Raw genomic sequence first — 115,343 nt, 5'->3', positions numbered from 1 at the left:
AAGAGCTGCAGGGAATTTCAGCGCATATGAGCAATCGGGAGCTGCCTTGCGTTATGGGCCGATTGGACGAAATTCCGCTGCGCAAAATCGAATTGCTCAGCCGCTCGGGTCAGCATTTGGACGAAACGAAACCTGTGGTTGAGGTAGAAGCGAGACTGTATCCCCACAACACTTCCTATAAGGAAGTGGAATGGAGCGTGGTTAATGACGCCGGCATTCCTTCCAATCTGGCGCAGATTGAAGGCGATGGTCACACCGCACGAATCACGGCTTTAGGGGATGGCGCATTTCGCGTTCGGTGTACCGGCAAAAACGGCAGCGACAAAATCAAGCTGATCTCCGAACTGGAATTTGCGGTTACCGGACTTGGCATGGCGGGCAAAGATCCTTACGGCTTTATCTCTGCCGGGCTGTACGATTACAGCAGAGGCGAACTCGGCAACGGGAACGATAGAGGCGTCGCCACCAGCAGGGACGGGGAAACCCGGGTCGGCTTTCGCAATCTCGATTTTGGTTCCCATGGCTCGAATGAGATTACCATCCCCATCTTTGCCTTAAGCAGCGAACCTTACCCGCTGCAAATTTGGGAAGGCATGCCGGGCGAAGCGGGCAGCGAGCTGCTGGCCGATGCCGTGTACCGGAAAGAAACGAAATGGAATGTGTACCAGGAGGAAACGTTCCACCTAAACAAGCGGCTTTGCGGCATTACTTCGATTTGTTTTGTGCTCAAGCAGAAGGTCCATATCAAAGGTTTTTATTTTACCCGTCAGAACCGGGCCTTTGCACAAAACGCCGCCGCGGATTGCGATCATATCTATGGTGATAGCTTCAAAATTGCGGACAGCCGCGTCGCAAGCATCGGGAACAATGTCTCTCTGGAAATCAAGGAGATGGACTTTACGGCGGAAGGCGCCACGAAGCTGGTCGTTTACGGACATTCGCCGATCGATAAAAATACGATTCACGTGCGGTTTTCCGGTCAGGACGGCGAGAGTCGGCAACAGCTGATCGAATTTACGCACACCGATGGTTACGAGGTGAAGGAGTTTCCTTTGAACAAGGTGACCGGCGTACAGGATGTGACGTTTATCTTTTTGCCGGGGAGTCAGTTCGATTTTGGCTGGTTCCGGTTTGAGCGGTAATTCGGAGAGGAGAGTGCTCCCAAAATGAAGACGATTGTTAATCCGGTCTTGAGCGGTTTTAATCCCGATCCTTCGATCATTCGCGTCGGTGACGACTATTATATCGCCACGTCAACGTTTGAATGGTTTCCCGGCGTTCAGCTTCATCATTCCCGCGATCTCAAGCACTGGCGTTTATTGCCGCATCCGCTGACGCGGACCAGCCAGTTGAACATGCTCGGCAATCCCAGCTCCGGCGGCGTTTGGGCCCCCTGTCTAAGCTACTGTGACGGGATTTACTATCTCGTGTATACCGATGTAAAAAGCCATATCGGACCGTTCAAGGATACGCACAATTATCTGGTGTATGCTTCCGATATTGAGGGGCCTTGGTCGGAGCCGGTCTATCTGAACAGCAGCGGCTTTGATCCGTCGTTATTCCACGATGAAAACGGGCGGAAATGGCTGCTCAACATGGTGTGGGACCATCGCAAAGGACGAAATCACTTCGGCGGGATTGTGATGCAGGAGTACGATGAGCGGCAGCGGAAGCTGGCCGGCCCGGTGCTGGATGCCGGACGCATGTCCGATGAAAACGCGGAGACGAAGCGTGATGGCGTTTTGCTGGACCAGGGCTTCACCGGGGCGTTCATCGGCGTTGTGTGCACGATTTAAGCGGGCGCAGGCTCCATGGAGATTTTGATTATTTTGCGTACCGGGAGGATGGGGAATGAGCTTGGATGTACATCACTATATTTTACAAGAGGTGAATGCGTATGACGGCAGGTAGGATGAAAGCGGCGATCATGGACGAACCGTTCTCCATCGCAGTCCAAGAGGTGGAAATCCCCGTTCCCAAGGAGAATGAGGCGCTGATCAAAGTATATTGCATCGGCATATGCGGATCGGACGTGCATTACTACGAGCATGGCAAAATCGGGCGTTACGTGGTCAGGGAGCCGATTGTGCTCGGTCATGAGCTGGCCGGCGAGGTGGTGGAGGTAGGCGCAAAGGTAACGAATGTAGCGGTGGGCGACCGGGTGGCGGTGGAGCCGGGGGTGACCTGCGGCCATTGCGACTATTGTAAAAGCGGGCGCTACAATTTGTGCCCGGATGTCGCTTTTCTGGCGACGCCTCCGGTGGATGGCGCGTGGGCGGAATACATCGTGATGCCAAGCGATTATCTGTTCAAGCTGCCGGATACGATGAGCTACGAGGAAGGCGCGTTGCTTGAGCCGCTGTCCGTCGGCTTTCACGCTTTGCTTCGCGGCCAGGCCAAGCCGTTTGACCGGCTGCTGATCACGGGCCTCGGCCCGATCGGTCTGCTTGCGGGGCAAGCGGCGAAGCTGTTCGGCGTATCCGAAATCTATGGAACGGATGTGGTGCCGCTGCGGCGGCAAATGGCCCTCGACCTGGGCTTCACGGCAGCGCTTGATCCGGCCGGCGAGGACGTCCGGGAGCGGCTTGCCGAGCTGACTGGCGGAGAGGGAATCACCCTCATCGTGGAATCGTCGGGCAATGCCAAAGCGATGGCCGATACGATCAAGCTGGTCCGGCGCGGCGGGAAAATCGTCTTCGTCGGCTTGCCCGCCGTTGACGCCGTGCCGATGGATATGGGCCAGTTGATCGACGGCGAGATTGACGCCTATGGCGTATTCCGCTATGCGAACACGTATAAGCCGGCGATTCAGGCGCTGCAGCATTCCTCCGCCAACATGGAGAAAATCATCACCCACCGCTATGCGCTCGATGACATTAAAGAAGCGGTAGAAACGGCGCGTACAGCAAAAGAGACCAGCATAAAAGTTATGATCTATCCGAATATGCCTTGAGTGACGTATAACACCCCAGCCCCTAAGATAAGAGTTATCTAGGGCTGGGGTGTTTTGTGAATACCGGATCGTCATATGCATGATGCCACCTCTCATTGGAAAAAATCCAATAGATTGACGGTATCAATCGCAATTTGGTACTCTCATTGGAGAATATCCAATAGAATTCGCTCCAATCGCCCATTTTGCACGGTGCAGAGCCAGATCTATTGGAAATTTCCAATCTAACTGCCGTATCTGCCATTGAATTTCCAATTCAATTGGATATTTCCAATCAAAACGTTGTGTCAGAGCGGAAAGCTTCCCGACTTTGACAGCGACTTCATGAATCAGTTTCAATAGTTGCTCATTTTTCATGGGAAGAAGGAAGGTTCGATGGGATCAAATGCAAAAGTACATTTGAATTTCCACAAATTTCTGCTTTTGAGCGGTTGAAGTGTAAAATACATCTCATTTGCGGCGATTGGATAAAAAAGTAGCTTATGATCGGAAATGAACTGCATATTTGCAGTTGAGCCGCTCCCTTCGAGGCATTTCGACGAAAATCGCATGCACTTTTGCATTTCGTGGGATTGCCCCCCTCTTCCTCTTTTTGGGTGAACCCGCCCATTACTGCATTTAAGGGGGCGAGAACTAAGGTGGAATTTGAAGTGAGAGAAATCAAATTAACAGCGCATGAAAAATTCACTTGAACGTGCTCTAAGTAGGGGAAGGGGTGTTTTTAGAAGGTTCAGGGATACTCAACAACGTTATGGGATACCGGTTCGAATTTAACAAGGAGGGAACGTTGTGCTAGCGTTTAGATTCACTCAAAAACTTTTAAAAGATATGAAGGTAACTCCAGTTGACATAGGTGAGGTTGATCCGCTATTTTGTTGGCACGTTAATATATTGCAGCTAAAAAGAAAACATATCATTTTTGTCAATAACTCAAGTCGATTATGTTTGATCCTCGATGGGATACGGAGTTCGCAATTAAGCAAACTGCAGGAAAAATTCAAGTCCGAACTTAAAGAGTATTTACAGCTAGAGGGGATAAAGAAAAGTGTGATTGAACAATATTTTTTTGAAGCCGGAGAAGTTAGTATAGGTATTACCAATGATAAGAGTGTTTTGGGGACGATGACAGAAATGTCACGCTATAGTAGTAATGCTGAGTTTAATCACACTTTTGACCTGAGTGCCTGGCTAAACTCTTTGATCTACAGGCCCATTGATTATCAAAAACCCATTAAAGTATTCAAGGATGCACTAGAAAGAAAGTATTCATAACATGATCTCGGGAAAAAAGTTAATTCTTGAAACAAAGGAAGTGCTGTGACTTGGAAACCAATGTACAAGAAAAGGAAGTTCCGCCTCATCCATTAGGTGTTTCGGGGTTAGGAGGATGGTTGTCCAAATCGGCCTTTACGGAACAATACTGTTGTTATTGATGAAGAATGCGGGCGGATTCGTAATGGAAGGATACTGAAAAAAATTGCGCCTACCGGTACTTGCTGCTATACTTTGCGTATGAAATGTGATTGGGGGTAGGACCGGTGGCAATACTGAATTGCTCATTAGCTAGGGAGTCCTCATGCAAAGCCTGATTTGGGGCGATACTTTGCGTGGGGCGTGATAGGATGAATTGGATCGCCCAAACTTAACTTTATCGTTTCTAATAACAGGCTTTGCACCTTATTGATTATCTTTCAAAACAAATAAGGGGCTGAAAGCTATGAGTACACCATTTATTAGAAACCACCAATATAACGTGATTAAGAAACAAGCGGAATTTCTTCAGAAAACTTTGCGGACCGTTGCGGATCGGAGCGTCTTGGAAACCGTAAGATATAGCGCCGTAGAGAACATTGTTGAAGCATTTCCTGTTCTGACGGATGATCAGAAGAAGATGCTGGGACAAATCTCAACCTTCGAGACGGCCTATGATTTTCAGAGATATCTTGGCGCCTTGGAAGCGTACCTGGAGCCTTTTCCGCCGATTACGCAGAAGCAAATTCAAAAGTTATTCCCTAAAAATAAGAAGCTGAAAGTGCCGGATTTACAGTCCATCGACTTTCGTTTTGTGACGTATCTGGGTTGGGTGGATATCGCCACGAACAAGTTATTCATTGTATATCCGTTCGAAGGACGGTTCATCGGCATCGAGGGCAGAATTACACCGACCAATAAGAAAGGGTATTGCCTGTTCTGCAATCGGCATCAGGAGCTTGCCTTTTTCTCGGTCAAGACCAAGCCTGCCATCGCTTCGCCGGATAATATTTCGCTCATGGGTAACTACGTATGTCTGGATAACCAAGGATGCAATCACAGCATTACCGATACAGGATCACTGGAGAAGTTTATTCTCTCCGCCAGTAAATAAATTGCCATAACCAGAAATAGGCTGCCGTTTAAGGCAGCCTATTGTGTTAGTAATGAGTGAATTTAAGGCATCGGGCTTACAGCGTGCAGAAAGGAAGTGAAGCCTTATGAATAAATTATTCACTAAAGCTGTAATTGTCGAACCGCGTATTGAGTGTCCTACATGGATAAGTGAAAAAATTGAATACAAAGCGTTTGTTATATTATCTGGGCAAAGTGATGAATCAGATGTTGAACTGTTTTTGACTCATTTATTTCTTTATAACGGGATTGATTTGGATCGGTCTTTAAAGGACTCATTTAATGCATTATTTATTATGATAATTATATTAGAGTATGTTCGGACGGCCCAAGTTCAAATCATCCCGTAATTTTTATCGATTATACATACGAGGAAATATACAAATGTCTCAAAGAGACCCGTGTAGAATTGTTGAATTTTATTGAAGGACCGCTATTTAGCTGGCTTAACCAAAGAGACAGTGAGATAGCAAGTGAAATTGATAATTAAAATGAAGAATTGGTTTGTAAAAGAATAGGATTACGAGAGTTACCCTGAAAGGAGGAATAATTGCATGCCATATCATGAATTTATAGTTGGGGATGAACGAGCGCCTTTAGAAAATGTGACTTGGGATAAAAACGTTTCAATAGATGATGATTTTATTGTTTATATTAATGATTCTCTTGCATGGATTAAATCTAAGGGGCCGAGTGATGCTTTTCATGGATTTGGATTGGATTTATATGGATATACGATAATCCGGGATAAAGAGAGTCTGAATACTTTTAAGAATATTATTTCATCTTGGAAGGAACTTTTTTTGAACGCTCCTCCAGAGTTTATTATTACCGGAAATTACGGTTGGGAAGCAGGGTCAGATGAAGGGCACTACGAAAAGATATCAGTTACGCGAAATGAATTAACCGCATCATTAAGCAAATTAATAGAGGTAATAGACACCGCCTTAGAAACTAATCAATGTGTTATACACTTTGGAATATAATGAAATAACACAGTTGCTTACTGAAATATGCAATGTCGGAAGGAATTAAAGTCGGCGATTCTTTAAGTGCTTTACGAAATGCTTACCCCAATATTAAGTATTTGGATACTACTGTACTGGAAAACAAACCAAATTCGAAGGTATACGGATTTCGCCAAGGCGAGCTTGGATTTTTTTGCGGATTTTGTTGTTGATGAAAATGAAAAAATAGAAGCCATTCATATGTATTTTGTATTTGAATAGGAGAATTGAGAGGTATCAATGGATGAGAGCCTATATACAGGCAGACAAGCATGGAAACTTCTATAATGTAAATGCATTTATCGCCAATGAAGGGTTCGTTTCTTTAGGGTGGGAGACAATTAAGTTTTATGACATCCACGAAATTAAAGAAAATAATCCTGAAGATATCGTAGTTGGCGGAATTGGCAACGTGAGAAAACGTCTCGAAATTTTGGGATTTGAAAGAAACCATGGGGAAATCGATTATCCGACTTCCTTATCCAGTTATTTTGGCAGAAAAATTTGGACTACAACGATTCAGGAACTTTTTGAGAATAAAGAGAATTGGCATGTTTTTATAAAACCGAAGGACACAACAAAGAAGTTTGCTGGAAAAGTTGTCAAAGAATATAGAGATTTTATAGGACTAATTGATGAAGAAGAGGTTACGAATATTTGGTGTTCAGAAATTGTTGATTTTATAACGGAATGGCGTTGTTTTATTCGCTACGGACAAATACTGGATATCAGATATTATAAAGGGGCTTGGGATTCAAAATTAGATTTAAATGTTATAAAAAGTGCTGCCCGAGATTTTATCGATGCGCCGGTTGCCTATGGCATGGACTTTGGAATAGATCGGGAAGGAAATATGAAATTGGTGGAGATCAACGACGGACATTCTTTGGGAACTTATGGCATAAGTCCTTTAAATTATGCAAAATTTCTTTCGGCTAGATGGTCGGAATTAACAGGGACTAAAGACTTTTTAAGAAGCTTGTAAATATAAATGGAGGCTAATGATGATAGTCAAAAGGATAGTGACCAACATCCATACAGAGCAGATTGAAAAAGCTAAATGCTTTTACCAGGAAGTGTTGGGGCTAAATTTATTAATGGATCAGGGTTGGATTGCATCTGCGGATGAACCTTGGGGGGTTAGAAGATTTTATGTTCGGGACCCATTTGGAAATTTAGTAAATATTCTTGCTCAACGGTGATTTGAGCATTTGAGCATTAAAGATCAAAGTATAAAACCGGGGAGGAGGCCTTTTATGAATATTTACTTAAAGTACGGTGATACAAATTTTATAGGGTTAGTCAACGCTCAGAGTTACAAGTCCTTTGTAAATGAAGACTGGGAGTTGGTTGAACTACTGCGGCATTTTAGCAGTGAAATGTTAAACGAAAATATATTAGTGTACCAAATGACAAACGAAGGAATTGAACATTCATGGAATATAGAAGTAATCATAGGTCCGGAAACAACGGATGAAGAGTGCTTCAGGAAGGCCGAAGGATATATTAAAGTAACAGAAAACAAACTTTATATCGTGGACTATGATTGTTTGACAATGTCCGCGCAATTTGAAGATGAACAAGTCCCGGATAAGAACTGTGAGAAAAATCAATTACATGTAAATAACGGGGCATATAAAGTAACTTTTTATCAGTATTATAATGTGGATGAAAGCAAGTTTATTGGCAGAGACGATACTGATATTAGGATGGTTTTAACGGAAACTTCTGAAATAAAAGATCAGGCGGGCAAAGTTTATTGGTGCACTTATTATTGATTCTGTTAAGATGATCAACAAAGAGCGGCTCTCTGATGAGGACTGCTCTTTGAATTTTTTAAAACTAGACCTGCTACTTAGAATGGTATAATCAGGAAGAAGGGACTGGTTCAATGATAACAATAAGACAAATCACAAGAGATGACTTAAAGGATTTGTGTATGCTCTACGAGGAACTTATTGATAAACAGACCAATTTTGAGAAATTGGTTAAAGCATTTGAAAGCATTAAAAGTAACGATAATTATTATATACTTGGAGCTTTTAAAGAAAATGAATTAGTAGGTTCGGTAATGGGGATTATTTGCCAGGATATAGTAGGGGAATGCAGACCTTTTATGGTAATTGAGAATGTCGTGGTTTCCAATCTTGTTCGTAAACAAGGAATCGGAAAAAAATTAATGACAAATATTGAAACAATCGCTAAGGAAAGAAACTGTTATTATATAGTTTTTGTGTCTGGCGGGCATAGAAAAGAAGCACATGCTTTTTATGAGAAATTAGGATTTAAAGATGAAAAAGTCGAAGGATATAGAAAACATTTTTATTGAAAGGTACGTTTAAAGGGAAGAAGTTATTTCAACTATTTCAAGCCGGAGGTTGTATGAAAACGTATATTTACATGGTGAGACATGGAGAGTCACCGAAAACGGAAAATAATGAGAGAACTCGCGGACTGACGGACAAAGGATGGTCTGATGCAAAAAGAATCACTAAAATACTGAAAAATGAAGGAATAGATGTATTTGTATCAAGTCCTTACAGGAGGGCCGTGTTAACCATCGAGGAATTAGCGAAGTGTTATGATAAAGAGATTTTACTTTTTGAAGAGTTAAGGGAATTGGAATTTTCAAACGAAGATCGGATAATGACTGATCAGGAATTATACCCCGAAGTAAATAAGATGATTAATGATCCCGACTATTCATTGCCCGGAGGAGAGTCCAGTGCGATGTGTATGAACCGGGCTATTGGTGTTTTGAAGAAGATAATAGGGGAAAATCAAGGAAAAAAGATCGTAATAGGTACACATGGATTGGTTATGACATTAATGATGAGATATTTTGACCGTAGGTACGATTTCGATTTTTTATTAAGCACAACGAAACCGGATATATACCGGATGGAATTTGAAGAGGGAAGTTTAATGAAAGTAAAGAGAATATGGAATTGAGGAGCCGTTTTCCCAAAAACAATACGGATATCCCCAGCAATGGAATAAGGATGGCAGTAAGGGGCCGGAGAGGTATATCGAGGTTCAGCTTTGGGATGAAGAAATAATACATAAGTATAGTAAGGGTACGGGGGTATAGGTATGGAGCAATTGGAAATATATCCAAGTGAACTGTCCGTTCAGCTTGAATCAACAATAGGTGCATTCAAAATTGTTGGTAATTACAGGCCCAATAGTACTCGTACTGGTGTTTGGAAGATTCAATCAATTAAGGACAATAAATACTACTACCTAAAAACCTACAGCAGAGTTCAACGGTGGCATCCAGAAGTCTTTGCATATCGAAATTGGATAAATCACCTAAGACCTTATGTTCCGGAGCTTATTGAAACATTTGAAGGCGAAAACTGGCAGGCGATATTAATCACTTCGCTAAGCGGAACGATCATGAGAGAGGTTAACCTGGATGCCGATTCACTTCATGGGAGATATCTTTTGGGGTGCGAAAAACAATGTACCTAAGGTCAACGAATATGGGAGAAACCTTCTGAAACGACTGTATGAAAACAACGAGTACATAGGTTTGTAACCATTGCAGGCTGGCTATTTACATCGACTGTATTCGCCGTGCCCTGCCGACTTTAGGTGAAAAAAAGGAGAAATCTATGCCAAATACATTAGAGCAAGACATAATCTCAACAGCAGAAAGCTTTACTAAGAATTTTGAAGATAAAGGCAATTTCAATTTTAGCATTGAAAGCCTACATGATGTAGATGATCTTCTTGATGAACTATGCGATTTTGAATTGGATGAAGACCATTTGGATTCAGTCTCTTCTATGGTAGGGTGTTATGTCGAGGCGGTTAAAAAGGGCAAAGAAACAGGATACTGTGCAACGATTGTTTGAACTTGCCGGTACGACATGATCCGTTGAATTTACTTCAAAAAGGAGCTTCAAAAGTGCATCCGATCTTCCAAGCTCTTACGGAGCAAATTGAATTTTCTAATGATTTAAAGAGTAACATTTGTTTATTTTTACATGCCAATGAGTGTCCTAAAACAGCCAAACATTGCATGGATGTCGGCAAAGAATCGAGAAGAGTCGCCTTGCTGTTCGATGCAAACCCTGACGATGCTGAAATGGCCGGCTGGCTTCATGATATCAGTGCTGTTTTTCCCAATAATAAGCGCATAGAAGTGTCGAGGCAATTGGGGATTGAAATCTTACCCGAAGAAGAAGCGCTTCCCATGATTATTCACCAAAAGATTTCCAAGGTGATGGCCAGGGATATTTTCCAAATAACGAACATTGAAATATTAAATGCGGTGGGGTGTCATACGACATTGCGAGCTGGCGCCACGGTCCTTGACCAAGTATTATTTGTCGCTGATAAGATAGCATGGGATCAAGAGGGGGAGCCGCCATATCTTGAAGAACTCAATCACGGCTTGGAAATCTCATTGACACACGGAGCATTGTCATACATCAATTATTTGTGGGAAAGAAGAGAATCCTTAAAGGTCATTCATCCATGGTTGAAAGAAGCATATGAAGAACTAAAACTTTTATAATTATTCATGAAAGTGAAATAAGATGATGAAGTTGCTTAAAACTAAAAAAGAAAGAGGGGGACGTTTATGATAACGGAACATCCCCGGATCATTTTAATTACGGGGATTATGGCGAGCGGAAAATCGACGGTGGCTCAACTGCTTGCTGAACGGTTTGGGAAGTCGGTCCATTTACGGGGGGATATTTTTCGAAAAATGATTGTCAATAACCGCAGAGAGGTAACGCCGAACCCGGAAGAAGGCGAAATAGAACAATTGCTGCTCCGGCATAGGCTAACGGCCCAAGCTGCCGATCTTTATTTTGAAGCAGGGTTTACCGTGATTGTTCAAGATGTTGTCATTGGCCCCATGCTGCAAGAGTTTATATCATTTGTCCGTAACCGTCCTTTGGACGTGGTTGTTCTTTGCCCCAATAAATCAGTTGTGGTGCAAAGGGAAACTGCGCGAACGAAGAAAGGATATGGGATTTGGACCGTAGAAGCATTAGATAACGTACTGCGGAATGAAACTCCGCGAATCGGAATGTGGATAGATTCCTCTGACTTAACACCTGAAGAAACCGTTGATGAAATTTTGGGAAGCCTCATTTGGAAAGAATAAATTGAAAAATAAGTGATTTTGCGAGCATTCTTTAGGAGATGACGAAATTGCCAATGGTTGAAATGACAAATATGTGTATGATTTACGATAAAGACAAAGGCAAAGTTTTAGTACAGAATAGAGTTAAGTCATGGAAGGGGATAGCTTTTCCGGGCGGACATATCGAAGACGGTGAAAGTATTATAGATTCTACAATCAGAGAAATTAAAGAAGAGACAGGGTTATCGATCAGTGATTTGGAGCTATGCGGAATCATTCATTGGTTTGATGATGAAACCGGCGATAAGTATCTGGTTTTTTGTTATCGAACGGAGAAGTATAGCGGTGATTTATTGGCTGAAACGGAAGAAGGTCAATTAAGTTGGGTAGATGTTAAGGAGTTACCCTCGCTTCCCCTTGCGGAAGGGTTTAGAGAAAGGCTGCCCATGTTTATTGATAAGAAATATTCAGAGGGATTCGGTATATGGAATAAGACGGCAAGTGAGATGAAATGGCAATAGAGGGAGGATATTATGGAAGTATACATTGAAAAACTGTCAGATCAATTTTCCGCGCCCTATGATTTATTGTTGCTCGCCGATCCTTCTAAAGCTATAGTTGATGATTATTTATCGAGAGGTGTTTGCTATACGGCTTCATTAGAAGATGAGGTAGTTGGTGTATTCGTTCTTTTAAGAACCCGGCCGGATACGATTGAAATTGTAAATATTGCTGTGAAAGAGAACTATCAAGGTCAGGGACTAGGTAAAAAATTGCTGTCGTACGCCATACAAATCGCCAAAGAGATGAACATCAAAACGGTTGAGATCGGTACAGGCAATTCAAGTGTTTCACAGCTGGCCCTGTATCAGAAGTGCGGTTTTCGGATCGTTGGGGTGGACCACGATTTTTTTGTAAGACATTATGATGAAGAGATTTATGAAAACGGGATCCAGTGCAGGGATATGATCCGTTTGCGGATGGAGATTTAATGGCGGGAGAATACAGTCAAAAAGGAGACCAGTCATTTGAAGCAAAATAATAAATATCTGATCAAGCTTTGGATTCCGGCAATTATCTTCGGATTGTTAGTTATGTATAGTATTTTTGCAAGCGGAAATTTTGGTTTTATCCTGATCCCCGTTGTTGTGGCGATTGTATTTATTGTACTTAAAATTAGGAGTAAAAATGGTGTGGCCAAAGCGCTTCAGCATGAAGAGCCATCCAGGTTGATAGACACGATCGTAAAACCATTGAAATCTTCCATTTCTCAAAAGAAAACAGCGGAATGTTTGATGGCTTACAATACGGCTATCTCATATGTATTATACGGAGAATACAAGCAGGCCGAAGACGTGATGAGCAGGGTGGCTTGGGCCTCCAAAGAGCCGATGTTTCAATCATTGGACCGGAGTATCAAGAGTTTAATTCACTTGTTTAACGGCAACATTCACTTAGGGCTGTCCGAAGCCCGTCAAGCAAGAGCCTTAGCCACAACATCAGCGTTTCCGGGAGCTCAAAAAAGCATCGATACCTATGAGGCGTACATACAAATCGGGCAGGTCCTGGCCGGGATATGTCATGACGAAATGATACATAGTTTGGAAGCAAAGCAGCAGAAGCTGCCGCTTATTCCCGCTTTGATTATCGCTTGGGGATTAATGAACGGGTATCACCAGAGAAATGAACTGGAAAAATATCGGCGTATGGTTGAATTTTGCGAAAATAACGCGCCCCATTGTCATCCATTAAGATGTTTGGTTTCTGGAAATGGGGATTAGGGAGACACTAGGAGAGACAAGTATGGAAATTAGAAGGAAATTATCAATTACTGGCGAGTATGAAGAATCAGATGTCGGGTACATCATCGATCAACTTGTATCGTTTAATTTATCAAACGCACCAACTGCCCAAGTTCCGCCCTCCGAAGATATAAATTTGATTCTGAGAGATCAGGACGGATTGGTTTTGGGGGGTGTGCTGGGGAAGATGTATCGATTTGCTTTATATATTCATGTCCTATGGGTGAGTGAGGAATTAAGAGGACAGGGGTACGGTTCAAGATTATTACATGAAATAGAATCTCAGGCACAGGCGAAAGGATGTAAACTTGTTCATCTGGACACTTGGAATTTTCAAGCCCCGGAATTTTATGTGAAACATGGATTTGAAATATTCGGCACTCTGGAAGGATTTCCTGAAGGAACAAAGAGACATTTTTTAAGAAAAGAAATTGGATAGTGTGCAGGTGCAGCCGTAAAGCGAATCCTAACGGACACCAGCGCCGTTATTTCGTTGAAATTAACAGTTTTCAAAATGTAACGGACACCACAGACCTTATTTGGCATTTATGGGCACGTATCCGGCCAATTTTGAGCAAATAGCGCCTCTCCTGTCCGTTAGAAATCAAAACGGTGTCTTTTCAGGCAAATAAGGTCATTCATGTCCGTTAGCCTTTCCCCATGCGGTCGGGTCTACCATCTAGAGTAACCTGCCATTCGCTCCATGGTCCACCGGGGCTAAAAATGCAAAAAAACCGGACGAGTGTCCGGTTTTTGCATTTTAACCAATCAAGCAACATCCACACTGCAGCCCAACTGCAGCCTCACTCTCCTCAAGCCGGAATCCATTAAGCGGATTGCGCAGCAGTACCGCCTTTTCGTAGGAGCAGGTAGCACAACGTAAAGGACAAGGCAATCGCAATGATCATGCCGGAGATGGCATATACGAAGTAGGGCCCGATGTACGCAGGGATGCTAAAGATACTCGAGAGTACGTAACCGTACAATCTGACGCCAAAGAAACTGATAAATGCCGAAGCGACGGAACTGGCGATGATTGCTGATAGAAACGCTTTTTTATATTTTGCCAAAACCCCAAACAGGGCGGGCTCCGTAATTCCCAGCAGTCCGGAAATCGCGGCCGAGACGATAATGGACTTCTCTTTTGGCGTATTTACTTTGTAGTACACGGCGAATGTAGCGCCTACAATAGAGAAGTTGGCCATACACATCATTGGCATCAACATATCGTAGCCCTGTGTGGCGAAATTTTGCAGGGCGATGGGCGTCATGGCATGGTGCATCCCCGTAAACACGGCAAGCGGACGGATGGCCCCCACAACAACCCCGGCCACAATAGGCGAGATATCAAACAATCCTTGAACGACCCAAGCTAACCCATTCCCCAAATAGATTCCGATCGGACCGATTACCGACAAGGCCAGAAAACCTGAAATAAACAGCGTCAATGTGGGTGTAACGACCGTTTTGAGCACTTCCGGAATAAATTTGTTCACGACTTTATGAACATAACTCATCAACCATACCGCAAAAATAATGGGAATAACCGTACCCGTGTAGTTAAAAACAGGGATCGGGATGAAGCCCATGAAAAGAAACTGCGATATTTCGCCGGCTTTGGCCGCGTCCACCATCGTTGGGAACATAATAGTGGCGGCGATGGCGATCGCCAAATACTCATTGGTTTTAAAAATTTTAGCTGCTGATGCCGCCAGGAAAAAAGGTAAAAAGGTAAACACGCCGCTGGCCATCATATTGATGATCTGCACGGTTTGGCTCTGATCCGAAATGATCCCCAGCGCGGATAAACCGGCAAGCAGCCCTTTGATCATGCCGGCCCCGGCGATCGCAGGCACGATCGGACCAAACACCCCGGATACGATATTCATAAATACCGTAACGAAATCTTGTTTCTTTTCGGCTTGTCCGGCTTCGGCGGGATCCTTTTCGGAAATCTTTAACTCACTGGCCAAAATATTAAAGTATTCGTTGACTTTGGGACCCAGCACGATCTGGAATTGATCGTTGTTAAATTGCGCGCCCAAGACGGGATCCAGCTCTTTGATTTTCTCGATGTCCACTTTGCTTTTATCTTTTAAAGTAAACCGGAGCCTGGTCATGCAATGCCAAGCGTTGTCAATATTGCCTTCTCCGCCGACCCTGAAAATGATATCTTGTACGACTTGTTCTTTACTCATGCAAAATTCTCCTGTCTGGAATAAGTTTTGGTTCCGTTTACAACCTGAATAGTAACACAAACATTCTTTGGATAAAAGCAGTCCAAAATTAATTGTTTTTTCTATAAAACGTTGATTTAGCAAGGTTTTTTCGATAAAAATATAAAAATTGGACTGGTTTATTTTATTCTTGAGCGTTTTTTGCCGACCAAATTGATTCCCCGCTTTAAACATGTTTCAATGGACTAAGAAATTACAGAAAAGAGGAATAGCATGATCCCTTCCATAATTACCAATGTTGAATGTTTTGTGGTTAAACCCGACCGGCATAATCTCGTAGTTGTCAAGGTAACCACGGATAGAAACATAACCGGATATGGTTGCGCGACTTTTCAACAGCGTCCCAAAGCCGTTCAGGTGATGGTTGAAGAGTACCTCAAACCAATACTAGTGGGGAAAGACGCCAATCATATTGAGGATTTATGGCATATGATGATGGTCAACGGGTATTGGCGTAATGGGCCGGTCACCAATAATGCCATCTCCGGAGTGGATATGGCCTTGTGGGATATTAAGGGGAAGCTTGCCGGCATGCCTTTATACCAGCTATTTGGGGGGAAATCCAGGGATGCGATTCCTGCCTATACGCACGCGGTTGCGGATAACATCGAAGACCTGTATATAGAGATCGACGGCCTTTTGGAACAAGGGTATAAACATATCCGCTGCCAGCTTGGATTCTATGGAGGGAACCCGACACGCCTGCACGTCCCGGAAAATTGCACGGAAGGGTCTTATTTTGACCAAGACGAGTATATGGAAACAACGATAAAGATGTTTTCTTTAATAAGAGAAAAATACGGCAATCAGTTCCACATTTTGCATGATGTGCACGAGCGGCTTTTTCCTAACCAAGCGGTGCAATTTGCCAAAGAAGTTGAGCGGTACAAGCCTTACTTTATCGAGGACCTGTTGCCGCCCGATCAGAACGAATGGTTGAGCCAGATTCGTGCGCAAACTTCAACGCCCATGGCCACCGGGGAATTATTTAACAACCCTTTGGAATGGAAGAGCCTGATTGTTAACCGGCAGATCGACTTTCTTCGTTGCCATGTCTCGCAAATTGGCGGAATTACTCCCGCGCTGAAGCTCGGAGCTTTATGTGAAGCTTTCGGGGTCAGGATCGCATGGCACACTCCATCGGATATAACTCCGATCGGCGCCGCCGTCAATACGCATCTTAATATACATCTGCACAGCGCGGCCATTCAGGAAAATATTCCAATCAAGGAGCGAACGCGCAGCCTTTTTTCGCCGATCTTTGATGCCAGAGACGGTTATATCTATCCGATTGATCTGCCTGGCATCGGAGTGGATTTCAATGAATCCCTAGCCGGGAAGTATCCTGTCGAATATAGAATGCATGAATGGACGCAAGCAAGAATACCGGACGGAACGATCGTGACACCTTGATGATCGCCCGTTCTTATTGCGTTCTTCTTTTATGATGCTCATTGTTAAACGCCGTAAAATAGGTGCATTTGTAATCGATGGCGACAATTTCACTGGTTTCAAAAATTTTGCCGTTGCTTAAGATGCCGCGGCTTGAGATTTTCATGGCCGGGCTTTTCCTTTTTTGCTGCAAGAGCATGGCTTGTTCTTTGTTCAGCGCGATGGCCTCGTAGGTGTTGAGATAGTGGGATATGGTATATTTGTGTTTTAACACATACGACTGGATCGATTGTTCGGCATCCTGATGCGTAAGGGTAGGGAACAGCGCCACCGGCAATCTGGATATCTCAATTTGCATGGTCCGATAGTTTACGATTCTTAATCGATGATAGACCCACACTTCGTCTTTGCCGGTAATCCCAAAAATCTGCTGATCTTCGGGACTGGCCGATTGTTTTTGCAATTCGATGACTTTGGATTTTATACTAGAGTAGGGGTTTTCGGTCAAAGAATTGTAAATTAACGGACTGGTTTGCAGATTTTTATTCAAAAAAATGCCCGAACCTTGAATGACATTCACCATGCCCATATCTTTAAGCTTTTTAATCGATTCTTGGATCGTATATCTGGAAACGTTGTATTGTGCCGCCAGCTCCCGCTCGGTTGGCAGTTTCCAATCGGGAAAATAGTTTTGGTATATCTTGCTCAGCAAATCGTTAATGACAAATTCTTTCTTGTTCATGATGGGCTCCTCCTAAATGCATGAATCAAGGCTGTTGATTTCCCCTCAAGTATAACTCAGATTCATATATTAAATCAGGAGGTAACAACAGATGTTTTTTAAACGCAAGAAAAAAGAGGAAAACCTGCCGTACTTGGATATTCCATCCCCACTGCCGGGGAAAATCATACCTTTGGATCAAGTGGAGGATGAAGCTTTTTCCAGCAAAGCGATGGGTGAAGGGTTTGCCATTCTTCCCGATTCGGGCAAGGTTGCCGCTCCATTTGCGGGCAAAATCGCCCATATCATGGAGAAAAGCAAACACGCCGTTTTGCTTGAGCATGAGTCCGGAGTTCAACTGTTAATTCATGTCGGGATGAACACCGTTGCTCTGAAGGGGGAAGGATTTAAAGCCCATGTAAAGAGCGGCGATCGGGTGAAAAAAGGCCAACTGCTGCTTGAATTCGATATTGACTTTATCCGTCAAGAGGGATACTCCGTCATTACGCCCGTTGTCGTTCCCGCGGGCCAAGAGGCGGTCAAGACCATCGAACAGATAAACGCGGCTCAAGGCTCGCTGGAGGAGACGGTTCTGCGGATTCATTTCTAAATCAACCCTGGAAGGGAGGGGGCGGGATGAGCATGGGTGAAGCTGAAAAATACCATGTATTAGCGAGAGGAATTATCTTATCCCAAGATTGTTTGCTGGTTGCTCATTGTATCGGGATGGATAATACTTTTTTGCCGGGAGGGCATGTTGAATTTCGGGAAGGAATCAGAAAGACCTTAGCCAGAGAAATCCATGAAGAACTGGGATTAACATGTGAAGTGAAACAATATATTGGAGCGGTAGAAGCCGATTATGAAGACCAAGGGATCTATCACCAAGAAATAAATCACCTGTTTATAACCGAACTGGAAGGCGCCGATCCTACAAGAAACCCGGTATCGCAGGAAAAACATTTGGAATTTTACTGGATCCCTATCGATGAAATGGAATTACATCATCTTTTGCCCGCTCCCATCCGGAAAGTGATTAAAAACTACGTAGATCAAGCCAGGGGCCCCTACTTTGAAAGCACATTTGAAGCATAGGAATAATAGCAAGTCAAAACCCACTCCAAGGTTCCCGAACCGAAGGGTGGGTTTTAATTGACACGGACTGCATCTAAAGATAAGAGAAGACTAAATTTTCAAATTCCTGGAAAGTAGCGGCTTTCTTTAGCATTTCTATAAATTCTTCATTATCAAATAGGGAAAGAATAGCATTATAAATTGATAAAAAGCGTTGCTTATCCAACTTGTTAATCGCGATTAAAAGCACGAAGTTTACCGTATTACTCCCCCATACTATTCCTTTCCTGCTAATAACGACGCCGATGCTTGTCTGTAAGGCGTTCATATGGACAGAGTGAGGAATGGCAGTGTTTCCAAAGGAAGTGGAAGAAGCAAGCTCTCTTTCAAACACGGTTCTTTTGAAATGGCTGGTTACAACCCCCAGCCGTTCCATCTCACCACAGAGTTTATCGATAACTTCTTCCCTCGTGATATCTTCTTCAATATAGAAAAGACTCGGACTAAAGTAGTTCTCGAAATTGTCAAATACGAGTCTTCTTTTTTTTCTATCCTGAATCTCGTGAATCTTATTGTAAATTTCTCTTGTTTGATGTTCAAGCTGAAGCGGCGAAATACAAAGATACGGATATAATGTATTTTGCGGATTATCCATAACAGTAATCAGGAGATCAAAAGGATAATCGGGTATTTGATCGTATGTCGTCACAATGCGGTCAATTGTAATATTTTCTGAAAAGGTAATCGACAAATAATTATAAATCTTTTTTTCTATTTCGAGATATGTTGGGCACAAAAGAATACATTTTAACTTGTCGGTATTTGCTTTTTGCCGATCTATTTCGGTTCCGATGTGAATGGCAATAAACGCTATTTCATCCTCACTAATTTGAATTTTATAAATCTCAGAGAGCCTTAGTGAAATAAAGATGGCCATATCATAAATAAACGGGCAGTCTTTCTTGATATTGTCCAAAAGAGGATTTTTATTGGCTTTATTTAAGGACGCTCTTGTTATTAATGACTTGATGTGTAAAACAAAGGGCACGATGAAATTGTCGTTGTTTAAGTCGATAGAGTAGAGCTCCGCGATCTCCATAATAATACGGTTTGTAGTTAGCATTATTCCTTCGCCAACAACGCTTGCCAACTTTCTGTAGTCGTTCTTCACACGATAATTTACATTGGTTTTGAACAGGGTGTAGATCGCACTTCGCTCATTTACAGAGAGCCGTATGTTAAACTCTTGTTCAATAGTAGAGGAAACCCGAGTGATCAATTCGGCGTCTTCCGTTTCGTCAGCGAAATAATCCGTGCCGGTAATTGAAGAGTCGAGATAGTTTCCTTTGGTTACCCTGTCGATTAGAATAGCAAAGTGAAGAACCAGATTCATAAAAGCAAAATCATTTATAAAGTAGTCGCCATCCAGAAAGAACGAGCGGATAATTTTGGAGATTTTAGCGACATAATCAGCATTAAATAGCTCGCCCAAGGTCTTGATGTCAACAATCTTACTTGAGGTCTCTTCAAAAATAACGCTTGATAGAAGCGAACGCTTGTCCTTTTCTGCACCTATGATGTGAATACGATCATGTTGGGTAGCGAATCTAAGATTAAACTTTTTAAAAGTGGTATTCATCTTGCCCAAGTCATTTTTTAACGTCGAATAGCTGATATACAATTGATTACAAAGATCAAAAATATCAGGTTCTTGGTGCTCGACCAGTATTTTTTTGATGATGTAGATAGCTCTTTCCGAATAAAATTGGGGAATTGAAGATTGCTCTAACAGCAGATTTCTAGCTTCCGTTTTATCAATTAAATAGCCTTTATTTGACGATAGAATAACCTCCCTGTCTGAAAGCAAATTTGTATTTTTAATGTAAGTCTTCACCGTTCGTACAGATATCTTGAGCTGATGGGCTACTTCGCTCGCTGAAACAGGCTTATTTTGTTTCAATAAGTAAGTTATAAGCTGTTTTTGGATATCCTTCAAGATAACTCCCTCCTGTCGGTTATTTGCATTATAACAGTTCTATTAGTATTCACGAACGGTTTAGAAACTATTCATTTGCACGCTACGGTGCAATTAAAAGGTGGAACAAATTCTGCTGTATCGTCAATAATGTAAACATCAAATATTAAGGAGTGCTTCCAACATGAATGACGTGAAAATTCTGTTATGCTGTGGCGCAGGCATGTCAAGCGGTTTTATGGCACAAAAGGCGAGAAAAGCGGCCAAAAAAAGAGGAATCAATGTAACCGTCGAAGCAAAAAGTGAAACAGAGGCGGCGGGCTTTTTGCCAACAGTTGATATTTTACTGTTAGGTCCGCATTATGAATCGCATAAGGGAAAATTTGTTGAAATGGCCAAACCTTTTAACGTTCCTGTCGATGTGATCCCGCAAAGAATATACGGAACACTGGATGGAGATAAATTGTTGGATTTTGCGTTGGAAACTATTGAAGCCAGCACGAACAAATAATCCGAGGTGAGCTAAGATGGAAAAATTCATGAATTGGTTAAGCCTCTCATTTGCTCCGAAAATGCAGAACATAGCCAATTGGCCGTGGATTGCAGCATTATCGAGCGCCATGCAGAAAATTATACCTTTCATTCTTACCGGATCCGTAATTTTTCTGTATAATGTGTTGCGTTCATATTTTGAAGTTCTTCCCGATCTTGGGAAAATAGCGGATTATTCTTTTGGAATGCTGGGGCTCCTGACGGCGTTTATGTTAGCACACCAAGTTATGGAGAAATTACAGAGGCCTGCTTATCAAATCAATGCGGGGTTGACTGCTGTTTGTGTGTTTATTATATTTATCAATCCATCTGTAGACGCCAACGGAATTTTCAGTGTCGAATTCAGCAGATTTGGTCCGACAGGAATCATGATTGGTTTAATTGCGGGATTATTTGTATCTATCATTTTCAATCTGTTCGGAAAGCTTAACTTCTTAAAAGATTCCAATATGCCTGATTTTGTTGTAGTCTGGGTCAATAATATCATTCCGATGACGATTATACTGGGGCTCTCCACATTGGCAACATTTAGGTTTGGAATCGATATTTTTGATATTATCATCAGTTTGTTCAGTCCGATCCAATCTTTTGGACAAACCTTGCCGGGCCTTATACTGCTTGTGTTTATCCCTACATTTTTATATACGATGGGGATTTCGTCATGGCTATGGGGAGCGGTTGCTACACCTATCTATTTGGCTGGTATTGCCGCCAATATTGAAGCAGTAAAACAAGGATTGCCTGCAATGAACATTTCAACTAGTGAAACCGTATTCACCGCTGGTCTTATAACTATGGGGGGGATGGGAGCGACCCTTGTTTTAAATATATTAATGTTGCGTTCAAAATCGAGGGACCTAAGTATGGTAGGCAGAATCTCTATCGTACCTTCCATCTTTAATATCAATGAACCAATCATGTTCAGTGCTCCCGTCGTCATGAATCCGCTGTTGATGCTGCCCATGTGGATAAATGGAATTACCGGGCCTCTTATTGTTTGGACAGTGATGAGAACGGGGTTGCTGAATATTCCTGATCAAATGATCCAGGTTGGGCAAATTCCCGCCCCTTTCTCAACGTTTATGATAACCCAGGATTGGCGCTCCTTTATTGTCTACGTAGTTATGTTTGCAGTGTACTTTATAACGTGGTATCCATTCTTTAAAGTTTTCGAGAGACAAAAGGTCGAATTAGAGAGAGAAGCAGCTAACTAAGTGAATAGAATTCTAAATTTTGGAGGGAGACCAATCAATGAGAGAAAATGAACTGGAAGAAAATGAATTGGAAGAAAATGAATTGGTTGCGGTAGCTATGGAAATTATTTTACACGCGGGAAATGCCCGTAAATTGATAGACGAGGCATTCCAATATGCCAAATCCGGCGACTTTACCACACCGAAAATAAAAATGGAAGAAGCCAATGCGGAAATCGTTGAAGCGCATCGCGCGCAAACCAAGCTTATCCAGGAAGAGGCACGAGGTATCACACATGAGCCATCCCTATTATTTAATCATGCACAGGATACGTTGATGATCGTGTCTTCAGAGATGCAAACCACCAAAAGGTTGATCGAAGTGCTAGAAAGTTTGATGTAGTTGTGAATAGATTTAAAAATTTTATCATCTCTACTTTGTTATCCGCGTTAGGTGCAGCCATCATTGGCTTGGGTGAAGGTATAGCTCTGAGCGCTTCCTGGGGTTCAGATCCCCTCGGCACTCTTTGGGAAGGACTGGTTAATGTATTTGGAATTACGTTGGGGCAGGCGAATCTCCTGGTTCAACTCATCCTGATTCTGGTTGTCTTCTGTGTAAAAAGGGAGGAAATCGGGATTCCTACCGTTTTAAATCCTTTTATTATCGGTTGGGTCACGGACGTCACCTTTCCTCCCTTCCATGAGCTGGTGATCAGCAGGACGGTACAAGTAGGATTTCTATTGTCAGGACTAATCCTTATTGCTGTGGGGGCTGGAATCTGTGTAAGTCTCTCCGTGAAAAGAGATGCCTATAGCGCGATTGCGGTATTACTGGCAAAAATGCTGAAGGGAAGTGTAGGAAAAGCCCGGTCTTTAATGGACTTTACCTGTCTGTCATTTGGGTTCATTTTAGGCGGCAAACTACTGCCGGGCCCAATTATCAGTATCTTTATGATTGGCTTTTTCTTAGCTCTAACCGTTAAAATTTGCGAAAAAATGAAAACTTATTTTAAACTGGAGGGAATGGAATGAAAAACGAATTTCCAAAAGATTTTTTATGGGGCGGGGCTATAGCGGCCTGCCAGGCTGAAGGGGAATACGATAAAGATGGAAGAGGGCCATCCACTTCCGATATTCATGTGTATGACAAAAATATTAAAAGAAATGCTATTGCCAAAGAAGGTGGAGGTACACTGGAGGAAATAAAATTCGCCTTGGCCGATCAGCAAGGGTATTACCCTAAACGGTATGGCATAGATTTTTACAACACTTACGAGCAAGACCTTGATATGCTGGCTGAGTTAGGGCTGCAAACTTTCAGGACGAGTATTTCATGGTCCCGTATTTTTCCAAAAGGAGATGAAGCCGAACCCAATGAGCAGGGCTTGGCGTTCTATGATCGCTTGATTGACTCGATTATCAGCCATAACATGGAGCCGATCATTACAATGGCGCATTATGATATGCCCCTTCATTTGGTGACGGAGTATGGAGGGTTAGCCAATAGGAAAGTTGTAGATTTATTTGTAAAATATGCAAAAGTAATATTAGAAAGATACGGTGATAAAGTTAAATATTGGATTGTTTTTAACCAAGTCAATCTTGTTCCTACTGTAGCGTTTGGTTCTTTGGGGATTTACGAAGGACAAGCGGAAAATATGGAAGAATTGATGTACCAGGCTGTACACAATCAGTTTGTGGCTTGTGCTATTACCAAAGAAATTGCCCGTTCGGTAGCCCCGAAAGCTATGATTGGAACGATGCTGGCGGATGCTACGTATTATCCTGCAACCTGCAAACCGGAAGATGTTGTTTATACAATGAAGAAAAACAGAATGCAATATTTTTTCTCAGATGTGCAATTAAGAGGGGAATATCCTGGTTATGCTCTTAAATACTTTGAGGATAACGGAATCAAGATTCGGAAAGAAGCGGACGATGACCGGCTTCTTGCTGAGAATACCATGGATTTCTTGGCATTAAGTTATTATTATAGCCGAATAGTAGATGCTGAGAAAAATACGATGTCCGTAAATTCAGCGGAACAAAATCCATACTTGGAGCCAACCCCATGGGACTGGCGCATAGATCCATTGGGATTCTACAATTGTCTGTCTCAATACTGGGACCGCTATCAGGTTCCGCTAATGATTGCAGAAAACGGATTTGGCGCACTTGATGTTTTTGAAGATAACACGGTGTATGATGATTACAGAATAGATTATTATGAGAGTCATCTAAAAGCTCTAAAAGATGTAATCGATGATGGCGTGAAAGTTATTGCTTATTGCGCGTGGGGGCCAATTGATATTGTCAGTTCTTCGTCTGCTGAAATGAGTAAAAGATACGGCTTTATTTATGTTGATATTGATGATGAAGGAAAAGGCTCGGGCAAGCGGATTAAAAAGAAAAGTTTCAATTGGTACCAAAATGTAATAAAAACGAATGGTGCAAGCCTATATAATTCTAATCCCAACTGACGGAAGTATTAAACAAGCAGACTCTATTGAGCTGCTTGTTTTTATTAGTTTTATGAAGGCTTCTTCTTATACTCATTTGGCGTAATCCCCACCTCTTGCTTAAACAGCTTGGAAAAATACGAATAGTTGCTGTAGCCCACCTTGTTCGCCACCGCATAGACGGACAGATTGGTCGTTTCGAGCAACCGCTTGGCTGCCGAGATGCGGACCTGGATGACATAGCTTCCCAGCGAAACGCCGGTTTCTTTTTTGAATAGCCGGGCCAGGTAATCCGGGTTGAGGTAGACGACTTCGGCCAGGTCGCCCCGGGTCAGCTCATCCCCGTAATGTGCGTGAATGTACTGCTTGATTTCCTCGGCCACGGTTTTCGGTTCGGCGGCGAAGTCGCGGTAGGCCATGGCGGTATTGACCAAATACTTCACATATTCCTCCATATCCTCAAGCGAATGCAAGGATTGCGCCAGCAATTGATCATTCGCCCGCCCGGCGTACAATTTATGGGCTTCGATGCCTTTCATTTTAAGAAAAGCATACACAAGCTGCACGATATCGAGCCGGAACAAGCTGAGGCTGGCGGTGTCCAGCTTTCTGTGATTCAGCCGGTCCCGGAGATATCGGGACGTTTCCTCCAGAAACGCGGCGGGATCGTTTTGGTCAAGCAGTTGTTCCAAACGCGTTAAATCCGGCGGAATGTATTCCGGCCTGCTTGGTGTGTAATCGCGTTCGGCCAGGTAGGTTTGATTGCGGGTTTTGGTCAGATTTTCGTTCATCGCCACAAGTTGATGCAGGACCGGGCCGATGCCCTCCAGCTTGCCGGACAACCCGATGCAGCAGCAGGCATCGCACTTGAGAAATTGGCCCGTCCGTTGAATCAAGGAAGCGCACAATCGCTCTAGCGCCACCGATTCCGGCGGCCGGCTCCATTTCAGAATGGCGATCCAATTGTAATCTTTATATTCCAAAATAGTTTCAACGGAAAAACGCGGATCATCCTGCAGCAGCTCATACAGCACATTAAGCAGGGCGAAATCGAACAGCCCTTTCTCTTCCCGGCCCATGCTGCCGCTAAAGGGAAACAGGTGGATCAGCACCGGCTGAAAGAGATCGGTCATGCGGCAGGAGAGGTGCTGCTCCTCCATCGCCTGGGCCACGGCCGCCGGTTTCACAGGCACGGGCACGCTTAAGCTCACCAGCTTGCGCCAGAAATACTCGACGATTTTGGCCTGGTTTTTCTGCCAGAAATATCCCTCTTGAATCGCTTTCTCCTGATTCTGCTGCTCCTTGGCCCGGGCCACCGCCTTCTGAATGATCAGCATCAGCTTGTCGAACTCGATCGGTTTGAGAAAATATTCGAAGCTCTGCAATTCGATCGCTTTTTGCGCATAGTTGAAGTCGGCGTAGTTGGTCAGAAAAATGGCCTGAACGGCGTATTGCTCCTCCCGGATCCACGCCAGCAGCTCCAGCCCGCTGCCCTGCGGCATTTCGATGTCGGAAATGAGGATTTGCACCGGGTGCTCTTGCAAAATTCCACGCGCCTGGGCCACGTTGTTCGCCGTATACACGTTTTCGATGCCCATTAGCTTCCAGTCGATTTTCTTCTCCAATGCGGTAACGACATAATAATCGTCGTCCACGACCAACGCGTTCATAAGGCCACACTCCTGTTCGTTCCCGCCGCCACGTTCGCAGGGAGGGATAAGGTTACGCAGGCGCCGCCGTCCTCCTTGTTGAAGAACGATACTGCCGCTTGTTTATCGTATAGGGAGTCCAGTCTCTGCAGCGTATTCATGATCCCGATACGGGCACCCGCAGTTTGATCCAGGGGAACCCCGCTTTGCAACTTCTCCAAAATATCCGGCGGGAACCCGGGCCCGGTATCGGAGATGCGAATCATGAGGCGCTCTTCCCCGGCGTCCAGTTGGAGCCCTGCCGCAAGCTCAATCTGTGCTTCCGCAACCCGGGACACCGCGTATTTGACCGCGTTCTCCACGAATGTCTGCAGGACGAGCGGCGGAATCTTGGCTTCCGCCAAATTTTCCTCCTGTTCGATCCGGTAGACCAGGGCATTTTGATAACGGTGCTTCTGGATCTCGAGATAAATCCGCACATGCTCGATTTCGTCCCCCAGCTTGACGAAGTCCCCGTCGTTTTGGAAGATGTACCGGAAATATTTCGCGGTCGACATCGCCATCCGTTCGATTTCCTCGTGCATTTGCATTTGCGCCATGCTGTAGATGGACGTCAGGCAATTCAGGAAAAAATGCGGCTTGATCTGCAGCTTCATATAATCGAGCTGAATCCGCTGCTTTTCCAGCTCCCGTTCGTACAGGTCGATTTTGAATTTTTTGATCTGCCCGATCAGGTTCAAAAACTGTTTATTCGCTTTCTCCAGCTCAATGATTTTGCTGCTCTGGAACTCCAGCGGTTCGCCTTCTTCCGTCCAAAACGCCAGGTTATAGGAAAAGTTTTTGATCGGCCGCAGCACCTTGTTCCGGAAATACAGCAGGATGAACCCCAAGCTGCAGGTGATGATCACGGCCAAAAGAAGGATCAGCAACTGGGCGATCATGATCTTCTCGAACGTTCCGAACTGAATGACCAGCTTGACGTGAAAAGTGGCGTCCGTGAACTCCCCGTTCACCGTCGTTCCGGCCTGGAACAGGCCCAAGGAGGAAGACGCCTGCGGGTAATCGTCCAGTACCTTGCCGCTGTTGGAAAGCGGACTGGTGATGCTCTGCCCGTTCTCGGCAATCAGGGACACGAAGCCGTTCTCCCCGAGATTTATCTCGCGCAAGGGGCGGATCAGGTTATCCGCGGAAACCAGGCTGATCATGTAACTGTCGTAATAAGGCACGATGTTCGTAATGTAATACTTGCCGTTGACCTGGACCGGCGTCCATTTGGAGTAGATCTTCTCGTAAACGTTCCGATCCTGCTCCACGTTGGCGATAATTTGTTCCTTCAGCGCCAGGTAATCCGAATAGGAGATGCTGATCGGAGCGCAATTGAGAAAAAACGGCTGCTTCTTTAAATACACGAAAAAATTGTATTCCTGCCCGTAATTCTTTTGCAGCTCGGTAAACCGCTTGTGCAGATTTTCGTTCGCCTCGAAAAACTCCCGGCTGTTCATCGGGCTCGTATTCATCGCCTTCAGGCTTTCGTCGTTGGCCAGCGTCCACCCGGTATAGTGATTGATGTAGGCAAAGTCATGGTTGATGCGATCCAAGTACAAGCCGGCCGTATCCTGCAAATAACGCGTGGCCTGCTGCTTGACGATCGAGATCGCGGAAATGCTGATGGCAAAGTCCAGGATAAGAACGATGAAGGAAATCAGAAACATGATGTTCACGTAATGCCGGAGCGGATACTGTTTGTTTTCCGTTGGTTTGGCCATGGCTTCCTAGCGCCGCATCCTTTCCCGCGCTTAGCTTTTCTATGAATGCGCTTTTACGGAGATTTAACCCTATTATAAAACCTTTGGCTGAAAAAAGGATACGTAAGTCCATGCGGCTTGCGGGAAAAGTCCGGAAAGTGCAAACGAAGGTCTGGATTGCGTTATGATTTTTCCGGCCGCAACCATTTATACTGGAAGTGTCCAAATTTACTTACAACATTTGGATTCGCAGGCTAAAATACACTTTCAAGGATGGGAGCAGGCGGCTTGCTTTCATTCTGAAACGGGGGATGATGCATGAAAAAGCTGAACGACATGAGGCTGGAAAAACTGATGAAGATCCGTACCGAAGCGTACAACCGCTATATAGGTGCGGAATAAAGGGAGATGGTTAAAATGGCAAGACGTTTAAAGGCATTTACGGCACTTATAGTGGCTGCACTTATGGCAGCGGTGTTTATGGTCGGCAATTTCGCGTATATTCAGCCCGTCCGCGCGGCGGGCATAGAGGGCGTAACGCAGGCCGATCCCGGCCCGGTCCCGGACGGCTCGCTGCGAGTCCACTATCAGCGGGCCGATCAGCAATACGGCCATATGGGCCTGTGGCTGTGGGGCGACGTAAAGACGCCGTCCGAGCAGACGGGCAGTTGGCCGGGCGGGGCGGCCTCTTTTGCCGACAACCAAACTACAAGCTACGGCGCTTATCTCGACATCCCGCTTAAGGACAATGCCGCACATCTTAATTTCATCGTGGTCGACAAGACGAATGGGGTCAAGGAGGGCGGCGATAAGTACGTCGCGTTAACGGCGTCGGGGCCGAAGGAAGTGTGGATCAAGGAAGGTTCGGATGAGGTCTCTCTCCAGGAACCGTCTGGGCCGCCCATCGGCGGGCCGGAAGACAGTCGGGCTAATTTTCCCGAATGGTCGCAGGATTCCGTAATTTACGAAGTCAATGTCCGGCAGTTTACGGAAGCGGGCACTTTCACGGCGTTCGAAGCGCATCTGCCGCGGCTTAAGGAGCTTGGCGTGGAAATTTTGTGGTTCATGCCGATCCACCCGATCTCGCAGGAGAAACGCGTCGGCACGTTAGGATCGTATTATTCGGTGGCGGACTATAAAGCGGTGAATCCGGAGTTCGGGACGATGGACGATTTCAAGCGGCTGGTGGACAAAGCGCACGACATGGGCTTTAAGGTCATGTTGGATTGGGTGGCCAACCACACCGGCTGGGATAATCCGTGGATACAAAATAAATCGTGGTACGTGACCGACGCCAGCGGCAACATCATCGCTCCGGAAGGCTGGTCGGATGCCGCCGAGCTGAATTACGACAATCCCGACATGCGTGCGGCGATGATCGATGCGCTTGTTTACTGGGTAAGGGAAGCGGATATCGACGGCTACCGGGCCGATTTCGCCTCCGGCGTGCCGCAGGATTTCTGGGAGACGGCGCGGCGGGAACTGGATCAAATCAAGCCGGTTTACATGCTGGCCGAGGATGATACCCAAATTGGATTGCTGCGGCAAGCCTTTAATTCAAACTATAATATGGGGCTGTTCTACAACATCATGAAGCAGATTCCGGGCGGGGGAATCAGCGCCGCGGACGTCAAAGCTTTTTTGGATGCCCAGGCGCAAAAATACCCCAGAGGTGCTTACCCGATGAATTACATTACCAACCATGATACGAACTCGTGGGAAGGCACCGCCTCCGAAATGTTCGGCGGTGCGGAGGACCTGGTGGCCGCGCTTAGCTTTACCGTGCCCGGCATGCCGCTGATCTACTCGGGCCAGGAAGCGGGCCTGAACAAGCGGCTGCAGTTTTTCGAAAAGGATGAGATCGACTGGAGCGACCTGTCCAAGCAGGATTTTTATAAGCGGCTGATTCAAACCAAACGGGAAAATCCGGCGCTGTGGAACGGCAACGCGGGTGGGCCGATCAAGTATTTGGCGGCGGACGACGGGCAGGTGCTGGCGTTCGAGCGGGAGAAAGACGGGAACAAGGTGATCGTGATCCTCAACCTGTCGGGGACGGCGCGCACGGCGGCCGTTCAGGCTGGAGCTTCCGCGGGCCGTTACTACGATGTTTTCGGACAATCCTTCACGGATATCGGAGCTGGGCAAACCTTTACGCTGGCGCCGTGGGGATATCGCATTTTTTCAAAGTCCGAATAGTGACATTAATAGTCTAATTTACGTTATTGCCCTCTTCCGATCGGGAGAGGGCGGTTTTGTGCGGGCGGAGGAACAGGCGGAAAAAGTCCGGTTAGCGCCTGCTTCCGGTCCGGTAAACGCGTCAGGCGGGGCTTTATACTTAGGATGTTGAAAGAGTAAGGAGGGGATGTCATGAAATCCGGTTCTCCTGGCCTGGAGCGGACGCTCGGCCGGGTCAAGCGCAACGGAGGACTTTATTTGCTGCTGTTGCCCGCGTTCGTGCTTACGCTGCTGTTTGCGTACAAACCGATGTATGGGGTGCTTATCGCCTTCAAGGACTATAGTCCGGCGCTCGGCATCAGCGGCAGTCCGTGGGCGGGGTTCAAGCATTTCGAGAAATTTTTCAATTCGTATCAATTTTCCACGACCATTAAAAACACAATTGTGATCAGCCTGTACAGCATCGCCACATTTCCGATTCCGATCGTGCTGGCTTTGATGGTTAACCAGATGCGCCCAAATCGGTTCCGGCGTTTTTTCCAGACGGTCTCGTACATGCCGCATTTTATCTCGACGGTCGTGATGGTCGGGCTGATGCTCATTTTGCTCTCCCCAAGCACCGGCCTGGTCGGCAATCTATCCAAATTGTTCGGCGCCGAAGCGCCCGATCTGATAGGCTCGGCCGCCTGGTTCAGCAGCTTGTACGTCTGGTCGGACGTGTGGCAGCATGTCGGGTGGGACAGCATCATTTTTATCGCCGCGCTGTCCACGGTTGATCCGAGCTTGTACGAGGCGGCCACGGTCGACGGGGCCAGCCGCTGGCACAAAATCCGCTACATTGATCTCCCGATGCTGATGCCGACGGCGATTACGCTGCTGATTTTGCGGGTCGGCGGACTGCTTGGGGTCGGGTTTGAAAAGGTGTACCTGATGCAAAACGACCTGAACATTACCGCCAGCGAAATTTTGTCCACGTACATTTACAAAATCGGGCTGCTGAGCAGCCAGTACAGCTTTTCCTCGGCCGTCAACCTGTTCAACACCGTGATTAACTTTTTGCTGCTCATTCTCGTGAACCAGATCTCTAAAAAATACAGCGAGAACAGTCTTTGGTAAAGGAGGGAGGGAAAAGAACATGGACACAGGGCATCCGGGGGGAAGTCCGGCCGCGCAGCCGGTCAACAACCGATCCTCCGACAAGGTGATGGAGGCGGCGCTATATATATTCGCGGTTCTGTTTCTGATCATGTTAATCTATCCGCTTTATTTTATCGTCATCGCCTCCTTCAGCGATCCGTCCGCGGTGGCGAACGGGCAGGTGTGGGTTTATCCCAAGGGCTTCACGCTGGACGGGTACAAGGAGCTGCTGAAGCACGAAAATATTTGGATCGGCTACCGGAACACGATTTTGTATACTGTAGTTGGCACGGCCATCGGCCTGATCGTCAACGTTTCGGCGGCTTACGCGCTGTCGCGCAAAGACCTCGTCGGACGGAAATTTCTCTCTTTGTTTTTTATCTTTACGATGTTTTTCAGCGGCGGGCTGATTCCTACCTTTCTAACGGTCCGCGATTTCCACCTGTACGATACGTTTCTGGTCATGGTTCTGCCGTTTTCCGTGATCGTGTACGACATCATCGTCGCCAGGACCTTTTTTCAGTCGAGCATTCCCGAGGATTTGTGGGAGGCGGCGCAAATCGACGGCTGCGGCAACCTCCGTTATTTCGTCCAAATCGTGCTGCCGCTGTCCAAGGCGATCATCGCGGTGCTGGGACTTTGGATCGCCGTCGGCTACTGGAACTCTTATTTCAACGCTTTGATTTATTTGAAAAATCCCGATCTGCATCCGCTGCAGCTAATCCTGCGGAACATTCTGATCACGAACCAGATGCAGTCCGGCATGGGCACCGGCGAAGCCGCGCAAATCGCGCTCCGGCTGGCCAACCTGATGCGCTATTCCGTCATCATCGTCGCCACCGTGCCGATCATGTGCGTCTACCCCTTCCTGCAAAAATACTTCAACCAGGGAGTCATGATCGGCGCGGTAAAGAGTTAATACAAACCAATGATTAAGGGGGATGTTCTATGAACAAACAAGCCGGTAAATTTGCGGCGAAAAAATGGGTGCCGCTGCTGCTCGCGGCTGCGCTGGCCTTCGGACTCGCCGGCTGCGGCGGCGGCAATGCCGGGAACAGCGGCGGCAGCACGCCGGACGCGGCGGGCAATTTCAACAAGGAAGGCCTGCCGATCGTAAACGAACCCGTAACACTTAAGGTGCTGACCATGCGCTGGGGCAATATGGGTGACACCTTCACCCAAAACCAGTGGCTCAAGGACCAGGAGACGAACACAAACGTTAAAATCGAATGGCAGGTCGTGTCCTCCAACGACTGGGGCGAACAGAAATCGATCATGCTGGCCAGCGGCTCGCTGCCGGACATCATCCTGGGCGATCAGACCTTTTCCGATTCCGATATCGTCAACAACTTAAGTTACTTCCGCCCGCTCGACGATTACATCGACCAGTACATGCCGAACCTCAAGGCGGCGATGGAGGAAACCCCGGAGCTGAAAAAAATCAGCACATTCCCGGACGGCAAAATCTACTCCCTGCCGACCCGGCTGCCTTCGCGCCCGAAAACGAAAAACCAGCCGGTGATCAACAAAGTCTGGCTCGACAAACTGGGGCTGCAGGTTCCGGATACGGCCGACGATCTTTACAACGTGCTGAAAGCGTTTAAGGAACAGGACCCGAACGGCAATGGGAAGCAGGACGAGATCCCTTATACCGAAACCGGGCTGGCCCCGGATTTTCTGAATCCGTTCGGCATCACCGACATCAACGCCAACAGCATGCTGGTGAAGGACGGCAAGCCCGTCTTTTACCCCGTCAGCGAGGAATACAAGGAAGGCCTAAAATATGCGCATAAACTGTATGCGGAAGGCTTGATCGACAAGGAGCTGTTCACCCAGGACGCCACGATGACGGCGGCCAAGCGGCAAAACGCCGATGTCCCAATCGTCGGGTTTACGAACCAGTGGACGCCGGACGCGGTATTCGGCAAGTGGAGCGGCCAATACGTTACGATCCCGCCGCTCGCCGGGCCGGACGGGAACCGCTATAATCCGGGCAATCCGAACGGCATGAGCTTTAACCGCAACGAACTGTTGATTACGACGTCGTGCAAATATCCCGAGGTGGCCGCCCGCTGGGCCGACCAGTTCTACACCAACGAAGCGAGCATCCAAAATTTCTGGGGCGCGATCGGCACGGTCATCCAGAAAAACGACGACGGAACCTATACGCTGATGGACCCGCCCGAAGGCACCAGCGCCGATGCCTGGTATTGGGAACAGTCTTTGCGCGATTTCGGACCAAAATACGTCAGCCCGTCCTTCGAGAAAAACATCGTCCTGAACCCCGAGGCCGGCGACGGTCTGAAGCTGGAGATCGACAAAATGGGCAGCGAATACGTCACCACGCCGTTCCCGAACGTTATGTATACGGCCGAGGAATTCCAGGAGCTGCCGACCCTGACGACCGATATCGACAGCTATGTGGCGGCGATGCGCGCCCAGTGGGTTACGAAAGGCGGCATCGATGAAGAGTGGGACGCTTACGTGAAGAAGCTGAACGACATGGGCCTGGACAAACTGATGAAAATCCGCACCGCTGCGTACGACCGGTATATGAACGTGAAATAAACGGCGGCGCGGCTGTAGGGTTATAACGTAACGCCCTGACCTTGGAATAGAATGTTCTAAGGCCTGGGCGTTTTTCCATGCTCCCAAGGGCGTTGGTATCGAGGATACCCTGGGTGCTATACTGTTAGTGAAGCCGGATCTGCGGCAGCGGGGCTGAACCGGGCGGAAAGCAACATTGATCGCAGGCAGATATCCACGGCTTGACACAACGCTCTGATGGAAATATCCAATTAGAATTGGAATTTAAGCAGTTAATATAGCCGTTTGATTGGATTTTTCCAATGAGACGGTCCATGAAACGCTAAACGCTGAAGCTAGGACGGTGGTTTGTTTGCTATCCAGACTCGTTAACCTGATCCCTCGGGATTGGCTCGTTTACATGTATAAATATATGCCGTCGAAAAAGTTCAAAAACTGGGTTGTTTACCGGACCCAGCATAAATTTATGATTGCCGTCTTGGGCGTGCTCACCAACGAGAAAGGGCAAGTGCTGTTGCTAAAGCATACGTACCGCAGAGATGAGCCATGGGGGATGCCGGGAGGCTGGATGGAGCTGGAGCAGCCGGAAGCCGGGCTGGTCAGGGAAATTTATGAGGAAACCCGATTCCGCGCGCGCATTACGGGACTGGCCAAGGCCATTTATGACAAAAAGCCGGCGAGGGTCGATCTTGTCTTTAGAGGAAGGATCGTTGGCGGCACGTTTACTCCCAGCGTTGAAATCTCGGACTATATGTACTGTGACCCCGGACATTGGCCGCAGGGGCTGCCGGCGCACCAGAAGAAATTGATCTTGGATATCCTCGCCCGCAATTAAATTCCGTCAAAAACAAGGAACCCCCGCCCCGAGATCCACATTCTCGCAGGCAGGGGCCGCATTTGCCGCTATTGCTTCAATTATTCTTTCACTTTCGCCTCCAATTCCCGCAACGCTTGATCCAGCACGCGCATGGTAACCGGGTCCGGAAGCCGATAATCGCTTGGCAGCGAGGAAATGATGTGGTCCCAGATCTGACCGTCCACGATCACGAGCTTCTCGGTATCGCCGACCGGCCGCGTAAACCATCTGTTGTATTTGTCGCCGCTGACAAATGAGTGTTTTTTCTTCATTCGGGTGCACCTCCCCTGCGTTTTTGGATGGCGTATTCGTAGACCGCCAAATAACGGTCGACCATCTGATTCAGATCCCAGTGTTTGGTGGCCCATTGCTTGGCGTTTATGCCCATACGGAGACGAAGCTCATCGTTTTCCAGCAGCATTTTTAATTGATCGCCGAGGAAGCCTAAATCCCCTACCGGATAAATCAAGCCCGTCTGTTCGTGGGACACCATCTCCGGCAAGCCGCCGGAATCGCTGACGATGACCGGCAACCCGGCAAGCTGCGCCTCAATGACCGATAAAGGCTGATTATCCAGCAAGCTCGGCTGCACGAAAATATCGGCCTGCTGCAGCATTTGCGGCACGTCCTGGCGTTTTCCCCAGAATACGACGTCATCCTCCAGGCCCAACGCTTTGGTTTGGGCGCGCAGCTTCACCTGCATATCCCCTTCGCCGACAATCCAGCACACCCAGTCGCTCCTCCGTTTCTTCAACCCGGCGAGTGCACCGATCAGGTGATGCGCTGCCTTCAGCTCGATCAGCCGCCCCGCGAACATAATCACTTTCTTGCCTGCCGGCTTGCGAACGTCGGAAGCTTGCTTCATCCGGCTTGCATAAGCGGTTTGATCGTAACCGTACGGATACATTCTTAGCTTTTGGGCGGGGACTTTGAAGTCCTGGACCAGCATATTTTTGAGCCAATCGTTGGCGACGATGGTCGCTTCCGGGGAGGATGCGCCGAAATGTTCCAGTGCATGAAAATACGCTTTGGCGACGGAGGTGGTGGAGGATTTGTGTACAGTGCCGAATTGGCGCTCCACTTCGCGCGCTACGCTGCCGTGCAGCGAAGCGACCAATGCCGTGCTGCCGGTCCGGATCCGCTGGATGCAGCCGGAGGCAATGACGTCCTGGGCGTGAATGACATCGTATTGCCCTGCGTTTAAGTATGCGGCAGCCAACTCGAACATGTACCGTTCGAGTTCCGTATATAAAACGAGCTGGTTCCGGTGAATGGAAGGATAGGTTTCTTTGCTTAATTTTTCCGAAAGCAGCGGACGAACTTTGCTTTTATGGAACTTGGCTTGGTCGATGATCGAGACGTAAGGGTCGCCCGGATCGCCGCCATTCCCAAGGAGATCGACCTCGTGGCCGCGGGCCTGCAGATGTTTCTGCAGCTGCTGCATAAAAGGCCAAACGCCGCCGACATGAGGAACCGCCCAGTACGTAGCTAACAGGATTTTCATGTACGCAGCCTCCTCAGTTTAAAAATCCGCCGTTTCTCAACATCTGTCCGATTTCATCCTTAGTCATCAAGCCGGAGGAATTCGAGGTATAGGTTTTCGCCTGAGCCCGGGGGGATGCTGCATAGTGCCGGGATAACTCCTCGCTGCCCGGGGGGAGCACAACGAAATATCGTTTGCCGTCTTTATCGTACAGGACCGTGTGCTTCACCTCATGATCGGAGATCAAGTGCTCGTGCAGCTTCTCGCCTGGGCGGACGCCGATGACTCTAAGTTCCGTGTCCCGGTTCCCGTATTTCTCCCGGATGACTTCCGCCAGATCGGTAATTTTGCAGGCCGGCATATCCGGAAGGAAGATTTCCCCGCCGATCCCGTCCGTCAAAGCGTCCAGCATCAGCTCTGAGGTGACATCGCTGGTGACGAAATAACGGGTCATCGCTTCGTCGGTAATGCCGATCCAGTTGCTCTGGCGGATTTGGTTTTTGAACAGCAGCACGACGCTTTCGCTTGTTCCGATGACATTGCCACTCCGGACGGAGATGAATCTCGTATGGGCGCTGATCGAATCGGCGTACAGCACCAGCTTTTCCCCGATCGATTTGGTTAGCCCGTAAAAATTGGACGGGTTTGCGGCTTTGTCCGACGAGACGTTGATCACTTTTTTGACGTTGCCGCGGATCGCCGCCTCGATCAGGTTTTGGACGCCCAACACGTTGGTTTTCAGCGCTTCAAGCGGCTGGTTCTGGCAAATGTCGACATGCTTCAGGGCGGCCAGGTGAAACACGTAATCGATCCCGTCGCACGCCTCGATAAGCGCGTCTTTATCGCGAATATCCCCCACTTTGAAGGTCAATGCCGGATGACCCAATTCCCGGTGCATTCTAACCTGATGGGATTCGTTGCGGGAGTATACGATGATTTGGCCCGGTTCGTACGTCAAGAGCTTTTCCACCAGCCCGTACCCCCATGACCCGGTTCCCCCGGTAATCAAAATTTTGCTGTTTTTAATGATATTTCTCATTTTTCTCCCCCCTCGTTTAAGTTGGATACATAACGAATTCCTTGAAATATCTGCTTCCATTGATGATCATTGCCGTTCCATTTATCGAGATCGGACAGTTGAATGGCGCAAACCTTCTCGAGCGGCCAGTTTAGCTCCACGATGCCCCTGACCTGCGTGTGATTGACGAGCAGCACCCGGAAATCGCGCTTGACGGCGCGGTTCAGCGTCTCTTCCAGCAGCTTGGCCTCTTCCAAAGTGCCTTCGGTGCGCACGAACAGAATCCGCCGGCTCGTGGCCAATTTGCTCAGGAACCGCTCAATGCGCCGGTCATATTTGGCCTTCACCTCGGGATAGGAATTAAGGTCGGCCACCGTATTTTTACTCGCTTCGAAATCGTGGCTTGAAATGATGGAATTCGCGTCATCCGTTACCCAGATCATCCCGGTTTCCGTTACCCCGCCTACCCGCAAATTTTCCAGTTCCATAAATCCTTTGAACTTATTGGCGATCAGCCCGCATACGTCGTCAAGATTCGGCGAAGCCACCCAGTCGAATACGCCGGCGTAGGGACGAAGATTGTTTTTTTCCAGCTGCAGCGAAGATAAACATAGGTCCCCCAAGCTGAAGATTGCGTCGTAGCTGCCTTTTAAATCTGCCAGTTTCATCTCTTATACTCCTTTCCTTTACTCCTTTCCTTTTTTACGAAACCTGCTTTCTTGCCAACCTGCTTTTCTATGAAATGCTTCCCGACTCTATCGTTCTCACCTCACTCTATCGTTTTCTAATACTATGAAATGCAAGATTCTCTGCATCTGCTTGGGTGCTCATATGAATTTTTAAAAAAATTGCTAGTTTTTGATTTTCAGAGATAAGCGTACAAGCACCGCCGCTCGATAGAAACATAGATTAATAGAGAAAACGGAAAAGAAAGGAGTTGGCGATAGGATGCCGGTAAAATTACTCGTGATCGGGGTTCCGGAGTCCGGACTCGAAGAGATGTATTCCCTTATGCCGCAATTGCTGCCGCTTAGCAAGGGAACATGGGTGAACCAGTGGGAGGGGGATGTACAAGACGAGCTGCTGAAATTGAAACCCGGGGAAATCCGCACGGGGTATCTCTACCACAGCGAGACGGTGAAGCGGTTTATGGATGCGCAGCGAATTCGCCGGATTTTCATGGTCAGAGATCCGCGCGACATGATCTTAAGTATGCTTTTTTCTATTTTGAGGGACCCCAAACATCCACATCAAACATATTTTCGCCAGCATTTGAAATCGATGAACGAGCGTCTGCTCCGGATGATAACCGGTTTTATGGAAAGCAGGGCCGTCTCCAAGCAGTTCGGAGAGGTGCAGATTGGCTACGGGGATATCAATGAGCATTACAACCGGTATTTGCGGTGGATGGACGATCCCGGCACCTTGACGGTTCGTTATGAAAAGGCTGCAGACGATCCCAAACTGCTGCACGAGGAGCTTGCGCGTATCGTGGACTATTTGTGGCCCGATCTTCAGGACGGGGAGCGAACGTTAACGAAGGAGCAGTATATCCAGCGGATCGGTCAGTTGAAACCGGAGAAGCCGAAACATATCTTGCCGCCGGGGGGATGGAAAAAAGCGTACACCCCGGAGACCATAGCCGCATTCAAAAAGGTTGCGGGCGAACTGCTCATCTACTTGGGGTATGAACAGGATTTTGATTGGTGAAAAAGAAGCAGATCATAAAATGGCCTTCCCGCAGTCGAGGGAAGGTCTGTTTTTTTAAGATTATATTTATAACTCAACTTTCGCAGAGCAAAAATCAGCTTGAGCCCTTGAGCTGAAGATTTTCAAAGAATTAAGATAGGCGGCTGGCAAAATAGAAAAACACCGCTTCGTTTGGTAAAGCGAGAGTGAAGAGCTTCTGCGATCAGACAGAAGAGGTGTCTTTCATTGTTATAGACCTTATATTCCTTGCTTGCCAGTCAAGTCCAAAACCGATCGTGGCAAGAAACGCGGAAGGGCGTTGGAAGCTTGAGGACATAGAAGACCGGTAGGTTGGGCGGCAGATCAACACTCACTGTCCGGACGCTTTGCACGATTATCCCGTTTGATCAGGTCAGCAGAGAAACCGACAAGCTCGGGAGAAGAAAATATTTGGTGGAGAAGCAGATCGGTTCGAGATAATTTAGACGGGCTTAGGAGAAGGAATCAGGTTTAGGGGAGGTGAAACAGGCCGGACAAGAGAGCAAGACAAGAGATCAAGGACAAAACGCGAGGGTAACGAAAAGACCTTGATTTTGCTGTAGCCTGAACCTTTCCATCTGCAGCAACGTTCGGACTGTTTATGTTAACCCCTACCCATTAAGTTGATCTGCGTCAAACTTCCCCCACTATTACAGCGTCTCGATCAGGCCGCAGCCGCAAGGGGCTGGTTCGGTTGGCGCGCGATCAGCTGGCGGTAAGGGATCGCCGGAATCGCCACACACATGTGCAGCAACTTCTGCCGCATCGTTTCTTCGGCTCCGGGCCGGCGCAGCGAGCGGCGTACGGTGTACTCGTTTAGGTACGCCTGCAGATGCTTCAGTCCCAAGGCTACATACGTACTCTTCAGCGATTCCCACGCCTCTCTCACCACTTTTCGCAAGGGCGCATACAGCCGATAGGCTAGAGGAAACGACTCTACCACCGATGTACGGACATCCACATGCTTGTTGATGAACGCGGCGAGTTCGTGACGGTTTGCCCTTTGTCCATCTCCTCTCTTATGCGGTACCAGCCGGATTTTGACCTGCTCCGGCTCGTCCGACTCCGTGACCGTGCATCCCGCTACGACCGCCGAGGCATACGGATGCGAAAACTGAAGCCGGGACGGATTACGCCCGTACAGATCGCTGTTCACCTTCACGTCTCCGCGGAGCAACTCTCGGGCATCGAACTCTCCCACGGCATGGCGTATTTTGTGCAGCATCAACCAGGCGGTTTTGTAGGTGACCCGGATCACCTTGCTCAGCCGCATCGCCGAGATGCCGTCCTCAAGCAAGAACAACTCCAGCGCCTTGAACCACTTGAGCAGGGGCAAATGCGTTCCTTCAAAAATCGTGCCGACCAAAGCCGACGTTTGATGCTTGCACTTTCCGCACTCGAACAAGGGGATGTGCCGGGAAGTCAGACGGCTGCACTGAGTGTGGGCGCAGCGCGGGCAGACGAAGTCGCTTGGCCACTTCATCGCGATCACCGCCTCCATGCAGGACTGCTCGTTGTTATAACGGCTACTGAATGGTTGAAGTTCCGTTCCCGTATTGACCTCCATGTTCACTCGCCCCCGAATCAAGAATTTACGAATGTACGTTCCATTTATTTCATTATACCAAACATATGTTCCCCGATCAAGCCGAAAATCTCACCTGAACCGCCTCATTTTTCACCCTCTCTTTTTCTTCTCTCTTTTTTTGGAACCCTTGCCTAGCCCCCACCCCCCGCTCTCTGAACGAAAGGGATAATCGTGCAAAGGCTGTAGGCGGGGACACCAAGACACCAGACACCAAGACACGCCTCCTTTAGACAGCCACCTCACCTGGCGTCGATTTGTGACACTGCTCGAAACGGCTACGGTGCAAAAGATGGGTGCGCTGACCTCGGCGGATCGTGACGCCCTCTTCATCGTTGATGCTTCCATGTTTAAGCGGAATCGTAACAAAGCGGTCAAGTTGCTTGCCCGATTTAGGGAAGACACTGTCCGCCTATGATTCAGCGTCAACTCTGGCAATGGATTGCTGCTTTACCCAGCTAAATCAAGACTTATCTGCCGATTTTTTGCTGCGGAAGTTGAGTTATAACTCAACTACCACAGCATAATTATCGTTTTTCATCAACTGCAAAAGTGCATCCTATTATCCTGAAATTACCATTTCGGGTGCTTGAAATGCAAAAGTACATCTCATTTGAGCTCGTAGGATATCCCCCTCTTCCTAGCAGATTCAAGCCCCGCATTCCATCACTGTTAAACCCATGCTTGACCTGTTTTTACATTGGTTTTCGTTCTGCGAAAGTTGAGTTATAAATTAATCCATGCTGGAGACCGAGAAGAACTCTTCCGTATTTTAAATGAAATTGTAACCAGAGAGTCAATTGACCGTATTGTAAAAAAAGCGTATAGTTTGGATATACATAAAATTCCAATGCAAACAATATTGTGGATGTTATCCTCCATTACAGATGGGAAGGAGTGGTTAAATTGAACTCATCTACGATACTTGCAGAAGTTTTGCTATATATGAAACAAAATAGTTTAAGCACAAGACAGTTTGCTTTGAAACTGGATATTAACGTAGGAACGTGCAGTTATTTGATAAACGGTGCTAGAACACTAACCGCCGATCATTTGGATCGTATCACAGAAGTGTTGGGATTCCCTAAAGGGCACTTTTATGAAAACTACATTCATGAATACCTGCAAGATATTGAACCCAACTGGCGCAGGATCGGCCCCTTCCTTCGTAAATGTGCGGAAATGGGCAAGATGGACTGTGTCCAAGAAACCGTAAGTTTATTATTGGATGATTTGGCGTATACCACTCCGTTATTTGATATGGCCGAAGAGTTGTTTGAAAACGGCAACTACGCGGCAGCGGAAATACTGTATGAAAATGTGGCCATGAGCGAAAAAAGGCAGTATTCGGAACGGTTGGCCTTATGTCAGTACCGGCTGTTCAATATCCGGATCGGGGAAGACCAGGTGCGGAATCTCAAATTTGCCTACCAATTTGAACCCTTTGTTGATCGGCTGGATGAAGTCCGGCAGCTGGATGCCTTGAAGGATTTGGCAAATTTATATCGTTCCGTACGCCAATGGGATCGGATGGAAGCGTTAGCTAACGAAATGGAGCATAAAGCAAAAATACTATACTTTAGCAAAAAACGATCCGCAGCAAAATTTCAGGAAATGCAGCGCAAGCTAAGCAGGCCGTTTTTTGTATACATTGCGTACCCAAAACTTTTATATGCGGAAGCATGTGAAGGCAGGAATGATTTTGAAAAAGCGCTGCAATATACTTATGAATACGCAGATTTAAGCTGGGTAAGAGAAACGGATGCAGATACCAAGCACTGGCTGGATTTATTCCAAAAGTGGTCGGAGGCTAATATTTATGCCAATAAACTTATGGGGGGCGATATTGGTGTTTTGCCGGAATATGTAGAGTATCTCCGTCAACACCCGAAAGAGATTCTACCGGGATTATTTAATATTCTGTATGCCGCAAACCGATATCAAATGGATGTGGATCATATCCTCCAACAATTTAGTTCGGAAATAGAAGCTTATGAACGTCAGCGAACAAATGATTTTTATATGAGTCAGGTGATACCCGATTACTTTAACAAGTTTCTGTACGATCTTACTTTTTATTATGTGCGTAAAGGTGATTACAAAAGCGGTTTCAAATATATGATGTTAGGCCTGGAAAATTCAGTTATAATTAACAAAGAGGATAGTATTATTAAGTTTATGGTTTTATTTGAACAAGTCAGGTACATAGCAACTGAAGAATTATGTTTAAAGTACAAGAACATAGTTAGTGAGGTGCGTCAGGTCGTATGAAGAATAAAATAGTTATCGCAGCGGCTATGCTTGTGTTTTTAGTATTTGCTATTCCCGACGCAAGTTTTATTCATCAACCTACTGTCATAACCTATGGTCAGCATGGTGGTTTATAGAAGCATTAATTTCAATATATTTAATATAAGTAACGGGACTGTCCTCAAAAGTAAGTTTGCTTGCTTGATAGTCAGCCGATTTACAAACATATGAAATAGAGAAAAGGCGGTGCAGATGATTTTCTGCATCGCCTTTTCCCGTTAATCTATTGCCGCTTTCTTGGCCGGAATCCGGTTGTTAATCGGACAAACCCGCCTTGCTGAGCAGCAGATACAGCGCAGAGGCTGCGGTTTCACGTGTTGCGGTGGCGTTCGGACGGAAGTTGGTTCCGCCGTCAGCTTCCACACCGCCGATAACGCCGGCGGCCGTTAACGTCCGAACGCTGCCTTTGGCGTAATCGGCAATTTCCGCCGCATCGGCGTAAGCGGCGGCAGGCGAATCGGCCTGCGGCAGCTTGGCTCCCGTAAACGTCAAAGCTCTTGCCAGAATCGCCGCCATTTCCTGACGCGTTACGCTTGCGCCGGGAGCAAACACGCTTTGGCTTTTGCCATGGATGATGCCGGCTTCATTAGCGGCGGCGATATCTTCGGCGAACCAGTCGGTCGCCTTCACGTCGCCGAACTTGGCGGTTGTGCCTTGCGCTTTCAGACCGAGCGCCCGTACGAGCAAGGACGTGAATTCCGCGCGGGTCAAGTTACCGTTTGGCGAAAACTTGCCTGCGGAAGTTCCTTCAATGATGAACTTGCTTGCCAGCGCCTGAATATGGTCCGCTGCCGGGGAACCGGCAATATCCTCGAATTGAATCGTGCGAGTGACGGCGGCATACACGGAAAATCCAGGGCGGTTTACCGTGACCAGCGTCGTCTTGTCTTCCCGGGCCGTGAATACCGAGGCAACCGGTCTAACTTCACCGTTCTCTTCATAAAGGACTCCGGCCGTGCCCGGCTCAATTTGACCCGGTACAGTGAACGCCCGCTTGATGAAAGTGCCGGCCGGCACTTTGAGCGGCGTGCTTCCGGACTCGGCGACCCAGTTCGCTGCAAAAAGAACCGGCGTCCCGAGAACCGTTGCGCCGGGAGCATGCTCCGTAAAGGCGGCTTTGCCGGATTCGGACGGCTCGATGATCAGGTCGAGTCCGGCGGAAGCCGGAGCTTGCGCCAGTAGGCTAACCGGCAAAGACAATGCGGAACCCGCTGCGCTAAACACGATCACGCTTTGCGGATGCAGATCGGCAAATTGCTTGACTTGCCCGGCTGTGAACGATGCCTTGGCGTTTGTTACAGTTGTGCCGGGCAAGCTGAGCACGATCGCGACCGGCGATCCGGATCCCGCCGAAGCCAGCGCGGCGCTCAGTTCGCTGTCGCCTACCGTAGCCGTCGTGACGCCGCCGTCTGCAGTCGTCTTAACGGTGAGATTTACCTGCTTATGGCCCGCTGCAATGACAGCCTCCGCCGAAGCACTCAAGCTTCCCGACGGTGTGGCGGGAGCTGTTGCCGGGCTCGTCACCGTGGTGCTGCTTTTTTTACCGCCGCTGCTACTACCGCTGCCTCCGCCGTTGCTTCCCGTGGAGTTGTCCACCCGGTAGGAGGTGACGTTGCTGTACACAATTGGCGTGCCGTCATTTCTCACGGCTACTTGATGGTTGCTGTCCAACTGGAAAGCATAAACCCAAATTTTATAGACGCCGTCTTTCAGAGACTTGGTGATCGGCTGGTTTTGATCATCGAAGATCGGGTTTCCGTCCGAATCGGTGGCGTAATACGAGTTGCTGATCCCCTCGTAGGTATAAACCCCGGGTTCAAAACGTTTGTTAATGTCTTCGGAAACCTGATCCCCGAACAATCCAATCAATTCATCGTTCAGATCATAGACCAGGAACCGGAAATAATTCGTATCCTCCGCCGTCAGTTTAAAGCTCAAATCGGTCGATTTTTGCGTGCTGCGGTTCGGATAGACGATAGAGTTCGTAACCTTGACATCTTGAATGCCGAATCCGTTCGCCGGCTGATCCGCCCCGACATACACCGAAAACGGCAGGTGCAGTGTCGGCAATCCCGGGCTTGTCAGATTAACCTGGCCTTCATACCGGCCTTCCCGGGCATCCGAAGCGACCGTCAGCTTCAACTGGAAGGCGGAGGCTTTGCCGGCGGCAGCGGTCACCGAAGCGGTATCCAGCGCGGCGTCAACACCCTCATGCCCAGAATGCCACTCGACATTCGCATCGTACGCCACCGCGTCCCCGGAGGTGTTTTTAAGCTGCAAAGTCTTCAAAGGAGCGCTGCCGGGGGCGGCTATGCCAAAATTGGCGGACGCATTATAGTTGATCACGTTTTTCGGATTATAGTTCGGGTCCAAAATCGTGATCGGCTCAAGCGCCTGCAGGATCGCCGGCGTCTTCAGGGCCTCGGCCACATCGGCGCGGCCGGCTCCTTGCTGATACACGTCATACAACGGAGTTCCGTCCTCGTCTTCCAGCACCTTGGCCGTATTGGCCAGGGCGGCGCGAATATCAAACGGGGTCCACTCCGGATGCTTCTCTTTCAGCAGCAGCGCCAAACCGGCGGCATGCGGCGCGGCCATGCTCGTGCCGCTGCTGCGGGCGTAGGCTTTGTCGTAAGGTACATCGCCCAGCAGCTTGCCGTAAGCCGGATAGCTGGACATCACGTTTACGCCCGGGGTGACGATGTCCGGCTTAATGCTCATATTCGCGTCGGCATTTGGTCCCCAGGAGGAGAAATCGGCCAAAAAGTCGCCGGGAACCGTTTCCTCCGGATAATCTTCATCAAACTTAAACTTCAAGCTCAGGCCAGGGTTGTCCTTCAGAGCTCGGGCCAAAGCGCGCCCGTCCTTTCCGGACAAGTCCAAGGTGGGGATGAAATCAAAGCCGTCGCCAAGACTGGCACCGATATGTTCGTCTAAACCGGGGATCGACTCGCTCAAATCGGCTTCATTGCCGTTGGCCTTGCCGTTGAACACCACGATGGCGGCAGCCCCGTGCGCTTTGGCGTTGGCGATTTTATCCACGAAGGCGAGCGTACCGCGCGAGACGAGCACCACTTTGCCTTGCACGTCCAAACCTTGGTAGTCCTCCGCAGCGCCGAGATTGGCGTAGACGACGTCCCGGGGTTCAATGCCCAAGATATTACGGAAATCGTCATGCGCCGTTTCCCAGGCCATTACGTTGAAATGATATGTCGCATAGGTGGCCGACGTAGCCGTGGCGTCCGTTTCGGCCTGCGGGTCGGAGAGGGCGGATTCCAGGCTGCCTTCGAAATGCTTGCTCTCGCTGTCCACCGCGCCGACCGCAATCGCCAGCTGCGACGTCGCCGGCGAACCAAGCGTATAATACCCCGGCCCGGCGTTGCCGTTGGCGATGACCGCCACGACGCCGGACAACACGGCGTTGTTGATGGCGATAGCATCCGGCGAATTGACGTCTTTTTCGGTATCGGAGCCTAACGACAGGTTGATGACGTCCATCCCGTCCTTGACCGCCCGTTCAATGCCGTCGATCACCTGTGCGGAGGAACCGTTGGTTTTGGTGGGATCTTGCTTACTTCTTCCCAGCACCTTGTAGGCGTAAAGATCAGCCTCGTAGGCAACGCCTTTTTGCACGATATCGCTTTCCGTGTTGGCGGCCCGGCCGACGATCGTTCCGGCCACATGGGTGCCGTGCGACGTCCCTTCATACCCTGTGCCCAGCGGATCGTCTGCTTGGGCGATCGGCGGTTCCTCATAAGGGTCGTCGTCATTGTAAAAAGAGTCATAGCCGCCTTTATAAGCCCCTGCGAGATCGGGATGCTTGTAATCAACGCCGGTGTCGATGACCCCGACCTTCAGGCCTTCCCCTGTGATCCCGCTTTCCCAGGCGAGATCGGCTCCGATTTGCTTGAGCGGATTGACTTCGAAAGCAGCGCCTTCTTCTATCGTAGTGGTTTCCAGCGGAATCGGGTACCATGTGCTGTTCTCATGGATCGACTTGACGCCCGGGATGTCTGCCAGTTTCGGGATTTCATTGGCCGGAATCGTAATTTCAAAACCGTTAAGCACGGTGTCGTACTGATAATTCACGTCCAGATCCAGGCCCTGATCGGCCGCGGTATCTAAAAATTTCTGCTGTTCTTTATTGATCGTAGCTTCCGTCGCTACGGCCGCCAATGAGCGTATTCCGGCTTTGGCCGCATATTTTCCGACCGCGGCGGGTTGGCCGTCGAGCTGAACGATAATTCTGACCGGTTTCTTGGATGACGTATCGATTTGCGGCGAAATGACCGGTTCCGAAGCTGGCTCGGTTGCGGACGTTATAACCTGATTGAGTAATGGCGAAGACGCCGAGCCGGAAGCTGCGGTTGTACCGGGGAAAGCTCCTGTGGCGGTCAGCCCCAGGGCAAGCGAATAGACCAGCCATGTGCGAAAACGAATTCTACTTTTCAACCCTTTCTCCTCCCAGAAACGAAAATTTGGTGACACGAGAGCCACTGCCGGTTGCCACTCATGAATGAAGCCGATGGGATTACCGGGAAATGACTCTATGAGCCTCCTCCCTCTATGTGAATATAGTAGAAATTTAAGAAGATTCTACCATCTGCAGGCCGAAATATCTATATCAATTTCAGGAATATTTTTGAAAAAGATAGAGCAGGTTCAAAATGGTATACTGAAAGGGTACAAAACGTTCCGTGAATCTAGCTTTTAGTGAGGGCGGTTGCCGATGCGCGATTTATCGACGATAGAATATTTGCGGGAAGGAAACCCGAGGCAGCGAGAGGCTTACAAAGTGATGAAGGACATGAAAATCATGGATCTGCTCGCTCCCTACCATCCTGTATTGGCCGGAACAATTCCGCTCGGCATCGACCTGCCGGCCAGCGATCTGGACATCGTATGCGAGGTTTATGACCATGAAAAGTTTCAGAGGGACGCAGAGTTACTGTTTGGCGGGTACGAGGATTTCCGGTGCAAGCCGAAAATCGTTGACGGAGTGATGCGGACGGTAGCGAATTTTGCGGCCGGCGGATTCCCATTCGAAATTTTTGCCCAGTCCGTGCCGGTCACCGGGCAAAATGCCTACAAGCATATGGTGATTGAGCATCGCATTCTGGAGATGGCCGGAGCGCAGGCTGCACGGGAAATTCGGCAGAGAAGGCGGCAGGGCCTGAAAACGGAGCCGGCGTTTGCCGACTGGCTTGGGTTGCCCGGGGACCCATATGCCGCTTTGCTGGAGCTGTACGATTGGGAGGACCGGAGGTTGGCCGAATTTGTAGGAAAGGGTGGGATGCATGATTAGCAAAAGCAACGCGGAGCACTACATTTGGGGGGAACGCTGCGACGGATGGAGGCTGGTGGACCGGGAAGAAATAAGCGTCATTCACGAAAAAATGCCCCCGAATACCTGTGTCCGAGTTTCAGTGAAATAAGCACCATGGCAACCGTTAGAGTAGTCGTGTGGTTAATATAGTATCTCGACAGCAGCAGCAAATTGGGGTATACATGAATCATTAATAAAGGAGGCGAAACGAGAAATGGACTATAGATATCCGATCGGCAAATTTGAATTTACGGGTGAAATTACCGCCGACCAGCGGGAGCAATGGATCCGGGAAATCGAGACGCTGCCCGCAAGACTGAGGCAGGCGGTCGCGGGACTAAGCGAAGATCAATTGAACCTGCCCTACCGGGAGGGAGGCTGGACGCTGCGTCAGGTCGTGCACCATGTGGCCGACAGCCATATCAACAGCTACACGCGGTTTAAGCTGGCGTTAACGGAAGACAATCCGACAATCCGGCCTTATTTCGAAGACCGCTGGGCGGAGCTGCCGGATTCCCGAGCGGATATTCAGGTTTCGCTTACCCTGCTTGAGGCGCTGCACCAAAGATGGGTGATATTGCTGAAATCGTTTAGCGAAGCGGATTACGAGCGGACATTCCAGCACCCCGAATCGGGTAAAACAACCAGTCTGGCTTATAATCTCGGCACTTACGCCTGGCACGGCAATCATCATCTGGCTCATATTACGTCATTAAGAACGAGGCTCGATCTTTAGACAGAACGGAGAATCCCGAAGACTTTGGAAGGCGTTGGACAAATGAAGACGATATCTTACCGGAAATCAGTGGCATGGGGCAAAACGCTGGGCAGCTTGCTTTTTGTCCTCACCTGTCTGTTTTTGCTGTACGCGGCTTTGTTTATGGACGTTAGCCCGGTCCGCCTGTTTTTCTGCATCACCTCGGCCATAATCGGGTTGCCGTTTTTCGGGGGCTATTTCGCCGCGTGCTTCCCCAGAGCGCTGCGGTTCAATCCACGCCTGCTCACCTACGATCAGCGTACCATTTCAGATGGAACAAACACCGTCGCTTGGGCGGAGATTTCAGGCATCAGCTACAACGGTCCCTCGATCCGACAGTGGTTGCTCCCTCAGTTCCCGGAATTGGTTTTTCACCTCAAGAACAAGGAAACCTGGACCGTGAGCACTTATTATTTGCTAACGGATGCCGAAATCCACGCGGTCATGAAGCTTTTGCGCGGCCTGATCAGCCGAAACGGAAAAGAATAGTCCGCTAAAGCCGCTCATCTTTGAAATCGGCGCTGGCAGCCGGCTATTGGAACGACCGGCCGGCCGTCGGCCTTCAAAATAGCGGCATAATATGCCGCTATTTCTCTCAAATGGACGGATATCGCCGAATTAACGTCCTTTTTTGTCCTTATGTTTTTCGCTGGAGTTTCTCAGACCAGGCAGCCTGGTTTTTTGTTGAGCTAGAGTTGCGGGTTTCCCCTGCTTACGAACCGCTTCGTTCCGATGTCAGCCACACGGCCGCCCGTTCCCGCAAGCTCTCCCGGACATCGAGCACCCGCTGGTTTTCCGAGCCTCTCCACTTCAGTTTGAGATTACGCCGCTCCAAAATAAACCGGCCGTCGATCAGGACATCGCAGTAAGCGAGCAGCTCCGTGCGGGATGCATCAGCAAGGATCTCCTCAAACGTGTAACCCGACCAGATCCAGATGTCCTTGCCCGGGCATTCCGCCCGGACCCGCCCCACCAAACCGAGAAGCCCGTCCACGTTTTGAAACGGCTCGCCGCCCAGGATGGACAGGCCCGCCACCCGGATGCCTTCCACCTGTAAATCGGCGATGACCTGATCCTCGAATTCCCGCGTATAGGGGAAACCGTAGGCGAAATTCCAGGTGGCCGCGTTGAAGCAGCCTTTGCAATGATGGGTGCAGCCGGAGGTGAACAGGGAATTGCGCAGCCCTCTTCCGTTAAGCACGTCGAATTTCTTATAGTCCGCGATATGCATAGGCGGCCGTCACATATGCTTGACGCGGGCGAGCACTTCCTGCTGTTTCCCCGCGTTGAACGGCCGCTGGCTGGGCTCGGACAGGTAACCGCAGCAGCGCCGGATGACCGAGGACGTTTTGGGATTGCAGTTTCCGCAATTCGGGCACTCAAAACCCGTGTTGGTCGCTTCAAATTCCCCTTCGTATCCGCATTCCAGGCATTTGTCCGTCGGGGTGTTCGTCCCAAAGTAAGGCACCCGCTCGTAAGCGTAGTCCCAAACCGCTTCCAGCGCCTCGGGATTTTGCACCAGCGAGTCGAATTCGCAGTAGGTGATGAAGCCGCCATTGGCATAAACGGGGTACTGTTTTTCGAATTCGATTTTTTCGAACGGTGTCACCTTTTTAGCCACGTCCAGATGGAACGAGTTGGTGTAGTAGCCTTTGTCCGTAATCCCTTCGAGTAAACCGAAACGCTGCTCATCCAGTTTGCAGAAGCGGTAGCACAGCGACTCCGCCGGCGTGGAGTAAAGGCTGAAGCCGTACCCGGTTTCATTTTTCCATTCCGCGGCCTTCTCACTCAAATACCGCACGATGTCGAGGCCTTTTTGTCTTAACGCGGCGTCGTCGAAGATATGTTTGCCATGCAGCGCCAAAATCGCCTCATGAATGCCTATGTACCCCAGCGAGATGCTGGCCCGGCCGTTTTGCAGCAGGTGATCGATCGTGTCTTCGGGCTGGAGCCGGCTGCCTGCCGCGCCTTCCATGTACAAGATGGGGGCGACCTTGGCTTTGACGCCCCGCAACCGTTCGATGCGGTACATCAGGCCTTCCTTGCAAACCTCCAGCAGCTTGTCCAGCAGCTTGTAAAAAGTCTGCTCCGATCCCTTCGCCTGAATCGCCAGCCGCGGCAGATTCGCGGTCACCACCCCCATGTTGAAACGCCCGTCGTGCAGCTCCCGCCCGTTCTCCTCGTAAGCGCCGAGGAAGGAGCGGCAGCCCATCGGGAATTTGAATGACCCGGTAATCGCCGTGACTTTCGGCACCGAAATGATGTCGGGGTACATGCGCAGCGTGCTGCATTTGAGCGCGAGTTGCTTGATGTCGTAATTCGGATCGCCCGGCCGCAAATTCACCCCTTCTTCCAACGCGAAAATCAGCTTGGGGAACACCGGCGTTTTGCCGTCCTTGCCGAGCCCGCGAATGCGGTTCTTCAGAATGGCGATTTGAATCTGCCGTTCCTCCCAGCTCAGGCCCCGCCCGAACCCGAACGTGCTGAACGGCGTCTGGCCGTTGGCGCTTACGAGCGTGTTGATTTCATATTCCAGCGATTGGAATGCGTCGAAGGTTTCTTTTTCCGTCAGCTTTTTGGCATAGTCGAAGCATTTCGGATAACGTTCGTGCAAGTTCGTATTTTCATAGGAAATATCGAGTTCGGCGCTCGCCGCGCTATCCAGTTCATACAGCCACTCCAGGCCGTTCTTATAATGTTTGACAAAAGATTTCGCCACATAAGGCGCCAAAATTTTATCGATCTCGTTAATCGTGTTCCCGCCGTAAATATGACTGGCCACTTGGGCGATGATCTGCGCCGTGATCGCTGTCGCGGTCGTAATGGAGCGCGGTGTTTCGATCTGCGCGTTGCCCAGCTTAAAGCCGTTCTCCAGCATGCCTTTGAGATCGATCAGCATGCAGTTGTAAATCGGAAAATACGGGCTGTAATCCTGGTCGTGAAAATGCAGGCTCCCGTTGTTATGCGCTTCGACCACCCGTTTTGGGATCATGTAGGTCTGGGCGAAATCTTTGGCCATAATGCCGGCCAGCAGGTCCCGCTGCGTCGGAATGGTCGCTCCGTCCTTGTTGGAATTTTCCTTAAGCACTTCTTCATTCGTCAGCTCCAGCAATCCCAGCACCTTTTTGTCCAGGCTGCTGCGCTCGCGTCTTTTCAGCGTGCGGATTTCGCGGTAGCCGATATACGCTTCGGCCGCGTCCTTTCTGCGGCTGTTCATCAGCGCGGACTGTACTTCGTCCTGAATATGTTCGATATCCACCTTCTCCAGCTTGGAGATTCTGGCGGTCACTTTGTCGGCTACCTTTTGCGCCACATTCATGTCGACTTTCTTCTCCGTGCTGTTCATGGCAGCGCAAATCGCGTCGATGATTTTTTGCTGGTTAAAGGCCACTTCGGACCCGTCGCGTTTAATGACTAACGTAACAATCACCCTTTGTTCTTTGTTTTGCTTGGTGAGTATAGCACACCCGGCCGGAAAAAACGGTGATGTCACGCACTCCCAAGCCTATCGCTCGCAAGATCGCGTTTGATCCGAACCAATAGCGGTAAAAAAGGGCTTATTTCCGTCACATTGACGATTAGCAGACTTATAGCGGAATAAAAAGGCGCTATTTCCGCAAGGAAAGGATGAAATCGGTCGATTTCGTTCGTTCCCGGAAAAATAGCGCCACAATTTACCTCTATTTGTAAATTTCAAGCGGATATCGGCCGAATAAGGCCACCGAACCTAATGGGTCTGTCCGCTTATGCCGTTACAGCACCCAAGCCCCCACGATGCCCGCAACGATGCCGATCACAACGACCGACACAAACACGAACAGCAGCACTTTGCGCGGGAACGAGCGCGACACCATCAGCATGGACGGCAGGCTGATCGCCGGCAGCGTCAGCAGCAAGGCGGCCGCAGGTCCGGCGCCAAGGCCAAGCGCGGTAAACGATTGAATGATCGGAATTTCGGCCGCCGTCGGAATGACGAACAGGGTGCCGACGATGGCGAACACGAGGATCGCGAGGAACCCGCCGCCCAGTGCCACCGGGAACATCGTGTTTTGGAAAGCGCCAAGGACGAGCACGGACAGCAAATAAGCCGGCACGACGTTCAGGATCATCAGCCCCAGGCTTTTCAGCCAGCGGAGCGCAAACGGCGTTTCGTCCTTGCTTTCGGCGGCTTCGATTGCGGCCGGAGCGGGAACCTCCTTGCCTTTGGCGAACTTGTTCGCCAAATAGCTGACCCCGAACGTCATCAGGACCCCGAACACGAGCCTAAGCAAGGTGAATTTCCACGACAACACGAACGTCATAAAAATGAGCGTGGCCGGATTCAGCACCGGGTTGCCGATCCAAAAAGCGAGGCTCGCGCCGACCGACACGTTTCTTTTGCGCAGGCCGGCCGCGATCGGAGCGGCGCAGCAACTGCACATCATCCCCGGAAGGGAAGCGACGCCGCCGAGGAAGGTGCTTTTGAAGCGGCTGCTGCCCAGCACTTTGTACAGCCACTGGGCCGGAAGCAGCACCTGCACGAGCGAGCCGAGCAGGATGCCGAGCACCGCCGCTTTCCACACCGACTTGAAGTAGATGATCGCATAGTCTACCGCCGCGCCCCACGATGGGGCCGCCGCCGTATCCGAGCCCAAAATCGAAGAGCCGATCGAATGGCTGGCTGCGCTTTTGAGCGCTTTTTCATAATAGGGCCACCACTTGACATAACTTAAGCCGGCGATGGCTATGATGAGAAACAGAATGACGAAAAACACGGTCTTTCGGTTGAAAGAACGCGCTGAGTGAATGTTTCCGCTGCTTGAAGAAGCCATAATTCCCTCCGCGTATCTATAAATTTTGCACAAGCAATAGTATAACACAATGTCGCAAGGTCAAAATACGTGCCAATACCGAGGAGTTGAGAAGGCCATTTGCCTTTTTCCCGGCAACTGGAGTACGATTTATAAGGGAGTAAACGGTTTACAAACCAACTCGTTAGGGAAGGAACGTGAGGATTCATGTCAACAACGGATTCCGTTAAATTAACGTCTTTATCCAGCAAAGGCGGCTGCGGCTGCAAAATCGGTCCCGCCGACTTGATGCAGGTCATCCGCGATCTGCCGCCTGCGGAGCCGAATCCCGATCTGCTCGTCGGCCTGGACACGAGCGATGATGCCGGTGTCTACCGGTTGTCGGATGATTTGGCGCTGGTGCAGACCGTTGATTTTTTCACGCCGATTGTGGACGACCCGTATTCGTTCGGGCAGGTGGCGGCGGCAAACGCGATCAGCGACATTTACGCGATGGGCGGCAAACCGCTTACCGTTCTTAATATAGTAGCTTTTCCGATTTCCACGCTGGACAAAAGCATTTTGGCCGACATTTTGCGCGGCGCGGCCGACAAGGTGAGAGAAGCGGGAGCCACACTGGTCGGGGGCCACTCCATCGACGATAAAGAACCCAAATTCGGCCTGGCCGTCACCGGGCTGGTGCATCCGGACAAGATCAGAACAAATGCCGGCGCGAAACCCGGGGATAAGCTGATCTTGACGAAGCCGATCGGCGTCGGCATTATGACGACATCGATCAAAAAGGACCAGCTCAGCAAGGAAGAAACGCAGCGGGTGACGTCCGTGATGGCAACGTTGAACAAAACCGCGGCCGAGGTCATGGAGCCTTACGATGTCCACGCCTGCACCGATGTCACCGGCTTTGGATTGATGGGACACGCCCTGGAGATGGCCAAAGGCAGCGGCGCCGGCATCACGATCCGGAAAAGCGCGGTACCCGTACTTCCGCGTGTCAGGGAACTGGCGGAGCAAGGTTTCATTCCGGGCGGCACGAAAAATAATTACGCCCACGTGGAAGCCGACATTACGTTTCCGGAAGCGCTGGATCAGACCGACCGCTATATTTTGTGCGATGCGGTGACCTCCGGGGGCTTGCTCATTTCGGTAAGCGCGGCGCAGGCGGACAAGCTGCTCGCGGCCTTGGTGGCTGCAGGCGTAGAGGCCAGCCTGATCGGGGAAGTGACGGACGGTCCCGCCGGGCGGATCATTGTCGAAGTCTGATGAAGCGGTGAGATTAACACGGTGAGATTAACATCAAGAAGGAGTTTTTGAACATGTTTCAGGATTTGAGCCTGGAGGAATGGGTAGAACAGCGGCCGAAAGGGCTCTCGCTTATCGACGTTCGCTCCCCTTCGGAATTTGCGCAGTCGACGATTCCGGGCAGCGTCAACATCCCGCTGTTCGATGACCGGGAACGCGCCGAAATCGGGACGTTATATAAACAAGTCAGCGTGGAGGCCGCCAAGCAGCGGGGTTTGGAAATCGTCTCGGCCAAGCTGCCGGGGTTTATCCGTAATTTCGCCGAAATTCCCGGGCGGAAAGCCGTTTTTTGTTGGCGCGGCGGCATGCGCAGCAAAACGACGGCTACGCTGCTGTCCTTAATGGACATCCATGCTTACCGGCTCGCGGGAGGCTACCGGGCTTACCGGCAGTGGGTCGTCAGCACGCTCGAAAATATGTCCTTCGCCCCGCAAATGGTGGTGATCCACGGGAATACGGGCAGCGGGAAAACGCTGCTGCTTCGCACGCTGAAGGAGAAAGGGTACCCGGTGATCGATCTAGAGGAGATGGCCGGGCACCGCGGCTCGGCGTTTGGGCAAATCGGCCTGGAATCGCGCAACCAGAAAACGTTCGACTCCCTGCTGCTCGATGAGCTGCTCCGCTACCGGGACGAACCGTACGTGCTGATGGAGGCGGAGAGCAGGCGGATCGGCAAAGTGGTCATACCGGAGTTCCTCGCCGCCAAAAAAGAGCAGGGACGCCATATCCGCTTGGAACTGCCGACGGAGGCGCGCGTCAAGATTATTTTGGAGGATTACGAGCCTTGGAAGCACCCGCAGGCTTGTCTGGAATCTTTTCGCAAAATCAAATCGAAGATCCATATCCCGGTGGCCGCGGAGATCGAGTCGTGTCTAACCTCCGGGAAGTACGACCGGGCGGTGGAATTGCTGCTGGCGTATTATTATGACCCGCGTTATGCGCATACCGAAGATCAGTACGCCGGAGCGGAGTTTGCGGTCGTCCGCGCCGCTTCGGCCGAAGCGGCCTTGGCCGGGGTGGAGCGGCTTTTGCCCAAGCCGGCTTCGCTTGCCGTGAACAAGCCGTAAATATGAAACAGCTCGCCCTGCCTCGCTTTATGCAGGGGATGGGCTGTTTTTTTGTACATTTGTCCTGGAAAAATTGCCTAATAGCCGATACAATAAGAAGAAATGGGAAAAGGGAGGATAAAACAGGTTGAAGTATAGTCGTAAAGGCAAAAGTTCCGATCGCCCAAAGCCGGAGGCTGCCAAAAAGTCGCCGGTCAAAATGCCGCTCATTACTTTGATGGCGCTTTCCATCATGCTGCCGCAAGGGGTAGCGCTTGCCGAGGAAGTGCAAACGGGAACGTATAAAACGAAGGTTACCAGCATCCGGGTAGATAGCATTACGAGCGGAGCAGAGGAGGCTGCCGTCCCCGCCGATCCGTCCCAGGCGAAAATCACCAAGGAGCAGGCTGTGGAAAAGGTCAAGGAGCTGTTTCCGCAACTGGAGCAAGCCGAGGTGTCGAGTGTCGAGCTGGGAAACAGTGGTGTTTATCCGCCGCCCGCCAACCAGATGATATGGAATATTCAGTGGAGCTATAAAACCGGCAATTCGAGTTACGGCTTCAACAGCGAAGTGGATGCGATGACCGGAGACCTGATCAGTACATTCCTAGGTTTTCCGCAGGAAAAAAATACGTCGTACTACCCTCCCAAGCTTACGAGGGAGCAGGCTTTCACCAAAGCCAAAGCGTTTATCGTTAAGGCGGCGCCGACGTTATCCGCCCGGGATGTCTCGGAATCCCAAGCCGGATGGGTTTACGAAAGCAACCAGACGTTGTTCGGCCCGGTCCAATACGGATTTTCCTTTGAAGTATTGAAAAACGGGTTGCCGTCCGACTTCGACAGCATCCATGTTACGGTTGACGGGGACGGAAATGTGACGGGATTTTCGCGGCCGTCGGATCTCCTCGAATATCCTTCCGCGGCGGCTAACCTGACGCAGGAGGAAGCGGAGAAAAAATTCCGCGAGGAATTCAAGGTGGAGCTTGGTTATGTGCCGACTTACAAGGATGGAAGCGTAAGCGGCTGGGTTCTCGCCTGGGGACCGGCGAATAACTCGGCGCTTTTGATCGATGCCGAAACCGGGCACAAAATCAATTACGAAGGCGTGGAGGTCACCTCAACCTCGGCCACCTATCAGGATGTGCCGCAGACGGAGGAGATCTTTCAACCTAGAAATTCGGGCGTTGAGCTGACCGCGGAGGAAGCGGCGGAGCTGGTCGAACAGATCGCCTACATTCCGGAAGGACGCACGCTGACGTCCCATCATCTCGGTCCGGATTTTCGGGATCCCGAGCGTAAAGTCTGGCAGCTGAACTGGGGAAAATCCGGCGATTATAGCCGCCCGTTTCCTTCGCAGTCCTCGGCCAACGTCGACGCTCTCACCGGAGAAATCCTTGAATTCCGGATGGAGGATTTTGGACACACGGACAGCAAAGAACCGCTGATAGCACCGGAGGGAGCCGTTAAATTATCGGCCGAGGAGGCCACCCGGAAAGCATTCGAATGGATCAACCGCCTATATCCCAATGCCAGTCAAGAGCTGAAGCTGGTGGAACGGGGAGATAGGGCGGCTTCCGGCTCGGACCAAGAGCGGTACCGGTATCAATTCGACCGTTACTACAAGGGGATTCCAGTCCGCAGCGGGGGGATTTCGTTAACGATCGATCCATACGGAAGGCTGCTTTATTACAGCGGCGTGAACCGTGAAACCAATCCGATCGGCGCAGCGGACGGCGAGGCGGTTACGGTTGCGGCCGACAAGGCGCTGGAAGCTTACCGGAATGCGTATAAGCTGGAGCTAAAATATTCACGGATCGGCGGGTATTTGTTAGACAACGAGTATATCCAGCCTATCGCCAAACTCGTGTATAGCCCGGAAGCGGTAAATTCGGTGCAGCCTTATCAGGTGCTCGACGCGGTGACGGGTGAGTGGGTTTCGACCTTTGAAGATGCGCAAACCGATGAAGATAAGTCCCCGGCGCCAAAGGACTTGGAAGGACACTGGGCCGAAAAAGATCTGGCCACACTGGTGGATTACCGGATACTTCAACCGGATGAAGATGGAAACATCAATCCCGATCAGACCGTCACGGTTGGGGAATGGCTAACGATGCTGGTCAAAGCTTCAACTTCTTATTACGACGGGCGCGTCTACGGGAACGAACTGAAGCCGATCGCGGGCGTAGACGTGAATCATCCTAATTATGGCGAGGTCAGCTATGCCGCAAACCAGGGCTGGATACGAACGGACGGCGCGCTGAATATGGATGAAACGCTCACCCGTGAGCAACTGGCCGTTATGCTGGCAGCGGTCGTAAACTATGATAAGCTGGCGGAGTTTTTGAACCAGGACGAAAAGGTCAACAAGTTGGCCGACGCCAAATCGCTCACCCGTCCAGGGGCGGTGGCCGTAACGCTTAAACTTGGACTGCTGCAGCCGCAAAACGGCAAATTCCTGCCGCAGCAGCAGGTCACCAGAGCCGAAGCGGCCACCGTGCTGATGAGGCTGGTCAAACTCCAGGGGCATACGGATCAGCCGATCGGGCAGGAATAGTCGGCTAAAAAGGAGAAGTCCTTAGGGCTTCTCTTTTTTTATCTCAAATATGAGGTGTGATATGGAAGATACCTTCGAGTTAAAAGTACGGTTAATAGAAATCCGGGCAAATAACTATCGGGCGCCATTCTCTATCCCGGTCTTTGATTTCACTTTGTCGATGATGGAGCACATTGGGGACCCTGACCCTTTTTTGCGCGATGAATTGATCTATATGACGATCCAGCAATGGGTTATGCAAGGGATGTATACCTCGGGCCAACTCCTTCAATTGCTCCACATCTGCCTTGACAAGCATCACCTTTTCTGCAAAATCGGGGAGAAAGGCACCGAATCCGTATTTACGCGCTCGTTCTCCGTGCTGCTGATCCCGTTAATCCTGTTTGCGGACAGGCAACAGCCTTTTTTGAGCAGCGGCGATACGGAAATGCTCAAAAACGAATTGGTGGCGTATCTGCTGATGGAAAACGATCTCCGCGGATACACGGGGGACACGGGTTGGGCCCATGCCATGGCGCATGCCGCCGATGCCTTTGAAGACCTCGCCCGATCGGAACATATACAGCAGCCTGCGCTCATGGAAATTTTAAATACGCTTCAAGCGAAAATATGCAACCATCAGTACACCTTTATCAACGAAGAAGATGAGCGGACGGTTGCCGCCGTCGTTACTGTTTGGGACAGAAGCTTACTTACGGATGAAGAGATCGCCGGATGGATCAAGCGTTTCGGGACAGCTCCGAAACCGGGCCGATTCCCCGACGACCACGTCCTTGGCATGAATGTTAAATGCTTTCTGAGAAGTTTGTATTTTCGCGTCTTGAACCATGAGGTACACCATAAATACACGGATATTATTTTAAAAACGTTGCGGCAGTTGGAACAGGCGGGGGAGTGACTTCGCCTGTTCCGCCGTTAATTTCGCTCTTTTCGCGTGAAGGGTTATAACTCAAACCTAACTATTTGCACCGTAGCCGTTTCGAGCAGTGTCTCAAATCGACACCAGGTGAGGGGCTGTCTAAAGTGTTCGTGTCTCGGTGTCTCGGTGTCTTTGTGTCCCTGCCTGCAGCCTTTGCACGATTATCCCTTTCGTTAAGGAAGCAGGGGGTGTGGGCTAGGCAAGGGTTCCAAAAAAAGAGAGAAGAAAAAGAGAGGGGGAAAAATGAGGCGGTTCAGGTGAGATTTTTGGCTTGATTAGGGAACGTATGTTTGGTATAATAAAATAAGTCGAACTCACGTTCGTGTATAATTGATTCGGGGGCGAGCGAACATGGAGGTCAATACGGGAACGGAACTTCAATCATTCAGCAGCCGTTATAACAGCGAGCAGTCCTGCATGGAGGCGGTGATCGCGATGAAGTGGCCGAACGGCTTTGTCTGCCCGCGCTGTGCTCACACCCGGTGCAGTCGTCTGACTTCCCGGCATATCCTCTTGTTCGAGTGCGGAAAGTGCAAGCATCAAACCTCGGCTTTGGTCGGCACGATTTTTGAAGGAACGCACCTGCCCCTGCTCAAGTGGTTCAATGCGCTGGAGTTGTTCTTGCTTGAGGACGGCATCTCGGCGATGCGGCTGAGCAAGGTGATCCGGGTCACCTACAAAACCGCCTGGTTGATGCTGCATAAAATACGCCATGCCGCCCTAGAGTTCGATGCCCAGGAACTGCTCTGCGGAGACGTGAAGGTGAACAGCGATTTGTATGGGCGTAATCCGTCCCGGCTTCAGTTTTCGCATCCGTATGCCTCGGCGGTCGTAGCGGGATGCACAGTCACGGAGTCGGGCGAGCCGGAGCAGGTCAAAATCCGCCTGGTGCCGCATAAGAGAGGAGACGGGAAAAGGGCAAACCGTCTCGAACTCGCCGCGTTCATCAACGGGCATGTGGATGTCCGTACATCGGCGGTAGAGTCGTTTCCTCTAGCCTTTCGGCTGTATGCGCCCTTGCGAAAAGTGGTGAGAGAGGCGTGGGAATCGCTGAAGAGTACGTATGTAGCCTTGGGACTGAAGCATCTGCAGGCGTACCTAAACGAGTACACCGTACGCCGCTCGCTGCGCCGGCCCGGAGCGGAAGAAACGATGCGGCAGAAGTTGCTGCGCATGTGTGTGGCGATTCCGGCGATCCCTTACCGCCGGCTGATCGCGCGCCAACCGAACCAGCCCCTTGCGGCTGCGGCCTGATCGAGACGCTGGAACGGCAGGGGGAGTTTGACGCAGATCAACTTAATGGGTAGGGGTTAGCTTAATGCGGATCAACTTGATTGGTGTGAGTTAGCATAAACGGTGTGGGCGTTGCTGCAAATGGAGGGGTTCAGGCTACGGCAAAATCACGGTCTTTTCGTTTCCCTCGCGTCTTGTCCTTGATCCCCTGTCTTGATCTCTTATCCGGCCTGTTTCACCTCCCCTAAACCTGATTCCTTCTCCTAAGCCCGTCTAAATTATCTCGAACCGATCTGCTTCTCCGCCAAATATTTTCTTCTCCCAAGCTTGTCTGTTTCTCTGCTACCCTGATCAAACGGGATAATCGTGCAAAGCGTCCGGACAGTGAGTGTTGATCTGCCGCCCACCCCAAGAAAAGAATACTTTAATTCGTTTGCGTTGATTTAGGTCGGGCTCATGGTCTAGTTTTGGGTCTGGTAGAGGGCGATGCGCAGGTAGAGAGGGGAGGAGAAGAGGAATCAGGGGGCTAAGGGACACCAGAGCCGTTACTTTCGAAAAAACGGAGGATTGCAAAATGTAACGGACACAGAAGACCTTATTTACCTCAAATCGGCCTGGATGTACTGGTTTAGAACGAAATAGGGGCGTTGGTGTCCGTTAGGCTGGGAAATACCCGGGAAATGGGCGGATAAGGTCGCTGGTGTCCGTTAGACCTTTCTGCGCCTCCAAGGTATGGGATTGCGTGACAAAGGACCTCGCCAGCGGCGAGGTTTTTCTAAATGCAATTTATTCTTGAAGACCGTTGACTCTCCTCTTAGGGGAGGCATTAAGCTGAAAGTGAGCCGGCAAATGCGAGATTCGGAAAGGAGGGAAGAACCAAATGCCGTATACCGTCAAAGAAGTTTCGGCCTTATCCGGCGTAACGGTTAAAACGCTGCACCATTATCATAAAATCGGCTTGCTTCTGCCGTGCGAAATCAGCGAGGCGGGATACCGGCTGTACGGCATGAAGGAGCTGGAGCGATTGCAGCAAATTTTGTTCTACCGTGAGCTGGACCTGCCGCTGGCACAGATCCAGCTGCTGCTGGAGGGAGAGCCGGACCGCGCGGCGATTTTGTCGGAGCAAAAAGCGCTGCTGCATGAGCGCAAGCACAGGCTGGAGACGATGATTCAAACGTTGGAGAAATCGATCCGCGCTGCGGAGAAAGGAGATACTATGAACGATCAGGATATGTTCAAAGGGTTTACGAGCGATGAAGAATGGAAGGAGGCGCTGCGGGAACAGGATCGCCATTTGGAGCAAAATTATGGAGTCCGGCTGGTGGATGACGGCCCGATCGATGTCCCGCAAATGAACGAGCAGGCGGCCGAAGCGGCGGCATTCATGAACCGGATGGCCAAAGGTCTGCAGGAAAAAGTAAGCCACCTGGACGATTCGATTCAAAGTCTGATCGTAGGGCATCTGGCATTTTTAAATGAGCACGGGCATACGCTGACGGCGGCCGATTTTGCGGGCCAGACCGGCTTTTTCCTAAGCGACGAGTTCCACCGGAATATGCTGGAGAGTCAGCAAACCGGGCTGGCGTATTATTTGCACGCCGCGGCGGAAGCTTTTGCTTTACGGCAGTAACGCAGACTATTTACGATCCCCAATGCTCTTTGGCCGCGCCAAAGGGCATTTTACATTCCGCGGATTTTTTTGCCCGGGACTTATGGTAGAATCAGGGTACTACGGCTTTAGAAAAGCCGGTTTGGGAAAGGAGATGAATGTATGCTGAAAATGTTCCAATACAACTGGCAAGTCAGGGATGAGTGGTTTGCCTGGTGCGAAAATTTGCCGGAGGAGGAGCTGCTGCGAAAGCGGGTTGGCGGCGTCGGAAGTATCCTGGAAACGCTGTTTCATATCGCCGATGTGGAATGGAGCTGGATTCGCGTCATTCAGGGAAAGCCGGATTTTCAGGAGCCGTTTGAGCAGTACGATACTTTGGATAAAGTGAAAGCACTATCGGCTGAGTTTCATAAAGAAGTGGCGGATTTTCTCGGCAACTGGACGGACGATATGGAGGGGCTCCCGGTCACCGATGGAGCCCGCCATTTCACCGCCGGAGAAATTCTCCGGCACACCATCGCCCACGAAATTCACCATATCGGCCAACTGTCCGTGTGGTCCCGCGAGTTGGGACGGGCTCCCGTTTCCGCCAACTTTATCAACCGCGGCATCGTGTAGCTGCTTTTTCTTTCGCAAAAAGGGCATTCTATCCTTATATCCCAATTTTGGCTGCCCCAAGGAGGAACAACGTTTGAGACAAAACATTCAGGTGCCCTTTGGATATGAGCCTCCGGTACCCAGCCGGAAAGGCACGGTCATTTTTTACGACTCTTTTATGCACATCTCGGATGAAGAACTGGATTTTGCGGCCAAGGAGGCGGCCCGCCGGGCGTTTGCCAAGCTTGTGCTGTACCCGCTGCATGAACTCACCGTGAAGCGGATGTCGAACGAGCAGGCCGGCCCGTTTTACCAAAGAGAGGATCGGCTGCATGAGTGGAAGCGGGAGCGAGGTGCTGCGGATGTGGAGGTGCTGGTGGAAGGCTGGGAGGGGAAGCGGAAGAAATATACGCCGGCGGATGCCGCGTTCCGGTATTTGACGGAAAAATATCCGGCCCCTTATTTTTTGTACATGACGCCGGACATGGCGAACCGGTTTGCGGGGTTTTCTTCGTTTGAGGAATGGATCGTCAAGCTGAGATTACTGTTGTCGGATAACCCTGCCGTCCCGCATCCCAAGCTTGAGAAATACAGGCACCGCTGGAATGTCGCGGGTGAAACCGAAGCGGTGCCGGAGCGGCCGGCGGGCCATAATGGAATAAGAGGGGGAAGAGGATGAAAACGATATGCGTATATGCCGGTTCAAGGTTTGGCAAGGATGAACGATATCGTGGCGCGGCCGAGCAGCTTGGGCGCTATTTGGCCGAGCACGGCTTCCGCCTCGTCTATGGGGGCTCCAAGCACGGGCTGATGGGCGCCGTGGCCGATGCCGCGCTTGCCGGCGGCGGCGGAGTCGTCGGAGTGATGCCCACCGGCTTGCTTCACGGGGAAGCGGTCCACCGCGGCTTGACGGAGTTCATTGAAGTCAAGGATATGCACGCCCGCAAAGCGAAAATGAGCGAGCTGGCGGACGGCTTTATCGCGCTGCCGGGCGGCTTCGGCACGCTGGAAGAGCTGTTTGAGGCGCTCTGCTGGCTGCAGATCGGAATTCACCGGAAGCCGATTGGCGTATTGAACGCGGCCGGTTATTTCGATCCGCTGCTCGGGCTGGTGAAATCCTGCATCGATGCGGAGTTTGTCAATGAAGGCCATCTGTCGCTGATTAATATGGCCGATGACCCGGGCGAGCTGATCACCCGGATGAAAAATTTTGTGCCGGCGATCGCCGAAACCAAGTGGAGGCAGGAAAAATGACAGGTTATCGGAGCGTGGTCGTGATTTTATTGCTCGTGCTGATCGTCAGCGGGTGCGGTGGCCGCTCGGGAACGCCGGGCGCAGGCGCCGGGGACGGTGCGAACGGTTCTTCCTCCGCCGGAAGCGGCGGGACGAACGTGCAGCCACCGGCGGACGGTTCGGCTGGGGCGGGGAACGCTCCCGGCGCCGGCGAATCCGAGCCGGCGCCTGCCGATCCCGTCCGCGATCAGCTCGGCAAGCTGAGCACCGACGAAAAAATCGGCCAGCTGGTGCTGGTCGGCATGGACGGCACCGAGATCAATCAAAACGTCCGCGATTTGATCGAAAAGGAGCATGTCGGCGGATTTATTTTTTACAAGGACAATATTCAGGATAAAAAGCAGGCGCTCGCGTTGTTTAACGCGCTCAAGGCGGCGAACCGGGATCAGCCTGTCCCGCTGTTTCTGAGCGTTGATGAAGAGGGCGGGCGCGTCAGCCGGATGCCCGGAGAGTTCGATAGGCTGCCGGCGATGCGCGCAATCGGCGATGTTGGCAGCGAGGAACTGGCCGGACGAATCGGCGGAGTCATCGGCAAGGAGCTGTCCGGCTTCGGTCTGAACCTCGATTTTGCGCCGGTGCTCGACGTCAACAGCAATCCCGACAACCCGGTCATCGGGGACCGCGCGTTTGGCGAGGAGCCGGAAATCGTCAGCAAGATGGGGATTTCCGTTATGAACGGGATCCGGGAGCAAGGTGTCATCCCGGTCGTGAAGCATTTCCCCGGCCACGGCGATACGGCGGTCGATTCTCACCTGGGCCTGCCGGTGGTCGAGCATGACCTGAACCGGCTGCGCAAGCTGGAGCTGGTTCCGTTCGCGCGTGCGATCAAGGAAGGCGCCGACGTCATGATGATCGCCCACCTGCTGCTGCCGAAGCTGGACCCTGACCATCCGGCTTCTTTCTCCGAACCGGTCATTCACGGTTTGCTGCGGGAGGAACTCCAGTTTAAAGGGACGATTATTTCCGACGATATGACGATGGGCGCGATCGTCAAAAACTACGACATCGGCGATGCGGCGGTGCAGTTCCTGCTGGCCGGCGGCAATATCGTGCTCGTTGGACATAACTACGATCAAGAGAAGGCGGTAATTCAAGCGATTCGCGAAGCCGTGGCCTCGGGGAAAATATCCGCCGAAGTGCTGGACGACCGTGTGTACAACGTGCTGAAGCTGAAAGCGAAATACGTGCTGGCCGGGGAGCCGGCTACCGGTCCGGACGTAAAAGCGATCAACCGGGAAATCCGCTCGCTGCTGGAGGAGAATGGGCTTAAATAGCCGCTTGATCCGGGTGATATTGATACCGGGTTAAATCGATCCGGCCGTGCGGCAGTATCTCAACGTCCTCCGCTTCCAGGTTCCAGACCTGCTCCTGGAAAGACTCCTCGTCCTGCAGCGCAATCTGCCCTTGCCCATTGACGACGCGGTGCCAGGGAAGCCCGTGCTTGCGGCTCATGCTGTGCAAAATCCGCACGACCTGGCGAGCGGCCCGCGGGCTTCCGGCGCAAGCGGCGATTTGGCCGTACGTCATCACTTTTCCGGGCGGGATGGCGGCGATAACTTCAATCACTTTAGCGGTAAACGGCTGCATGGTGCATAACTCTCCTTCACATAGTACTTATTGTCCGTATACTTATTAGTTTAACTTAATAAGCTTGAGGTGGTCGTATGAAATCTATTTTATACTCCGAAAGGCTGATCTTGAAAGAGCTGGGCGCGCCGGATGCGGAAGCCGTCCTGGATTATTTGCGCCGGAACAGGGAAGTGCTCGGACCTTGGGAGCGAACCAAGGAGCCCGAGTACTACACGTTGGAATACCAGCGCGAGCTGCTTCATCAGGAGTCGGAGAAAATCGCAAGCGGCGACCTGTGCAAATGGTGGATTTTTCGTCAGGAGGAGCCGGGGCGGATCATCGGTTCAGTGGTCTTAAGCAACATTGTGCGGGGCGCTTTTCAATCCTGTCATCTGGGATACGGGCTAGATGGGAAGGAGCATAGAAAGGGGTACATGACCGAAGCGGTTCGCCGGGTGACGTTGTACGCTTTTGCCGAGTCAGGACTTTATCTGCACCGGATCGAAGCCAACATCATTCCGCGCAACGCGGCTTCCTTGCGGGTCGCCGAGAAATGCGGATTTTACCATGAGGGCTTGGCGTACAAATATCTGTACATCAACGGGGCGTGGGAGGATCATATTCATATGGTGCTCAGAAACGAAGCGATGGAATAGGCGCCTGCCGGTTCAGCCCTCACGGGTAAGCCATGATACGCCGTAACAATTCGAGCGTCATCATCGTTTATTCGTTAAAATATAGAGAGCAGGAGGTGCGTGAATGCGGCAAACTTTTAAAGAGCTGGGATACCCCGTCAAATTGTACTTGTATATCGCGTTATTCGCCGCAAGCGTGATCGGCATGAAATACGTCATCGATACGCAGCTGCCTGGAGGAGGGCGTCCTCCCTACCTGTTCCTGATCTGGAACACGTTTTTGGCTTGGATTCCGCTGGGAATGGCGATTGCGCTTGATTTCATCAGCCTGATTCCGTCCCGGCCGGCAAGATGGGGGCTAATGCTTCCGGCCGGTTTGATTTGGCTGTTTTTTTACCCGAACGCGGCCTATTTAATTACCGACATGTTGCATCCCTTTAACCGGTATCCGATCTCGGAAACCGGGAAATTTTGGCTTGAAATGTCATTTTGGGATCATCTGTTCACCTTGTTTTTTGTCGCGTTGCTTGGTTTGGCGCTCGCTTCCGTTTCCCTCGCTTCGGTTCACGGGCTGGTCCGGAGAGCCTGGGGAAGCGCCGCCGGCTGGGCGTTTGCGATCGCGGTGCTGCTGCTAAGCAGCTTCGGCATTTATCTGGGCCGTTTTATCCGCTGGAACAGCTGGGATTTGCTGAGATCCCCGATGTATGTGGTGCGGGAGACCGCGGCTTACTTCGCTGATCCCGGCAATGTTTCGCATGCGCTGGCGTTCTGCAAGTGGATATTTATCATAACGTTGTTTTGTTATGTCGTATTGTACGGGGCCGGGGCGATGCGAAAGCGGGTTGGTGACCTTTGAGCGGCATCAGACAAAAGCTGCGGGAGCGGTTTCCGGTGCTGGAGAGCGACCGGCTTGTTTTGCGCAAGCTGGAGCTCCGTGACGCGGACGTTTTATACGACTGCATCACCGATCCGGCCGTACGCAAGCATGCGGCGATCCGTTCGGACAAGCTGCAGTTTCCGGAGCGTTTGTTCCGCTATTTCGAAGAGTCTTACCGCAGTTTGCGGGATCTTCATTTTGCGGTGGAATGCAAACGGGAAGGGCGGTTCATCGGGCTGTGTTCCTTACAATACTTAAGCTCGGACGGCCAAAAAGCGCGGATCGGCTACATGCTGTCGCCGGCTTATTGGAATCGGGGGCTGGCAACCGAGGCGGCCCAGGCTGTGCTGGGCTTTGGGTTTGAGACGTTGGGGCTGGCGAAAATCGAGGCCCGCTGCAGCAGCGGCAATCCGGCGTCGGAGCGCGTGCTGCAAAAATGCGGTATGCGCCGCGAAGCGCACATTCCGCCCGCCGCAGGGCGGGAGGGGCAGGAGGAAAAGCTGCTGCTCTATACTTGCGAACGCAATTGGTTCTTTTAACAAAAGGAACGATTTTTGTTACACAATTGAAATATAGCTGTGATCAAACCCTAATAGAAAGAGGGTACACTTATTACATGACCCCCTTTTGAATATATATTTTCTCTTTGGAATCCGGTGCATGCGGCGCGGATTCTCTTTTTTTGACCGGATAAGTTACAGCGGCACGGATATCTTTTGTTTGTTTTTGAAATACACCCATTCGCGGAAGCCGATTGTTTTAAGACGCCGGGCGACATCTTCCCATTCGTCGGCAACGCGCTGAGGGATATGGGCATCCGATCCGAACGTGACATCGACGCCAAAATGCAGCGCGCGTTCGAGAATGGCGTCCGCAGGATACCAGCCGCCGCTCAGCTTGGTTTTTCCCGAGGTGTTGATCTCGATAGCCACCCCGCTTTCCGCGATCGTCTTCAGCGTATCGTCGATCGCCTCCGCGGCGGGAATATCCGAAAACGCCGGATAGTTGCCTTTCATAGCGTCGATATGCCCAAGAATTTGAAACATTCCGCTTCGCGCCGATTGCCGGATCAAATCATAGTAGGCTTCTTTCGTAGCGATTTTTTCCTGCGGACTGAGGCCTTTCCAACGGTTTTTGTTGAAAATGCTCACCTCGCCGACGCTGTGCACCGAGCCGATCACATAATCGAACGGATACTGGTGTAGTGTATTCCGATAAACTTCGGCATGTTCCGGGAAAAAATCGGATTCGATCCCGAGCAGAACGTCGATTTTACCCTCGTATTCCCTTTTCAGCTTCAGCACTTCGTCGACGTAGCCGGCGAACTCTTTTTTGCCCATCGAGATCCGGGGAAACGGTCTGTCCTCCGGACTGCCGAAATACGGGGTATGGTCACTGATGCCGATCACGGACAAGCCGGCGGCGATGCCGGCCTCGATATAATCCCGGATATTGCCGTCGGCATGTCCGCAGCGGAAATGGTGCGTATGAAGGTCGAACTTCATAAATCTGTCGGCTCCTTTCAGTTAGGGACTGCCGGTTATTCGGAACTGATGAAATGCGTTTCCGGCATGCCTTTCAAGTCTCCGAGAAACTGCTGCATCGCCGAATTGACGTACCGGCTGGATTTATAGATGACCCCGACCGGATGAGTAACCTCCAGCTCGGGGATCGGGACGATCTTTAGGGAACCCTGTTTCAGCTCCCGCAAAATCGACTGTTTGGAAATAATCGCCGCCCCCAGATTGATCTCCACCATCCGTTTGACTTCTTCGCTGCTGGACAGCTCCATGACGATATGGGGGTCGATTTCGTGCCTCTTGAACACCTCATCGATGAACCGCCGTCCGACGGTGTCGGGAGACAGCATAATGAGCGGAACCTCCCGGAGCGAATCCAGCGAAGGACTGGGAAGGCTGGCCAGAGGGTGCAGCGGCGAAACGACCAGTTCGAACGTGTCGTAGTAAAGCACCGAAGACAACACCTGCGGGTTGTTTTCAATCAAATAACCGATCCCGATATCGACGAGCCCTTGCTCCACGTTTTGATAAATCAGACTGGACGGCATGGACTGGATGGTCGTTTTGATCAAGGGGAACTGGTCTTGAAAATAGGACAAAATACGCGGCAGGATCTGGATGGCGATCGACGTCGTGGTCCCCAGTACGATATGGCCCTGCGGCGTGTGCTCCATATCGGACAGCTTCTGCTTGAGCTCCTCGACAATATCCAGTATCCGTTCCGCCTGCTCAAGAAATACCTGTCCCCGGTCGGTTAGCGTGACGGGTTGGTTGCGGTCGACCAGCACGGTCCGGAATTCGTCCTCGAGGCTTTTGATCTGCGCGGACACGGCGGGCTGGGTCAGATTCAGCAGTTCTCCGGCTTTGCGGAAGCTTTTGGTTTTGGAAATGGTGATTAATGTTTCCAACTGGCTGATGTTCACCAGGCATACCTCCTTTCCCGTAGGTTTGTTATCCCTGACGAGGCTTCCTTTTGATTTTATTAATTATAGGTGATTTTCCCGAAGTAAATCAATGATCGGCCGCCCTGGGACTTGAAGCATCCTTCATTATTATGTGCTATTCGACGCAAATCTGCGATTTTTAATGACTTATGAATAGGAATAAAGTATAATTAGCAATAACTAAAAGATGGGTCTTTTGTATTGATTAAGTTATTCTCCTAGTGAAAAGGGGCGCATAATTTTGAAAGCAGAAGTGATAAATCCTTTTCTTGAATCAGCGCGTTCGGTCATTGAACAGGTCGTTCAAATTTCTCCTTCAACTGGGAGCATGGGCGTCAAAGATGTGATTCCCGTACAGGATCATATCTGGATTCAGATCGGCATGACCGGCCATTTCAGCGGCATGGTTGTGTTCGGTTTGCAGGAAAACGTCGCCCTCCGGATCGTATCGGCGATGATGGGCGGATTTGTGCTTACGGAGATGGACGAGATGGGGCAAAGCGCGATTTCGGAGCTGGGAAATATGATCAGCGGAAATGCCAGCACATTGTTGTCCAACCAGGGTTTTGCGGTAGATATTACGCCCCCGCAGGTGATCAAGACGGGAACGGCCAGCGGATTCCTGCCGCGCAAAGCGCTCTGCATACCACTGCTGATGGACGGCATCGGCGAACTGGACATTCAGGTGATGATCTCTTAAGATAGGAGCATCCTAGTTTGAAGGGATGAATGACCATGTCTTTGAACCATCGGATCGTTGTCGTAACCGGCGCATCCAGCGGCATCGGCGCGCTGTCGGCGCAAATGCTGTCGGAGCGGGGAGGCGTCGTCGTGCTTGCCGCACGTTCGCTGGATAAGCTGAAACAGGTCGGAGCGGGCATGAAGGGGCCGTATCAGCTGCTTGAAATGGATGTGAGCGACGATGCTTCGACGCGATCGGGATTTGAACGGGTGTTTTCCGAGTACGGGCGGGTGGATGTCCTGGTAAACAATGCCGGGTACGGCAAGTTCGAATTTTTCGACCAAATGCCTTTACCCGAATTTGCGGAAATGATGAACGTAAATTACATAGGAATGGTCCGCTGCGCCCAAGCCGTTTTGCCGTACATGAAGTCGGCGCGTTCCGGCACGATCGTGAACGTCGCTTCGCTGGCGGGCAAAATCGGCACCGCCAAATCGACGGCCTACACCGCCACCAAACACGCCGTGGTCGGCTTTAGCAGCGCGCTGCGCCAGGAGCTCCGGCAGTACGGCATTAAAGTGTCGACAATCAACCCGGGGCCGATCGATACGCCGTTTTTTGACCTTGCCGATCCGAACGGAGAATACGTACGCAACGTCAAATGGTTCATGCTAAAACCGGAGAGAGTAGCTAAAGCGATCGTCTCCGCCGCCGAGAAGGGCCGTACGGAAATCAACCTTCCCTGGATCGCCGGGGTGGGCGCGAAATGGTACCAGATGTTTCCTGGCTTGGCGGATCGGATCAGCTACCGGATGCTGAATAAGAAATAACCATGACCTGCCTGTGAGGGCGGGTTTTTGTGTATATGAAAAGTGTCCGGTCAAGCGGTTATGATTTGCCGAGGCGCGGAAGGCGCGGAAGGCGCGGAAACCGGGGAAGTTGCGGAAACTACTGAAGTTGCGGGAGACGCGGCCATAGCGGTAAAAAAGGGCGTTATTTTTGGCGAGAAAGGCAGCTATAGCAAAATAACGGAACTTTTTACCGCTATTCTTGGCAAAAGGAGAGGAAAAGGTGATTTTCCCCGGCTTCATGTAAAATAGGGCCCAAAATTTCCGCTATTTGGCGAACGACAAGCTGAATTTACAGAATAACGCCATAATTTACCGCTATTTCTCCGAGAATACGGCAAGACGCATAAAAAATATTGAAAAAACAGAAATATTTGGTACAATCAAACTACAGTTCCTTAAACAAATAAACATTTTTAGGAATACTCAATTTTGAACGCGCTTACACCACCTTTGTATTTAAGGAACTGTAATATCCCGTATTGGAGGTGAGTGAAGCACGCCCAAAAATTCAAACGTTTGCACAAGATAGTTTGACGCTTAAATGGAGTTAGGAATCAATATTGATTAAAATTCAAACGTTTGCACAAAGTGGAAATACATCAGGACAAGCCAAAATCGATGCTTGCGAACCAAAAAATTGAAGGAGGACTTGCAATGCATAAGAGAGTTCGGAAAATAACGGCACTGTTTGTAGCCGTCATGTTTTTTGCAACATCTTTTTTTATCCATCCGCTGCCTTCCGCACAAGCTGATTCGGCTACTCCAACAGACATTTCCGACAAGAAGCCAACCTTCAGTTGGGATAACGCCAACGTGTATTTTGTCTTAACGGACCGTTTCAAAGACGGGGACCCAAGCAACAATAATTCGTACGGAAGACCTTCCCGGGATGCGACCGGCAAAAATATCGGAACTTTCCATGGCGGAGATTTGAAAGGGCTTACGCAAAAACTGAACGAAGGCTACTTTACGGACTTGGGCGTCAATGCCATCTGGATTACGGCCCCGTATGAGCAGATTCACGGGTTTGTCGGCGGAGGCAATGGCGGCGATTTTGCCCATTACGGCTATCATGGCTATTACGCCCTCGATTTCACAATGATGGACCGCAACATGGGAACCGTCGAGGATATGCGCGAATTTGTGGATACGGCGCATGCCCAAGGAATCCGTGTCGTGCTTGACGTGGTGATGAACCATCCGGGTTACAACACCCTGAAAGATATGGAAGAGTACGGTTTCGGCAGCAAAACGGTCGGCGCAAACTGGACTCCGGGCAATGGGCAAACCTGGCACAGCGTTCACGATTACATTAACTATAACGACGCTTCCGCCTGGTCAAAATGGTGGAATACCTGGGTACGGGCCGGCATTGCCGGTTACGAGCCTGGAGGTTCAAACGATCTGACGCAACTTGTCGGCAACTTGCCGGACTTCCGCACGAATGTGACGAACAACATCGGGCTGGCTCCGCTCCTGCAAACGAAATGGGCTAAAGAAACGACGGCCTACGAGCGGTGGATCGTTCCCGCGGCGGCTCCTTTAAGAAAAGACCTTGGCGTGGCCCCGGCGGATTACCTCGTCAAGTGGCTGGCGGCCTGGGTTGAAGAGTTCGGGATTGACGGATTCCGGGCCGACACGGCCAAGCATGTGGAACTAAACCGCTGGCAACAACTGAAAAATGAGGCCAGCGCAGCTTTGGACAGATGGAGGCAGAACAATCCGGACAAACCGGGCGCGGAGTGGACCGAAGTTTTCTGGATGACCGGGGAAGTTTGGGGACATGGCGTCGGCAAAAGCGAATATTTTAATTACGGCTTTGATTCGGTTATCAATTTCAGCTTTCAGGGCGCCAATATCAATTCCCCGGAAGGTGTCTATTCGGACTATGCCGCAAAGCTGAACAACGATCCGAACTTTAACGTGCTTAGCTACATCTCTTCGCATGATACCAGCCTGTATGACCGCGGTCGATTGATCCAGGCCGGAACGGCGCTGCTTCTGCTGCCGGGCGGAGTGCAAATCTTCTACGGCGACGAAACCGCCAGACCTTTTGGGGAAACCGGTTCCGACCCGCAGCAGGGAACGCGTTCAGCGATGAATTGGGACAATATCAACCCGAACGTGTTGTCCCATTGGCAGAAGGTCGGCCAGTTCCGGAACAACCATATTGCGGTCGGAGCGGGCCGGCACGCCAAAATCGCGGACAGCCCGTATACGTTCAGCCGGACGTACGCCAAGGACGGCATTGAGGACAAGGTTGTCGTGGCTATGAACGCCTCCGGCTCTACTACAGTCAACGTATCGCCCGTGTTCCCGGACGGAACGCTCGTTCGAGACGCTTACACCGGAAACGAGGCGGTCGTCAGCGGCGGTACAGCGACTTTCACGGCAGGAGCCAACGGACTGATTCTGATCGAACAGATCGGGGAATCCCCGCTGCCGCTGCTGTTCGCCGACCCTGCGGGAGGAAACTTTAAGACGGACACGCTCACGGTTAAGCTGCAAGTGAGGAAGGCGGACAGCGGGAAATACACGCTGGACGGCAACGATCCGCAGCAGGGGATCGCCTTCACCGACGGGACGGAGGTTACAATTGGCGAAAATATGGAGTTCAACGATAAGCTAACATTGAGAATGCATGCCGTAAATGAAGATGGTGTTTCCACACAGCAGTATATCTTTACGAAGAAAGATCCGAATGCCGGGTTGAGCGTTCATTTCAAAAAGCCCGCTGACTGGGGAACGCCTCACCTGTATTTCTATGAAACTTCGCCTAAGGTGGCCGAGCCTACTTGGGCGGAAGCCCCGGTCATGACGAGAGGGACGGGAGACTGGTATTCCTATACGATTGATGGCGTGGATAACGCTACGGTTATATTCAGGGATGACAAAGGGCGACAAAATCCAGGACAGAACCAACCCGGCTTCCCGCTGACCGCAGACGGCTGGTATGATGGGCGGTGGCATGATTCGAATCCCGACGGTCAAGGGGATACGGAAGCGCCGACGGCTCCGACCGGCCTCCGCGCGACTGCGGTAACGGATCGTACGGTAAGCCTCGCCTGGACCGCTGCAACCGATAATGTCGGTGTGGCCGCCTATGATATTTTCCGGGGAACAGAGAAAATCGGAAGCACGGAGGCAACCGTGTATACGGATACGGCCCTCTCTCCTGAAACCGCTTACGTTTATTCTGTCAAGTCGCGCGATGCCGCGGGCAATGTATCCGCGTCAAGTGATCCGTTGGAAGTAACGACCGAGCCGGCGGGAACCGGCGGCAACCAGGTCACTGTATATTACAAGCACGGCTTCAGCACGCCGTACATGCACTACCGTCCGGAAGGCGGCGAATGGACAGCCGTACCTGGCGTACGAATGGAATCGTCCGAAGTAGCGGGCTACAGCAAGCTGACGGTCGATATCGGAACGGCGCAAAGGCTGGAAGCCTGCTTTAGCAATGGCAGCGGTCAATGGGACAGCAACAATCAGCGGAACTACTTCTTCGGGGTAGGCACCTGGACGTATTCCGCGAATGGAAAGATAAACGAGGGTGCGCCCAATCCGAGTGCTGGCAATCAAGTGACCGTTTATTATAAGGAAGGCTTCAGCACGCCGTACATGCACTACCGTCCGGAAGGCGGCGAATGGACAGCCGTACCGGGCGTGCGAATGGAATCGTCCGAAGTAGCGGGCTACAGCAAGCTGACGGTCGATATCGGAACGGCGCAAAGGCTGGAAGCCTGCTTTAGCAATGGCAGCGGTCAATGGGACAGCAACAACGGTAAAAATTACTTTTTTGAGATAGGGACATGGACTTTCAGCAGCTATGGCAATATACGGGAGGGCGCGCCGACCGTCCCTGCGTCTGCCGAGGAAACGGCGGGTTCCGCCGGTTTGGAACCCAATCAAAATCAGACCGGGCTGGAATCACCGCTTCCGGATACTTTACCGGATCCGGAGCCAGCGTCCGAAATCGAGCCGGCGCCGGTTGTTCCCGAGCCGCCTGCTTTTGAAGCGGTGCCGGAAACATTGTCAATCTTACGTGATGCCAAATCCGTAGGCTTGCCTCATTCTGGGGATTCACGGGTAAGCCGTCTGTCCGCCTAGACAAATGGAGATCGAGCGAAAAATGCCCCCTTGTCATGAGCGATCATGGCAAGGGGGGTTTTTGTAGGAGGTGGACTGACTGAATCAACTGCAAAAGTACATCAGATTTGGGGCTGCTCGATAAAAAAGTACCTTTTGCCCGGAAATGAACTGCACTTTTACATTTCGATGGACCGTTTCGGGAGGTTTTGACAAAATTCGCCTGCACTTTTGCATTTCGTGGTTGCTGGCACAGGCACAGACACGGATTTGGCATTATCACGGATTTGGCATTATCACGGATTTGGCCTAACCACTGATTTGGTGTAACCCAGATTTCACACATAGTTCAGATTTCGCATAACCCCGGAGCTCCAGCTTCCTTATATCATAAGAAAAACTGCCGCTTAACGCAGTCTGTCCACCTAAAATGCACCTCGAATGACGCTTTTCTTGAGGTATTTATTTGTTGTGACCAGCGAATATCGCATATAATGAAAATATTAACATTTCTAAGCAATGATCAAGGGTGATTAACGATAAATGAAAAAGGATGAATGGATATGACAAACACGACGTTTGCCGGGCTTGGAATCGGAGAGCTGTTGTCCGCGAAGCTGATGGACTACGGTATTACGGAACCTTCGCCGGTACAGGCGGAATGCATTCCCGCGGCGCTGGAAGGACGCGACGTGCTTGCGCAATCGCAGACGGGAACCGGAAAAACGCTGGCTTATTTGCTGCCGATCCTGCAGTCCATCGATCCGGAAGCCAAAACGCTGCAGGGTTTGATCCTTGCGCCAACGCAGGAGCTTGCCATGCAGATTTTGCGGGAGGCGGAGAAATACGGGGAAGCGCTGGGGATTTTGTCCCAGTCGCTGATCGGCGGAGCCTCCGTCAAAAGACAGCTGGAGCGGCTGAAGCAGCATCCCCAGCTCGTGGTCGGAACCCCGGGGCGGATCCGGGAGATTCTCGCGCTCCGCAAACTGAAGCTGCACACGCTAAAAACCGTCGTCGTAGACGAAGCCGACCAGATGTTCAAGCTCGGGGGCACGGCCGACGTGGAGCATATTTTGCGCGCAACGCTGCGCGACCGGCAGCTGATGTTCTTGTCAGCGACGATTACCCCGGACATCCGGGCCCTGGCGGCTAAAGAGATGAACAACCCGGCGGAAATCGGGATCGAGCCGGAACATCGGACTTCCAAAAGTCTGGAGCATATTTATTTCGTCTGCGAACCGCGCGACAAAATCGATATGGTGCGCCGGATCGTAAGGCATTTCGATCCGGCCCGGACGATCGTGTTCATTAACCACACCGACCAGATCGCCGAGGTGGAAGGCAAAATGAACTATGTCGGCCTTAGCGCCGGCGCTTTATACGGCGATGCGGACAAAGCGGCCCGCAGCCTCACCTTGAAGCGATTCCGCGAAGGCAAAATCCGCCTGCTTGTGGCCAGCGACGTAGCCGCCAGAGGCCTGGACATCGAGGATCTCGCCCTGGTCGTAAATCTCGATCCGCCGGCCGACGCCGAGCATTATGTACACCGCGCCGGACGCACGGGGCGGATGGGCAAGCGCGGCCTGGCCGTCTCGATCGTCTCGCCGCAGGAAGAGTTCATCATGCGCAAGTTTTCGCGCGAGCTGGGCATCGAAATCGAGCCGAAGACGATGTATCAGGGCGAAGTGCTGGGGCTGGAGGAACAGCCGTCAGCCGGGAGGCACCGGCATCCGTCCGGAGGCAAAAAAGCGGGAGTGAGCGCTGCCCGCCGCCACGCGGCGGAAGGGCCTCGCGCGCCTGGCGGCCGCTATCCCGCCGAAGAAGGGCGCCGGGGCAAACCGGCCGGGCTGGAGCTGCCGGACAGTGACGACCGCGGGAGCGCCGGGCGTTCGGCAGCGGGAAAAAACGGCCGAGGCAGTCTGACGGCCCCCGGGCGCAAGGCCGCGACGTCCGCTTGGGACGGCGGGGCGGCTGCCGGAGGAACGCGCAAAGTAAGCCCGGCCGGCCAACGCAAGAAATCGCGTTTGGAAGACCGCAAAAACAAAGGCGCGCCCCGTTGGCTGAAAAATAAACCGCCGCAGGGTTAACGAAGTGGGAGGAGTTCAGAGTGAGTGAAATACCCATACTGCAAGTCGAGGAACTGAGCGGGGGATACAGCCTGGGCCGCCCGGTGATTCATGAGGTGAGCTTTGAGGTTAAACCGGGCGAAATGGTGGGGCTGATCGGCCTGAACGGCGCCGGCAAAAGCACGACGATGAAGCATATTCTCGGGCTGATGGCGCCGCAACGGGGCGGCATTTACGTCACCGGCAAGACGCGGGAAGAGGCGCCTGAAGCGTACCAATCCTCGCTCGCGTTTGTCCCGGAATCCCCGCTGCTGTATGAAGAATTGACCGTGAGAGAGCACCTGGAATTCACCGCCAGGGCTTACGGAGTCGGCCCCGAGGATTACCAAGACAGGGCGGAGCGGCTGCTGAAGCTGTTCCGCATGGAGGAGAAGGCCGACAGCCTGTCGATGCATCTATCCAAAGGCATGAAGCAGAAGGTGATGATTATGTGCGCCTTTGTCGCCCGGCCGCCGTTGTACATCATCGATGAGCCTTTTCTTGGGCTGGATCCGCTCGGAATCCGCTCGCTGCTTGACTTCATGCTGGAGATGAAGGAGAGCGGGTCGTCGATTTTGCTGAGCTCGCACATCCTGTCGACCATCGAGAACTATTGCGATCGTTTTATCGTTCTGCACCGCGGGAGGGTGATCGCGCAAGGAACACTGGCCGAAATCGGGGAACAGGCCCAAATGCCGGGAGCCGCGCTGGAGTCCATTTTTTATGCTTTAGTGAAGGATGGAGAGTAGCCTATGGAACTTCGAGCGCTGCGGAGCCGGCGCAAAGCGGCGTTTTGGGGCAAGGTGCTCCCGTATTTGCCTTATGTGTTTCAAAGCGGCGTCGCCGTGCTGCTGCTCCTGCTGATCATTGCTTTTTCCGCCTGGTATACGGCTTTTTTGCAAAATCTTCCCCCCGGTCTGCCGATTGCCTGGATCATGCTGCTTTTGCTTGGCCCGTTGACGGTGTATTCCGGGTTTCGGACTTATATTCAGCCGGCGGACGTGATATTCCTGCTGCCGCAGGAGACGCGGATGAAGGAATATTTGTCCCCCGCATTTCGCAGCGGCATTATTTATAAGCTGATCGGGTTGTATATCTTGCTGCTGCTCGTTTGGCCGCTTTACATACGGAGTTCCGGAATCGTGCATCCGCTGTGGCTGATGATGCTGGTCCTGCTGCTGCTCAAAGCGTTAAGCGCTTATGGCGCCTGGCAGGAGCTGCGCATTACGACGGCGCGGGCCAGAACGGGGTACCGCCTGCTGCGCTGGTGCTTCATCCTGCTGATGGTCGCGGCGTGGTTGTGGCAGCCTGCCTGGAAAAGCGCGCTGTTTACGCTGCTCGTCAGCCTGAACTATGCGCTCGTGTTGCGTTTTCCGATGAAGCATGCCGTGCCATGGGACAACCTGATCGCGGCGGAAAAATCGAACGAAGCCAAGGTGATGCTGCTGCTCGGCTGGTTCGTGGACGTTCCCGCAGAAGGGCAAAAGGTGATCCGGCGCCGCTGGTTGTCCGGGGTTGGCAACCGCACGCCCTGGACGCCTGCGGCCGCTTACCGCTATCTGCTCATCAAAACCTTCGTCCGCAGCGAGCTGCTGGGCATTTTGATCCGGCTAACGCTGCTCGGCCTCTTGCTCGTCGGCTGGAACCAAATGAACTGGCTAGGGGCGGTTTTGTACCTGCTGTTCGTCTTTTTAACGGGAACCCAGCTGGCATCCCTGCGCCATGCGCATCGCGATTCCCCGGCGGCTTCCTTTTACCCGGTTCCGCCCGGGGCCAGAAAGGCTGCCGCGCTGCGCATCACCTCGCGCCTGCTGTTCGCGCTGGCCGTGCTGCTCTGGCTGCCGATGGTCCTGACTCCCGGCGGAGACGCGGCGCTTACGTTCGGCAGCCTTGCCGCCGGCCTGGCGTTTGCCTGGGCGCTCCGCGGCATTTGGTCCCGCAAATGGCGGGAAGAAGAGCTGGACGAATAAAGTCAACAAGCAAAATGGCCCGCACTCCTGCCAAGCAGGAATACGGGCCATTATTTATGCGAATAAATAACTATTTTGACTGCAGGTCCTGAACGCCTTGGTAGATCAAATCAAACAATTCCTCCAAATTTTCCTCCGCGATGCAGGAGAACGCGATGCGCAGATCGGTTTCGCCGAGCGCGATCGTACCGACGCCGTATTGGTGAATCAAATGCTGGCGCAGCGCCTCGGCCGACACGGTCTTCAGCTTCAGGCACATGAAGTAACCCGAATTAAACGGGTAATATTCCCAAACGTCCCCGTATTTGCCGCTGTCCAGCAGCGCTTTGACTTTGTTGGCGCGGCCTTTCATCGCCTTGAATTTCTCTGCCTTCTGCGCTTCGAACTCCGGCGACTGCAGCGCCTTCAGCACGAATGTCTGCGAAGGATGCGGCCCGCTGGAAATGGTGGCGCGGATGATGCCGAGCGTTTTTTGCTCCAGGGCGGCGAGCAGCGCTTCGTCGTCCGCCGCGAATGTGATGAACCCGACACGGAAGCCCCAGACATATTCCTCTTTCGTTGCCCCGTCGATCTTCACCGGCAAAATCCGCGGATGCAGGCCGGCCAGCTTGCCGAACAGCGATTCCTTCAAGGATTCCTCGAAGAACAAGCCGAAGTAAGCGTCATCGGTGACGACGACGACGTTAATCCCGGCTTCCGCGGCGGCCTGAATCGCGTCCACGATCTCCCCGCCTTCCTTTGCGCCCGGCGTATATCCGGTCGGGTTGTTCGGGAAGTTCAGGATGACAACCGCTTTGCCCTTGTCCTTTTGGGCGAGCAGGGCTTCTTTCAAGCCGGCGCTGTTAAACGTCATCTCATCGGTAAACAAGGGGAAGTTGACGATCCGGGCATGACGGCGGATGCCGAAAGTCAGCTCGTAGTTCTCCCAGTTTTTATCCGGAAAAATAACCGCGTCGCCCTGATCCGCGAACAGGTCGGCGACGATGCTGAGCCCGTGGGTCAGCGCGTTCGTCGCGATCGGATTGCCGAAGCCTTTGCCCGCAAGCGCCGGGTTCTCCCGCAGCATTTTGGCGCGCCAAACTTTGCGCAGCTCCGGTTTGCCCGCCGGCGGCGCGTAAGGGTACAAATCCTGCGGCTTATAGGCGGACAACGTATCCTGGATCGCCGCCAGATGCATCGGCCCTCCGTTTTCCGTAGCGATGCCGATCGTGGCGTTATATTTTTTCGCTTGGGCTGAAGCTTCGGCGGACTGGCTCAAAATGCCTTCCTTCGGAAAATAGATTTCCTTGCCCAGCCCCGACAGCATGTCGTACACGTGGCTGTTCCCCGATTTGATGTTCTCGTTTAACTGCTCCGCAAGTGGGTTCATCACATTCATCCTTCCGATCCGTTTGATAATTTAGGGCAGTACCGTCTTAAACTGCCTAACATTATATCATTTCGATCAGATCGAGTCACGAGCTAAAACCGCCGAACCGGTCTAATTTTCGCGGTGAAACGGACAGTATTTTTCCATATGGCGGATCGTTTCCGCGTCCAGCTCGCCGCCCCGCTGCCGCAGCCCTTCGACCACGGCGTCAAACTTCGCTTCGCTTTGGTTTTGCCCGAACTTGAATTTGGCGGTCATCGTCTCCGGGACGATCCGGCATAGCGCCACCGCCTTGAGCTGCCCCGCATATTTGGGGTCGGCCGGATCGATCGGGTTGTAGCCCCCTTCGGGCTGGAGCTTTTCCATAAACAAAGTGAACGCATCCGCCTTTTCCTGGGCGTCTTCAACCTTTTCCACCCTTCCTCGGACCATTACGCTTTTGAAAAAGGCGGAAGCCGGACAAGCCAGCAGCGGGTCGGTAAAATAGGACGGAATAATCGCATACTCCTTCGCCACGGTGAAGCTGACCCGGGGATCGCGGGCAAGCTGCTTCATTTTTTCCCCGGCCAGACTGCCGTGAAAATAAAAGAAACGTCCGTCGTATACAAAATTCAGCGGAGTCACCCGGCTCCAGCCGTCTTCGCCGACGGTGCCGAGAAAGCCGTAGCTCATCTCCCGCAAAAACTCTTGGATTTCCGCTTCATCCTGCATTGCAAATTCTTTTCTGCGCATATGTGGTTCGCTCCCTGCTCGTTTTGACATTTAGCATACGCCGTAAATTGACATTAAAAAAGAACCAATTTACATTAAAATTATTAGTCCAATTTAAAAGTAAGGGAACTAGTGGACTGCACCTGAAGGAATTATGGCAACCGTTGGTGTCGTCAGCTTCGACCGCATGTAGGCGGTGGCTAACGGACATGAGCGCCCTTATTTGCCAGAAAAGACGCCGTTTTCATTTCTAACGGACAGGAGAGTCGCTATTTGCTCGAAAAAGGCCGGATATGTGCACAGAAATGCCGAATAAGGTCTGTGGTGTCCGTTACATTTTGAAAACTGTTGATTTCATCGAAATAGCGGCGCTGGTGTCCGTTAGGATTGGCGAGTGTTAAGCGACCGGGAGGAGACTATGGAGATGCCTGATTTTACGATAGCTTTGCAGTCGTTCAGCGATAAATACCGCTATAAATATTTAGCCTTGTACCATGCGCTCCGTGACGCTATTCATAACGGGACGCTTGCGGAAGGAACGCGGCTGCCGGCCACCCGCGAGCTGGCGGCGATGTACGGCCTGTCGCGGGGGAGCGTCTCCCAGGCTTACGATATGCTGCACGCGGAAGGCTACGTCCGCACGATCGTAGGCGGCGGGACGTTCGTCACCGGGATGGTCGCATCCCGCCAGGAGACTTCGAACCGCATGGCCCAGGTCGTTTTGTCGCCATGGGGACGGCGGGTGCTGTCGGTGATGAACAGGACCGGGGAGCAAAAAGGCGCCGGGCCTGCAGGCGGGGAAGCGGGGGGCGGCGGCTGGTTGCCGGCTGGGGCGGCCGTGGCCTTGGCTTCGCCGGAGCCGGACGGCGTGATCTCTTACCGCGACAGCGGACCGTGGGCAGCGGGGTTTCCGGCCGCCGAGTGGAAAAGCGCACTCGCCTGGGCGGCGCGCGGCAGATCCGGCGGCCGCGTTGCGGGCGTGAGCGGTACGAGCGTAAGCGGTACGAGCGTAAGCGGTACGGGCGCAGCCGGCTTGGCCGGAGCTGGCGGGAGCCGCGCTGACACAGGGCGTGGGGACGCGGAGCGCGCTGATATAGGCGGCACGGCCTGGGAGAGCGCTGATCCCGGCCGCTCTGGCGCGGACCCGCTCGGCGAGCTGGAGCTGCGCCAGGCGATCGCCGCGCATTTGCGGCGCAGCCGGGGCATTTCGGCAGATGCGGAGCAAATCTGCCTGTTCAACGGCTCGATGCAGGCGATAACGCTGCTGACCCAGCTGCTGCTGGGGGAAGGCGAACCGGCCGTGCTGGAAGATCCGTGTTACTACGGGATCGCCCGGGCGGTCGCCGCCTGCGGAGGCGTGGCCGTCCCGGCGCAGCTGGACGGCCAAGGCATCGTGCCGCGCGATTGGGACGCGCGGCTGCTGTTCGTGACGCCGGGGCGGCAGTTCCCGACCGGCGCCGTGCTCTCCCACGCCCGGCGGCGCGAGCTGCTGAAATGGGCGTCGCGGCGGAACGCGGTCATCGTCGAGGACGACTATGACAGCGAGTTCCGCTGGGGCGGCCGCCCGCTGGAGCCGCTGAAGGCGCTGGACCAGGAGGAGCGCGTCATTTACATCGGCTCCTTCTCCAAGACGATGTTCGCCGCCCTGCGGATCGGCTATGCGGTGCTCCCGCGCAGCCTGGTGCGGGCGCTGGCGAGCGCCAAGGCGCTCTACGAGCCGGCGCCCCCGGCGCGGCTGGAGCAGCGGGCGCTGGCCCGGTTCATGCGAACGGGCGGCTATGACCGTCATCTGCGCCGGATGCGGCGTTATTACGGCGCCAAGCAGGAAGTGTTCCGCACCCGGCTGGAAAGCGAACTGGGCGGCCTGTTCCGGCTCCAGCCGGCCGACGCCGGACTGCTGATGTACGCGCTTTGGCGGAAGTCGCCGGAGGAATACCGCGCTTTTCAGGCCGCGGCGACCCGGCGGGGCGTGTTGTTCCGCGACGCCGCCATCTACCGGTTGACCCCGGGTGAGCCGGCCGCTTGCTTTTGTTTTGCCCATTTGGACGAGGAAGCGCTGCTCGAAGGGGTGAACCGCATGAAAGCGGCGTGGATAGATATTCAAGTGAACGGGAATTAAGGGTATAATAAGAGAATAAACATTCATTTTGAAGGATTTTTTTTCGGGAGGGAAGGACATGCTTCACGTTTCACCGTCTTCGTTTATATTGAAGCCGGCTTTTGCCAAAATCGTATGCGAGCCCGGTTGGAAATGGCACAAGCGGGAAAAACCGCTGGATAATTACGACCTGTTTTACGTTTGGAGCGGCGAAGGAACGGTTGTCCTGAACGACCAGCCGATTCCCGTCAGCAAAGGAAGCTGCTTCCTGTTCCGGAAAGGGGATCATACGAGCGCCACGCATAATCCGCAGCGTCCGCTTGTCCTCACGTATATCCATTTCGACGTCAGTGAACCGGTGACCGAAGTGCCGGGACCTTACCGCGTGCTAGAAGATACCCTCGATTTTGAATACATGCTGTCACGTTATGTCCGCCTGTTTCTGGTGAAGGCTTACGCCGCCGAAGAGGAGGCGCGGCTTATCCTTAAACAGCTGCTCATTCAGTTGCTGCGCGAGGAGCGCCAGGTGCCGATGGAGAAAAAAGTCAGCAACCAGCTGCATGAGGTGATCCACGAGGTCGCCAACTACGTGCTCCAACATCCGGGCTTGCCCCACAAAGTGCAGGACCTGGCGGCGCGCGCCGGGTTGTCCCCGCGTTATTTTTCGATCAAGTTCAAGGAAATCATCGGGATGTCCGTTCAATCGTACATCATCAAATCGCGGATCGACCGCGCCCAGCACCTGCTGCTGCATGCCGGCATGAACGTCACGGAGGTGGCCGACGCTCTCGGATACCGGGACATTTTCTTTTTCAGCCGCCAATTCAAGCAGTATACCGGCAAAAGTCCGTCGGAAATCAGATAATGAAAGCGACCCGGTTGCCTTAAGGATTTTTAAGGTATGCCGGGTTTTTTGCTATTTTTGCCGGATAATGCCGCCATCCGCTTTAAAGGCCTTGTCCGGTCTCTCGTCCGCGAACCTTCTTAAGATTAATTTAAGGTTGGCGACAGGGGGATGTAAGGATAATCAGGTATGCTGATAAAAGAAATAGAGAGACCGTGACCTTTATTCATAAAAGGAATGAAATGATCATATGAAATCGCTTTGGAAATTTGCCCTGCAATTTTTACTGGCCCATATCGTTAGCGATTTAACCTATAGGCAACTCGCTTTTTTTCGGCATCCACTCAATAATACATCCATACCCGGGTTCATATTTAAAACCACGCTCGATATGATATTATTTGTGATCGTTGCTGCCGTTGTTTTTATCGGGACCGAGAAAATCCGGCAGATGATCAAACGTCTCAATTAGGCGGCAAAGGTGGATGCTGGAGGCAAACCGTATCTTAGGCCGGGGTTCGTCCCCGACATTGGTCTGAATGGATAACCAGTTTCAGGAATGGTGTAACGGTGAGCACACTTAGATAAAGTAGACATGAAGACGAACGATTGGTACATAACTGGATGGAGGGGAATAACCAAATGAGCCTCAAACTGGAACAGGTATCGAAACAATACGGCTCAAAGCAGGCGTTGCAAAATATCACGCTCACTTTTCAGACGGGGGTTACCGGACTGCTTGGCCGCAACGGGGCGGGGAAATCCACAATGCTGAAAATGCTCGCCACGATCTCGACACCTACAGCAGGAAATATTTTGTATAACGGTATCAACATTGTCCGGCAGCCCAATGAAATGCGCCGGGCATTGGGGTACTTACCGCAGGATTTTGGCATCTATCCGAATATGAATCCGGTGGAGTTTCTGGAGTATATGGCGGCGATGAAAAGCCTGTCCATGAAGCCAGCCAAAAAAAGAATACGCGAATTGCTGGAGGTGCTTCATTTATCCGATGTGCGGAGGCGGGCAATCGGCGGCTTTTCAGGAGGCATGAAGCAACGGGTAGGCATCGCGCAAGCTTTATTGAGTGACCCGGCGGTGCTGATCGTGGATGAGCCCACGGTAGGCTTGGACCCGGAAGAACGAATACAGTTCCGCAATTTGCTCACAGCCTTGTCTCCCGATCGGATCATTATTTTGTCTACGCATATTGTGACGGATATAGAGTCGATAGCATCGCGTATAGCCATTTTATCTTCAGGATGCCTGGCCGCTTACGCTGAGCCGGAGCAATTGCTGCAACAGGCGGAGCATAAAGTATGGGAGTGCATTGTGCCCGGACCTCAACTGCAGGAACTGCAACGCAAATTCAAGCTTAGCAATTCGATCCAGCGCAGCGATGGGATTTATGTGCGGATCGTGTCCGACATTCAGCCGGTTCACGGTGCAAACGCGGTTGCCCCGACGTTGGAAGATGCCTATTTGTATGCGACTTCCAAGCTGGAGGCGGTAAGATGACCCATCTCTTTTACGATGTCAAATTCAATTTAATCCGGCAATTGAAAAATTATCATTTTTTGTTGATTGCCTTCTTTAGTATATTTCTGGGGTTTCTTTGCGTTCCAGCGGCGACGGACGGCTACGAGATCTTTTATTTGGAAGGAATAAGAGGGCTTTATAATTCGGCATGGCTTGGCGCGCTGAGCGCTGTGCTTTCGACGATCTTGCTGTGGCTGCCGGGGTTCTACCTGCTGCGCAGCCAAATATCGGAGGATGAGCGCCTGAAAGTCGGCCCCATGATTGCGGCGTCCCCGGTCGGCAAGCTCCGTTATATAATCGGCAAGGCCATCTCCAATTTTTTTGTTTTGCTGACTCTCGAAATTATTTTTGTTGTTTGCCTGATGGTTATGCAACTGATTCGTCACGAGAGCATGGAGATCGTGATTTTGGATTATATCCGGTCCATCTTGTTTTTGACCATACCGTATTTGCTGATCCTGGCCGCGTTGACCGTGTTATTCGATGTTGTTCCGGGGATGAAAGGTGTTTTTGGAAATGTTCTGTTCTTTGTGCTTACCATCGCTTTATTGTCGGTTTCGACTGCGGTTAAGGACAACCGGTATGACCTGTTTGGGATCGGCATGGTGCTGTCGGAAATGGTTCGGGGGGCAAGGGCGGTTTATCCTGACATCAGCTTGGAGAGCGGCAGCCTTGGCTATTACCCTATGGCGGAAGCTCCATCCACCTTTGTTTGGGAGGGGATTGGCTGGTCCGGGGATTTTATTTTGACGAGACTGGTCTGGATCGGGGCGGCCGCCATACTTGTCCTCGTTGCCTCATTGATTTTCAATCGCTTCAGGGATGAGCGCTCCCGTATGATCGCAAAAACCGGCACAACCGGTTATCCGGCCATACCAGCAGAGCGGCTGTCCGTTCCCGGCACCTCGGTTCCTTCATTGTCGCCTGTGACGGTCAGCAAGCGTATCCAACTATTTTGGCTCATTCGCGGAGAATGCAAAATGATGCTCTCGGGAATGCCACTTTGGTGGCATTTTACGGTTGCCGCCGCCATCGTCCTGGGGCTGGTTGCGCTTCCGGGCGGGCAAGCGCCATCGCCATGGATCTCCCTCATCTTGTTCCTTCCTTTGCCCATATGGTCGCAAATGGGGTGCCGGGAGAAATATTGCTTTACGCAAGAATTGGTTTCTTCCAGTTGCCCGGCGATCCGAAAATTTTGGGCAAGTTGGTGCTCCGGGTTGTTTTTTTCTTTATTGGTTTCGTCAGGCGTGATCATTCATTTTACGCTGGAGTCGGATTGGCTCCACCTTATTCATTGGCTAATGGGGATTGTATTTATCCCCACACTGGCGCTGGTCCTGGGGAGGTTAAGCGGCACACGCAAGTTATTCGAAGCTCTCTTCATCATCTGGATGTATGTTGGTCCGTTTAATCAGCTTTGGATGTTCGACTTTTTGGGGCTGACGGAAGGATTTCCGCTGTTATATGCGGGACTTACCGGAGTACTGCTGCTGCTTGGCATGTTTACTGATATTAGAAAAGTAGGTGCTGGAGTATGAGATAGGATTTAGAGACTGAAACTTTAGGCAAGGAGATAAGTAGAGTGAATCCAAAAACAAGCCATAAATTCAAAGCCTTTATGATCATGATGGTGGCGATCGTCATGTTCGCGGGAAGTGTTATTACACCTCCGCAGGCCCGCACGGCCTATGCGGGCCCAGTGCAAAGCGCTGACGATACGGCAAAAATCGATGCCTATGTACAATCCATGCTGGACAAGCTCCAAATTCCGGGTGCTGCAGTAGGAATTATCAGGGGAGATCAGGTTGTATATTTAAAAGGCTATGGAATCTCGGGTTCCGATCAGCAGCCGATCACACCGCAAACCCCCTTTATTATAGGTTCGAGCACCAAATCCTTTACGGCTTTGGCTACGATGCAGCTGGTTGAACAGGGGAAAATTGATCTGGATGCGCCGGTGCGGCGCTATTTGCCGCAATTCGAATTAGCCGACCCGGAAGCACCTGGGCAGATTACGGTTAAAAACCTTTTGACTCAGGTCAGCGGATTTTCCACTTATCATGGCCGGATTGCCTTCTCGAACCATTTCGCGTCGATCGATGAACTGCTTGATAACCAGAAAAAGACTCCGCTAACCGAGCCCGTGGGCGCTAAATATCAATATTCCAATTTAAATTTCGATATACTTGGCGGAATTATTGAAGCTGTCACCAACGAGCCCTATTCGGAGTACATTCAAAAACATATTTTCACCCCTTTGGAAATGAAAAATAGCTTCACTTCAACGCTGGAAGCCAAGCAGAAAGGATTAGCCACAGGATACCAACCTATTTTCGGCTACATGACTCCCATGAAGCAGCCCGACAATCCGGCGATGCTTGCCTCCGCCTACTTAATTTCATCGGCGGAGGATATGGCAAATTATCTGATCGCGCAGCTGAACGAGGGGAAATTTAAAGATATCATGGTGGCGTCTCCCGCCAGTATTTCGCAGATGCATGAGCCCTTCGCCGAAGACTCGTCGATTAACGGATATTACGGCATGGGATGGGAGGTTATCGGCGACAACATTCAACATGCAGGGGATATCGAGAGTTTTCACTCCGATATGCTATTGAACGGGGATACGGGAATCGTGGTGCTGATCAACGCGCATGATTATCTGGTTCGCGGATATAAATTCAATCAGATCGCGTACGGAATTCTTGAGATTATGCACGGCCAGGAGCCACGTCAGGATGGGGGCGGCAACCTGACCAGAACCAACGTGATCATCGATTTGATTTGTGCGGCGTTAGTTGTGCTGACAGGATGGGCGATTTACAATTTGTTCAGATGGAATAGAAAATTCAAGCACACCCCGCTCAGAATCACCGTTTTTGTGGCATGGCTGCTTGTCTTTAACCTCATTGTCCCTGCCGGAATATTAATCTTATTGGGGAATTATGTGACTCCTTGGGGCATGGTTTTCTCGTTTCTGCCCGGCATTGGACATCTCGCCTTTATCCTGTGCGTTCTGTGGCTATGCATCGGCTTGGTCAAAATCATCCTCTTTGTATGCAGCCTGATGTCGCATAAAAAAATGAACGGTTTCGCAACCGCTGGCTCCGTCCCCCGCCTGCAGCATTAATCCGCGTCCTTGGGAGGCGTCTTCACCTTGGCGCCCGCGGCTGCAAAGCTTCCGAGCGGCTCGCCCATCCGGATCTTCCGTCCCGGTGCAAGCCCCGGCAGCGGGGCAAATGTGCCGTTTTGGGTCAGCAGCACCACGGTGGAGCCGAACTCGAAATAGGCGAGATCGTCACCCTGGCTCCAACTGCGTGCCTGCTCGTTGGTATATTTAATGCTGCTGACGTTCATCGCGCCGACTTTGACGAGCGCCACCTCTCCATACTCATGGGAAATATACGTAATCAGCCGCTCGTTCCGGCATAACACCTGTTTCATATGGCGCATGCCGAAGTCGTTAACCGGATATACCCGGCCTTTGATGTGCTCGCTTTCCAGCTTTTTGCCGGTCACGGGGGCATGGATGCGATGATAATCGGTCGGACTCAAATATAGCACAAAAGCGTAGCCATGCTTATACGATTCGATGCGCGGGGAACGGTTCAGCAGTTCCTCAACGGAATAATCCTGGCCTTTCACGTTCAGAATCGTGCCGGAGCGGATTTCCCCCATAAACGTAATGAGCGCGTCCACGGGACTGATCAGGCCGCCCGGCTGCGCATGAACTGGACGCATGCCCGGTTTTAATTTACGGGTGAAAAATTCGTTGAGCGTCCGGTATTTCCGCAGTTCTTTTTCCGCTTCATGCAGTGGAATTCCGTACGATTTTGCGAACAAAGGGATCATCAGCCGGCTGATTTTCGAATGGGAGAACTTTCCCATCAGCCTGCAAACCGATTTGCGGGAGGACAATTCCGTCATCCATTTCATCCATGTTACCGCCAAGAAAGCAACCTCCTACTCTTGATGTGCCGCTTCCGCTTATCTTGACACAGAACAGGGGCGAAATCAATATGAAGGCGGTTTCTTGTCCGTTTTGAAACGTGAATGTTTAAAATTTGTTCTTGATGCCTGTAAGCGGTTGGTGTATGTTAAAGACAATCGCATACGATACGGGGGCTTGAGTGAATCGGGCTGAGATGGCAGCATACTCCGCTGCGGACCGTTAATCTGATCTGGATAATGCCAGCGTAGAGAATCGAATGTCCGGGATTTTTTTGCGTCCATCCCCGTGACCTGACCGCCGCCTGAGCTTATTCGGGCGGTTTTTGTCGTTTGCGAAAAAATATATTTTTCTTAAAGGGGAGAAAAACATGCAAGAGGTTGCAACAAAACAAGGCGGCCGCGGGCTGAAGTTGAGCGATCTGCTGGTGACCGTGCTCGTGTCGGTCGTGCTTGGCGTAGTTTATCATTTCTGGAGTTCGGTGTATAACTTGTTCTCGCCGCTGTTTTTTCAGGCGGATGAACTCGTTTACGGGATGTGGTTTCTAGCCCCAACGCTCGTATTTTTGCTGATCCGCAAGCCGGGCGTGGCGCTGATCGCGGAAGTGGCCGCGGCCCATGTGGAAATCCTGTTCGGCAGCGAATGGGGCGTTCAGCTCGTGCTGTACAGCGTGCTGCAAGGCTTGGGGGCGGAACTCGTATTCGCGGCTTTCCGGTATCGAAAATTTTCCGGTTCCATCGCCGCCTTGGCCGGAATCGGAGCCGCGGTCGGCTCCATCATTCCGGACATTTATTACGGATACGTGCAGGATTATGAAACCTGGCTGCTGGTCGCAAAATATGCGATGCGGGCCGTCAGCTCCGCGCTGATTGCCGGCTACTTCGCTTACGGGCTGGCCAAGGCCGTAGAAGCGACGGGCGTAACCACCCTGCTGCGCCCCGTTGATCCCAAAGATTACGCGGCATTGGATGATTAACCATGGAAACGGCCGTTGAAGTTTGCGATCTAAGGCTCAAATTTCCGGGGGAGACGCGGTTTGTGTTCAAGGATTTGAGCTTTCGGGTTTTTCGCGGGGAAAAAGTGCTCCTGCTCGGCCCCAGCGGGAGCGGAAAATCCACGCTTCTACAGGTGCTGTCGGGGATTATTCCGCAGCTTGTGGAGGTTCCGATGCGCTGTGCGTCACAACGTCTGCCCGGCTCCTGGGGTTTTTTGTTCCAGGACCCGGACACCCAGTTTTGCATGCCTTACGTGGATGAAGAGTTGGCCTTTACGCTGGAAAATCTGGGGGTTCCCCGGCCGGAAATGGAAACCCGGATGGAGGCGGTGCTGGAGGATGTCGGGCTGCGTTTGCCCGAGCTGCACATGCCGATCCATGCCTTGTCCCAAGGGATGAAGCAGCGGCTCGCTTTGGCCTCGGTGCTGCTCGGCGATCCGGAGGTTTTGCTGCTCGACGAGCCTTCCGCGCTGCTCGATCCCGAAGGGCGCGAGCAAATTTGGCAGTCCGTCAGCCGTATTGCCAAGAACCGCACGCTGATCATCGTCGAACACCGGATTGAGGAAATCCTGGCGCTTGGACTCGTCGACCGGGTCGCTTTGTTCGGACCGGACGGCCGTCTGCTGGGCCAAGGGCCGCCGCAGGCGATTTTTGCCGAGTTTCGCCGGGAACTGAAGGAGTTTGGCATCTGGTATCCCGGCGTTTGGACGGAGTTTTTAGCCGCGCCGGAGGGACGGCGGCTGCTGGAGCCAGCTCCGTCCGGGGGCGGGGAAGCCGGCGCTTCTTCCGCCGGGCCGGCTGCGCTGTCTGCCGGCGCCCCCGCCGGCTCTGCTCCGCTTGTCGAACTCAAAGGATTCCGCGGGCTAAGAATGGGCAAGCCGGTTATTGAGGTTGGGGCTGCCGCGGTGATGCCCGGCGATTTCATCGCCGTCACCGGCCCAAACGGCGCGGGAAAAAGCTCGCTGCTGCTCAGCTTGATGGGACTGCTAAAGACGGAGGGCGTATATGTTCTGCAGGGCGTCCCGATGCAGGGGGGCAAGGTTCGCCGCCGCGTACGCCGGCGCCAGATGGAGCGTACGGCACGGGAAATCGGCTTCGTCTTTCAAAACCCGGAATTTCAATTTGTCGCCGACCGGGTGGACGAGGAAGTGGCCTTTTCGCTCAGGGAAGACGGGCTTTCCGCAGAAGGGATTCGCGAGCGCACGGTGCGGATTTTACGGCAATTCGGCCTGGAAGGGTACGAGGGGCGGCACCCCTACCAGCTGTCGCTGGGGCAAAAACGGCGGCTCAGCGTGGCCAGCGCGGCCGTGCGCGAGCAGCCGCTGCTGCTGCTTGACGAACCGACCTTCGGCCAGGATGCCGCAAACGCGTTTGCGATCCTTTCGTTATGCGAAGAGCTGAGGCGGCGCGGGACGGCGATCGTGATGGTCACACATGAGGAGTGGATTGCCGCCACAGTCGCGACCCAGCGCTGGGAAGTGCGGGAAGGGCGGCTGGTCTCCTGCTCCTACACGGAACGCGGGGCGGCAATGGCCGGGAATACGTCAGAGCCAGGGGAAAAGGGCCTGTCCGAATCGGCCGGTTCGCTCGCTTCATCCGCCTCCGGCAGAGCCTTTGCCCCAAAGGCGGTGACTCTGCGATGAAGCCGCTGTTGACCCCCAAAACGAAAGGCTGGCTGCACCGGGCCAACCCGGCCTGCAAGCTGGCGCTTTTTGTACTGCTGTTTTTGGTGACCTTGTTTACGCACCGTCCTGATTTTATGTTTTATCAAGCCGTATTGTTCACGCTGCTTTTGTTTCTGCTGAGCGGATATGAGCCGTGGAAAATCGCGCTGCTCGTCCTGTCCTTTCTGTTCATCTTCATCTCGTCTTCCATGACGATGATTTTGTTCGGCAAAGGCGAGCACGAATGGTGGGCCTGGGGCCTCATCCGCATTTCGGAGGAGAGCTTTTACCGCGGCGTCCATATCGGGCTCAAGTCGGTGACTTTTGCGGCGGAAGGATTGCTCTTCGTGCTGACTACCTCGTCCGTCGCCCTGTTTTACTCGCTGATGCAGCAGGTCAAGCTTGCGCCCAAATATGCCTACAGCTTTATGGCTTCCGTCCGGCTGCTCCCGATGGTCTGGGAGGAGCTGCAGATCCGCCGGAACGCCCTGCGCATCCGCGGCGTGTGCACGCCGCAGGGACCGCGGGGCTGGGCCAAGCTGGCCCGGCTTTACGCGGTGCCGCTGCTCTCGCAAAGCATCCGCCGGGCGCACCGCGTGGCCGTGGCCATGGAAGCCAAAGATTTTGACGGCAGCCGGCCACGCACTTATTATTACCGCTTCGCTTATTCGCGGTATGACCTTCTGGTGCTGCTAGTAATGGCCGCTGCCGTGGCGGCCGCCTTCGCGCTTTCGCAGGCGTATCCGCTTTTCGGCATTGCCGATGTAAGATAAATGGCAATCTCTATAATTGGGCTTAATTGGACTTGAGATTGGAGCGAAAGGAGACATTTTCCTGCGGCAGCTTTTGCGCGCCCGGCAGCCCGTTCGGGTGATCGAGCAGGTATCTGGCGAAAGACATCGGTTGACGGTACGTGTTTTTCCATATTTCGGTCAATCCGGATTTGCGGAAACCGTAACGTTGGTCGCGGCCGTTGCATTCTATAAAATAGGGATGCCCGCTCATGGTGAGACCGATGTCGAGCCCCAGATCGGCAAGCAGGGGCAACTGCGTGCCGAGATAGCGGCTGATCGCCAGCGCCAGCGCCTCCACATGGGCGAGAGCCGCGGAGACCGAACGCGGGGGCAAAACATGGACCAGCAGCTCTGCCGCCGGGAACACTTCCCCGCCTTTGGCGATGTTGCATAGAAAGCTGCCTTTCAGGGCCACCTTGGCGAACAGCCCCGTGACGGCCCAATCGCCGAACTCGCCGCGTTGGACGGTAACCCGCAGATCTATGGGCCGGGAATCGTATTCCGCCAGCGGAATGCGCTCCTGAACGAGGTAAGGGGTGCTTTGCAGCAAGCGCCGCGTCCACAGCGGCAGTTCCCCTTGCTGGAGCTTGGCGGTGCGCCATTCGTTTTTTCCGGATTTGGACGCATAGATCAGTTCCCAGCTTTGATTATCGTAACGCAGCCGCATGATTCCGTGTCCAACGGAACCGCGTATCGGCTTAAGAATCAGGTCGGAATACCTGGACATCATGGTGTGCAGTGCAGCCGGCTTGGCCGGAGCGGCGGCGGGCAAATAGCCGCGCAGATGCGAAGCGTTCCACAGCAGGCGGTGGATGACATCTTTTCCATAACGGTTGTTGACGTTGAAGATCATAATGCCCCGGGAGATCAGGTTGCGGATTTGTTGGTGCGCTGCAGGTTCGGGATACAAGGCCCGGTTATGAATGACCGGCGGCAGGGGAAGATTGGTTATAACGTATTCTTTTCCATTTGACACATAGCCGGAGCAGGTTCCCCGGAACAAGTCGATATCGCCCAAGCGGAGAAAACAGGGGATCAGGCCGTATTTCCGGGCCGCCTCTTCATAATTGGAGATCGACTCCTGGCCGGTTTTTCGCTGAGGAATTCCCCGGAACATCCCGGAGTTTAGCAGTATTCCTACATAGTCCTGCTTCAAATGTGGTTCCTCCTCCCTTGCTTCTTCCTCCAATCTATGTTGTCCCGTTCAAAAAGAGTGGACGACTGTTCTGCGTCAGCCGCCTGTTTTGGGGCAGGCTTTCCTTAGGCTTCTCCAAGTTCCCGAAGGGCCGCGCCTCCAGCCGGCAGTCACATTTCCCGGGCGGATATCGTATATTTAGGGTAGCGAAGCTAGCGAAAGGAAGGAGGGGATCGCTCATGGAACGGGAAAAGACAGCGGTGATCACGACCGGATCGTTCGTCATGCCTTCAGGCAAAAGCAGCACGGTGGAACGGGTGATTGAAAATGTGGCCCCACTTGCGGCGGAACATGTAAAAATCCGCATTTTCGGACTCGCGGACGGCCATTTGCCTTCCCAGGGCTGGATCGGAAACGTTCCGATTTACCGTTTGCCCGGCGGGCGGCTTTACTTGGAATCGATTTTGCGCCATTTGCGGAAATGGCGGCCCGGCACCGTTGACGTCCACAATCGGCCGCTGCTCGCTTTTCAGTTAAAAAGCCGGCTGCCGCTGGCCCGCGTGCTGCTCACCCTGCATTCCGCCGCGTTTATTTCCCCTTCCTGCCATCACCCCAAAGCCCGCATACAGCCAATGCTGGAAAGCGTAGACGGGATCATCGTGGGCAGCGAGTATTTGAAAGCTGAGCTGCTTTCCCGGTTTCCGGGCCTTTTCACGCCGATTTGGGTTATTCCGCCGGGCGTCAGCCTGGAGGATTTCGTTCCACGTTGGACGCCGAACGGGGAAGCGCTGCGCATGGCGCGGCTGGCCGAATTCGGATGGGAAAACCGGAAGGTGGTCCTGTTCGTCGGCCGGCTGCTTCCGGCCAAAGGCGTGCACCATTTGCTGACGGCGTTTCCGGCCGTGCTGCGGCGGGTGCCGGAAGCCATGCTGGTCATCGTGGGCGGCAATTGTCACGGAGCCAACCGGGAAACGGACTATGCCGGCAGGCTGAAAGCGATGGCGGAGCCCTTCAAGGACCGGGTTGTATTTTTGCCGTTTACGCCCTACCCCAAAGTCACAGGCTGGTACAATACCGCCGATTGCCTGGTCGTTCCGGCTTGCGAAGAGGAGGCGTTCGGCCTGGTCAACGTCGAGGCGATGGCCTCAGCCGTACCGGTCGTAGCGGCCCGTGCGGGCGGAATTCCCGAAATCGTCGCGGACGGTTGTTCCGGGTTTCTGGTGCCCGCAGAAGGGATGGTTAACGAGCTGGCGGACCGGATCATCCGCCTGCTGCAGGATGAAGCGCTGTGCAAATCGATGGGCCAGGCCGGACAGGAGCTTGTCCGCAACCGGTTCCGCTGGCAGCATACGGCCGACCGATGGGTCGATATCATCTGCTCCAGCCGGGTCATTCCGGCGAACGCCCCGCAATGGAAACAGCAGCCTTAAGCAGCCCATTTCGGGGCACTTCGACGAAATTCGCCTGCACTTTTGCATTTCGTGGAAGTTGGAGTAACAAATAAGGACCTGGCCGCCGGCCGGGTTTTTTTTGTACATTATAGAATTTGTAAAATTTCGGTCATGGTAGAGGGCGATGTGCAGGTAGAGAGGGGAGGAGAAGAGGAATCAGGGGGCTAAGGGACACCAGAGCCGTTATTTTCGAAAAAACGGAGGTCTGCAAAATATAACGGACACAGAAGACCTTATTTACCTCAAATCGGCCTGGATGAACGGGTTTAGAGCGAAATAGGGTCGCCTGTGTCCGTTAGGCTGGGAAATACCCGGGAAATGGACGGATAAGGTCGCTGGTGTCCGTTAGAGCAGCGTCCAAAGTAGAAGTCAGAGCCACTAAAGGGGGCTGTCAGGCGTTTTTCTTACTTCAAGCCCCGAAAGCGGCGGAAGCGATGGGACAAAGCGACCGGGTCCGGTCCGAAGGACAGCTGTACGTTTGCCGTTGCAACGCCGGCAGCACCACATACACTGTTGTATATGCTCCGGTATATCACGATCTGGGAGGAAAGAGACGTGGTCAAAAAACGCAAAATTCAAGGCCGCCTGAACCGTAAAAAGTTTCGGCGCAAGCCGGCGATGCCGCGTTTGGTCAATCATCAGGACCCGATTGTTTCGATCATCATCCCGGCGATGAACGAAAGAGCCACGCTGCGGAACGTTCTGCGCGAAGCCGGGCGATTGCATCCCCGCAGCGAAACGATCGTCGTCGCAAACGGCTCGACGGACGGAACGGCGGAGCTGGCCAAGAAAAGCGGGGCCCGCGTGATCCGATCGGCAAAGCCGCTTGGGCACGATGTCGGCAGACGCGTCGGTGCGGAGGCGGCTCGCGGGTCGGTGCTCCTGTTCATCGACGCCGACATGGTCATCCCGGCAAAAGAGCTTCGCCCTTTTGTGGAGGCCGTGCTATCCGGGGTGGACGTGGCGCTGAACGGGTATTCCGGGCCGGTTACCGGCAAAAGGACCCACCCGGTCGTACTGGCGAAGCATGTTCTTAACGGCCTGCTGTCGCGAACCGATCTGAAAGGAGCATCCTTGACCGCCGTTCCGCATGCTTTAAGCAGGCGGGGGGCGGAAACCATTGGACTTGAAACGCTGGAAGTCCCTCCGCTGGCCCAGACCAAGGCGGTGATTCACGGCTTAAACGTAGAGGCCGTCCACACCGTGCCCGTGGGCAAATTAAATCCGGTCCGGGCCCGGCGGCGGGCTAAAGGAAAGCGAGAAGATCCGCTGACCTCTCTGGTTGTCGGCGATCATTTGGAAGCCGTGCATTGGCTGATCCGCCAAAAAGGGCCGCGCGGAGGTTACGGCGATCTCGGCCGCATACGCGGCAGGGTGAGGTGGATGGAATGAACGCATTTAAAAAACGGGTAAAGCGCCGCCGCAGCCGAATATGGCCCCTGCCGGGACGGACGCGCAAAAGACCCCGCCCTAAGCAGGCAAAGCCGGGCCGCGAAACCGGACGGCTTCCAACCGGTTACCGCTTTGGCCGCCGCCCTGGCGTTCGGCGGGGCGGCCCAGGCCACACCCAAGCCGGCGGGGCAGCCCCAAGGGCAGGCGAGAAACAGCGGCTGGAGCTGATGGCGGCGGAAGCGGGGGCCCATGCCGCCTTTTTGGACGGGGCCCAAGGCCCTTCTTCGACCCTGAAGCGGATGCAGCAGGGCTTTCAAGACTGGTACCTTGAGCATGCTCCGGCAGATTTATCTTATCGTGAAATACTGCCGATTGCCCTCGCTTTCAGCAAGGGATACGCGGACGCTTCCGGAGTCACGGACCCGTGGATTCCGCTGCCGTTAAAGGAAGGCGCATCCGCGATCGTCACCGCAAGCAACGAAGAAAAAACGTTATCCGCCGTGTTGTCGGAGCTGCGCAAGCTCCCGTTTAAGGAAATCATCGTCGTGCTGAACGGCTGCAGCGATGGCAGCTTTACCGCGGTGGAACGGGATCCGCGGGTGACGAAGCTGAATTTCCCGCAGCGGCTAGGCCATGATATTGGACGGGCGATAGGCGCTGCGGCGGCCTCGGAGCCTATTTTGCTGTTTACCGACGGGGATATGGTTTTGCCTGCGGAGGATTTGGCGGCATTTCTGATCGCCGTGGACCAGGGGATGGACATCGCGCTGAACGATCTGTCGCCGTACTTGCCTCCGTTTCCGCAACAGGATGAGGTGACGCGCTGCAAAGCGTTCTTAAACCAGGCCCTGGGGCGGCCCGATTTGGAAGCCAATTCGCTGACGGCGGTGCCGCATGCGGTCTCTCGCCGTGCGCTGCAGACGGTGGGCACGGGGGCGTTGATCGTCCCCCCGAAGGCCCAGGCGCTGGCGCTCGCCCGCGGACTGGCGGTCGGTGCTCCGCATTCCGTAGACGTCGTGCGGAAAAACCGGATTCGCAGCGGCAATACCGGGGCCGGAAACGGCGTAGCCCAAATGATCATCGGCGACCACATCGAAGCGCTGGACGCGGTGATGCAGACGGAAGGCGTCCGTCTGCGTTACGTTACGCTGTCCAGAAGCGAGCTGGCGAAAGCGAGGAATGCGCTGTGAGCGGAGGCGGATTAACCAGCATTGTCATACCGACCTACAACGGGCTGCATTTGCTTCGGCCCTGCGTGGAAGCGATTCGTAAGCATACGGAGGTCCCTTATGAAATTATCGTTGTGGATAACGGCTCCGATGACGAAACCGCGCAGTTCTGCTTGCAGGAAAAGCTTATTTTGGCGGCATTGCCGCGAAATGAAGGTTTTCCGGTTGCCGTGAATCGAGGATTGATGATCGCGTCCGGCGACCAGCTGCTCGTCTTGAACAACGACGTCATCGTGGCCCCGGGATGGTTGTCCAACATGCTGGCCGCCCTCGGCAGCGCGGGCAATGTCGGTCTTGTCGGCCCGGTAACGAATTACGCCAGCGGCCGGCAGCAGATCACCGTCCCTTGGAAGGATCGGGACGATTTCCTCCGGGCCGCCGCGGAGTTCAATCGGTCCGATCCCGCCAAATGGCAGGATGTCCGGCGCCTGGTGGGCATGTGCCTGCTGCTCAAGCGGGAAGTGCTGAACCGGGTGGGGCTGTTGGATGAACGGTTTTCGCCCGGGCATTACGAAGATGACGATTACTGTTACCGGGCGCGGCAGCAGGGCTACCGGCTGCTGATCTGCGGAGATACGCTGGTCTACCATGCCGGCAGCGCAAGCTTCAAGGCCCGCCATCCGGAAGGATGGAACGGGATCATCGAGCAAAACCGCAAACGGTTCATTGATAAATGGGGAGTAGATCCCTGGCAGTTTATTTAGACCTCACAAAAACTAAGCGTAAGCTTCCGAAGCGAGTTTTTGTTCGAAGCTTAACCAAGAAGCAACGCTCACAAAAACTTTTGGGGAGGAGTGTTCATGAAAGGTGTGATTTTGGCGGGAGGCACAGGAACGCGTCTATACCCGCTGACCCGGTTAATCAACAAGCATCTGCTTCCTGTCGGGAATCATCCGATGGTCTGTTACGGCATAGAACGGCTGCGTCAAGCCGGAATCACCGACATTCTCATAGTCATCGGCAAGCAGTCCGCCGGATTGTACGCGGATTATCTCGGCAGCGGCGAGAACTTTGGCGTTAACCTCACGTATCGCGTACAGGAGTCGGCGGGAGGGATCGCCGAAGCGCTGGAACTCGCCGAAGGATTTATTCCGCCCGGCGACAAATTCGTCGTGCTGCTGGGCGATAACTTGTTTCTGGACGACTTGACCCCGTATGTGGAAAAGTTTAAGCAACAGCCGCCGGGCAGCGCCCGGGTGATGCTGAAGCCGGTGGACGATCCCCGCAGATACGGCGTTCCGGTGTTCGACGAGGCCGATCCGAGCCTGATCGCCTACATCGAGGAAAAACCGAAAAAGCCGAAATCGAACTATTCGGTCACCGGCATTTATATGTATGATGAAGCCGTTTTTGGGATCATCCGCGGCATCGGCCGGTCGGCCCGCGGCGAGCTTGAGATTACGGACGTCAATAACCGCTATGCCAAGGCGGGCAAGCTGGAATACGACGTCCTTCAGCTATGGTGGGGGGACGCCGGAACGCCGGAATCACTGCAGGAGGCGAGCATCCGGATGCGGGGCGTTCTTCCATGACCTCTACAGGAGGCGGAGGGGCGATATGAGGCCACATCACGCTCAAAAAGCCGGCCTGTCCCGCAACAAGCGGTCAGGGGCGAGAGCATCTGCAGCGGCGGGAGCGAAGCGTTCCCGCTCTGCCGGAAGGCGCGGCGGCTACGGGCGGAGAGCGGTTGGAAGGCGTCGCCGTAGCGCCGGCCGGCCCGCCGCTGGCCGGGGGAACACGGCGTTGCGGCGGCCGGCGGCGGACCGGGGCGCCCACGCGCCGCAGCCATCCCCGGCTGCCGCGGCAGCATCTCCCCCATCGCCCGCGCCTTTGCCGCAAAAGGCGGCACTTTCCCGGGACGCCGTACCGTCCGCGACGCTTTCCCCCGCCCCCGAATCGGCGGCCTTGGCGGCCGGCGCCGAGGCCTATGCCGCCGGGTTTCGCGAGGGCATGTTTGAGGGCGGGGAGGCGAAGCTGGGACGGCTTATTCCCCGCCGTATGATCTTGCCCGAGCTGACGGTGGACGATGTCATCGCCGCCGGGTTCCGCTCCGTCGCCGGGGCGCTGTACCCTCTGCTGCAGGCTTCCGACGTGTTTGCCGCCGCCGATCAGGCCCTACGCGCCGGTCGGCCGTTGTCCATCGTCCGCCTCGGCGACGGCGAATTGCTGACGCTCGCCCATGACACCGTCCTCCTGGCGGAGGAGGCGATGCGCTGGGGCGCTTTTTTGCCATATGCGGGCGTACAGCTGCCGGATCCGGCCGCGCGCGAGGCGCTCGCCGCCGCCGTCCGCACCGCCGGCATTATCGGCGTCCCCGAATCGCGCCATCCCTCCTATCAGGGCTTGATGTTCCCGGTGTTTCGCCATTACGGCATCGATTACCGCACCCTGCGGCTCACCTCCTCCACGATCAACTACGAGCTGAACGAGGAGGGATATTTCGCCAAGCTGCTTAAAGGCCGCCGCGTGCTTTTGATCGGCGATAAAGCTTTTGCCCTTGCGGAGTTCTTGAGGCTTCGCGGCGCCGACATAACCGGCTGCATCGCCCCGGTCAACGGGGTGCACGACGTGCCGCGGGTTCTGAAGCTTGCGCGCGGCTTCCCGTTTGAGCTTGCTCTCGTCGCCGCCGGAATCGCCGCCGTCATTCTCTGTGAACGCCTTGCCGGGGAACACGGCAAGGTGGCGCTTGATCTGGGGCATCTGGCCAACAAATTGATCAATGGAGAGGCGGTTATGCCGCCGATTCAGGAGGTGTAGACGTTTGGCACACGGAAGAAACCGCAAACCGGCTAAACGCCAGAGCCGCAGCGCTGCCTGCGAAAACCGCAGGGAAGAGTCCCTGCGCGCCTATGAACTCGGGTATGCCGCAGGGTATGCGCACGGCGTAATGGAAGGGAAACGTTCGTTTGGCGCAGGCTTTGACGGAACGAGTATCATTATACCGACGTACAACCGCAAAGACTTGCTGATCGAATGCTTGAACCGGATCGAGGCCCATACCGCTGCGCCCTACGAAGTGATCGTCGTGGACAATGGATCGGACGACGGCACGGCGGATGAAGTGCGCCGCCGGCGCGGTCCGGTCCGTTTGGCCGTTCATCCGCAAAACAGCGGCTTTGCGCGGGCGGTAAATACAGGGCTGATGATGGCCAAAGGACAAACGATCGCATTGCTTAACAACGATGTGCTTGTAACGGAGCGCTGGCTGGATCAACTGCTGGGCTGCCTGGAGCTGACCGGGGCGGCGGCCGTCGGGCCGGTCACGAATTACATCAGCGGAGACCAGCAGATCGACGCGCCCTATGAAGACGTTGCGGAAATGCCGGCTTTCGCCGCCTCTTTTAACGCTCCCGATCCCCGAAAATGGCGGGAGGCAAGCCGCCTGGTCGGCTTCTGCCTGCTGTTTCCGCGCACTACGCTGGAGCAGGCCGGTTATTTTGATGAGGGATATGTTATCGGCAATTATGAGGACGACGATTGGGTGGCCCGGCTGCTTTTGCAGGGCAAAAAGATGGTGATTGCCGGCGATACGTTTGTTCACCATTACGGAAGCTTGACCATGAAAGGACTTGGTGCGCAAGGCTTTGAGCAAGTAAACGCCCGCAATCACGACTATTTTGCCGAAAAGTGGGGGGATCTGCACGGACTTCTGCGGCGCATACCCGAGTCCCGAGCAGGGCACGGGCAGAGAGCGGTTGATTTTTTTCCTACGCATGCGTACGTAAAAGGGTGGTCCGATACGGTGTATTGGCTGGAGCACGGCGTAAGGCACCCGGTTTCCGCCGCCCTGCAGGAAGAAGCGGGAAATGCTCCGTCCCCGGTCCGGCTATCGGTTATCGATTTGCTGCAAATTCCGGTTGGCGCGCCGCAAACGCCGGCGGAACCGCGGGCGGAAAAAACCGCCGGCCTGCCTGAAGGGGGAGCGGTCCGCAGCACCGACGGCCGCTTGTATCAGATCGACCGGGGCCGGCGGCGGGAGGTCATGTCCGAATACGCCTGCCGTGTATGGAATCTGAACGTTTTTCCGGAAATAATCCCGTTCCAAATTCTGCAGCAATATCCCGCGGGTCTTCCCATTACGCCCCCGCCCCGCATCATCAGCGAAGATTTGTAATGAAGATTTGCAAACTTATCCTGCTTGGAACGTGCAAATCCGTACCGGCATATGCTAATGCAGGGCACAGGCGGGCAGGTTCTCGGCTTTAAAAGAGGATGCGACAGCCCATTGATGAGGAGGAATCAGGGTGGAGCAGAAAATTACAGAGATCATCGTCCATATGTCCCACTCCCACCAGCAAATGGCGCGGGTGATTGACGCCGAGCGGAAGGTTTCCGTCCGGATGGCCCAGATCGTGCACGCCATTCCTGATGCCGAACCCGCATTTGAGGGAACGTCCGGGATTCTTGAAAATGCGGGACGGATCAACAAAAGCGTGATCTCTTATTTAAATGCCATTGCCGATTTGGAAGAGGCCATGGCTGAAAATTTGGGCATTGTGATTAAGGAAATGAAAGGCCAGGATGAAGAGTGAAGCAAGCGCGGGAACGGAGAATGATGCCATGAGCAGGGAGCAGGCATATCTGAACATGTTGGATGCGGCCGCCAAAATTCAGTGGAATGTCGCGATGATTTTGGAGGCCAAGGCGGTAGAAGCGGAGAAGGTCCGCAATTGGATACTCAACCACGTGCTGGTAAACAGCTTTGAGGATCACGAGAAGCAGCTGTCCGACCCGCTTGACGTCCATGAGCAGCTTGTGGAAGTGATCGAAGGTTTAACCAAGCTGCAAAACGGGCTGTGCAGCAATTTGAAGAGCTTATTGCCTGAAGAAGAAGAGAAATCCATGTCCGGGGAGGACGGCGGGTTCGGCGGCCTGTTTGGCGGAGGTTTTGATTTGGAGGATTCCGGTAAATGAGATTTACGCTGCAAGCCGGGGAGGAAGCCAAACTTCGGCTTATCGATTCCATCAGCCTAAGCCAGCAGGCCATGGCCCGGATCCTTGGCAGCTTGGCCGACGTGACGGAATTGTCCGGGGATACCGCGAGGCATTTGGCTCAAAACGTCGAAAAGCTGACGAAATATCAGGAAGCGATGGCCCGTACCGTCTGCGGGTTATCCTTCCATCACGTTTATTATGGAACTCCTTCATCGCCCTGGATATCGAATTTATGCTACGCCGCAAACGACGCCGCCCGAGGAGAACAGGAGGACTGAAGTATGACCAAAACGAAAATCCGGCGCACCCGCCGGGGGAAATCCGCAGCGCTCAGAAAAGGCCGGTTAAGAAGAAAGCGTAGGCTGACGTTAAAGCGGGGGCGGGCTGCCGTCCGCAAACGGGTCCGCAAAAAAGCGGTCAGGAAGGTGCGCCCCCGGCGGAAAAGGCTGAGTCGCCGGCGGCGGATTACTACGTTACGGGTTCCTCCCGCGCCGGCGCCGCCCCCCGAAACGGCGTCTGAACCGGCACCGCCTCCAAAAACGGCTCCGGAAGGAGCGGCCACTTATGAACAGGCATATAACGGGGCTTACCAGGAAGGGTTTAATGCCGGTTTTGCCCAAGGCTATGAAGATGGACATAAGCTCACTTACAAAAACCAAATTTAAAACGGTGAATGCGAACCCCGCTGCCAGTCTACGGCACCGGGGTTTTTTAAACTTTACAGCTTCGGGCATGGTAGAGGGCAATGCGCAGGTAGAGAGGGGAGAGAAAAGGAATTTGGGGGCTAAGGGACACCAGAGCCGTTATCCGAGGAAAAATGGAGGTTTGCAAAATGTAACGGACACAGATGCCCTTATTTACCTCAAATCGTCCTGAATGAACTGGTTTTGAGCCAAATAGAGTCATGTGTGTCCGTTAGGCTGGGAAATACCCGGGAAATGGGCGGATAAGGCCGCTGGTGTCCCTTAGAGCAGATCTCGAAATTTGGAAATATTCCGTTGCTAGAGCAGCGTCCACAGACATTTTGCGGACCGGTATCAGGTCTGCCTGGACAAGCCGTCTTGGAAAATATGCGAAAAAGTGCAAACGCAAAATAAACGCACGCCCTTTGTCCGTCCCCGGGAAAAGGCGGATTTTTCTATGGAAACGGGGAGGAAGCTAGGTTTTTTCATGGGTGGCATTCGCCAATTTCTCAGGTTCCCGGGTAGTCGTCCATGATGCACGTGTCCCCTCGGCATATATTTATTAAGACCCAGGAATCCCACAAAGATAGGATGAAGAACTTGATGAACTTGATGAACGAGATGACAATGGCTCCCGGCGAAGCTTACCAGGCCGGATACAATGAGGGCTGCCGTTTCGGAGGATGCCAGGCCGTTTTGGACCGCATCCCGTCTGTTTCCCGGGAGAAACGCGGCTGGCGCGTACTCTATGTGGCTCAAGGATTTGAGGCGATCGACGGCGGGGTGGCGGCTGCCCTGCAGGAAACGGTGCACGAGAGCAGAGTCGCTTCTCCGGAAACGATGCTGCAGGAGACGGAGCAGTTCCGTCCCGATCTGGTGCTGGTCATGAACGCGCTGCATGTGTTCCCTGCCGGTCATGCCGAGCAGATTTCCCGGATACGCGGGATGGGCATCCGCACGGCCGTCTGGTTCGTCGACGATCCTTATTTTACGGATGATACCCGCAATCTGTCGCTATTCTACGACGTTGTATTCACCCATGAGATGGAATGCGTATCCCTTTATCGGAATGCCGGATGCCGGGAGGTTCATTATTTGCCCCTGGCGGCGAATCCGCAGGTGTTTAAGCCGGTGCGGACGGGGCCGGAGCATCAATTTGACGTTTGTTTTATCGGCAACGCCTTTTGGAACCGGGTGGAGTTGTTCGATCATTTGACGGAGTTTTTGCAGGATAAAAAGGTATTGATCGCCGGGGGGCATTGGGATCGGCTGACGAATTATGACCGGCTCGCACGGTTCATCCGTCCCGGCTGGATTCCCCCCGAGGAGACGGTCTACTACTACAACGGCTCCAAAATCGTCATCAATATTCACCGCCCCACCTTGGCGGGGATGGACAATCGGAACGGCTTGAATATCACGGGCGGGTCCATCAATCCAAGGACGTATGAGATAGCCGCCTGCGGGACGTTGCAAATTACGGATATCCGTTCCGATTTGACCTCCTATTATCACCCCGGTTACGACATCGAGACGTTTCGCGATACCGCCGAGCTTAAGGACAAAATCGCTTATTATCTTGAGCACGAAAATGAGCGTCTGCGGATCGCCTGGCGTTCTCTTTGGACGACGCGGCGCGATCACACTTACGGTGACCGGGTCGGATGCCTTCTGGAAGCCGCCCTTCGCTGAGCGGCAGTCGTTAACGATCAAAATTTTAGAAGGAGTGACGTTATGTTGACAGTGCAATCACCAGTGAGCAACCCTGCCGATCCGGCTCAGCTTGGGAGAAGCGCCGGGCTGCAGGACGGGTACCATGAAGGATACTTGCGCGGCCGGGCCAGCGTTATCGTGCAGCGGGAACGGCCTCCTTTTCCGGTGCGAGACGTTAAGGTGCTGTATGTCGCTTCCGGGAAAGGTTTCCCCTATGCGCCGATCGACGAAGCGATTTCAGCGACGCTTCGGACGTTGGTCGCCGAGATGCACGTTTACGAGCCGGGGCAGTCTCTTCCCGATCTCGCCGCCGGGCTGCGCCCTGACCTCGTGCTCGTGCTCGACGGTATGGAAATGCCGGTGGAGCAGATCGACGCGGTCCGGGCCATGGGCGTTGCCACGGCGATCTGGTTTACGGACGATCCTTATTACACGGATATTACTGTCGAACTTTCTTCGCACTATGATTTCGTGTTTACGCTCGAACGCAATTGCATTGATTTGTACCGCTCGGCCGGCTGCAGCCGCGTGTACTATTTGCCCTTTGCGGCGCATACGGAGCATTACCGTCCAACGCTGACGCCGTCTCCGGTCCGCCGGAACATCAGCTTTATCGGTTCGGCCTACTGGAACAGGGTGAACTATCTGCAATCGGTGATCGGCGATTTGATGAACCGCGGTTTGGTCATTAACGGCATCTGGTGGGACCGCCTGCCGGATTATGCGCAGTATGCCGACCGGATCGAGCTCGACAAATGGATGGGGCCGGTGGAAACGGCCGAAGTCTACAGCGGGACGAAAATCGTTCTGAACCTGCACCGTTCGCCGTTCGAGGAAGCGATCAACAACAATACGGCGGGGATTCTGGCTATGTCGCCAAATCCGCGGACGTTTGAAATATCGGCCTGCGGAACGCTGCAACTGGTGGATGCCCGCGATGACCTGGCGCTATTTTACGAGCCCGGCAAAGAAATTGAAACGTTCTCTTCGCCCCAGGAGATGTTGGATAAGATTCACTTCTACCTGAACCATGAACAAGAAAGACGGGAGATTGCGCTGAATGCTCTGGAAAGAACGTACCGCGATCATACGTACAGCAATCGCCTGGACGAAATGCTGCGTATCATTTTCGGATGACGGCAAGGTCCGGGGATCTTCATAAACGGAGGTGACGGCGTTGCCGGAGCGAAAGAAGCTGTTCTTGTTCTCGCATGTCAGCAATGTCCGCAATATTACGGGGGCCGAAAAGCTGCTGCTTTTTGTGGCCAGGAAGCTATCCGCCGACTTTGACTGCACGCTGATCGCCCCCCAGGAAGGCCGGTTAACCTCTTTGGCCCGGCGCAGCGGAATCGGCGTTCTGATTTGGGATATCCCCCTGTTGTACGGGATGTGCTCCCCGTATGAAGGGTTATACCGGGACGCGGAGGGGCTGATGGGCGGCAGTGCTGCTGCGCAATTAACCGGCCTGCTTGCCGCAAATCGGCCGGATGTCGTATTCGTCAATACCTGCGTCAATATCGTGCCGCCGTTTGCGGCCAAAAGGCTTGGCATTCCGGTGGTGTGGCATATCACCGAGGTCGTGCCGGACAACGGCTATGCCGGAGAGGCGGTCCGGCTGGTCGATCTTTACAGCGACCGGATCGTCGGGATATCCGAAGCGGCGCTAAACCCCTTCCGCAGGGAGGTTGCGGCGGATAAGCTGAGCCAGTTGTTTCCTTCCTGGGAGAGCGGGGAGTTCAAGCCGCCCGGGAAATGGCCGCAGCTGCGGCTTGGCAAACGGCGGGAATGGGGGATTCGGCCGGAGGAGACGGTGGTCGGATACATTTCCTCTTTTCTCATCCGCGAGAAAGGAGCCGAGCATTTTATCCAGGCCGCCCTGGGGCTCAAAGAGGCGTTTCCGCATGCCCGGTTCGTCGTCATCGGCGGGGAGGCGGACAGCGCCTTCCACCGCTCTTTGCGCAAGCTGGCGGGCCAGGCGGGAAGCGGCCGCATCGTCTTCGTCGACCACGAGGACAGGATCGAGGCGGCTTACAGCGCCATGGACATCGCGGTCATTCCGAGCCTGATCAACGAAGGGTTCGGGATGACGGCCATGGAAGCGATGATCTTCGGCAAACCGGTGGTGGCTTACGCCTCCGGCGGTTTACAGGAAATTTTACAAGCCACGGGCAACGGGGATTATCTGGTTACGTCCGGGGACATCACCGGCCTGTCGGCCAAAATATCCGGTTTGCTGGCCTCTCCCGGAACGATTTCGGCCATCGGCCAAGAAAACCGCATCCGGGTGGAGGAGGCATTTGGCCCGGCCGCCTATATGGGCCGGTTTCACGAGCTTTTGGAGCATCTGCACCGCTTGACCTCCGCTCCGGGAGATACTCCTGCGGATGAAGCCGGAGCGGCCGCGGAGCCTGCGCCTTCCGCGCATGACGCGCCCCGGCTCGCCTCTGGCGCAAGACGCCGTGCACGCTCCGCCAAAGCCAAACGCCGCCTGCGGCCCGCCGGGGCCAAGAAGCGGACGGGCGTTAGCCGTTCCGCCGGAAAGCGGAGGCGGCGCCCGGCGGCGCGAAAACACCGGCGCCGGCCCGCGCGTTCCTCCGCGGGAAGCATTCGTTCGCGGAAACCCGGGCGGCAGCGCCGGCGTTCCGCTCCCGTACGCCGCCATCCGTAACGACACTACAACCAGGGAGTGAGAATGTGAAAATCATGACGATACTGGGCACCCGCCCGGAAATCATTCGCCTCAGCCTGATCATCCCGCTGCTCGACCGGTACGCGGATCGCCACGTTCTGGTGCATACCGGGCAAAACTTCACCTCCAGCTTAAGCGGCATTTTTTTTCGGCAACTCGGCCTAAGGGAACCGGACTATTCCCTTCAGGACCGCCAGGCGACGCTCGGCGGCCAGCTCGCCGCCATGTTCTCGCAAATGGAACGGATTCTGGAGGACGAGAAGCCGGACCGGGTGCTGCTGCTGGGGGATACGAACAGCGCCTTATGCGCGATTTTGGCCGAGCGGATGGGGATTCCGGTTGCGCATATGGAAGCGGGAAACCGCTGCTTCGATCTGGAGGTTCCGGAGGAGAAGAACCGCAAAATCATCGATGCCGTCTCTTCGATCAACATGCCTTATACGCAGCAAAGCAAGCAGCATCTTCTCGCCGAAGGGACCCCCAGCCGCAACATCGTGCTTACGGGCAACCCGATTTATGAAGTGCTTCAGCACTATGAACGTGAAATCTCAAGCAGCGATATTCTGCAGCGGCTGAATCTGACAGCGGGCGATTATTTTCTGGTGACGGCGCATCGCGCCGAAAATGTGGATCGCCCCGAACATTTGCGCGAAATCCTGAATGGCCTGAACAAGGTGGCCGAAACGTACGGAAGACGCCTCATATGCAGCCTTCATCCGCGCACCCGCTCCAAAATGACGGAGGAACTGCGGATGAGCATGCATCCGCTCGTCGAGTTCCATGAGCCGTTTGGCTTTTTTGATTTCGTCAAACTGGAACGCCACACCTGCTGTGCCTTGACAGACAGCGGCACCGTGCAGGAAGAATGCTGCATTATGGGGGTGCCGACCGTGACGCTGCGGCGTACGACGGAGCGGCCGGAAACGGTTGATTGCGGAAGCAACATCGTGTCCGGCCTGGATGCGGTCAGCATCCTGCGGTCGGCGGCGGCGATGATCGAGCTGCCTCGGGATTGGGAGCCCCCGCAGGGCTATTTGGCCAAGGATGTATCGGTAAAGGTTGTCAAATTTCTGCTTGGAGGGAAACGGCATGTTTGAGAATAAACGTATATTGGTAACCGGGGGGACCGGTTCCTGGGGCCATGAACTCATTCAGCAACTGCTTCCGCAGCAGCCGCGGGAAGTCATCATCTATTCTCGAAGCGAATCCGCCCAGGTCGCCATGAACCGGGAATTCGAGGATCATCGGCTCAGCTTCTGCATCGGCGACATCCGCGACAAGGAAGCGTTGTCGACCGCCTGTCAGGGCGTCGATTACGTGTTTCATCTGGCGGCTTTGAAGCATGTGCCGGTGTGCGAGGATCAGCCCTATGAGGCGCTCAAGACGAACGTGATCGGCACGCAAAACGTCATCGAGGCCGCGCTTGAAAACGACGTGGAAAAAGTGATTTACATTTCAACGGATAAATCCGCCAATCCGTCCAATTTTTACGGGATGACGAAGGCCATCGGCGAAAAGCTGATCGTCTACGCCAATTTGCTGCGCGGCAAAACCCGCTTCGTCACGGTGCGGGGCGGCAATGTGCTGGGTACGAACGGCAGCGTCGTGCATCTGTTCAAGGATCAAATCCGCCAAAAAGGCGAAGTCTCGATCACCGATATGAACATGACGCGCTTTTTCCTTACGCTTCCCGACGCCATTTCCCTGCTGTTCAAAGCGTCGATCGAAAGCGTCGGCGGCGAAATTTTCGTCATGACGATGCCGACGTGCCGGATCGTCGACCTCGCCGAGGTGCTGATCGAGGATTCCGGTTTGCCGGACGTCAAGCTGGTGGAACGGGGGATTCGGCCGGGCGAGAAAATCCATGAAATTTTGATGAGCGAATTCGAAAGCCTGTCGACGGTCGTTTACGATGAACAGTATCTCGTCATTTTGCCGACGATTAATATGCCCGAGCTGAAGGAACGGTACGAGCATTGCCCGCCGGTTTCCTTCACGAGCTTCAGCTCCGCCGACAATCTGATGTCAAAAGAGGAGATTTGGAGCATCCTGCGGCGCGGGGGGTTCCTGTCATGAAGCTGCTGATTTTGGGCGGAAACGGGATGGCCGGCCACATCCTGGTGGACTATTTCCGGCGGCAGGGGCGGCACAGCGTGTTTTACACGACGCGCGATCCCAAGGATCCGAACGGGCTGGTCATGGACGCCGCCGACTGCGTGATGGTCGAGAAGGTGGTCGAAGCGGTACGGCCGGACGTCATTGTCAACGCGATCGGCGTACTGAACCAGTTTGCCGAGCGAGACAAGATCGCCGCGTATCACATCAACGGCTTCCTGCCGCACCGCCTTGCCCTCGCAGCCGATATTGCCTGCGCCCGGCTGATCCATATCAGCACGGACTGCGTGTTTTCCGGCATGCGCGGCGGCTACCGCGAGGATGACGAGCCGGACGGCACGAGCGTTTACGCGCTGACGAAAGCGCTCGGCGAAGTCCGGGCGCCCGGCCACGTGACGATCCGCACTTCTATCATCGGTCCGGAAATCCGCCCTGGCGGCATCGGGCTGATGCATTGGTTTATGAACAGCCAAGGGACGGTTTCCGGCTACCGGAAGGTGCTGTGGAACGGCGTGACGACGCTCGAGCTGGCCAAAGCCGTCGACTTGCTGCTGGATTCTCCGGTTTCGGGCCTGATTCATCTTGCCTCCCCGGAGCCAATCAGCAAACATGATTTGCTGCTTCTGTTCCGGGAGATCTGGGGCCGGACGGATATCGCCGTCGTTCCCAGCGATGAGCCGGTTCAGGATCGGACCCTGATCCAGGCCCGCGGCGATTGGAAGTACGAGGTGCCTCATTATCGTGAGATGCTGGAGGAGTTGGAACGATGGACGAAGGAGAAGCACTGCTAGGCCGCGTCATTCTCGTTACGGGCGCGGCGGGGTTTACCGGCGCCCACGCCTGCCGGTATTTTGCGGGGCTCGGCATGAAGGTCGCCGGGCTCGTGCACAACCGGATCCCGGATTTGTCCGGCGCGGACACGGGAATCCGGTATTATCCCTGCGATCTGCTGGACTCGCAGCAATTGAAGGCGATCGTTCGCGAAGCAGCCCCCGATTACGTGCTGCATCTCGGAGGCAAAAATTCCGTCCCCGAATCATGGGATGACCCGCTGCTATATATGCAAACCAACGTTTTTTCCTTGCTGTCCCTGCTTGAGGCGCTGCGTCCGTTTCCGGACTGCCGCGTGCTCATTGCGGGGTCGCGCTTATCGGTTCCGCTTTCGCCCCCTTACCGTCCGCCTCATCCCTACAGCCTGAGCAAAAGCTTGCAAAAGGTCATCGCCCTTTCCTGGCAAGCGCTGTTCAACCAGTTCATCATGGTGGCGGAGCCTTCCAATTTGATCGGACCGGGCCCATCGACGGGGATTTGCTCGCTGCTTGCCAGGCGGATCGCCCAGGCGGAGCTCGGCAGCACGAACGAACCGTTCCGGCTGTCATCCCGGCTTGCGCGGCGCGATTTCCTCGATGTCCGCGATGCGGTCCGCGCTTACGGATATTTGCTCGCTTACGGCCGCAGCGGCGAGGAATATCCGGTATGCTCGGGGCAGGAGCGGAGCCTTTTGGAGGTGGCGGAAACGATGCAGCAGCTTGCGGGGACCCGGATTCCCCTGCAGTGGGGGGACTCCGACCCACAGTCTCCGGGCGGAGGGGAGACGCCGGCCGCGCCGGAGTTTCTGTACGGGCTGGGCTGGCAGCCGCTTATGCCGTTTACCGCCTCGTTAACCGACGTGATTGGTTATTTTCGCGGTACGAAAGGAGAGTTTCGATGAAACCGACGGTTTCGGTCGTAATCCCGTTTTATAACTGCCCGTACGTGGATCAGGCGGTTCAAAGCGCCTTGAACCAGACCTACCGTTCGCTGGAGGTGATCGTGGTCGACGACGGCTCAACCAGCCATGCGGAGCGGCTTGCGCCGTACCGTCCGCGTATTCATTATTTGGGAAAAGCAAACGGCGGAACGGCCTCGGCGCTTAATCACGGCATCCGCCATGCAAGCGGGGAATACATCGCGTGGCTCAGTTCGGACGATATTTTTTATCCGAAGAAAATCAGCCGTCAAGTCGCTTTCATGCAGCGGCAAAACGCCGCCATATCCCATACGAATTTTCATTGTATCGACAGCGCGGGCCACGTGACGCGGTCCAATGCGGTCCCGGCCGATATGCTGCGGAGCAGCGCCGATTTTTACCGGTGTTTTCTGCACGCGAACCCGGTTAATGGCTGCACGGTGATGATCCGGCGGGATCTGTTCGCGGCCATCGGTTTGTTTGACGAGTCGCTGCCGTATACGCATGATCTCGATTTCTGGTTCAGGGTGATTCAGACCGGAACGCATTTTCCGTTTTTGAATGAACCCCTGACCGGCTACCGCTGGCACGAAGGAATGGGGACGCTGCGGCACCATGAGCAAATCCAGCCAGAGATCGCCTCTACCCGGAACCGATACCGGGAGCGGGTGACGCGGATTTTGTCCTTGATGAACATCTGATCCCGGATTTTCACCTTCTAATGACATATAGAGATTTCAGCGCGAGAGCAGGAGGCTGACGCTTCCCCCCCTCGCGTTTTTTTTGCGCCTGGGTTCGGAATTACGCGCTTGGCTCAAACCTCTTACTTTTTAAGAGAATATAGTAAACTACGAAACTAAAAAAATCTGAGAGGAGGTTGACGGTGCCATTTCATAGAATTCAAAAATTTTCACTTCGCGATTTTAAAGTTTACCGAGATTCTTCAGGTTTGAACCGAAATCCCAAGAAAGGAGGGGCAGCATGAAACAAACCGGAACAAAGGTTGATCCCTCGGTGTTTTCTTTCAAATTCGTTACCGATTTTATTAAGCTTGAAGCCGCCAAAGGTCCCGTGATCGAAGCCAAGATTCGCGCAAAGTGGTTATCCCTCCTATGTCCTGCTGATTTGAATATCGCTTTCACTTTACGGAAGGGAGATACTCGTCCGCAGGGAATGGAGCATGTTAATCTGGTTGCCATGAACGAACCCGGTTATTGGAATCACTATTTCTTCAATACGTGGCAGTATGATCAAGAAACACGAAGCCGCGGCTGGAGCATGGGACCTAATATCGAATTATCCAAACCGCCGAAAGCCATGGTTCCTGTGGTGGTATATTCAGAGTTCCAGAAAAAGAATTTGCTGGACCGTTGGAAGGGGTATGATCCGAATCTCGTCACAATTATCCCCAATATGATTGACCGTACGTTGTTTTATCCGGGCCAACGTACCGGCCATCCTACGGTCGGTTGGATCGGATACGATCACCCCAGCAAATATACGAAGGGGGCTGAAGTCATCCCGTATTTGGCCAAACGGTTCCCGGAGGTTACCTTTGAAATGATCCATGCCGAACCCCCAAAATTCAAACATGAATGGATGAAGGAACCGTTGCCTAACGTTAAAATTTTGACCGCCGTTCCGCATTCCAGAATGCCGGAAATCATTCGCCGATGGCATGTGTTGGTATGCGGCAGCAAGTGGGAAAATTGTCCTTCCCATGTCCGGGAGGCGATGGCATGCGGCGTGCCGGTTATCGCGGCAAAAGTAGCTGCGCTGCCTGAAGTCGCCGGGAGCCAAATGCTGCTGGAGGAAATGAAGTGGGGGCATCCCCCGGCTACGAGCATACCGTACGAATGGACGGAGCCATCGTTAAACAAGTATGCCGACGCCTTGTCCATGCTCCTCAACGATTCCGCAAAGGCGAGCCGTTTGTCGGAAGCGGCGATCAAGGAAAGCTTGCGGGGAGAACCCCATGAAATTGCCAAGCTTTGGTATGAATTTATCCGCAAATGCCGCGATCAATATAGTAAATAAAAGGGGGATCACGTTCATGAATACGCCCGTAACGGTATTAATGCCTTTCTACAACCCCGGGCGGTTTTTACGGGAAGCCGTCGAAAGCGTCATCGGACAGACGTTTACGGACTGGAAGCTGATTTTGATCGATGACGGATCCACGCAAAATTATCATTCGCAAATCCAAAAACATCTTCAGGATTCCCGGATCAAGCTGCTAAAACTGGAGAAGAACGTCGGCCAATCCCGGGCGCTGAACCGGGGGCTTGAATTGGCGAATACGCCGTTTATCGTTCAATTGGACAGCGACGACAAGTTTTTCCCTCACACGCTCCAGATCCTGACCGGCGAAGCGTGGAAACAGCCGGAAGACGTTGCGGTGTTCTCCGGAAACATGCAGGTGATCCATGAGGACGATCAGGGCAACCTGATGTTTACCACAACGAACCAGGGCCGTCCATTCACCGACAAATACGACTTTATTTTGGCGAATACTTCCTTGTGGCCCCGCTTCTACCGGACGAGCGCGATCTGCGCCA

General features: G+C 52.5%; 108 protein-coding genes, 2 pseudogenes and 1 riboswitch (2 of these 111 running past the window's edge). Of the genes and pseudogenes, 88 read left to right on the top strand and 22 right to left on the bottom strand.

What is annotated here, in order from left to right:
- From EHV15_RS01065 to EHV15_RS01055, 3 genes and pseudogenes are all read left to right on the top strand, one after another.
- Positions 1-1,142 carry the final stretch of a glycoside hydrolase family 2 TIM barrel-domain containing protein gene (locus EHV15_RS01065; protein WP_128629649.1) on the top strand. 2,308 nt of this gene lie to the left of the window's left edge, so the window shows 1,142 of its 3,450 coding nt (coding positions 2,309-3,450); its start codon lies off the left edge, out of view; it ends in the stop codon at positions 1,140-1,142.
- A 24-nt stretch (positions 1,143-1,166) separates the two neighbouring features.
- Positions 1,167-1,688 (top strand): annotated as a pseudogene (locus EHV15_RS01060) (family 43 glycosylhydrolase); the annotation flags it as partial.
- Positions 1,689-1,897: 209 nt separating this feature from the next.
- Positions 1,898-2,953, top strand: coding sequence for an NAD(P)-dependent alcohol dehydrogenase (locus EHV15_RS01055; protein WP_128629648.1), 1,056 nt, complete (start codon positions 1,898-1,900; stop codon positions 2,951-2,953).
- Positions 2,954-3,076: 123 nt separating this feature from the next.
- Here EHV15_RS01055 and EHV15_RS01050 read toward each other — a convergent pair whose 3' ends face one another.
- Positions 3,077-3,292 (bottom strand): hypothetical protein, encoded by a 216-nt coding sequence (locus EHV15_RS01050; protein ID WP_128629647.1) that lies wholly within the window; start codon positions 3,290-3,292, stop codon positions 3,077-3,079.
- Between the two features lie 450 nt (positions 3,293-3,742).
- Between EHV15_RS01050 and EHV15_RS01045 the strand changes: the two genes are divergently transcribed.
- The 17 genes from EHV15_RS01045 to EHV15_RS00965 all read left to right on the top strand — a co-directional run bounded on the left by EHV15_RS01045 (position 3,743) and on the right by EHV15_RS00965 (position 13,690).
- Positions 3,743-4,225 carry a DUF6933 domain-containing protein gene (locus EHV15_RS01045; RefSeq protein ID WP_128629646.1) on the top strand — a complete coding sequence of 161 codons (483 nt, stop codon included), beginning with the start codon at positions 3,743-3,745 and terminating at the stop codon, positions 4,223-4,225.
- Positions 4,226-4,670: 445 nt separating this feature from the next.
- A complete protein-coding gene (locus EHV15_RS01040) occupies positions 4,671-5,318 on the top strand; it encodes a FusB/FusC family EF-G-binding protein (RefSeq protein ID WP_128629645.1) in 648 nt (215 codons plus the stop codon).
- A 106-nt stretch (positions 5,319-5,424) separates the two neighbouring features.
- Positions 5,425-5,688 carry a hypothetical protein gene (locus EHV15_RS01035; protein WP_128629644.1) on the top strand — a complete coding sequence of 88 codons (264 nt, stop codon included), beginning with the start codon at positions 5,425-5,427 and terminating at the stop codon, positions 5,686-5,688.
- 204 nt (positions 5,689-5,892) lie between these two features.
- Positions 5,893-6,324: a hypothetical protein gene (locus tag EHV15_RS01030; protein WP_128629643.1), complete on the top strand. Its 432-nt coding sequence runs from the start codon at positions 5,893-5,895 to the stop codon at positions 6,322-6,324.
- A gap of 265 nt (positions 6,325-6,589) precedes the next feature.
- The gene (locus EHV15_RS01025) at positions 6,590-7,330 is read left to right on the top strand and encodes an ATP-grasp domain-containing protein (RefSeq protein WP_128629642.1); all 741 of its coding nucleotides are present in this window, start codon (positions 6,590-6,592) and stop codon (positions 7,328-7,330) included.
- 19 nt (positions 7,331-7,349) lie between these two features.
- Positions 7,350-7,547 carry a VOC family protein gene (locus tag EHV15_RS37110; protein ID WP_128635113.1) on the top strand — a complete coding sequence of 66 codons (198 nt, stop codon included), beginning with the start codon at positions 7,350-7,352 and terminating at the stop codon, positions 7,545-7,547.
- 54 nt (positions 7,548-7,601) lie between these two features.
- Complete coding sequence (locus EHV15_RS01015) at positions 7,602-8,123, top strand: hypothetical protein (RefSeq protein ID WP_128629641.1); 522 nt, start codon at positions 7,602-7,604, stop codon at positions 8,121-8,123.
- 113 nt (positions 8,124-8,236) lie between these two features.
- Entirely contained in the window at positions 8,237-8,674 is a 438-nt protein-coding gene (locus EHV15_RS01010) for a GNAT family N-acetyltransferase (protein WP_128629640.1), read from the top strand.
- 53 nt (positions 8,675-8,727) lie between these two features.
- Positions 8,728-9,297, top strand: coding sequence for a histidine phosphatase family protein (locus tag EHV15_RS01005; RefSeq protein ID WP_128629639.1), 570 nt, complete (start codon positions 8,728-8,730; stop codon positions 9,295-9,297).
- Positions 9,298-9,438: 141 nt separating this feature from the next.
- The gene (locus EHV15_RS01000) at positions 9,439-9,819 is read left to right on the top strand and encodes a hypothetical protein (RefSeq protein ID WP_128629638.1); all 381 of its coding nucleotides are present in this window, start codon (positions 9,439-9,441) and stop codon (positions 9,817-9,819) included.
- Positions 9,820-9,962: 143 nt separating this feature from the next.
- Positions 9,963-10,205 carry a PHP domain-containing protein gene (locus EHV15_RS00995; RefSeq protein ID WP_128629637.1) on the top strand — a complete coding sequence of 81 codons (243 nt, stop codon included), beginning with the start codon at positions 9,963-9,965 and terminating at the stop codon, positions 10,203-10,205.
- Positions 10,206-10,258: 53 nt separating this feature from the next.
- A complete protein-coding gene (locus EHV15_RS00990; protein ID WP_128629636.1) occupies positions 10,259-10,870 on the top strand; it encodes an HD domain-containing protein in 612 nt (203 codons plus the stop codon).
- Between the two features lie 66 nt (positions 10,871-10,936).
- On the top strand, positions 10,937-11,470 hold the full coding sequence (locus EHV15_RS00985) for a P-loop nucleotide/nucleoside kinase family protein (protein ID WP_128629635.1): 534 nt from the start codon (positions 10,937-10,939) through the stop codon (positions 11,468-11,470).
- A 53-nt stretch (positions 11,471-11,523) separates the two neighbouring features.
- Positions 11,524-11,970 (top strand): 8-oxo-dGTP diphosphatase, encoded by a 447-nt coding sequence (locus EHV15_RS00980; RefSeq protein WP_246061877.1) that lies wholly within the window; start codon positions 11,524-11,526, stop codon positions 11,968-11,970.
- A gap of 9 nt (positions 11,971-11,979) precedes the next feature.
- Positions 11,980-12,441: a GNAT family N-acetyltransferase gene (locus tag EHV15_RS00975; protein ID WP_425464461.1), complete on the top strand. Its 462-nt coding sequence runs from the start codon at positions 11,980-11,982 to the stop codon at positions 12,439-12,441.
- 36 nt (positions 12,442-12,477) lie between these two features.
- On the top strand, positions 12,478-13,230 hold the full coding sequence (locus EHV15_RS00970) for a hypothetical protein (protein ID WP_128629632.1): 753 nt from the start codon (positions 12,478-12,480) through the stop codon (positions 13,228-13,230).
- Between the two features lie 22 nt (positions 13,231-13,252).
- Positions 13,253-13,690, top strand: coding sequence for a GNAT family N-acetyltransferase (locus tag EHV15_RS00965; RefSeq protein WP_178075711.1), 438 nt, complete (start codon positions 13,253-13,255; stop codon positions 13,688-13,690).
- Between the two features lie 388 nt (positions 13,691-14,078).
- On the opposite strand, the gene EHV15_RS00960 is transcribed toward EHV15_RS00965, so the two are convergent.
- Positions 14,079-15,449 carry a PTS transporter subunit EIIC gene (locus EHV15_RS00960; RefSeq protein WP_128629630.1) on the bottom strand — a complete coding sequence of 457 codons (1,371 nt, stop codon included), beginning with the start codon at positions 15,447-15,449 and terminating at the stop codon, positions 14,079-14,081.
- 252 nt (positions 15,450-15,701) lie between these two features.
- Between EHV15_RS00960 and EHV15_RS00955 the strand changes: the two genes are divergently transcribed.
- A complete protein-coding gene (locus tag EHV15_RS00955) occupies positions 15,702-16,901 on the top strand; it encodes an enolase C-terminal domain-like protein (RefSeq protein WP_128629629.1) in 1,200 nt (399 codons plus the stop codon).
- 13 nt (positions 16,902-16,914) lie between these two features.
- Here the strand turns inward: EHV15_RS00955 and EHV15_RS00950 are convergent, their stop codons facing one another.
- Complete coding sequence (locus EHV15_RS00950) at positions 16,915-17,622, bottom strand: GntR family transcriptional regulator (protein ID WP_128629628.1); 708 nt, start codon at positions 17,620-17,622, stop codon at positions 16,915-16,917.
- A gap of 91 nt (positions 17,623-17,713) precedes the next feature.
- On the opposite strand from EHV15_RS00950, the gene EHV15_RS00945 reads away from it, so the two are divergent.
- Together EHV15_RS00945 and EHV15_RS00940 are read left to right on the top strand one after the other, a co-directional pair.
- The gene (locus EHV15_RS00945) at positions 17,714-18,211 is read left to right on the top strand and encodes a PTS sugar transporter subunit IIA (protein ID WP_128629627.1); all 498 of its coding nucleotides are present in this window, start codon (positions 17,714-17,716) and stop codon (positions 18,209-18,211) included.
- Between the two features lie 26 nt (positions 18,212-18,237).
- On the top strand, positions 18,238-18,696 hold the full coding sequence (locus EHV15_RS00940; RefSeq protein WP_128629626.1) for an NUDIX domain-containing protein: 459 nt from the start codon (positions 18,238-18,240) through the stop codon (positions 18,694-18,696).
- 73 nt (positions 18,697-18,769) lie between these two features.
- On the opposite strand, the gene EHV15_RS00935 is transcribed toward EHV15_RS00940, so the two are convergent.
- Positions 18,770-20,671 carry a BglG family transcription antiterminator gene (locus EHV15_RS00935; protein ID WP_128629625.1) on the bottom strand — a complete coding sequence of 634 codons (1,902 nt, stop codon included), beginning with the start codon at positions 20,669-20,671 and terminating at the stop codon, positions 18,770-18,772.
- A 163-nt stretch (positions 20,672-20,834) separates the two neighbouring features.
- Between EHV15_RS00935 and EHV15_RS00930 the strand changes: the two genes are divergently transcribed.
- The 5 genes from EHV15_RS00930 to EHV15_RS00910 are packed head-to-tail and all read left to right on the top strand — an operon-like array spanning position 20,835 to position 24,875.
- A complete protein-coding gene (locus tag EHV15_RS00930) occupies positions 20,835-21,161 on the top strand; it encodes a PTS sugar transporter subunit IIB (protein WP_128629624.1) in 327 nt (108 codons plus the stop codon).
- Between the two features lie 16 nt (positions 21,162-21,177).
- Complete coding sequence (locus tag EHV15_RS00925) at positions 21,178-22,416, top strand: PTS sugar transporter subunit IIC (protein WP_128629623.1); 1,239 nt, start codon at positions 21,178-21,180, stop codon at positions 22,414-22,416.
- Positions 22,417-22,453: 37 nt separating this feature from the next.
- Positions 22,454-22,798, top strand: a complete 345-nt coding sequence (locus EHV15_RS00920) for a PTS sugar transporter subunit IIA (protein ID WP_128629622.1) — start codon at positions 22,454-22,456, stop codon at positions 22,796-22,798.
- Positions 22,799-22,800: 2 nt separating this feature from the next.
- A complete protein-coding gene (locus EHV15_RS00915; RefSeq protein ID WP_128629621.1) occupies positions 22,801-23,427 on the top strand; it encodes a DUF6198 family protein in 627 nt (208 codons plus the stop codon).
- Positions 23,424-24,875 carry a glycoside hydrolase family 1 protein gene (locus tag EHV15_RS00910; RefSeq protein ID WP_128629620.1) on the top strand — a complete coding sequence of 484 codons (1,452 nt, stop codon included), beginning with the start codon at positions 23,424-23,426 and terminating at the stop codon, positions 24,873-24,875. Before EHV15_RS00915 ends, EHV15_RS00910 begins: the two co-directional genes overlap by 4 nt.
- A gap of 50 nt (positions 24,876-24,925) precedes the next feature.
- On the opposite strand, the gene EHV15_RS00905 is transcribed toward EHV15_RS00910, so the two are convergent.
- Together EHV15_RS00905 and EHV15_RS00900 are read right to left on the bottom strand one after the other, a co-directional pair.
- Entirely contained in the window at positions 24,926-26,524 is a 1,599-nt protein-coding gene (locus EHV15_RS00905) for a response regulator transcription factor (protein WP_128629619.1), read from the bottom strand.
- The gene (locus tag EHV15_RS00900) at positions 26,521-28,269 is read right to left on the bottom strand and encodes a sensor histidine kinase (RefSeq protein WP_128629618.1); all 1,749 of its coding nucleotides are present in this window, start codon (positions 28,267-28,269) and stop codon (positions 26,521-26,523) included. Before EHV15_RS00900 ends, EHV15_RS00905 begins: the two co-directional genes overlap by 4 nt.
- A 396-nt stretch (positions 28,270-28,665) precedes the next feature.
- Here EHV15_RS00900 and EHV15_RS00895 point away from each other — a divergent pair, with 396 nt between their 5' ends.
- The 5 genes from EHV15_RS00895 (at position 28,666) to EHV15_RS00875 (ending at position 34,942) form a co-directional block, all read left to right on the top strand.
- Positions 28,666-30,444, top strand: coding sequence for an alpha-amylase family glycosyl hydrolase (locus EHV15_RS00895; RefSeq protein WP_246061245.1), 1,779 nt, complete (start codon positions 28,666-28,668; stop codon positions 30,442-30,444).
- Positions 30,445-30,615: 171 nt separating this feature from the next.
- The gene (locus EHV15_RS00890; RefSeq protein WP_128629617.1) at positions 30,616-31,539 is read left to right on the top strand and encodes an ABC transporter permease; all 924 of its coding nucleotides are present in this window, start codon (positions 30,616-30,618) and stop codon (positions 31,537-31,539) included.
- Between the two features lie 19 nt (positions 31,540-31,558).
- Positions 31,559-32,479 carry a carbohydrate ABC transporter permease gene (locus EHV15_RS00885; protein WP_128629616.1) on the top strand — a complete coding sequence of 307 codons (921 nt, stop codon included), beginning with the start codon at positions 31,559-31,561 and terminating at the stop codon, positions 32,477-32,479.
- Positions 32,480-32,508: 29 nt separating this feature from the next.
- The gene (locus EHV15_RS00880; protein ID WP_128629615.1) at positions 32,509-34,128 is read left to right on the top strand and encodes an extracellular solute-binding protein; all 1,620 of its coding nucleotides are present in this window, start codon (positions 32,509-32,511) and stop codon (positions 34,126-34,128) included.
- Positions 34,129-34,507: 379 nt separating this feature from the next.
- Positions 34,508-34,942, top strand: a complete 435-nt coding sequence (locus EHV15_RS00875; RefSeq protein WP_246061243.1) for an NUDIX hydrolase — start codon at positions 34,508-34,510, stop codon at positions 34,940-34,942.
- An 80-nt stretch (positions 34,943-35,022) separates the two neighbouring features.
- Here the strand turns inward: EHV15_RS00875 and EHV15_RS00870 are convergent, their stop codons facing one another.
- From EHV15_RS00870 to EHV15_RS00855, 4 genes are read right to left on the bottom strand one after another with little or no spacing between them, the layout of a single operon-like run.
- Positions 35,023-35,235, bottom strand: coding sequence for a hypothetical protein (locus EHV15_RS00870; RefSeq protein WP_128629613.1), 213 nt, complete (start codon positions 35,233-35,235; stop codon positions 35,023-35,025).
- Positions 35,232-36,467: a glycosyltransferase family 4 protein gene (locus EHV15_RS00865; protein WP_128629612.1), complete on the bottom strand. Its 1,236-nt coding sequence runs from the start codon at positions 36,465-36,467 to the stop codon at positions 35,232-35,234. The genes EHV15_RS00870 and EHV15_RS00865 overlap by 4 nt, the downstream gene beginning before the upstream one ends.
- Before the next feature lie 13 nt (positions 36,468-36,480).
- The gene (locus tag EHV15_RS00860; protein ID WP_128635111.1) at positions 36,481-37,476 is read right to left on the bottom strand and encodes a polysaccharide biosynthesis protein; all 996 of its coding nucleotides are present in this window, start codon (positions 37,474-37,476) and stop codon (positions 36,481-36,483) included.
- Positions 37,477-37,481: 5 nt separating this feature from the next.
- Positions 37,482-38,132 (bottom strand): DUF1796 family putative cysteine peptidase, encoded by a 651-nt coding sequence (locus tag EHV15_RS00855; protein WP_128629611.1) that lies wholly within the window; start codon positions 38,130-38,132, stop codon positions 37,482-37,484.
- 280 nt (positions 38,133-38,412) lie between these two features.
- Here EHV15_RS00855 and EHV15_RS00850 point away from each other — a divergent pair, with 280 nt between their 5' ends.
- Positions 38,413-39,174, top strand: a complete 762-nt coding sequence (locus EHV15_RS00850; RefSeq protein ID WP_128629610.1) for a sulfotransferase domain-containing protein — start codon at positions 38,413-38,415, stop codon at positions 39,172-39,174.
- A gap of 330 nt (positions 39,175-39,504) precedes the next feature.
- Entirely contained in the window at positions 39,505-39,633 is a 129-nt protein-coding gene (locus EHV15_RS37830; protein ID WP_281281588.1) for a hypothetical protein, read from the top strand.
- A 223-nt stretch (positions 39,634-39,856) separates the two neighbouring features.
- Here the strand turns inward: EHV15_RS37830 and EHV15_RS00845 are convergent, their stop codons facing one another.
- A complete protein-coding gene (locus EHV15_RS00845) occupies positions 39,857-40,759 on the bottom strand; it encodes a transposase (protein WP_128629609.1) in 903 nt (300 codons plus the stop codon).
- Between the two features lie 924 nt (positions 40,760-41,683).
- Between EHV15_RS00845 and EHV15_RS00840 the strand changes: the two genes are divergently transcribed.
- Positions 41,684-43,048 carry a helix-turn-helix domain-containing protein gene (locus EHV15_RS00840; RefSeq protein ID WP_128629608.1) on the top strand — a complete coding sequence of 455 codons (1,365 nt, stop codon included), beginning with the start codon at positions 41,684-41,686 and terminating at the stop codon, positions 43,046-43,048.
- Between the two features lie 294 nt (positions 43,049-43,342).
- On the opposite strand, the gene EHV15_RS00835 is transcribed toward EHV15_RS00840, so the two are convergent.
- Positions 43,343-47,539, bottom strand: a complete 4,197-nt coding sequence (locus tag EHV15_RS00835; RefSeq protein WP_128629607.1) for a S8 family serine peptidase — start codon at positions 47,537-47,539, stop codon at positions 43,343-43,345.
- 277 nt (positions 47,540-47,816) lie between these two features.
- Between EHV15_RS00835 and EHV15_RS00830 the strand changes: the two genes are divergently transcribed.
- The 4 genes and pseudogenes from EHV15_RS00830 (at position 47,817) to EHV15_RS00815 (ending at position 49,659) form a co-directional block, all read left to right on the top strand.
- Positions 47,817-48,392, top strand: a complete 576-nt coding sequence (locus EHV15_RS00830) for a DUF4269 domain-containing protein (RefSeq protein WP_128629606.1) — start codon at positions 47,817-47,819, stop codon at positions 48,390-48,392.
- A pseudogene (locus EHV15_RS37105) lies at positions 48,385-48,498 on the top strand (cupin domain-containing protein); the annotation flags it as partial. The gene EHV15_RS00830 and the pseudogene EHV15_RS37105, both read left to right, overlap by 8 nt.
- 129 nt (positions 48,499-48,627) lie before the next feature.
- Positions 48,628-49,149 (top strand): YfiT family bacillithiol transferase, encoded by a 522-nt coding sequence (locus tag EHV15_RS00820; protein ID WP_128629605.1) that lies wholly within the window; start codon positions 48,628-48,630, stop codon positions 49,147-49,149.
- A 42-nt stretch (positions 49,150-49,191) separates the two neighbouring features.
- A complete protein-coding gene (locus tag EHV15_RS00815; protein ID WP_128629604.1) occupies positions 49,192-49,659 on the top strand; it encodes a DUF5381 family protein in 468 nt (155 codons plus the stop codon).
- Between the two features lie 223 nt (positions 49,660-49,882).
- On the opposite strand, the gene nrdG is transcribed toward EHV15_RS00815, so the two are convergent.
- The 3 genes from nrdG to EHV15_RS00800 form a co-directional block, all read right to left on the bottom strand.
- Entirely contained in the window at positions 49,883-50,401 is a 519-nt protein-coding gene (gene nrdG, locus EHV15_RS00810) for an anaerobic ribonucleoside-triphosphate reductase activating protein (RefSeq protein ID WP_128629603.1), read from the bottom strand.
- A gap of 9 nt (positions 50,402-50,410) precedes the next feature.
- A complete protein-coding gene (nrdD, locus tag EHV15_RS00805) occupies positions 50,411-52,663 on the bottom strand; it encodes an anaerobic ribonucleoside-triphosphate reductase (protein ID WP_246061241.1) in 2,253 nt (750 codons plus the stop codon).
- Between the two features lie 259 nt (positions 52,664-52,922).
- On the bottom strand, positions 52,923-53,981 hold the full coding sequence (locus tag EHV15_RS00800; protein ID WP_128629602.1) for a permease: 1,059 nt from the start codon (positions 53,979-53,981) through the stop codon (positions 52,923-52,925).
- 186 nt (positions 53,982-54,167) lie between these two features.
- On the opposite strand from EHV15_RS00800, the gene selD reads away from it, so the two are divergent.
- From selD to nagZ, 10 genes are all read left to right on the top strand, one after another.
- Positions 54,168-55,220 carry a selenide, water dikinase SelD gene (gene selD, locus EHV15_RS00795; protein WP_128629601.1) on the top strand — a complete coding sequence of 351 codons (1,053 nt, stop codon included), beginning with the start codon at positions 54,168-54,170 and terminating at the stop codon, positions 55,218-55,220.
- Positions 55,221-55,273: 53 nt separating this feature from the next.
- Positions 55,274-56,326, top strand: coding sequence for a tRNA 2-selenouridine(34) synthase MnmH (mnmH, locus tag EHV15_RS00790; protein WP_128629600.1), 1,053 nt, complete (start codon positions 55,274-55,276; stop codon positions 56,324-56,326).
- Positions 56,327-56,453: 127 nt separating this feature from the next.
- Positions 56,454-58,859: a YcdB/YcdC domain-containing protein gene (locus EHV15_RS00785; protein WP_128629599.1), complete on the top strand. Its 2,406-nt coding sequence runs from the start codon at positions 56,454-56,456 to the stop codon at positions 58,857-58,859.
- Between the two features lie 61 nt (positions 58,860-58,920).
- Entirely contained in the window at positions 58,921-59,757 is an 837-nt protein-coding gene (locus EHV15_RS00780) for a DUF2785 domain-containing protein (RefSeq protein WP_178075710.1), read from the top strand.
- Positions 59,758-60,129: 372 nt separating this feature from the next.
- Complete coding sequence (locus EHV15_RS00775) at positions 60,130-61,032, top strand: transposase (protein WP_128629597.1); 903 nt, start codon at positions 60,130-60,132, stop codon at positions 61,030-61,032.
- Between the two features lie 859 nt (positions 61,033-61,891).
- Positions 61,892-62,641 (top strand): MerR family transcriptional regulator, encoded by a 750-nt coding sequence (locus EHV15_RS00770; protein ID WP_128629596.1) that lies wholly within the window; start codon positions 61,892-61,894, stop codon positions 62,639-62,641.
- Positions 62,642-62,782: 141 nt separating this feature from the next.
- The gene (locus EHV15_RS00765) at positions 62,783-63,238 is read left to right on the top strand and encodes a DinB family protein (RefSeq protein WP_128629595.1); all 456 of its coding nucleotides are present in this window, start codon (positions 62,783-62,785) and stop codon (positions 63,236-63,238) included.
- 73 nt (positions 63,239-63,311) lie between these two features.
- Complete coding sequence (locus tag EHV15_RS00760) at positions 63,312-63,896, top strand: hypothetical protein (protein ID WP_128629594.1); 585 nt, start codon at positions 63,312-63,314, stop codon at positions 63,894-63,896.
- On the top strand, positions 63,893-64,471 hold the full coding sequence (locus EHV15_RS00755) for an LOG family protein (RefSeq protein ID WP_128629593.1): 579 nt from the start codon (positions 63,893-63,895) through the stop codon (positions 64,469-64,471). The genes EHV15_RS00760 and EHV15_RS00755 overlap by 4 nt, the downstream gene beginning before the upstream one ends.
- Positions 64,468-65,784, top strand: a complete 1,317-nt coding sequence (gene nagZ, locus EHV15_RS00750; RefSeq protein ID WP_128629592.1) for a beta-N-acetylhexosaminidase — start codon at positions 64,468-64,470, stop codon at positions 65,782-65,784. Before EHV15_RS00755 ends, nagZ begins: the two co-directional genes overlap by 4 nt.
- Here the strand turns inward: nagZ and EHV15_RS00745 are convergent.
- Entirely contained in the window at positions 65,777-66,097 is a 321-nt protein-coding gene (locus tag EHV15_RS00745) for an MGMT family protein (protein WP_036620274.1), read from the bottom strand. The two genes, nagZ and EHV15_RS00745, sit on opposite strands and share 8 nt — an antisense overlap.
- Before the next feature lie 77 nt (positions 66,098-66,174).
- On the opposite strand from EHV15_RS00745, the gene EHV15_RS00740 reads away from it, so the two are divergent.
- The 3 genes from EHV15_RS00740 (at position 66,175) to EHV15_RS00730 (ending at position 68,130) form a co-directional block, all read left to right on the top strand.
- A complete protein-coding gene (locus EHV15_RS00740) occupies positions 66,175-66,735 on the top strand; it encodes a GNAT family N-acetyltransferase (protein ID WP_128629591.1) in 561 nt (186 codons plus the stop codon).
- 103 nt (positions 66,736-66,838) lie between these two features.
- Positions 66,839-67,570, top strand: a complete 732-nt coding sequence (locus tag EHV15_RS00735; RefSeq protein WP_128629590.1) for a DUF1361 domain-containing protein — start codon at positions 66,839-66,841, stop codon at positions 67,568-67,570.
- On the top strand, positions 67,567-68,130 hold the full coding sequence (locus EHV15_RS00730) for a GNAT family N-acetyltransferase (protein ID WP_128629589.1): 564 nt from the start codon (positions 67,567-67,569) through the stop codon (positions 68,128-68,130). The genes EHV15_RS00735 and EHV15_RS00730 overlap by 4 nt, the downstream gene beginning before the upstream one ends.
- Before the next feature lie 156 nt (positions 68,131-68,286).
- Here EHV15_RS00730 and EHV15_RS00725 read toward each other — a convergent pair whose 3' ends face one another.
- Together EHV15_RS00725 and EHV15_RS00720 are read right to left on the bottom strand one after the other, a co-directional pair.
- Complete coding sequence (locus tag EHV15_RS00725) at positions 68,287-69,096, bottom strand: histidinol-phosphatase (RefSeq protein WP_128629588.1); 810 nt, start codon at positions 69,094-69,096, stop codon at positions 68,287-68,289.
- Positions 69,097-69,131: 35 nt separating this feature from the next.
- Positions 69,132-70,034, bottom strand: a complete 903-nt coding sequence (locus EHV15_RS00720) for a LysR family transcriptional regulator (protein ID WP_128629587.1) — start codon at positions 70,032-70,034, stop codon at positions 69,132-69,134.
- 262 nt (positions 70,035-70,296) lie between these two features.
- Between EHV15_RS00720 and EHV15_RS00715 the strand changes: the two genes are divergently transcribed.
- The 6 genes from EHV15_RS00715 (at position 70,297) to EHV15_RS00690 (ending at position 79,752) form a co-directional block, all read left to right on the top strand.
- The gene (locus EHV15_RS00715) at positions 70,297-70,755 is read left to right on the top strand and encodes a chemotaxis protein CheX (protein ID WP_128629586.1); all 459 of its coding nucleotides are present in this window, start codon (positions 70,297-70,299) and stop codon (positions 70,753-70,755) included.
- A 35-nt stretch (positions 70,756-70,790) separates the two neighbouring features.
- Positions 70,791-71,567 (top strand): SDR family NAD(P)-dependent oxidoreductase, encoded by a 777-nt coding sequence (locus EHV15_RS00710; RefSeq protein WP_128629585.1) that lies wholly within the window; start codon positions 70,791-70,793, stop codon positions 71,565-71,567.
- 675 nt (positions 71,568-72,242) lie between these two features.
- Complete coding sequence (locus tag EHV15_RS37990; RefSeq protein ID WP_128629584.1) at positions 72,243-75,698, top strand: carbohydrate binding domain-containing protein; 3,456 nt, start codon at positions 72,243-72,245, stop codon at positions 75,696-75,698.
- A gap of 542 nt (positions 75,699-76,240) precedes the next feature.
- A complete protein-coding gene (locus EHV15_RS00700) occupies positions 76,241-77,764 on the top strand; it encodes a DEAD/DEAH box helicase (RefSeq protein WP_128629583.1) in 1,524 nt (507 codons plus the stop codon).
- 20 nt (positions 77,765-77,784) lie between these two features.
- Positions 77,785-78,531, top strand: coding sequence for an ABC transporter ATP-binding protein (locus tag EHV15_RS00695; RefSeq protein WP_128629582.1), 747 nt, complete (start codon positions 77,785-77,787; stop codon positions 78,529-78,531).
- 3 nt (positions 78,532-78,534) lie between these two features.
- A complete protein-coding gene (locus EHV15_RS00690) occupies positions 78,535-79,752 on the top strand; it encodes an ABC transporter permease (protein WP_128629581.1) in 1,218 nt (405 codons plus the stop codon).
- A gap of 70 nt (positions 79,753-79,822) precedes the next feature.
- Here the strand turns inward: EHV15_RS00690 and EHV15_RS00685 are convergent, their stop codons facing one another.
- Both EHV15_RS00685 and EHV15_RS00680 read right to left on the bottom strand, forming a co-directional pair.
- Positions 79,823-81,121 carry an aminotransferase class I/II-fold pyridoxal phosphate-dependent enzyme gene (locus EHV15_RS00685; protein ID WP_128629580.1) on the bottom strand — a complete coding sequence of 433 codons (1,299 nt, stop codon included), beginning with the start codon at positions 81,119-81,121 and terminating at the stop codon, positions 79,823-79,825.
- A 111-nt stretch (positions 81,122-81,232) separates the two neighbouring features.
- Positions 81,233-81,853, bottom strand: a complete 621-nt coding sequence (locus tag EHV15_RS00680) for a pyridoxamine 5'-phosphate oxidase family protein (protein ID WP_128629579.1) — start codon at positions 81,851-81,853, stop codon at positions 81,233-81,235.
- A 403-nt stretch (positions 81,854-82,256) separates the two neighbouring features.
- On the opposite strand from EHV15_RS00680, the gene EHV15_RS00675 reads away from it, so the two are divergent.
- From EHV15_RS00675 to EHV15_RS00655, 5 genes are all read left to right on the top strand, one after another.
- Positions 82,257-83,951, top strand: coding sequence for an aminotransferase-like domain-containing protein (locus EHV15_RS00675; RefSeq protein WP_128635109.1), 1,695 nt, complete (start codon positions 82,257-82,259; stop codon positions 83,949-83,951).
- Between the two features lie 58 nt (positions 83,952-84,009).
- Complete coding sequence (locus tag EHV15_RS00670; protein WP_036620314.1) at positions 84,010-84,795, top strand: AraC family transcriptional regulator; 786 nt, start codon at positions 84,010-84,012, stop codon at positions 84,793-84,795.
- Between the two features lie 621 nt (positions 84,796-85,416).
- Positions 85,417-86,292, top strand: coding sequence for an ABC transporter ATP-binding protein (locus EHV15_RS00665; protein ID WP_128629578.1), 876 nt, complete (start codon positions 85,417-85,419; stop codon positions 86,290-86,292).
- Complete coding sequence (locus EHV15_RS00660; protein WP_128629577.1) at positions 86,289-87,851, top strand: hypothetical protein; 1,563 nt, start codon at positions 86,289-86,291, stop codon at positions 87,849-87,851. Before EHV15_RS00665 ends, EHV15_RS00660 begins: the two co-directional genes overlap by 4 nt.
- A gap of 44 nt (positions 87,852-87,895) precedes the next feature.
- Positions 87,896-89,443, top strand: a complete 1,548-nt coding sequence (locus EHV15_RS00655; RefSeq protein WP_128629576.1) for a serine hydrolase domain-containing protein — start codon at positions 87,896-87,898, stop codon at positions 89,441-89,443.
- On the opposite strand, the gene asd is transcribed toward EHV15_RS00655, so the two are convergent.
- Positions 89,440-90,264, bottom strand: coding sequence for an archaetidylserine decarboxylase (asd, locus tag EHV15_RS00650; protein WP_128629575.1), 825 nt, complete (start codon positions 90,262-90,264; stop codon positions 89,440-89,442). The two genes, EHV15_RS00655 and asd, sit on opposite strands and share 4 nt — an antisense overlap.
- Before the next feature lie 157 nt (positions 90,265-90,421).
- Positions 90,422-90,533: riboswitch (TPP riboswitch) on the top strand.
- Between the two features lie 99 nt (positions 90,534-90,632).
- Here asd and EHV15_RS00645 point away from each other — a divergent pair.
- The 3 genes from EHV15_RS00645 to EHV15_RS00635 are packed head-to-tail and all read left to right on the top strand — an operon-like array spanning position 90,633 to position 93,693.
- A complete protein-coding gene (locus EHV15_RS00645) occupies positions 90,633-91,238 on the top strand; it encodes an ECF transporter S component (protein ID WP_128629574.1) in 606 nt (201 codons plus the stop codon).
- Positions 91,239-91,240: 2 nt separating this feature from the next.
- Positions 91,241-92,899 carry an ABC transporter ATP-binding protein gene (locus EHV15_RS00640; RefSeq protein WP_128629573.1) on the top strand — a complete coding sequence of 553 codons (1,659 nt, stop codon included), beginning with the start codon at positions 91,241-91,243 and terminating at the stop codon, positions 92,897-92,899.
- The gene (locus EHV15_RS00635) at positions 92,896-93,693 is read left to right on the top strand and encodes an energy-coupling factor transporter transmembrane component T family protein (protein ID WP_128629572.1); all 798 of its coding nucleotides are present in this window, start codon (positions 92,896-92,898) and stop codon (positions 93,691-93,693) included. Before EHV15_RS00640 ends, EHV15_RS00635 begins: the two co-directional genes overlap by 4 nt.
- Before the next feature lie 22 nt (positions 93,694-93,715).
- Here the strand turns inward: EHV15_RS00635 and EHV15_RS00630 are convergent, their stop codons facing one another.
- A complete protein-coding gene (locus EHV15_RS00630; protein WP_128629571.1) occupies positions 93,716-94,870 on the bottom strand; it encodes a YheC/YheD family endospore coat-associated protein in 1,155 nt (384 codons plus the stop codon).
- 218 nt (positions 94,871-95,088) lie between these two features.
- Here EHV15_RS00630 and EHV15_RS00625 point away from each other — a divergent pair, with 218 nt between their 5' ends.
- From EHV15_RS00625 to EHV15_RS00525, 21 genes are all read left to right on the top strand, one after another.
- Positions 95,089-96,279: a glycosyltransferase family 4 protein gene (locus EHV15_RS00625; RefSeq protein WP_128629570.1), complete on the top strand. Its 1,191-nt coding sequence runs from the start codon at positions 95,089-95,091 to the stop codon at positions 96,277-96,279.
- Between the two features lie 576 nt (positions 96,280-96,855).
- Positions 96,856-97,692, top strand: a complete 837-nt coding sequence (locus tag EHV15_RS00620) for a glycosyltransferase family 2 protein (RefSeq protein WP_246061239.1) — start codon at positions 96,856-96,858, stop codon at positions 97,690-97,692.
- Positions 97,689-98,882: a glycosyltransferase family 2 protein gene (locus tag EHV15_RS00615; RefSeq protein ID WP_246061237.1), complete on the top strand. Its 1,194-nt coding sequence runs from the start codon at positions 97,689-97,691 to the stop codon at positions 98,880-98,882. Before EHV15_RS00620 ends, EHV15_RS00615 begins: the two co-directional genes overlap by 4 nt.
- Positions 98,879-99,625, top strand: coding sequence for a glycosyltransferase family 2 protein (locus EHV15_RS00610; RefSeq protein ID WP_128629569.1), 747 nt, complete (start codon positions 98,879-98,881; stop codon positions 99,623-99,625). Before EHV15_RS00615 ends, EHV15_RS00610 begins: the two co-directional genes overlap by 4 nt.
- Before the next feature lie 96 nt (positions 99,626-99,721).
- Positions 99,722-100,453 carry a sugar phosphate nucleotidyltransferase gene (locus tag EHV15_RS00605; RefSeq protein WP_128629568.1) on the top strand — a complete coding sequence of 244 codons (732 nt, stop codon included), beginning with the start codon at positions 99,722-99,724 and terminating at the stop codon, positions 100,451-100,453.
- Positions 100,454-100,478: 25 nt separating this feature from the next.
- Entirely contained in the window at positions 100,479-101,678 is a 1,200-nt protein-coding gene (locus EHV15_RS00600) for a GT-D fold domain-containing protein (protein ID WP_246061235.1), read from the top strand.
- 4 nt (positions 101,679-101,682) lie between these two features.
- Entirely contained in the window at positions 101,683-103,035 is a 1,353-nt protein-coding gene (locus EHV15_RS00595; protein WP_246061233.1) for a glycosyltransferase family 2 protein, read from the top strand.
- A gap of 130 nt (positions 103,036-103,165) precedes the next feature.
- On the top strand, positions 103,166-103,453 hold the full coding sequence (locus EHV15_RS00590) for a nucleoside-diphosphate sugar epimerase (RefSeq protein WP_128629566.1): 288 nt from the start codon (positions 103,166-103,168) through the stop codon (positions 103,451-103,453).
- Positions 103,454-103,481: 28 nt separating this feature from the next.
- Positions 103,482-103,835 carry an alpha-helical endospore appendage domain-containing protein gene (locus EHV15_RS00585; protein WP_128635105.1) on the top strand — a complete coding sequence of 118 codons (354 nt, stop codon included), beginning with the start codon at positions 103,482-103,484 and terminating at the stop codon, positions 103,833-103,835.
- Positions 103,832-104,134 (top strand): hypothetical protein, encoded by a 303-nt coding sequence (locus EHV15_RS00580; protein ID WP_128629565.1) that lies wholly within the window; start codon positions 103,832-103,834, stop codon positions 104,132-104,134. The genes EHV15_RS00585 and EHV15_RS00580 overlap by 4 nt, the downstream gene beginning before the upstream one ends.
- Before the next feature lie 3 nt (positions 104,135-104,137).
- On the top strand, positions 104,138-104,521 hold the full coding sequence (locus EHV15_RS37100; protein WP_246061231.1) for a hypothetical protein: 384 nt from the start codon (positions 104,138-104,140) through the stop codon (positions 104,519-104,521).
- Between the two features lie 621 nt (positions 104,522-105,142).
- Complete coding sequence (locus EHV15_RS00570) at positions 105,143-106,231, top strand: CgeB family protein (protein ID WP_425464420.1); 1,089 nt, start codon at positions 105,143-105,145, stop codon at positions 106,229-106,231.
- Between the two features lie 42 nt (positions 106,232-106,273).
- A complete protein-coding gene (locus tag EHV15_RS00565) occupies positions 106,274-107,389 on the top strand; it encodes a CgeB family protein (RefSeq protein ID WP_178075708.1) in 1,116 nt (371 codons plus the stop codon).
- Between the two features lie 40 nt (positions 107,390-107,429).
- Entirely contained in the window at positions 107,430-108,920 is a 1,491-nt protein-coding gene (locus EHV15_RS00560; RefSeq protein WP_128629564.1) for a glycosyltransferase family 4 protein, read from the top strand.
- A gap of 26 nt (positions 108,921-108,946) precedes the next feature.
- The gene (gene wecB, locus EHV15_RS00555) at positions 108,947-110,038 is read left to right on the top strand and encodes a non-hydrolyzing UDP-N-acetylglucosamine 2-epimerase (protein ID WP_128629563.1); all 1,092 of its coding nucleotides are present in this window, start codon (positions 108,947-108,949) and stop codon (positions 110,036-110,038) included.
- The gene (locus EHV15_RS00550) at positions 110,031-111,017 is read left to right on the top strand and encodes a polysaccharide biosynthesis protein (RefSeq protein ID WP_128629562.1); all 987 of its coding nucleotides are present in this window, start codon (positions 110,031-110,033) and stop codon (positions 111,015-111,017) included. Before wecB ends, EHV15_RS00550 begins: the two co-directional genes overlap by 8 nt.
- Positions 111,014-111,847, top strand: a complete 834-nt coding sequence (locus EHV15_RS00545) for a dTDP-4-dehydrorhamnose reductase family protein (protein WP_128629561.1) — start codon at positions 111,014-111,016, stop codon at positions 111,845-111,847. The genes EHV15_RS00550 and EHV15_RS00545 overlap by 4 nt, the downstream gene beginning before the upstream one ends.
- The gene (locus tag EHV15_RS00540) at positions 111,823-112,767 is read left to right on the top strand and encodes an NAD-dependent epimerase/dehydratase family protein (protein WP_128629560.1); all 945 of its coding nucleotides are present in this window, start codon (positions 111,823-111,825) and stop codon (positions 112,765-112,767) included. Before EHV15_RS00545 ends, EHV15_RS00540 begins: the two co-directional genes overlap by 25 nt.
- Positions 112,764-113,486: a glycosyltransferase family 2 protein gene (locus EHV15_RS00535; protein ID WP_128629559.1), complete on the top strand. Its 723-nt coding sequence runs from the start codon at positions 112,764-112,766 to the stop codon at positions 113,484-113,486. Before EHV15_RS00540 ends, EHV15_RS00535 begins: the two co-directional genes overlap by 4 nt.
- A gap of 280 nt (positions 113,487-113,766) precedes the next feature.
- The gene (locus EHV15_RS00530; protein ID WP_128629558.1) at positions 113,767-114,822 is read left to right on the top strand and encodes a glycosyltransferase family 4 protein; all 1,056 of its coding nucleotides are present in this window, start codon (positions 113,767-113,769) and stop codon (positions 114,820-114,822) included.
- Between the two features lie 16 nt (positions 114,823-114,838).
- A protein-coding gene (locus EHV15_RS00525) for a glycosyltransferase family 2 protein (protein ID WP_246061229.1) crosses the window boundary here: on the top strand, positions 114,839-115,343 show its 5' portion. Its footprint extends 296 nt past the window's final position; only the first 505 of its 801 coding nucleotides appear in the window; its start codon is at positions 114,839-114,841; its stop codon lies beyond the right edge, outside the window.

It is taken from the genome of Paenibacillus oralis (genome assembly GCF_003863965.1).
Lineage (GTDB): Bacteria > Bacillota > Bacilli > Paenibacillales > Paenibacillaceae > Fontibacillus > Fontibacillus oralis.
Note: the sequence above shows the minus strand (reverse complement) of the source record. Positions and strands in the feature narration are given on the sequence as shown.

What these genes read in the sequence shown, in the direction of transcription:
- EHV15_RS01055 (WP_128629648.1), top strand. Translation starts at nt 1,898, where the DNA reads ATGACGGCAGGTAGGATGAAAGCGGCGATCATGGACGAACCGTTCTCC.
- EHV15_RS01040 (WP_128629645.1), top strand. Translation starts at nt 4,671, where the DNA reads ATGAGTACACCATTTATTAGAAACCACCAATATAACGTGATTAAGAAA.
- EHV15_RS01035 (WP_128629644.1), top strand. Translation starts at nt 5,425, where the DNA reads ATGAATAAATTATTCACTAAAGCTGTAATTGTCGAACCGCGTATTGAG.
- EHV15_RS01030 (WP_128629643.1), top strand. Translation starts at nt 5,893, where the DNA reads ATGCCATATCATGAATTTATAGTTGGGGATGAACGAGCGCCTTTAGAA.
- EHV15_RS01025 (WP_128629642.1), top strand. Translation starts at nt 6,590, where the DNA reads ATGAGAGCCTATATACAGGCAGACAAGCATGGAAACTTCTATAATGTA.
- EHV15_RS37110 (WP_128635113.1), top strand. Translation starts at nt 7,350, where the DNA reads ATGATAGTCAAAAGGATAGTGACCAACATCCATACAGAGCAGATTGAA.
- EHV15_RS01015 (WP_128629641.1), top strand. Translation starts at nt 7,602, where the DNA reads ATGAATATTTACTTAAAGTACGGTGATACAAATTTTATAGGGTTAGTC.
- EHV15_RS01010 (WP_128629640.1), top strand. Translation starts at nt 8,237, where the DNA reads ATGATAACAATAAGACAAATCACAAGAGATGACTTAAAGGATTTGTGT.
- EHV15_RS01005 (WP_128629639.1), top strand. Translation starts at nt 8,728, where the DNA reads ATGAAAACGTATATTTACATGGTGAGACATGGAGAGTCACCGAAAACG.
- EHV15_RS01000 (WP_128629638.1), top strand. Translation starts at nt 9,439, where the DNA reads ATGGAGCAATTGGAAATATATCCAAGTGAACTGTCCGTTCAGCTTGAA.
- EHV15_RS00995 (WP_128629637.1), top strand. Translation starts at nt 9,963, where the DNA reads ATGCCAAATACATTAGAGCAAGACATAATCTCAACAGCAGAAAGCTTT.
- EHV15_RS00985 (WP_128629635.1), top strand. Translation starts at nt 10,937, where the DNA reads ATGATAACGGAACATCCCCGGATCATTTTAATTACGGGGATTATGGCG.
- EHV15_RS00980 (WP_246061877.1), top strand. Translation starts at nt 11,524, where the DNA reads ATGGTTGAAATGACAAATATGTGTATGATTTACGATAAAGACAAAGGC.
- EHV15_RS00965 (WP_178075711.1), top strand. Translation starts at nt 13,253, where the DNA reads ATGGAAATTAGAAGGAAATTATCAATTACTGGCGAGTATGAAGAATCA.
- EHV15_RS00960 (WP_128629630.1), bottom strand. Translation starts at nt 15,449, where the DNA reads ATGAGTAAAGAACAAGTCGTACAAGATATCATTTTCAGGGTCGGCGGA.
- EHV15_RS00955 (WP_128629629.1), top strand. Translation starts at nt 15,702, where the DNA reads ATGATCCCTTCCATAATTACCAATGTTGAATGTTTTGTGGTTAAACCC.
- EHV15_RS00950 (WP_128629628.1), bottom strand. Translation starts at nt 17,622, where the DNA reads ATGAACAAGAAAGAATTTGTCATTAACGATTTGCTGAGCAAGATATAC.
- EHV15_RS00945 (WP_128629627.1), top strand. Translation starts at nt 17,714, where the DNA reads ATGTTTTTTAAACGCAAGAAAAAAGAGGAAAACCTGCCGTACTTGGAT.
- EHV15_RS00940 (WP_128629626.1), top strand. Translation starts at nt 18,238, where the DNA reads ATGAGCATGGGTGAAGCTGAAAAATACCATGTATTAGCGAGAGGAATT.
- EHV15_RS00930 (WP_128629624.1), top strand. Translation starts at nt 20,835, where the DNA reads ATGAATGACGTGAAAATTCTGTTATGCTGTGGCGCAGGCATGTCAAGC.
- EHV15_RS00925 (WP_128629623.1), top strand. Translation starts at nt 21,178, where the DNA reads ATGGAAAAATTCATGAATTGGTTAAGCCTCTCATTTGCTCCGAAAATG.
- EHV15_RS00920 (WP_128629622.1), top strand. Translation starts at nt 22,454, where the DNA reads ATGAGAGAAAATGAACTGGAAGAAAATGAATTGGAAGAAAATGAATTG.
- EHV15_RS00910 (WP_128629620.1), top strand. Translation starts at nt 23,424, where the DNA reads ATGAAAAACGAATTTCCAAAAGATTTTTTATGGGGCGGGGCTATAGCG.
- EHV15_RS00905 (WP_128629619.1), bottom strand. Translation starts at nt 26,524, where the DNA reads ATGAACGCGTTGGTCGTGGACGACGATTATTATGTCGTTACCGCATTG.
- EHV15_RS00900 (WP_128629618.1), bottom strand. Translation starts at nt 28,269, where the DNA reads ATGGCCAAACCAACGGAAAACAAACAGTATCCGCTCCGGCATTACGTG.
- EHV15_RS00895 (WP_246061245.1), top strand. Translation starts at nt 28,666, where the DNA reads ATGGCAAGACGTTTAAAGGCATTTACGGCACTTATAGTGGCTGCACTT.
- EHV15_RS00890 (WP_128629617.1), top strand. Translation starts at nt 30,616, where the DNA reads ATGAAATCCGGTTCTCCTGGCCTGGAGCGGACGCTCGGCCGGGTCAAG.
- EHV15_RS00885 (WP_128629616.1), top strand. Translation starts at nt 31,559, where the DNA reads ATGGACACAGGGCATCCGGGGGGAAGTCCGGCCGCGCAGCCGGTCAAC.
- EHV15_RS00880 (WP_128629615.1), top strand. Translation starts at nt 32,509, where the DNA reads ATGAACAAACAAGCCGGTAAATTTGCGGCGAAAAAATGGGTGCCGCTG.
- EHV15_RS00875 (WP_246061243.1), top strand. Translation starts at nt 34,508, where the DNA reads ATGTATAAATATATGCCGTCGAAAAAGTTCAAAAACTGGGTTGTTTAC.
- EHV15_RS00870 (WP_128629613.1), bottom strand. Translation starts at nt 35,235, where the DNA reads ATGAAGAAAAAACACTCATTTGTCAGCGGCGACAAATACAACAGATGG.
- EHV15_RS00865 (WP_128629612.1), bottom strand. Translation starts at nt 36,467, where the DNA reads ATGAAAATCCTGTTAGCTACGTACTGGGCGGTTCCTCATGTCGGCGGC.
- EHV15_RS00855 (WP_128629611.1), bottom strand. Translation starts at nt 38,132, where the DNA reads ATGAAACTGGCAGATTTAAAAGGCAGCTACGACGCAATCTTCAGCTTG.
- EHV15_RS00850 (WP_128629610.1), top strand. Translation starts at nt 38,413, where the DNA reads ATGCCGGTAAAATTACTCGTGATCGGGGTTCCGGAGTCCGGACTCGAA.
- EHV15_RS00845 (WP_128629609.1), bottom strand. Translation starts at nt 40,759, where the DNA reads ATGGAGGTCAATACGGGAACGGAACTTCAACCATTCAGTAGCCGTTAT.
- EHV15_RS00830 (WP_128629606.1), top strand. Translation starts at nt 47,817, where the DNA reads ATGCGCGATTTATCGACGATAGAATATTTGCGGGAAGGAAACCCGAGG.
- EHV15_RS00820 (WP_128629605.1), top strand. Translation starts at nt 48,628, where the DNA reads ATGGACTATAGATATCCGATCGGCAAATTTGAATTTACGGGTGAAATT.
- EHV15_RS00815 (WP_128629604.1), top strand. Translation starts at nt 49,192, where the DNA reads ATGAAGACGATATCTTACCGGAAATCAGTGGCATGGGGCAAAACGCTG.
- nrdG (WP_128629603.1), bottom strand. Translation starts at nt 50,401, where the DNA reads ATGCATATCGCGGACTATAAGAAATTCGACGTGCTTAACGGAAGAGGG.
- EHV15_RS00800 (WP_128629602.1), bottom strand. Translation starts at nt 53,981, where the DNA reads ATGGCTTCTTCAAGCAGCGGAAACATTCACTCAGCGCGTTCTTTCAAC.
- selD (WP_128629601.1), top strand. Translation starts at nt 54,168, where the DNA reads ATGTCAACAACGGATTCCGTTAAATTAACGTCTTTATCCAGCAAAGGC.
- mnmH (WP_128629600.1), top strand. Translation starts at nt 55,274, where the DNA reads ATGTTTCAGGATTTGAGCCTGGAGGAATGGGTAGAACAGCGGCCGAAA.
- EHV15_RS00780 (WP_178075710.1), top strand. Translation starts at nt 58,921, where the DNA reads ATGGAAGATACCTTCGAGTTAAAAGTACGGTTAATAGAAATCCGGGCA.
- EHV15_RS00775 (WP_128629597.1), top strand. Translation starts at nt 60,130, where the DNA reads ATGGAGGTCAATACGGGAACGGAACTTCAATCATTCAGCAGCCGTTAT.
- EHV15_RS00770 (WP_128629596.1), top strand. Translation starts at nt 61,892, where the DNA reads ATGCCGTATACCGTCAAAGAAGTTTCGGCCTTATCCGGCGTAACGGTT.
- EHV15_RS00765 (WP_128629595.1), top strand. Translation starts at nt 62,783, where the DNA reads ATGCTGAAAATGTTCCAATACAACTGGCAAGTCAGGGATGAGTGGTTT.
- EHV15_RS00755 (WP_128629593.1), top strand. Translation starts at nt 63,893, where the DNA reads ATGAAAACGATATGCGTATATGCCGGTTCAAGGTTTGGCAAGGATGAA.
- nagZ (WP_128629592.1), top strand. Translation starts at nt 64,468, where the DNA reads ATGACAGGTTATCGGAGCGTGGTCGTGATTTTATTGCTCGTGCTGATC.
- EHV15_RS00745 (WP_036620274.1), bottom strand. Translation starts at nt 66,097, where the DNA reads ATGCAGCCGTTTACCGCTAAAGTGATTGAAGTTATCGCCGCCATCCCG.
- EHV15_RS00740 (WP_128629591.1), top strand. Translation starts at nt 66,175, where the DNA reads ATGAAATCTATTTTATACTCCGAAAGGCTGATCTTGAAAGAGCTGGGC.
- EHV15_RS00735 (WP_128629590.1), top strand. Translation starts at nt 66,839, where the DNA reads ATGCGGCAAACTTTTAAAGAGCTGGGATACCCCGTCAAATTGTACTTG.
- EHV15_RS00725 (WP_128629588.1), bottom strand. Translation starts at nt 69,096, where the DNA reads ATGAAGTTCGACCTTCATACGCACCATTTCCGCTGCGGACATGCCGAC.
- EHV15_RS00710 (WP_128629585.1), top strand. Translation starts at nt 70,791, where the DNA reads ATGTCTTTGAACCATCGGATCGTTGTCGTAACCGGCGCATCCAGCGGC.
- EHV15_RS37990 (WP_128629584.1), top strand. Translation starts at nt 72,243, where the DNA reads ATGCATAAGAGAGTTCGGAAAATAACGGCACTGTTTGTAGCCGTCATG.
- EHV15_RS00700 (WP_128629583.1), top strand. Translation starts at nt 76,241, where the DNA reads ATGACAAACACGACGTTTGCCGGGCTTGGAATCGGAGAGCTGTTGTCC.
- EHV15_RS00690 (WP_128629581.1), top strand. Translation starts at nt 78,535, where the DNA reads ATGGAACTTCGAGCGCTGCGGAGCCGGCGCAAAGCGGCGTTTTGGGGC.
- EHV15_RS00685 (WP_128629580.1), bottom strand. Translation starts at nt 81,121, where the DNA reads ATGAACCCACTTGCGGAGCAGTTAAACGAGAACATCAAATCGGGGAAC.
- EHV15_RS00680 (WP_128629579.1), bottom strand. Translation starts at nt 81,853, where the DNA reads ATGCGCAGAAAAGAATTTGCAATGCAGGATGAAGCGGAAATCCAAGAG.
- EHV15_RS00675 (WP_128635109.1), top strand. Translation starts at nt 82,257, where the DNA reads ATGCCTGATTTTACGATAGCTTTGCAGTCGTTCAGCGATAAATACCGC.
- EHV15_RS00670 (WP_036620314.1), top strand. Translation starts at nt 84,010, where the DNA reads ATGCTTCACGTTTCACCGTCTTCGTTTATATTGAAGCCGGCTTTTGCC.
- EHV15_RS00665 (WP_128629578.1), top strand. Translation starts at nt 85,417, where the DNA reads ATGAGCCTCAAACTGGAACAGGTATCGAAACAATACGGCTCAAAGCAG.
- EHV15_RS00660 (WP_128629577.1), top strand. Translation starts at nt 86,289, where the DNA reads ATGACCCATCTCTTTTACGATGTCAAATTCAATTTAATCCGGCAATTG.
- EHV15_RS00645 (WP_128629574.1), top strand. Translation starts at nt 90,633, where the DNA reads ATGCAAGAGGTTGCAACAAAACAAGGCGGCCGCGGGCTGAAGTTGAGC.
- EHV15_RS00640 (WP_128629573.1), top strand. Translation starts at nt 91,241, where the DNA reads ATGGAAACGGCCGTTGAAGTTTGCGATCTAAGGCTCAAATTTCCGGGG.
- EHV15_RS00635 (WP_128629572.1), top strand. Translation starts at nt 92,896, where the DNA reads ATGAAGCCGCTGTTGACCCCCAAAACGAAAGGCTGGCTGCACCGGGCC.
- EHV15_RS00625 (WP_128629570.1), top strand. Translation starts at nt 95,089, where the DNA reads ATGGAACGGGAAAAGACAGCGGTGATCACGACCGGATCGTTCGTCATG.
- EHV15_RS00615 (WP_246061237.1), top strand. Translation starts at nt 97,689, where the DNA reads ATGAACGCATTTAAAAAACGGGTAAAGCGCCGCCGCAGCCGAATATGG.
- EHV15_RS00605 (WP_128629568.1), top strand. Translation starts at nt 99,722, where the DNA reads ATGAAAGGTGTGATTTTGGCGGGAGGCACAGGAACGCGTCTATACCCG.
- EHV15_RS00600 (WP_246061235.1), top strand. Translation starts at nt 100,479, where the DNA reads ATGAGGCCACATCACGCTCAAAAAGCCGGCCTGTCCCGCAACAAGCGG.
- EHV15_RS00585 (WP_128635105.1), top strand. Translation starts at nt 103,482, where the DNA reads ATGAGCAGGGAGCAGGCATATCTGAACATGTTGGATGCGGCCGCCAAA.
- EHV15_RS00580 (WP_128629565.1), top strand. Translation starts at nt 103,832, where the DNA reads ATGAGATTTACGCTGCAAGCCGGGGAGGAAGCCAAACTTCGGCTTATC.
- EHV15_RS37100 (WP_246061231.1), top strand. Translation starts at nt 104,138, where the DNA reads ATGACCAAAACGAAAATCCGGCGCACCCGCCGGGGGAAATCCGCAGCG.
- EHV15_RS00570 (WP_425464420.1), top strand. Translation starts at nt 105,143, where the DNA reads ATGAACTTGATGAACGAGATGACAATGGCTCCCGGCGAAGCTTACCAG.
- EHV15_RS00565 (WP_178075708.1), top strand. Translation starts at nt 106,274, where the DNA reads ATGTTGACAGTGCAATCACCAGTGAGCAACCCTGCCGATCCGGCTCAG.
- EHV15_RS00550 (WP_128629562.1), top strand. Translation starts at nt 110,031, where the DNA reads ATGTTTGAGAATAAACGTATATTGGTAACCGGGGGGACCGGTTCCTGG.
- EHV15_RS00545 (WP_128629561.1), top strand. Translation starts at nt 111,014, where the DNA reads ATGAAGCTGCTGATTTTGGGCGGAAACGGGATGGCCGGCCACATCCTG.
- EHV15_RS00540 (WP_128629560.1), top strand. Translation starts at nt 111,823, where the DNA reads ATGGACGAAGGAGAAGCACTGCTAGGCCGCGTCATTCTCGTTACGGGC.
- EHV15_RS00535 (WP_128629559.1), top strand. Translation starts at nt 112,764, where the DNA reads ATGAAACCGACGGTTTCGGTCGTAATCCCGTTTTATAACTGCCCGTAC.
- EHV15_RS00530 (WP_128629558.1), top strand. Translation starts at nt 113,767, where the DNA reads ATGAAACAAACCGGAACAAAGGTTGATCCCTCGGTGTTTTCTTTCAAA.